We start from the raw sequence: 115,343 nt of genomic DNA on the forward strand, positions 1-115,343 counted from the left end.
TAGAACAAATAAATAATGCTGCCATTATTGTGGGGCCTGAGAGAGGATTTACAGAAAAAGAAAAACAATTAATATCTCAATATAATTTTTCCTCTTACAATATATCCTCAAACACCCTAAGAACAGAAACAGCCATAATTGCTGCATCTATTATCACAGCATCAAAACTAATTAATATGTGATTTTATGTTAGAAATTCTTTTAGCATTTGAAGTCAATCCGTTTAAGCAAGATTAATTTATAACTGTTTGATTGATCAGCTTATCATAAATATAAAGCTCAATTATAGAGTCTTTGTGAACCTCATAGGGCAATTTAATCAACCCTCCTTTTGACTTAAAGGAATAAATCAGAGAATTTTTATCATCCAAGCCTTTTAGCCTAACAGATACATCAACATAAGATGGATGTTGCCTTAATTTATAAGTCAAAATTCCAAAAACAATTTTATCGTCAACCTTGGGCTTTGCAATAGTAATTAAAATTTTATCTGATTCATTTATTTTAGTTCCAGGTGGAATAGACTGAGAAATAATATTTCCAAAATCACCGGTATTTGCCAAATCAATGTCAAAATTAATACTATCACTTAAAAGAGAAGCAATTGCATCTTTATAATAAATTCCAATATAATTTTTAACATGCTTATCCAAATGATCTTTACCTTTACTAATTAAAAATTGAAGATCCGTTAAACTTGATATTTGACTACCCGGTGATGGATTTTGACGAATTATTATACCTTTTGGCAATTCACTCTCAACCTCAAGAGGTTTAACAATATGGTAAAGTAATTTAGAATTATCAAAAGAATTGGCCTTTAAATTGATAATAACATCGTCAATGTTTTTGCCAATAAAACTATCAACTCTGTTTATTATGGCCCCTTTGCTAATGAAAATTATAACCTTATTGCCATGTCTTAAAACAGTTCCTGGTTTTGGACCCTGCTCTATTACCTTTCCTTTATCAAGAGCGCTTGAAGAAAATTTAAATTCAATGTGAGGAATCAGCTCTTTTCTCTGCAATTCAATAACAGCATCCTCAATAGTAAGAGAATAAAGATTTGGAACAACTGCAATCTCGTTATTTTCTAAAACCATAAAGAAAATTGCAAAAGAAACAATTAAAGATCCAAAAATAACTAAAAGCAATGCCTTAATTGTGGTTTTGGGCAAAATCAACATTTCATTATTACAATTTTTGTTACTCTGCGTCAGATCTAATTTATTTTTAAACAATTCCTCTTCATTAGAAAATTTATTTTCTAAATTGTCTTTATTATTAAAGCTAATATATCCCTCCTATTCTATTGAAGAAAACACTTGCCCTATTAGCTGCCTACTACCATTATAAAAAGACTTAAAATCCAAAACCTTTCTTCCAGGTCTTTGAACTTCTAAAAGCAAAAGCATCCCTTTCCCGGTATTAACAAATAATCCTTTTTCAGGATTAAAATCAACAATTTCTCCCACTTTTCTCTCCTTATATAAATCTATCTCCAAAAAGTCAGCGCGATGAAAAATAATGTCGCTATAATTAAGCCTAGCTCTTACAAGTGGCCAAGGATTGCACGCATTAATTTTGTTTTTAATCTCAAATGCACTTAAATTAAAATCTATAAACCCAGATTCTTTTTTTAAAAAAGAACAAAAAGTAGCTTCGCTTGATTTTTGAGGAATTCCCAAAAAACCTTTGCTAATTTTTTCCAAAGCTTCTAAAACAAGGCTTGGACTAAGACTTGATACAAGCTTTGAAATATCATAACTTGTATCATAAGATCTTATTTCAAATTTTTTTTGAACCAAAATATTACCACTATCCATTTCTAAAGCCATACTCTGAATAGTAACACCGCTAACACAATCGCCATTTAAAATTGCAGATTGAATCGGGGAAACACCCCTATATTTGGGTAAAAGAGAAGGATGAACATTAATACACCCCTTTGGGAAAAGATCTAAAAATTCTTTTTTAAAAATCTTGCCATAAGAAAAAACTAACATTAAATCTGGATTTAAATCCCTAACTAAATTTAATGTATTATCATCAAGAATCAAGGGGTCAAGAACTTTAATATTCCTAGCAATAGCCTCTGCCTTTATTACATTTTGACTTAACTTTTGTCCTCTACCCTTAGGTTTATCAGGCAAAGTCAAAACTCCCACCACCTCATAATGCTTTAAAATCTCCTTGAAAACTTCTAAAGCAATAGAAGAAGAGCTTACAAAAAATATTTTCATTTTGCCTTAAGCCCTCTTTCTCTCATATAAGGCTTTAACAATTTATTTTTTAACTTTTCTTCGTAATAATCAATAAAAAGAACTCCATTTAAATGGTCCATTTCATGCTGAATAATTCTTGCCAAAAAATCAGAATTTTCTATAGTAAAAGATTTTCCATTCTCGTCATGAAAATTTACCACAACAGCCTTAGGCCTCATTAAATCATAATAAACTCCTGGTATACTTAAACACCCTTCTTTGTAAGAACTAAGCTCATAAGAAGTCTCTATGATTGAAGGATTGATAAAAACCAAAGGCTTTGCCATTTTATTCTCTCTAACTACAAAAAGCGCCAAATCAAGGCCTACCTGGGGAGCAGCAAGTCCAACTCCACCGCTAATATCCATCAATTCTATCATCTTTTTAGCATAATCTCTAATCTTATTGTCAATATTATCGATTTGTTTTGTCTTAACACGAAGCAAATCATTAGGATAAAATACCATTTCCATAAAAACTTATCTCCCTTTCAAACAAAAAAGACACTTATTTTATTTTTCCAAAAAGCTTCCATTCCTCATTTCCCAATAACGAAAAATAAATATTACCAATCCTAGACTTAGGAATAGCATAAAGCTTGTTTTCACTAATATCTTTAAAAACTAAAAATTCTTTAAGATCTGTATCAAAAAGAACAAGCTTTTTGTCTTTCCCATTGAACTTTAATCGCCAATCACCTTTTAATGTTTTATAAAAAAAGGTTCTCTCATCAACAGTATTAATTTCATAATCTTTTTGCTTTTTTAAAACACTTGTTGATTTTATGGCTCCCATAACATAGCTTAAAAAATCCTTATCAAATTGAACACTACTCAAAACAGCTCCTACATAAGCTGCCTTTATTTGCTCATTCTTAGAATCTACAAAAAAAATAGTTGGACTTTTTTGTAGATTAACTTTATTAAAAATTTCATTATCCTTGTCAATAACTAAAAAAACACTTTTTCTAGACACCTTGTGAATAATTTCATCATTTGCAAAAGAGTTTAAAAAATCTTTTATTAAATTTTCTTTAATATCTCTGCCAACCAAAATTAAAACATTTTTATCTAACTTTTGAGCTTTTTTAAGTGCAATCTCATAAGAACTCTCAAAAATAATATCTTCCGGTGGCAAAGAAAACAAATTTGAAAATCCTTGATTTAAAATCATTAAAAATGCAATTATAAATCTCATATTTCACTTGTTAGCTTTGCTAAAAATTCCAACTCTTCTTCATTATCAAAACGCTCTTTTAAGGTTAAAAACACATATTCATGATAATCATTGATATAATTTAACTCATCTTCTGAGAGCATTTCTTTTACTATTAATTCTTTTTCAAAAGGAACAAGAGTTAAATTCTCAAACTCTAAAAAAGCTCCAAAGTCATTTGTAAAAGCTTGCCTTACAAAAACTAAATTCTCAATTCTTATTCCATGACTAAATGTTCGATAAAGACCGGGCTCAATTGAAACCACCTCAGATCCTTTAAAAAGATAGCTAGAATTAGGACTAATCGAAACTGGAAGTTCATGAACATTGAGAAAAAAACCAACGCCATGCCCAGTGCCATGAATAAAATTCAACTCATTTTTTAAAAGCGGCAATCTGCAAATTCCATCAAGAAAAGCTCCAGAAGATCCATATGGAAACTTTAAAGAAGAAAGGTTAATGAAAGCCTTAAGAACCAAAGTATAGTCTCGCTTTTCTTCATCAGAAGCATCGCCTATTAAAAAAACTCTTGTAACGTCTGTCGTACCAAGTCCAAAATATGAACCTCCAGAATCAATCAAAAGAAGGCCATTGGCATTTATTTTTTTACCTCTTTTAGGCTTATAATGCGGAAGAGCTCCATTTTCTTTAAAACCAACTATTGAGTCAAAGCTAGAACTAAAAAAATCTTTATTCAATTTTCTAAAATGCAAAAGCATATCAGCAATGTCTATTTCATCTAATTCAGCCAATTCAACCTTGCTAAGGCTTTTAATTTTACGTAAAAATTTAATCAATGCAATAGCATCAATAACATGTGCTTCTTTCATCTTAAGAAGTTCATAATCGGTTTTTATTGCCTTAAGATTACTTATAATGCTATCTCCCAAAATTATATTATCCTCACCAAGAACTTTTAAAACCCTAACATTGGCATAAAATGAAACAAAAAATTTACCTTTATGCTTTATCTTGTCCAAAAAACAGTAAAAATTACTGTAAGGCTCTATTTCAAAATTTTCCATTTCAAGTGTTTCTTTAACGCTTGAATCAAGTTTTTTTATATCAACAAAAAGAACGTTTTTTCGATCCTTATTCCTAGATATTAAAAGAAACGAATAAAACAATGCTGATTCTTTAACATCTGACCCTCTTAAATTCAATATCCAAGCAATCTCATCAAGAGCAGTAATAACATAAAAATCTGACAAATTCTTTTCTAAGATTAAATAAATAGATTTAATCTTTTCAGCTCTTTTATTATTCTTCTCAGCATCAGCCAATTCAAATATATGACTAAACTCAAGCTGGGGTCTAGATTTCCAAATTAAATCAATTAGATCCTGATTTAAAGCCTTGATATATGTATTTTTACATTTTTCAGACAACTCCTTATAAAACTTTATACTAATCTCATCTGAATAAATTCCAAGCTTTGAATCTTCAAGATTCAAATTTATATACGTAAAAATATCAGGAGATCCTTTTACTCCAAGCTTTATTAATACAACTTCGGTTCCCTTAAGTTCTTGCTCGGCCTGTAAAAAATACCTGCCATCCGTAAAAAGAACAGCTTTTGATAATGTTACAATTACCGTACCAAAGCTACCAGAAAAACCTGTAATAAACTTACGAGTGCTATACCTTTCATGAGAATATTCGCTAAAATGAGGATCATAACCTGCTACCAAATAAGCATCAATTCCATTATCCCTCATGTGATCTCTAAGTAAAGCCAATCTTTTATTAATATCCAAAAAAATCCCCTTTATACACAACCCTGCTAATACTAGTATACCAAATAATTATCAATTTAAAAAAAATTTTTTATTTGATATAATTTAGCTTGAAATTAACTCCAAAGGATAAAACATGAAAAATATTAAAGCGGTTGCCTCTGATCTTGATGGCACTCTTTTACTATCAAAAAGCTATATTGGAGCCTTTACAGAACTTGTAATTAAAAAATTAACAAAAGAAAAAAAGAAATTCATAATAGCAACAGGAAGAAGTAAAAATGAAATCATTCAAATTACAAGAAAAACAGATCAACTGCAAGTTTCATTTTTCATTACATTAAACGGAGCAAAAGTTTACAATCAAGAATGGAAATTAATAAAAAGTCACAATTTATCTGCCGAAGTGGTAAAGAAGATTTTAAATTTAAGAAACGAGAAATTCAGTCACATACCTCATTTTTTACATAAAGCAGATCAAAACGACGACCAATTAAATATTGACATCAAGACTAAAATTGCAATTGATCAATGCAAGAAATTGCAAAAAGAATCCAATATCTTCAGACATGAAATAGTCAGCCCAATCAATAAAATTCAAGAAATTAAAGACTTTAGTGAACTTGAAAACTTTGAAAATGTTGCAAAAATAATACTAGCTGGCAGAGAAGAAAGCCTAATAGAATATGAAGCAATGATTTTAGAAAAATATAAAGGAGAAATAAATGCATACCTTTCTACTCCAAATTCACTAGAAATCGTAGATCATAAAGTTTCTAAAGGCAATGCATTAAAAGAAGTTCTTAAAACTATAAATATTGATTTAAGCGAAACCATAGCTTTTGGAGATGGATTTAATGATACCGATATGCTAGAAAATGTAAAAAAGGGATTACTAATGGGAAATGCAAATTATAGATTAAAAGCAATGCTTCCTTACTTAGAAATAATAGGAACAAATGATGAAGAAGCTGTTGCACACTACATTAATGAGAATGTCTTAGAAGAGCCTATTCGGGAGGAATAAATGGAGAAAGATTTAATAAAATATGCAGAGCTTATAATTTTAAAGGGAATTAATTTACAAAAAAATCAATGTGTTTTAATTCAAGGTTCAATCGACAATTATAATTTTTTGAAAATATTAGCAAAAAAAGCTTATGAACATGGAGCTAAATATGTCAAGCTAAATATTAAAGACATCGATATTTTAAAATCAAGATTAAAATTTTCACAAGAAGAAAATTTGGAATTTATTCCAAATGCCGAAAAGAGCTTTTTAGAAGAAATGGTTCAAGATAAATGGGCAAGAATAAACGTCGATGATACAGAAAACTTTGAAGACTTAAAAGAAAACATTGGTCAAAAAATGTCAATTTATCAAAAAGCCTTAAATCTGGCAAGCAAAACCTTATCCCAAGCAATAATGAGCAACGAAATAGCTTGGTGCGTTGTTTGTGCGCCAGGTCCAAAATGGGCTTCCAAAGTTTTAAATAAAAAAGAAGGAAATCAAACTTTAGAAGAATTTTTCAAAATACAAAAGAAAATATTATTGCTCGACAGTGAAAATCCAATAGAAAGTTGGGAATCCCATGGAGAAAAACTTCACAAAAGATGCAAAACATTAAATGAACTTAACCTAGAAAAGGTAATTTTTAAAAATGAAAAAACAAACTTGGAAGTATATCTGCTTGAAACTTCCCTATGGACAGGTGGAAGCGAAAAAGTAAAAGGAACAGAAATAGAATTCAATGCCAATATGCCAACAGAAGAGGTTTTTACAACTCCAAACTATAAAAAAACAAAAGGCATTGTGTACGCCACCCGCCCTGTCATGGTTCTTGAAACACTAATATCTGGAATATGGTTAAAATTTGAAAATGGAAAAGTTGTTGACTTTGGCTGCGATGATGAGAAGCAAAAAGAAATATTAAAATCACATATTGAAACCGACATTCAAGCAAAATATATAGGAGAAGTAGCATTAGTTGACAGCAGCTCCCCTATTTATCAAAGCAATCTTATTTTTTACAGCACATTATATGATGAGAATGCAAGTTGCCACATAGCACTAGGAGCTGCATATCCATCTTGTTTAAGCAATGAAGAAGATTTAAAGACCGATGCCGATAAACTAACTTATGGATGCAATGTTTCATTAATACATACAGATTTAATGATTGGAAGCGATGACTTAAATGTCACTGGCGTAGACAAAAATGGAAAAGAGTACACAATAATAAAAGCTGGTAAATTCGCAATATAAAAGGAGGCTTAATAATGATAAGGGCATTGCTTACTAATGATCTTTTTTTATCTTGTCTTGTATCAGGAATTTCTGCTCAAGTAATTAAATATGGTATCCAAACCGCAAAAACAAGAAATTTAAAACTAACTCCAGCACATCTTTTAAAAAAAATTTTCCTAGAAACGGGAGGCATGCCAAGTAGTCACTCATCAACAGTCACTGCTCTTTCAACCTCAATTGCACTAACTGAAGGAATAGATACAAATTTTATAATAGCTCTTGCATTTGCCCTTATTACAATAAGAGATTCTTTCGGCGTAAGATATATGTCTGGAGTTCAAGCAGAATATTTGAATGCATTATCAGAAAAATTAAAAAAAGAAATAAAAATTGACACAACAAAAATAAAAGTAGTCAAGGGACACAAAAAGAAAGAGGTTCTAACGGGCATAATAATAGGAATAGTCTCTGCATATATTGTGTGCTATTTTTAGCATAGGAAAAAATAAATGGTGCGTTTTTTAGGGTTTTTATATTTAATTACAACAATGCCACTTATCAATTCCTGCGACTTAGCTCAATTTGGAGACTACAAACCTTTATACTTTGAAAATGAAAATGATCTAAAAGCTGCCAATGAATATATAAATTCATTAGGATACAAAACAATCTCAGAATACACAACAAAAATTGACATTTTAGACTTTCCCGAAAATAAAAAAATCACAATAAATGAAATAAACCAACTTAACAATCTTGACCTGAGAAAAAGCATATTTTTAAAAAAGCTCCCCAATCTTTTCAACATAGAGCATAAAAAACTTCTTTATGTTGAAAGCAGGTTCAAAACTATAAATTTTAAAAAACTAAAAAAAGAACTCAATATTAATGCCGACATACATTCTCTTGACTACAAAGCAAAAATTAATTTTATTTCAAGCATAATATTTCTAATCATAATAATTTTATTAATTTTTTTAGACTCAACAAACTCTATATTTACTTTAATTTTTCTATTAATTTCATCTCTTACTTTTATGATAAGTAAAGAAATAATGTATTTTTATCCATTTACAGTTCTCTCTTATTTGCTATTTTCAATAATCAGCAATTTTAACAAAAATTACAATAAAATATATTTAAAAGAAATAAATTTTTTAACACTAATGGCAAAAATAAAACATTTATTATTTTTATTTATATTCACAACTCTATATTTCATTACAATCACAACCCTTTTTACTACAAATATTGATCCCACTTTTATTGCATTTGTTGCAATACCAACTCTTTGTATTTTCTTAATTTTCAGCTGGATCAAAACAGAAAGCAATTTTAAAGATACTTTCTTATTCCCAATCGAGATTAAAGAGAAAAAAATAGAAGGAAAAAAAGCTTTAAAATCAAAAATAGCAATACATCTACTGCTATTTACACTTTCATTAATTCCTTTTACTTATTCAAGCTATATGCTAAATTCTTATGAAAACATTAACTACCTTTACAGTAAAAAATTAAATTATTTTGATTATTTAAATCCTAACAATATTTATATAATGCTAGGATATAACAAAGACATGCCCAATATTATAGGGTACATATCTCACATTCTTTATCAAAACGAACTAAGATACAATATTGCCGCTAAATATGGGAAAATTCCTAAAGATATAAAAGAAAATTATTTTGAAATTAAAAAAGACAAGATAGAAATTAATCCTAAAACTGTTTACGAAGTAGACAAATCATTTATTGATGAAATTCTTAAAAAAGATCTTCCAAGACTGTTTTTAAAAAATAAAAATCCAATCCTAATATATAAAGAAAACAAGAACAATATCAACATAGATAAAAAAAATTACAAAATGCTTTTCTTTTTCTCTTTGCCCTTCTTTGTATTACTATTCCTATTTAAAGCAATAAGATTTACAATTCTTTTAAACATAAATGAAAAAACCTACAAAAAATATATTCAAGGATAAATAGCTAATGCTAGATTTAGAAAAAGTAAAAACAATTTTTAAAAAATACAATAAATACGAAGTAAACATTAACGAGATTCAAATACCTGAGTATGTCCTAATACCCCTTGAAACAGAAAATTCAAAATCCATAATATACATAATTGAAAAACAAAAAATAGAAGAAAATCAAATTTTATCTAAAAACTCAAACATAGAGCTATACACATACTCTCCAATATCTGGAATAGTAGAAAAAATATACACAGCCAATTTTCCAGATGGAAAAAAATTAAAATCAGCATTAATCAAATTTCAAGGAAAAATAAAAACAGAAAAAACACCAATTGACGAAGAGGCCTCAAGAGAAAAAACCTTGGAAAAATTAATTCAACTGGGAATTCCTTGGTTTAACGAAAATTCTTTATTTCAATTCATAAACAAATGTAAAAAAATAGACAAAATGATTTTATTAACAAACGGCAAGGATGCATTTACAAATATTTCAGAAGCACTGATGGCAGAAAAATTAGAAGAAATTTTTTCAGGATTCCAAATAATCGACAAAATATTTAAATTCAAAGAAATAATAATAATATCCAATAAAGACAAACTTAAAAAAGAATTCGAAAAATTGAGTATTTTTAAAAACAGAAAAATAAAAATTAAATCTTTAGAAAATGCATATCCTTATACAAATCACGAAATGATAATGCACTTTTTATACAATAATAAAAATACAAAAGATGATATAAACTCCCACAATAATATTTTATTAGCAAATATTGAAGATCTATACAATGCAAATCTTGTCATAAAAAATAACAACCCTTATAAAGAAAAATTTGTAGCTATAAATGGAAATAAAAAAATAAAAAGCAGAATATTGAAAGTAAAAATTGGGACCTCTTTCAGCCAGCTAATAAATGAGAAAATTGATACAAAAAAATATGAATTTTTTTTAAACAATCCAGCCAATAAAATAAAAATCAAAACATTAAACATACCGATAACAAGGGATATTTATAGCCTCACCATACTAAAGAAAAAGTCAATATATGACAAAATTAAAGCATTGTTTATATCCAGTTTTTCGCCATTGCAAATGGAAAATATTATTTTTTCATTCTTAAAGAATGAAAAAATAAATAATAACAGCAAATTAAAAATATTTAATTATACAGAAAAAGAAGTAGAAGAAGAAATACATAAGGTTCAAAAAGAAATTAAAGGCAAAATTCTCAATGAAAGTCTAACAAATGAAGTAATATACACTGAAAACAATTTAAAAGACATATACTTTGCTATCATACTATCACTATCACCTAGTCTGACATTTTCTTTCCTAAATAACACAAAATTTATGACAGACACTTTGCTGTTAATATTTATTAGTGTAGTAGTCTATATACCTATAATGCTAAAAATTAATTACAAATGTTTGTCTTTTTTTGTTTACGCCGCCTTAATGATGAGCATTATATTGCCTTTGGATTTAGAAATTACACTAAAAATAACCTCCTTATTATTCACTTTTTTAGTATTCTTTTACTTTTTTAGACTATCAGCATTTTTAGCAAACCCTATATTAATTTCTTTTATGTTTTTTGTATTAAATTTTCCAGTAAGTTTTAAGCAAACCTATCAAGAGGAACTTAAAAACTCAAATTCAATAATTCCAACCTGGAATGAAATAATTGAAACAAATCCAAACATAAAAAATTTAAAAAGTTTAAATACCTTGACAAGATATGAAAACAAAAAAATAGCTGCAATTGAAAACTTTGTAAATCAAAACATTTTTTCTGCTTTTAATATAATTGTCACAAGATTTCATATTGAAAGTCTTTTGGGAATTAATAATGAAAAAAAAATATCTCCTATCTTGCTTTATTTTGGACTCTTATTAATAGTTGGTAAATATATAATTAACAAATTAATACCATTGTCATTTTATATAAGCTTGATGACAATCTCATACATAGCACATAATATAGGAATGCTAAGCCACATCAGCTCAGATATGTTGACATTACTTATCTCTCCAATACCAATGTTATTAATATTTACAATGGCAACAGAATTGCAAATAACACCACACTTTAAATTTGAGCAAATACTCTACGGAACACTATTGGCATTTATATACTTTTTGACATTAAGCTATATTCCTTTTGAAACTTTATCTGTCATAATATCTATTTTTATCCTACAAGCAAGCTCAAACTTAATAAAAAAATATAGCTTAACCTTCAAAATTAAAAAAATAATGCACGTTTTGAAAACAAATAAAGAAAAAAAAGCACTCAAAACCTCTCTTGAAAATGAAAAGGATATAATAAAATTATGACTAATAATTTAATTACATGCTTAATTATTAACAACTTAACTTTAATACACTTTGTTGGATTTGAGGACATAAAAATAAAAAACAATATAATCCTAATAAGAAAATACGTCATAATAACAATTACTTCTTTATTAATATATTCAATATCGTTTTATCTCTATAAACTGTTTGCAAAGAATAATTTACTGTTCTTAATGCCAATTTTTTATGTAATTTTAATTTACATGTTTGTATTATCATTTAAAGTATTAAATGATATATTTATTATTTACAACAAAAAATCAAATTATTCAAACGATTTCATGCTTTCAAATAGCAGCTTAATTGCAATAACATTTTTTGCGCTTGATAAAAACAACGGATTTTTTGAAGGATTAGAAATACTTGTTCTATCTGCACTTGGCATACTAATAGCTTTAATGTCGATAACATCAATAAAAAAAAACTTTGATAAAAACCCTAAAATCAATATATTGGAAAACGAACCAATATATTTTTTTATAATGTTTATTTTATCTTTAATTCCAAATATAATTATATTAATATACAATCAATAATAGCGAGAAATAAAAATGAAAGAAAAAATAAATACATTGCTTAAACAAGCCAAAGACATTTGGAGGAAGCTTTGACAAAAATGAAATTCAAGCTAAAATCGAAAAATATGAAAAAGAAATAAACCAGAAAAATTTTTGGAATGATCCTAAAAGAGCTCAAGAAGTAATTAAAGCTCAAAGTATCCTAAAAAACAAAATTGATCCGTGGGAAGAGCTAATAAATAAAATAAAAGACTTAAGCGATTTGTGCGAAATTGCTGAAAATGAAAAAGATGCTAACGGCTTGGAAATCGAATTTAATGCACTTGAAAAACAATACAAAGATTTACTCACAATTTCTTACTTTAAAGAAGAGCTTGACGCAAACAATGCTTTTTTAACTATTCATTCTGGAGCTGGAGGCACTGAAGCATGTGACTGGGTTGCAATGCTTTACAGAATGTATTCAAGATATGCTGAGAGAAAAAAATACAAAACAGAACTTATTGATTTACTTGAAGCAGAAGGTGGAATCAAATCTGTCACAATAGAAATCAAAGGGGAGTATGCCTATGGACTATTAAAAAGTGAAGTCGGAATACATCGTCTTATAAGAATTTCTCCTTTCGATGCTGCTAAAAAAAGGCATACCTCTTTTGCATCAGTATTTGTTGACCCTGTTATTGATGATAAAATAGAAATAATAATAAAACCAGAAGATGTAAGGATTGATACATACAGAGCATCAGGAGCCGGAGGACAACATGTCAACAAAACATCTTCTGCTGTAAGAATAACTCATATTGAAACAGGAATAGTAACTCAATCCCAAAGCGACAGGAGTCAGCACAAAAACAAAGACTTGGCAATGAAAGTTTTAAAATCAAGACTTTACGAATATTATAAGAGCAAAGAAGATGAAAAAAACAAATCCAAGCAAGACACAAAAAAAGAAATTTCTTGGGGCAACCAAATAAGATCTTACGTATTTCAACCTTACAATCTAGTAAAAGATCACAGAACAAAATTTGAAAATTCAAATACCACTTCAGTTATGGACGGCAATATAGACAATTTCATAGAAGAGTATCTAAAATGGAAAAGCTTAAACTAAAGCTAGTAATACTATTACTAGTATGTACAATATACAAAATACACTCTCAAAGTAATATTGAGTACAACTTTTCTTATATCATCAATACAAAAAAAGAAAATATTGACCTTAAAAAAGGAATTGAAAAACAATTAAACAAAATCTATGATAAAATAACAGAGCATATAGTAAACAATGATGACAGAAGCATCATTGAAGACATTTATATAAATCAAGATATAATAAAAACAGAACTTGAAATTAGCAAATTAAAAAAAGAAATGGATAAAAAAAAACTTCAAAACATAATAACCGCAAAAGAAAAACATAACACCAAAACCAAAATTGATGAGCTTAAAACAAATATTCAAAATATTAACAGTAAACAAAAAAAATTTGCAGAATATTTTAACAATTTAAAAAAACTAAAAGTAAAATATAAAAAAATCGAAGAACAAACAAATATATCAAATTTAAATAAAGAATTTTTCATAAGAGAAGAATTATTTTTTATTAGCTATATTGACCTAAAAAAAATAGAAAATTATTATTTACTAGAAATTAGTAACATCACTCCTGAGAAAATTGAGACTAAAAAAGCAGTATTTAAAACATCATCTTCTGTTAATGAAATTGCAGATCAAATAACAAAATACAGCCTCAAAGAAATATTGGGCAGAGAATTTTTAAAAATCAACATTAACGTTAAAAACAACCCAGATGCAAAAATCTATATAAATGAAAAATTTGTTTCAAAAGGAATCTATTACGATAATATTTTTGACATTTCTAAACTCCCAAACAAAGAAATTGAAATACAAATCACAAGTACAAATTTCGAAAACTACTCTATTAAAAGAAAGGTAAAAAATGCAGATTCAATAATATTAAATATTGACTTAAAAAGAACAATCTCTAAAAAAATATCAATTACAAGCAATGTACAATCTAAAGTTTTTAAAAAAGGCATATTTATGGGAGAAACCCCAATTGAAATTGAAAAACCAGAAAATCAAGACATCATTTTGCTTAAATCCAAAGGATATAAAGATAAATTCAAGTTAATAAATAAAGAAGAAGATCACGTAGAAATAGAAATGATAAAAACTAACAAAAATAGACTTATCGACACAAGAGATAAATTTTATGTCAATCTAACTATTTTTACATTAAGCACAATAGGAACCATTTTTGCAGGAACATTGCTTAACAACTCAGAAGCGCTTTATAAAATAACGGGCAATCACTTTATTAACAAAAGATTAACAGCAGAAGATGTTTATATGGCAAAAGCAGAACAAATGACTGCAACATTTCTATTTGGAGCAGGCATCACCTTAACTATTGGAAGTTTTATCTCATTAATAACTCATTTAGTAGAATATATTAAAGAAGCAAATATGGGAGAATAAACTTAATAATCTGCAATAATATAGGAGAACAAACTTTTGGGCATTTTAGAAAAAATAAAAAATTTATTTAAAAGCAAACAACAAGAAAATGTTATTGAAAATTTAGAAGACATTTTATTAGAGTCAGACATTAATAATGAGATTGTAATAGAAATAATAAATAAATTAACAAAAGAAAAAAATAAAAACGAAAAAAATATTATTGAAAAACTAAAAGAACTTTTAAGTAATTATATTAACACAAAAAAATTTACTCTAGAAAATAACAAATTAAATATTTTATTAATAGTTGGTATAAATGGAATTGGAAAAACATCAAGCATAGCAAAACTTGGAAATAAATTAAAAAATGAAGGCAAAAATATATTAATATCGGCTGCCGACACATTCAGAGCAGCCGCAATCGAACAAATGAAAATTTATGGAGAACAAATCGGGATCAAAATAATATCTCAAAACCAAGGAAGCGATCCATCAGCTGTGATATTCGACAGCATATCAAGCGCTAAGCTTAAAAATTACGATGCACTAATTATTGACACAGCCGGAAGATTGCAAAATAAAGAAAATTTAATAAAAGAGCTTCAAAAAATAAACAATGTAATATTAAAGCAAATAAAAAACACTGACATCAATTACCAAAAAATACTTGTAATAGATTCTACTATTGGGAAAAATGCAAATAGCCAAGCAGAAATTTTTAATAAAGCAATAGAAATAGACGGAATGATAATCACAAAACTTGATTCATCTTCCAGAGCAGGCATAATAATAAATATTTCAAAAATTATTGAAAAGCCTATATACTTTACTACATTTGGAGAAAAACTAGAAGATATTAAAGAATTTGATATCAATGAATATCTTAATAAATTGCTATGAAAAAAAACCAATTAATACTTCTTCTATTTATACCACAAATTATTTATGCAAAAAGCTATTTTGCATCTGATGCATTTTTCAATAAATACCAAAAATTAAATGAAAAACCAAAAACGGGATTTTACATTGAATATTATTCTATTGATGATACTGAAAAACTCTACCTATACAAAGAAAATAACTTAATAAAATACAAAACAATTCAAATCATAGAAAACACAAAAAAAATCACACATTATGATATAAAAGATACAAAAAGAAAAGAAGAGGTTTACGACAATTTAAATAACAAAATACAAGAAATTGAATATGATAACAAAGGAAAAATTCTTGAAACAGCAAATTACTTTTACGAAAATGGAAACTTAATATCTAAAAATTTAAAAACAATAAACCAAAAACCAAAATTAATATATTATTCTAAAGACGAAAATGGCAAATTACTAAAAATAACAGGATCAAATTTCCAAATTTGGAACTATGGAATTAATGGCGACATAAAATCTACATATTTTGACATCAAAAAAGCAACAACAAAAGTAATAAAATATGATGACAAAAAAAGAAATTCAAACAGTACAATAATTGTTAACAATAAAATAAAATCCAAAGAAAAAAATCAGTATCTAGATGAAGAAAAAATAGTAAATACCTTTGAAGAAGAGAATACAAAAATCATATCTACCTACAAGGCAAACAACCTAATCAAAGAAGAAACATATAAAAATAATGAACTTATAAAAATAAATGATTTTCAATACAACGAATCTGATATGATAATTCTTCAAAACACTAAAGAAAAGGATAAAGACCAATACACAAATACTAAAATTGAATACGAATATAACCAAGACAATCAATTAAAAAGCAAAAAAATTTATGAGAACGACATAATTTATCTAAAAACCGAATACCACAATGATAATGAATATGAAGAAGAAATATACTACAATAAAAAACCTGCTCTTAGGGTAAAACACAAAAACGGAAAAGTCACCGAAGAAAAACCAATAGGAACAAATTAAATGGGAATAAGAAATTTTTTGCTTAAAAGATTAATTTTAGAAGAAAAAAATAGCCTAGCTCTCACAATTGTAATAATATTAAGCATTGCTTTAGGTAAAATAATAATTATCCTAACAATATCAATCATGAATGGTTTTCAAAACGATTTTTTTCTTAGCATTACAAATGTAGAAAGTGGAAACTTAAAAATAGAAAATGAACTAACTCAAGAAGAAATTAAAAAAATTAAAAAGATTGAAGGAATAAAACATATAAATAAAATATACGAAACACAAGGCATTGGAATTCAAAATTATTATTATCCAACTATTTTAAATATCATTGCAGTTGATATTAAAGATCTCAAAAAAGACCAAAATTTCATTTCATTTACGGGACTTGAAAAAGATGAGCTGGATCTTAAAGACAATGAAATCATTATTGGAAATGTCCTCTCCCACAATTTTAACTTATTTGAAAATGATCCCCTAGAATTAATAATAACCGATGAAATAAAAACACTTATATCATTAAAAAATGATATAAAAAGCTTTAAAATAAAATCGATCTTTAAAAGTAATTATGCAAAAATAAATGAAACTTTAATTTTTATGAATATAGACTATTTTATTAAAAATAAAATTTTACATAATTCTAGTATTAATTACCAAGTAAAAACAAAAAATTTAAACCCAAGTAACAAATTAATTGAAAAGATCAAAGCTGTTAATCCAAAAATTAAAGCAAAAACTTGGAATGAATACAATAAAGAATTCTATAAAATATTGAAAATAGAACGAAATACAATGTTAATTATTTTAGCAAGCATTTTCATTGTTATTGCCGTTAATGCATATTATCTTCAAAAAAGAATAATAATAAACAAAAATAAAGCTATTTTAATACTATTAGCCATGGGACTTAGAATAAAAAAAATAAAGCAAATTTTTTTTATTCATTCAATAATAATCTGCACTATAGGAGGACTTCTTGGCTTAGTACTGGGAATTTCCATTTCCTTAAATATAAATGAAATTTTAAAAATAATTGACAATCTGGTAAACACCTTAATAAATTTTTTAAATCAAATATTGTCTTTAAAAATAGATGGCATTAAAATACAAATAGTAAAAAATATAATTACTCCTAAATTATTTTTAAGCGATTTAGCATTTACTTTCTGCTTTGCATGCTTTTCTACAATGTATTCAAGCGTGAAGGCAACAAAAAAAATTGGAAGTCAAAAAAACATTGAAACTATAAATGGGCAGTAAAATGGACAATATATTAATTATAAAAAATCTTTGCAAAGCATATAAAAAAAATAAAACAAAAATTCAAGTAATAGAAAATTTAAACTTAACTGTAGAAAAAGGTGAATTTATTTCGATTCAAGGAAAAAGTGGTTGTGGAAAATCAACTCTTTTTAATATGATTTCAGGAATTGATAAAATAGATTCTGGAGATATAATATCGTGCGGAATATTCTTGAAAAATGCAAATGAAAAAACATTAAGTTTGTACAAAAACAGACAAATAGGTTTGGTATTCCAAAATTATAATTTAATAAATGAATTTAATGTAATTGAAAATATAATTTTACCTCAAATTATCTCAGGACAAGAAACAAAAGAAACAATAAATAAAAAAGCTTTCGATCTAATGAAAATATTAAAAATAGAAAACAGAGCAAATCATTACCCTTCAGAGCTCTCAGGAGGTGAATCACAAAGAGTTGCTATTGCTAGAGCATTAATCAATGAACCTAATATAATATTGTGTGATGAACCTACGGGAAATCTAGATTTAAGCACAGCTAAAACCGTAGAAAATCTACTTATCAATACAGCAAAAAATTTAAAAAAAACCTTAATACTAGTTAGCCACAACCCACAATTTGCAAACAAAGCTGATTCAAAATACGAATTCAAAGATAGGACATTAAAAAAATTATGATACTAAAGCTACCAGAAATCACAAAAATTGCGTATTTAATTTTTAAAAATTCAACAAATAAAATAGCTTTAATAGGTTCTGGAATATCATTAAGTTTGGTAATGATCCCATTAATTATTGTTTATTATATGTCTAGCAACATCATGGCTTCTACTATTAATAAATATATTGAAAGTGAGGGATTTTCAATGCAAATAGAATACAATGATACAAATAGAACTCATTATCTAAAAGACAGATTAGGCTCATTGAAAAAGAAATATAATTACAAAGATCTAAATTATTTTTTTGAAAAAAGAACTTATGGAATTATTGGAAATAATAAAAAACAAGGTGTATTAATAAGAGCGATAGAAAATAAATTCATACTAGAAAACAAATCAATAAAATTAATAAAGGGTACTAAAAATTTAAAAAAGGATTCTATACTCATTTCAAATCAAATAAAAAATAAACTTAATTTAAATCTTAATGAAAAAATTGACATTTTGATTCCAAATACAAAAAATGATAAAATAATGCCCAGAATAAAAAAATTTAATATCTCAGGAATAATTGAAACCGGATTAAAAGATATTGATAATAATTTGGTGTTGATTTCTTTTGAAAACGAAAATTTAATGTCAAAAAAATTTTCAAAAAGCATAGTTGGACTTAAAACAAATTCTAATTCCATAAAAAACAATGAAATCTTAAAACAGAATTTAGAAACCGAATTTCAAGAATTCCAAATAAAAACATTCTATGAACTTTACTCAAATAAATACAATAATCTAGATATAAGTAAAAAGCTTTTAATATTCATTATGGCTTTGATTATAATATTTGCAAGCATCAATATATCTTCGTCCCTTTCAATGCTTATTTTTGAAAATAAAAAGAAAATTGCAATACTAAAATCAATTGGAATGAATAATTTAAACATAAAAATAATATTTCTTTTGATATCGCTCACATTAAGCACTACCTTTTGCGGAATTGGAATAATAATTGGAAATTATTTAACACTTAAAATATCTTATTTAATAAACTTTGTTGACAATGTTTTAAACTTTTTTTTAAAAATATTTGGAGAAGAAAATTCTGAAATATTAAACTCAGAATATTACGTATCTGAATTTCAAATAAATTTAAGCCTAAGCTTTAGCTTAACACTTCTTGGGCTTTATATGTTAATAAACATTTTAACCACACTGATTCCTCTTAACATTGTCTCAAATCTAAAAGAAAAAGAAATCTTAAGATAATTTAAAACTCTATTTAATCACAACATTATAAATTTTAATAGAAGAAAAATCCTTTTCAATTGTAGGATAAATCTCATTTGGGAAAACCGTACTAATTGTAAAACTCTGCTTGGATTTTGATTTTAAAAAAGAATTTGCAGAAGAGATTAATTTGCGCCTCAAAGACCTAATAATTCTACCTTCCTTATCAATATAACCAATTTCAATCTCCAAATTTTTAATAACATCTTTTGAAGAATTGAAAACTTCTATCACAGTATTCGCCTTACAAATCCCAAAAGACTTTTGAAAATAATTTCCAATATATTTAAATTTTAATATAAAAGAATCTGAATCAAGATTTACACCAATTTTATCATCAACATTCTCAAAAAAATCAATGTCAATAATATCTAATATTATTTTTTTAGGATTAACATCGATAGCCCTTGGTATGCTTGATATAACATCAATTGGAATATAAACATCTTTACCCCATTTTGCAGAAAAATCACTTTCTTTAGCAAAAACCTGATTAAACACAGATTTGCCAAGATCATCGTAAACTGTAACTCTGTAGGAAATCTTTTTAACAGGGTACGTTGTTGATACAACCCCCGCTTTAAGCTGATACAAATGCGCATCTTCAAATACCAAAACTTTGGCATCCTCTATTTCTATGTAATAGAACTCTTTAGGATTTGAAATAAGATTAACAGCTTCAACTACCAAATCCGTAGCCATAGTAATAGGAGGAAGGCCTTGCGATGTGAAAGAAGAAGCAAATTTTTCTTTTAAAGCCATTTTACCATTCCCATTTATACTCATAAAACTCTGAAAAGATCTGTAAGTAATCAAAGAAATACAAAATATTAAGATAGAACTTATGGTTAGTATTAACATTCTGTTCTTGGATTTCTTAAATTCATAATAGTCGATTAAATCTAAATCATCTCTTATCCCAAATTCTTTTGCTTGTAAAGCTACATGGATCATTTTTTTTTTAGATTCTTTGGTATTTACCTTATCAGCAATTTCCTTAAAAAGAAAAAAAAATAAACTAAACATTGATTTGTCGTGAAGAGAATAAAAATAAATAGATTCAAGTTCTCTAAAAGCAACATCTATCTTACCTATATCAAAAAATCTTTTGGCTCTAGCATAAGATCTTCTAAAATGAAGTCCTATATTTTCAATATCATTATCAGAAATATCTGATAATTCAATAATATTTTTAATACTCTTTTTGTTTAAAATTTTATTTCTATACTTCCTAAGTTTTGACAAATAAATCTTAATTCTATCTTCAGATGTTTTTCTATTCATTATCTTCTAATTCATCAACTTTTTTTAAAAGCCAATAAGCAATATTTCTAGCAGTGGTCTTTGTAATAGAAATTCCTATAAAAGAGTTGATTAATACTATTTTTCCCTCTTCTCCACTTTTTAATTCTTTTGAAGCCTCTTCTAAAACACCTTCTTTGGTTTTTGTGTAAGCAATCTCCTCAGAAATCTCTGTGGACTCAAAAACAAGATCACAAAAAATTTCTCCTGTATTAGTTACATTCCCATAAATATTATTAACAGGAACTAATTTATAATCTTCAGCTTTTTCAAACCTATAAATTACTTCTTTCATATAAACGAGTATATCATAATCAAAAAACATAGCCAATAAACAAATTTTATACAAAACAAATTTCAATTTAAAAAAAAAATGATTATTAATTAATAATCATTTTAAACTTTTTTTGGTAAATAAAAAATAATGATATAATAATTAAAGGCTAAAAATAAAAACAAAGGAACTTATAAGGATTATGGATTTCAAACAAATAAAAAGTAATGTCGAAAAGGTTAAATTTTTAAGAAAAGATTTTCCTATTTTAAATAAAAAGTTTGACAATAAGCATATAATTTATTTTGACAATGCAGCAACCTCTCAAAAGCCCAAAAACGTAATTTATTCTAACGTTGAATATTATGAAAATTATAACGCAAATGTACACAGAAGCGGTCATAAATTTGCAATTCAATCGAGCATAAAAATAGAAAAAACAAGAGAACTTGTAAAAAATTTTATCAATGCAGAATCTGCAAAAAATATAATATTCACCTCTGGAACTACTGATGGAATTAATACTATTGCAAGTTCATTTTTTTACTCAAAATACTTTAAAAAAAAAGATGAAATTATTCTTACAACTCTTGAACATAATAGCAATTTGCTACCCTGGGTAAATCTTGCAAATTTAGCTAATTTAACAATTAAATTAGCTAAATTCAATGAAATGGGAATTATTACCCCCGAAGAAATTGAAAAACTTATTACAGAAAAAACAAAGCTCATCAGTATTTCAGGAATAAACAATACCCTAGGAACCATTAATGATTTGGAATCTATTGGAAAAATCGCAAAAAAATACAATATACCTCTTTTTGTAGATGCTGCACAAATGGCACCTCACATAAAAATAGATGTTAAAAAAATTGGCTGTGATTTTTTGGTATTTTCTGGACATAAAATGCTTGCTCCAACAGGAATAGGAATTTTATACATTTCAAATAATATGGCTGAAAAACTTCATAGCTCAAAATTAGGGGGAAATACTGTAGAAGAAATATTTATAGAAAATGAAAAAATTAAATTTAAATCATCCGATTCTCCTAATAAATTTGAATCGGGAACCCCAAATATTGCAGGAATTATTGGACTTGAAGAGGCAATAAAATATATTGATAATATTTCTATGGATTTTATTTTAGAGCATGATCAGCAGTTAATCGAATATGGGGTAAAAAAATTACAAGAGCTTGATGAAGTTGAATTTATACTAAATACAAATCTTAAAAGAAATTCGATAATATCATTTACAGTAAAAAATATTCACTCACACGATATTGAAACCTATCTAGATACAATGGGAATAGCAACCAGAGCCGGAAGAACTTGTTCCTATGTGGCATTTTTCCCAGAAAATTTAAATAAAAACCATCTTTTAAGAATTAGCTTTTATTTTTATAATACACAAGAAGAAATTGATACTTTCATATTGGGATTAAAAAAAGTAATAAAAGAGCTTTCATAAAAACTTATAAAATAAAGATATAAACAAAGTTAATCAAAAATACAATTTTTGATTAACTTTAATTTTAGGATTAATAAAAATTGTTTTAATCTTTAAAAAGATTAAAACAATTTCAACTGTATGCTATATTTTTAAAGTTTTTTATTTAAAAATCTTCATATTATCTTTTATTATTGATTTAATAAATCAAAGAAAATAAAATTAAATTATGCTCACTGAAAAAACTAAAAAAGAATTAATAAGGCTTAGTAAAGTAAATAATTACATAATAAAAGTAGAAACAAACCAGAATTTCAAACATCAATCTAAATGTGGAGATCAAATTTTATTTCAAATAATAGAAACAAATAACGGAAAATTTAATTTAAAACATCATGCATCTGGTTGCATAGTTTTACTTGCAAGTGCCAACGCTTTAAATAAATTGTGCAATAACAAACCAAAACCCGAAATCCTAAATTTAGTTCAAAAAGTGATAAACAGTGATTTTGCAAATCTAGATGAAATTGACGTAAGTTTAAAAATTTTTGACGTATTTACAAATACAAATAGAAAAGACTGTTTTTTGCTGCCATACAAATCATTAAAAGATAGTTTGGAAAACTACAAGCCTTAAGGAGAGCTATTAGATGAAAATCTATTCACACTCATCAATCGGATATGAAGGAGAATTAATTGAGATTGAAATAGACATTAAAAAAGGAATTTCTGGAATTGATATAGTAGGACTTGCTGGGAGCGAAATTAAAGAATCAAGAGAAAGAGTAAAATCAGCTATCAAGAATTCAAATTTCAATTTCCCTAAAGATAGAATATTAATAAATCTTGCACCAGCTGGAATTAAAAAGCTTGGAACAGCTTTTGACCTTTCGATTGCTATTAGTATTATTAAAATCCAAGAAAGCAAAGATAATAAAAATTTAGAAATCTTAATATTAGGGGAATTGCAATTAGATGGCAAAATAAGATCAATAAAAGCTGTTCTACCAGCAATTGCACTTGCCAAAGAAAAGGAAATAAAATTTGCAATAGTTCCCCTTGAAAATTTAGAAGAAGCTAGTCTAATAGATGGCTTGAATATTTGGGGTGTTAAAGATTTAAAAGAAACTATAAAAATAATAGAACAATTAAACTACAATATACTCCCTCCAAGAACAACTACTAAACCCCAATCAACAATTGAAGAAGATTATATTATAGAGTATGACTTTAAAAATATAAAAGGACAACAAAGAGCAAAAAGAGCAATTGAAATAGCAATTGCAGGTGGACATAATATCATGTTATTTGGTCCACCTGGAAGCGGAAAAACACTTAGTATTAAATGCGCTCAATCTATTCTTCCTCCACTTACAAATAAAGAGCTAATAGAAACAAACAGAATATGGTCAATATCAGGGAAATTAATAGACAGAAAAATAATAAAACAAAGACCTTTTAGAAATCCCCACCATACTGCTAGTAAAGAAGGAATAATTGGAGGGGGTCCTAATCCTTTACCTGGAGAAGCGTCTCTTGCACACAACGGAATATTATTTTTAGATGAAGCTTTAGAATTTAAAAAATCTATCTTACAATCTTTACGTGAACCTATTGAAGATAAATCAATTTCAATCTCAAGAGCAAGTTCTAAATTATTCAAATACCCAGCCAATTTCCAATTAATGCTTGCAATGAATCTTTGTCCTTGTGGAAATCTTGGGAAAAAAAACACAGATTGTTTTTGTTCACAACAAGAAATTTCAAATTATTGGAAAAAACTTGGAGCCGCAATGCTTGATAGAATTGATATTAGAGTTCCAACAAGAGCAATTAATAATGAAAAATTACTCAGCGAAACAAGCGAAAGTTCAAGTGAAATAAAAAAAAGAATAATAAAAGCAAGAAACATTCAAAATATAAGATACGAAAATTTTGCAAACATAAATAAAAATTCTGATCTTAATTCCGATCACATTGAACAATTTTGCGAATTAAGTGCAATCTTAAAAAATGATTTGATCTACATTCTAAATAAACTCAACATATCTTCAAGAGCAACACACTCAATACTAAAAATTGCAAGAACAATCTCCGATTTAAAAGAAGAAAAAAATATTTCAAGAGAAGCCTTACTTGAAGCAATTGAACATAGAAAAAACGGAGAAAATATGCTTGAAAAATGAAAACCCCTAAAATATTTGGGGTCTCCAAAATTAAAATTCTATTTTATCAATATAGCTTTTAAGCTGATTAGCAGAACTGTTAAACCTCTCAAGTTCTTTAGAGCTTATCTTAAAGTTTAAAACTTCTTTGACTCCTTCTTTACAAACTATGGCAGGTGCTCCAATATAGATATCTTTAACTAATCCCCCATACTGACCATTAATATAAGAAGATATTGGCAGAATAACATTCTGATCTCCAATTATTGCATTTACAATATTCTTAATACCAAGCCCAATAGCATAATAGGTTGCCCCCTTTAACTTAATAACCTCATAAGCAGCATTCACAACCTTTTTATGAATTTCATCAAGCTCAGACTCAGTTATTTTGCCTTCAGCAAGGTATTCTGATAAAGGCTTCATTGCTATTTTTGTTTCATCCCAAGTAGCAAAAGAACTGTCACCATGCTCACCCATAATATATGAATGTATATTTTGAGTATTCACATTAAAACGATCACTTAAAAAATATCTAAGTCTTGAAGTATCAAGAATAGTACCAGTACCAATAACCTTATGAATAGGAAATTTGGAATATTTCATTGTAACATAGGTCATAATGTCTACAGGATTACTTGCAACTACAAAAATACCATCAAAACCACTAGATACAACATTGGTTACAATATCTTTAAAAATTTTAGAATTTTTATCAACCAAATCAAGTCTTGTTTCACCAGGTTTTTGATTAAGTCCTGCTGTAATTACAACAATATCTGCATTAGCACAATCTTTGTAAGTTCCAAACAATACATTAATATTCTTCTTTAAAAACATTTGGCCATGATTAAGGTCCATGACCTCCCCTTTTGCTTTATTTTCATTAACATCAATAATCACAAGTTCATGTACAAGCGAATTGTCTATTGTCAAAGCATAAGCAAAGCTTGAACCCACTCCACCAGCTCCAATAAGAACAACTTTATTAGATTTAAGCATAAATCACTCCATATAAATTTAAACTATGTACAACTAATTTTAAATAAGTAATGATAAAAATATTCTATCGCATTTCTAAGGGCTTTGCCAATCACGTAGCACAAAAAATTAAAAACAAATTTAATTATCATTGGATTTTAGAACCGCAAGAAAAGCACTTTGTGGGATCTCAACATTTCCTACCATCTTCATTCGCTTTTTACCTTCTTTCTGCTTTTCTAAAAGTTTTCGCTTACGAGTAATATCACCGCCATAACACTTGGCAGTAACATCTTTTCTAACAGGAGAGATTGTCTCTCGAGCAATAACATTAGAACCAATAGCACCTTGAATGGCTATTCTAAATTGTTGTCTTGCTATTTCATCTTTCAACTTTTTACAAATCCCAATAGCCTTAGTTCTGGCACTGTCTTTAAAAACCAACTGAGAGAGTGCATCAACTCTATCCCCATTGACTAGTATATCCAATCTTACTAAATCTGTATATTCATAATCTAAAAGCTCATAATCAAAAGAAGCATATCCACGGCTCACAGATTTAATCTTATCATAAAAATCAAAAAGGATTTCAGAAAGGGGCATTTTATAAATAAGTTCAACACGCTTAGTATCAAGATAAATTAAGTTTGTCTGCACTCCTCTTTTTAACAAACACACACTCATAACATTTCCTAAAAATTCTGTAGGAACAATAATATTGGCCTTAATATAAGGCTCAAGAACACTTTCAATAGCTTCACTTCCGGGAAATTGCTCAGGAGTTTCAATAAAATAAGATTCTCCCTTTTTAGGAATTATTTTGTATCTAACAGAAGGAGAAGTTAATATGACATTTAAATTAAATTCACGCTCAATACGCTCTTGAATAACTTCTAAATGCAAAAGACCAAGAAATCCGCATTTAAAACCATGTCCAAGAGCAGATGATGAATCTTTTTCAAATGTTAACGATGCATCATTAAGTTTTAATCTATCCATTGCCTTTAAAAGATCATCATATTGATTGGCATCAACAGGATACACTGAAGAGAACACCACAGGCTTAACTTCTTTAAATCCCTCAAGAGGAGATAATGCGGGAAAATCACAAAGGGTTACTGTATCTCCAATTTTCACATCTGATATATTTTTTATTCCTGCAATAAAATATCCAACATCCCCTGCTTCTAGACTATCTTTTCTTTCAAGTGATATTTTAAAAATTCCAATCTCTTCAATTAAATGCTCGCTATTAGTATGCATTAACCTAATCTTATCGCCCGTTTTGATTTGTCCTTCGAAAATCCTAAAGTGAACAACAACTCCCCTATAAGAATCATAATGTGAATCAAAAATTAATGCTCTTAATGGATCCTTAATACTTCCTCTAGGAGATGGCACATACTTACAAATAGCTTCAAGCAAATCATCAATTCCTATTCCATTCTTAGCAGAAATAGAAATAGCGATTTCTTCATTTAATCCCAAATCATTTTTTATTTGCTTTTTTACAAAATCAACATTAGCATTTGGAAGGTCTATCTTATTAATAACAGGAATAATTTCTAAATCATGCTCAAAAGCCATATAAAAATTAGAAACTGTTTGAGCTTGAATTCCCTGACTTGCATCAATTAATAAAAGAGCACCTTCACAAGACGAAATTGCCCTTGAGACTTCATAAGAAAAATCAACATGACCTGGAGTATCTACAAAATTCAACTCATAAAAATCACCATCATTACTTTTATAAGTAATTGTTACTGCCTGACTTTTTATTGTAATTCCTCTTTCTCGCTCAATATCCATACTGTCAAGCATTTGACTTTTAAAATCACGATCAGATATTATTTTGGCCTTTTGAATAAATCGATCAGCTAATGTAGATTTACCATGATCAATGTGTGCAATAATGCAAAAGTTTTTCTTACGAATACTAATACTAATTCCCCCCCTGAACTACAAGTCAAGATTTAAAAATTAATTTTTTTTAAATATACAGAATTTTTAATTTGACTTCTTGATTTCGCAATATAAGGAGAAAATCTTGGTGCAAGATCTACTATTAATTTCCAAGTATCTATTGCTCTAAATTTATAATTGCCATTAGAATATGCATAAGTAGCAGCAGCAACATTATAAACTATTTCCCAAAAATCTGTAGATTCAAAAGCATTTTTTATTGCCTTATACTCATTAATTTTTTGAACAAAAGACCTTAAATTTTTAAACTGATACACAGGTTCATAATAACAAACATAATCATACATTCTTGTTAAAATTCCTACTGCGGCTATAAGTCCATGAGTAATTGAAAGTTCATAAGCTTTTAAGCGCAAATAAACTTTTGACAATAATTGATGAGTATCAATAACATTGTAGTTTTTAAATCTGTAAAGATTAAAAGTAAAATCAATACCAAAAGCTCCTCTTACTTGCTTTAAATAAGAAGTTAAATAAAATGAAACATTAAATTCACTGTTTAGAATACTATTTTTGTCTTGAGCATAATCATGATAACTATAATAATCTTTTTTAGTTGAAAACTTGTTTAATATGTCATTCAAATAATCAATCATATCAACATAATTATTTTCAAGTTCAGCCATTTTAGCTAAAGAAAAAAGTATTTTTTTTTCAAAAGATTCATCTAGCAAATAATCTTTGTCTTCAAAAGACTTATAAAGGTTTAATTTTTCAAGAATAGCATTGCCAGACATACCATAAGCTACTGACAAATAATAACTAGCTTCAGGATAAACGCCTTTTCTAAGTAAAGCTTCCTGCAAATAATTAATAGCATGTGTAAGATTAGACTTACTAAATTCAGATTTAGAATAAAGAAATTGCCTGCCTTTTTCAAGTAAAATCCAATACGGAAAATTTTTATTACTTGAAGAATACAAAGAAATAGAAAAAGGCAAAGCAAAAAAAAATAAAACCACATTTCTCATAATAATAAATATATTAAATTAACTCATAAATTACGAGAAAATTTAATATTAAAAGAAATAATAAATCAAAATTAAACAAACTTAAATATCATTAAAAATACCATTACAAAAAGAGCAACAGATTCTATTAATCCTAAAACTAATAAATATGTGGCAAATCCTTTCCCAGTCTCAGAAAATGCATCACAAGCACCTGCTGCTGCTTTGCCTTGAGCAAATCCAGAAACAGCAATAGCAAACCCACCACCAATACCAGCTCCAAGTAACAACCATGGATTTGTCTGCATCATTACCTCATATAATGTGTTCATCAAAATATATCCATATATTATTTGAGTCAATGGTGCTGAAACAAAAACGATCAATAAAAATGGCGCTGGCTTTCCTTGCATATAGCACCTCTTCCAGGCTCCAATAGCAGCACTACCTGCCGCCCCCATACCCAACGCAGAACCTATTGCTGAGATTGTTAAAGCTGAATTAACCCCTATTAAACCTATATCCATAAGTACTCCTTTTTATTTATTTTTTCATTTTTCTAAAAGGCCTATAAGCATATCCACTCCATTCTTGCCCTAAATGGTTTGAAAATTCAAGCATATTAAGCCTTACTCCATGAACAATTACTGAAAGCAAAGATAGCATTATATTTAAAACATGCCCAAAAAGTATAACAATAATTCCAGCTACTACAAGACCAATATTAGAAGATTTTAACAAAGGTATTGACATAGCATTAAAACTTGATGAAATTGAAAGCCCTGCAAGTCCAACTGCAAAAAGTCTAATATAAGATATTATATCTGCAAACCCCGACACAGTGGTTAAAAACTGCTCTATAATACCCCCAAAACTTTTCAATATACACTTGAAAAAATTTGAGCCATCTTGCTTGCCAAAAACAAATACAAGTGCAACGCCAAAATATATTACATTATAAACAACATTATACATAGGAAATCGAGATTGACTTAATATTAAATTTAAAACAAGATAATAAAGTCCAACTATACACATAAGCCAACCAATCTGTGCAATTGAATGGATATGGGGCTTTTCTTTTACTTGTCTGAAAAAATTCCAAGCATGCGCTAATGAAATTTGCAAAACTCCTATTGAAAAACAGATAAAGATAATATTTTGTACACTATTTTTCTCTGTCAAATAACTAACTTTAAATGAATTTAAAATAGGAAACATTTCAAGAATTAAAGGACTACCAAACCAAGTCCCAGTCATAGCGCCATAAAGTATCGATGATACACTTAGATAAAATATTAACCCATGAATTGGCGTTAAGGGCTTGCCTTTAAAAAGAAAGCTCAAACTAAGTAAAATTCCTACCAAAAAAAATATCACTCCATAAGCCGCATCACCTATTATCATACCAAAAAATACAAAGAAAAATAACATAAATATAAAACTTATATCCCTTTCTTTATACCCAGGAATTGTCTCTAAAATATTAAAAATAGGTGCAGCTAAATTAGCAATTCCTTTTCTTTTTATATAAGTTGGAATAATATCATTTTCTTCGGGATCTGCAAATTGAGCTGCAAAACCTGCTTTTAAAACTGCGTTTTTAAGAGATTCTTGACTTTCAGCTGGAACAAATCCTGTAATATACGAAAAATCCTCAAAATCAGTTTGCATATCAGCTAAAACTTGCTCAAACTCTACGATTTGATCATAATTTTTTATCTCATCCCTTAAAATATCAATATATTTATTAAAAAGAGAAATTTGAGTCAATTTTTGATCTAAAATCTCATCAACAACCTTCAATTTATTATTAATATAATTAAGATCAAAATTAAACTTAAACTCATCAGCAATTTCAATTTTTTGCTCAAACTCGCCAACACTCACAAAATAAGAAGTGTTTTTTACGTTTTTAATCAAAAACACATTAACATTGGGATCTCTTAATAAATTTTTATATTCACTTTTTTGGATTTTAAAAAATTGAATATAAATATTAGACTCTTTTAATTTGTCAATATTCTCTAAAGAAAAATTTCCCCAAACAGAAATCAAATTCTTTTCATGCAATAAAGATCGTTTAATATCTTGAAATTCTTTAATTTCATTACCCAAATTGACTATACTTTTCGCAATATCTAAAAAATTTCCATTAGAAGATTTTAAAGCTTTAACACCTCCATCTTCTTTAAGCAGGGAAAAAGCTTGTATTAAAATTCGTCTATTATCAATGCTCTTTTTTAAAGAATCTGAATTCTTATTGCAAGAATTAATATGAACTGCTCCAAAATCCCTTAAAATCTCTAATGATTCTTTTTTATATTTTGATAAAGTTAAAAGTAAAACTTTTTTCATTTTTACAATCATAAGCTGTTCCTATTTTTTTTTATCAAACTAGATTTAGCAATTTTACCTCTTACAACAGCCGCGGTTTGCTGATCTCCAAGATATATATTAATCTTTTTTATATTAGCCTTAGCTGTTGGTATCATAACTTTCTCAAATAAATTAACTCTCTGAGATGTTACTCTAAACTCTTTTAAAAGCAAATCAATCTGTTTTTTTAAAATTTTAAGTTCTACATCAATTTGAATCACAAATTTAAGAATCTCAATCCCCTTATCTACCCAATAAGGAGTAAAAAGTAAATCATGCCTTATGTCTTCATATTCAATAGAATCGAATATAGGAATTGCAACCCCCGCAATATTTAAAGACTTTTTGACCACTGTTTTTACTTGAATCCAACTCTCAAAAGGAAATTTTTCGCTAAAAAGAGAAATCCAATTAGAAATATTTTCCTTAAGTTTTTGTTGCTCAAGATTTTTAATTCTGTAAGAATTCTCAATTTTAACAATTTCCATATAAAGCTGTTGCTTCTTAAGCTGCAAAGTAGGCAAATATCTCTTAAACATTTTAAGTTCGTCTTTTTGCTTTTTAAGATCATTTTTGGTCAATTTAATTTTAGACATAATTAATAAGTCTCTTTTTTAGGCCAATATTTTTCAATAAGGTCTGTTTTTATTCCCGTTTCTTTTGGGCTAAAACAACTAGCAAGAATATCCCAACCCAAATCTAAAGCCTCTTCTAAGGGAATATTAACAGACAAATCCATCATCTTACTTTCAAACATATTGCTATACTTGAGCAATTTTTCATCCCACTTGGTCATATTAAATCCCATAGCCTTTTTTTCTACAGACTCTTTTGAAGATGCATAAAGCTTGATCATTGAATCCATTATAGTTCTGTGATCATCTCTAGTTCTACTATTTACCATTTGCTTAAGTCTTGAAAGCGACCCAAAAGGCTCTATTCTGCCACCTTTTAAATAATACTGACCTTCTGTAATATACCCAGTATTATCAGGAACAGGATGAGTAACGTCGTCACCCGGCATTGTTGTAACTGCAAGTATTGTAATCGATCCTGCACCTTCAAAATCAATAGCCTTCTCATAACGATATGCAAGCTGAGAATATAAATCTCCAGGATAACCCCTGTTAGAAGGTACTTGTTCCATTGTAATGGATATTTCTTTCATTGCATCAGCAAAATTTGTCATGTCTGTAAGAAGAACTAAAACTTTTTTACCTTTAAGAGCAAACTTTTCAGCAACAGAAAGCGAAATATCAGGAACAGTTAAAGATTCAACAACAGAATCATTAGCGGTATGAACAAAAAAAATTGCCCTACTTAAAGCACCTCCTTTTTCCAAGGAATCTTTAAAAGTCAAATAATCATCATTCTTAAGCCCCATTCCGCCAAGAATTATTAAATCAACTTCTGCTTGAAGTGCGATTCTCACAAGCAGCTCATTATAAGGCTCCCCAGAAACAGAAAAGATTGGTAATTTTTGAGATTCAACAAGAGTGTTAAAAACATCTATCATTGGAAGCCCTGTCCTTATCATATTTCTAGGAACAATACGTTTTGTAGGATTTGCAGAAGGCCCCCCAATTTCAATCAAACTATCATCTAAAGTAGGGCCTCCATCTCTAGGATTCCCAGAACCATCAAAAATTCTGCCCAACAAATTGTCGGAAAATGAAATCTGCATTGAATGCCCTAAAAACTTTATCTCGTCTGACGTGGAAACACCTCTTGTACCACCATAAACCTGAAGAGAAACTTTTTCTCGATCAAGTTTAATCACTTCGGCTAGAGAACTTGTATCTTTTGCTTTCACAATAGCAAGCTCGCCATACTTAATACCTTGAGCTGTAACAGTTATTACATTGCCTGCTATAGACTCTATTTTACTATAGACTCTTTTCATATATATATTTCTCCAAACCCCCTAAATTACCTTTTTAAAATTTATCAATTCACTCAAAGCATGTTCCAATTTATTAAACTTATAATCCTTAAAAGAAGAAAGATTCATGTCTAAAAGATTTTGCCTTAATTCATTTATAAAATCTCTTGCTTGAAGCTTATCAGAAAACTCAAAGTTGGTTTTAAGAATGTTGTAAACTATATCAAACATATAATTTTGACGCTCAGAATTTACAGCAGCATCAACAGAATCAAATGAATTTTGTTGTAAATAGCATGAATCAAGAAGTTCAGACTTCAAATAAATTAAAAAATCTTCATTACTTATGCCCTCTTCCCCAACAACCTTCATCATCTGATTAATTTCGTTACCTTTTACCAAAAAAGATCTTGCATATTCCGTCTTTTCAGAATCAATAACGCCTTTATATTTACTCCAAGATTCAAGAGGGCTAATAGCTGGAAATTTTCTAGCATCAGACCTTTCTCTTGTAAGCCCGTGAAATGCTCCCACAACCTTTAAAGTTGCTTGAGTAACTGGCTCTTCAAAATTACCACCAGCAGGGCTTACAGAACCACCAACTGTTACAGATCCAATACCACCATTATTAAGAACTACAATGCCTGCCCTTTCATAAAAGGAAGCAATAATAGATTCAAGATATGCCGGAAAAGCCTCTTCACCGGGAATTTCTTCAAGACGACCAGACATTTCTCTCATAGCTTGCGCCCATCTTGAAGTTGAATCTGCCAAAAGAAGAATATCAAGACCCATTTGCCTGTAATACTCACCAATAGTAATAGCAGTATAAACAGAAGCTTCTCTGGCTGCAACTGGCATTGAAGATGTATTACAAATAATACAAGTCCTATCCATTAAAGATTTACCGGTTTTTGGATCCATTAATTCGGGAAACTCCTTAAGAGTTTCTACCACCTCTCCTGCTCGCTCACCACAAGCTGCAATAATCACCACATCAACATCAGCATTTCGACTTGTAACCTGCTGAAGAACCGTTTTTCCAGCTCCAAAAGGCCCTGGAATGCAAAAGGTTCCTCCTTTGGCAACTGGAAAAAATGTATCTATAATTCTAGTTTGAGTCAACATAGGCTCACTAGGGATGAGTCGTTCCTTATAACTAGTAATAGGAATTTTAACGGGCCAATGAAAAGACATTGTAATATTATGCCTCATACCAGAATCATCTTCAATTACAGCAATTTGATCATCAATCGAATAGTCGCCATCATTTACAATCTCCACAATTTTATAAGAATCTCTTTTATAAAATGGAATCATTATTTGATGTTGAATAGTTCCTTCAATTACAAAACCCAAAAAATCTCCTGCAATAACGATGTCTCCAACTTTGGAGGTTTTTTTAAAATTCCACTTTTTATCTTTATTCAAGGGCCTTAAATATACTCCCCTTTCTAAAAAAAATCCACATTGAATAGCCAATTCCGGCAAAGGATTTTGAAGCCCATCATATACTTGAGTTAAAAGACCTGGCCCGAGTTCAACTGTTAAAAGTTTGTCTGTAAATTCAACTAGATCTCCAACAGATATCCCTTTTGTCAATTCAAAAACTTGTGCATCAACTTCATTACCTCTAATACGAATTATTTCTGCTTTTAAATTTCTACCGGCTGTCTTTACAAATAAAACCTCATTCATAGAAACTGAACCTTCTACCTCAATAGTAACTAAGTTTCCATTAACTCCAACGACTTTTCCTTTTGTATTCATTTAAATTCCTTTTCTAAACTTTTTCATTAGTTTTATCAATTAAATTTTTACAAATATTGTCAAAATTTTGAATACCTAATTTTTCTTTAAACAAATTATGCCTTAAAAATAACCTTAACTTTAAAAAGTAAATTATTAATTTATCAAAATCAAATTCATGCCCAACCTCAAGGTCAGTTAAAAATTGCCACTTAAGAAGATCAAAACTTAATTCTATTTCAAAAGGATTTTCTTTCAAGCAGATGTTTTTCAAAATATTCAAATAGTAACTTGAAAAATAAGTAGATTCTAAATAAAAATCCTTAGACAATCCCAATTTTTCTGCCCTTAAAGCTGCAAGCGTATATCTTATTGTATCTTCAAAATCAAGAAAAAGATCAATAACTCTTGATTTACCCCTATCTACCTTAAATTCTAACACCCCTTTTAAAAAATCAAAGTCCTTTTTACTTAAAGAAATTTCAACATTATTCAAAAAATCTGAAACACTATAATTTTTCAAAGATTTTAAATCAATATAAGGCAAAGAAGATAAAACATAATAATATGAATCCAACACAAAAGTCTCCTAGACCACTTTTACAACTTCCTTAAATCTTGGATTAAGATAATCAAAAAGAATGTCTGCAATAGTTTCAGCTGAAAAATCATAATGCAAACCAATATTCTTTTTTTGAATCTTAAAACCTTTGCTTATGCCCCTGAAAGGTCTAAGCTCCATCCCTTCTTTAAGCTTATTGCCAAGCTTTAATCTTAATATCTGCTCTAAACTAGAAAAATCAGATTCATTTAATTGAATAACCAATTTTTCTCCTTTAGCCCATGAATCCGTTATTTTAATTATAAGTTCTGCTAAGAAATTATTATCACTAAAAACTTCCGCTACACTATCTTTTAAAGCATTTTCAAAAAGAGATTTAAGATTCTTTTCAACGCCAATAATTAAATCCCTTATTGCCTGACGAGAGGCTTCAAGAGCATGACATTTATAATCATTAGCTTCTTTTTCTGATTTTGACTTTAATACTCTAGCAGCTTCTTCTGCTCTGGCAACTATTTCTTCTGCTTCTCTTTTAGCCTTCAAAATAATATCATTGGATAATCTCTCAGCCTCTTCAAGCCCATCTTTTTTAATTTTATTTATCAGATCCTTTACTTCAAATTGCATTAAAACTCCTTATCATACAAGATAAAAATAATAACTTAACACTTATTAGCAAACAAAACTTTAAAAAGCACACAATAAATTCTTAATATCAAAAATTGTACAATATTAAAATAACACATCAATTTAACATAATAATACTTCTTTAAAGAATATATTTATTCTCAATTATTAGAAATAATACAACCATTAAAAAAATGGCCCAATAATTTTATAAACATTGCCATCAAGCACTATATCAAGATTTTTGCTTGGAAATTTATTTTTAAGTCCTTCTCTAAAGATTTCAATACCCCTTTTATTTATCTTATCCCAAAATTCATCATCAACAAAATTTAAAGTTAATATCTCAATAATAATCAAATAACCTCTTCCGAACTTAGATCCATAGCCTGATGTAAAAGTTGTTGTAACACTAAAAAGACCATCCAAAAGACCATTTGCAGCCTTACCCCTAAAAGGTCTGTTGGGATGAATATCATAAGAATTGCCAAATTCATTCTCAAGCACAAAATCAACATCAAGACAAATGTGAAACAATATATTTTCAAATTCATTAAATTTCGATATATTCACTTAAATTAAATCTCAACTATAGTTTTTCCAGATCCTCCATCACTAGGGTGAGCAAAATAATATTTTTTAACAAACTTCAACTCTTTTAGAAAATTGTGAACTTCTCTCATAAGATAGCCCTCCCCTTTTCCATGAATGATCTCAAATTTATTAATGCCATTTAATATAATATTATCTATTTTCTTATTCAAAAAGTCTAGAGCATCAACAGACCTCATGCCTCTAATATCAATGGTAAAACTTAGCAAATTTTCCTTATTATAATCAATTGAAAAGTCAAAATTTTTACCGCCCTTTTTTTTCTGCTCTTTAAAGTTTTCCAAAGATATCTCTGAGCTAGAAACACTGACATTGAAAGCGCCTACATTAACTGTGATTTTCTTTTTTGAGATCCCAACTATTTTTCCTTTTGCATTAGAATTAATTATCCTAACGCTATCTCCTATTTTAAAATCTACAGCCATATTTCTCTTATTGTTAATAGAATCTACTTTATTTAACTTGAGGTCTAAATTTTTTTCCAATTCCGATATAAAAGCTTTATTCTTTGCAATATTAATATTGCCCTCTTTTATCTCTCTAACTAAATTTTCTAAAACTTTTCTTGAATTTTTTAAAAATTCATTCTGCTCATTTAAAAGATCTATCTCAATATTTTTTTCCTTTAATAAAAGATCTTGATAAAAATTTTCTACTTCTTTTTCTTGTAATTCTATTTGGATTAATTTCTTATTAATACTTTCTTTAATTAAAAGCAAATCCTTTTCTTTCTCTATTAATCTTTCTAAAATTTTATTAACTTCTGTTTTTTGAGATGAATAAATTTCATTAGCACGAATTACTATACTCCTGTCAATCAAAGCCCTACTAGCAACATTAAACGCATAACTTTCGCCAGGAATAGAGAAAATTAAATTATAATTGGGTTGCATCGTCTCTAAATCCATTCGCATAGAAGCATTAACAACGCCTTCATGGGTATATGCAAAATATTTAAGAGCATTATAATGAGTTGATATTAAAACATAACAATTAATATTGATTAAATATTCAAGAATTGAAATAGCAAGCGCCTGACCTTGGTCAATATCTGTGCCTGAACAAAATTCATCAAATATTACAAGGCTATTTTTTGTAGTATGTTTTAAGATATAAGAAATATTGCTCATATGACTTGAAAAAGTTGAAAGAGAATTAGAAATTGACTGCTCATCGCCAATGTCAATAAAAATGTTATCAAAAATTTTAAAAGTGCTAGACTCACTAACAGTAATAGGAATCCCAAATTGAAACATTGCACTAAGTAGTCCAATTGTTTTTAAAGTTACCGTTTTCCCACCAGCATTAGGACCAGTAATAATTACAACACGATTCTCAGCAGGAGTAAAAGTTATTGCCTTTGAATCCTTTAACAAAGGATGATGTGCATCAAGAATATTTAATACATTTGAAATCTCAGGAAATACCCCTTTTGTCTTAATTCCATAAATCGCCCGTGCTTTTAAAGAGTCATAATACAAAAAATTATTATAAAGATTATCTAAAAGAATAATGTTGTCATGAACTTTAGCAGAAAGATTTTGTAAAATTTTTAAAATTATTCTTTCTTTTTCTAAATTCAAATAATTTAACCTATTGTTATCATTTACAATATCATTTGGTTCAATATAAAATGTTTCACCTGATGAAGAAATGGAAATAATATTACCCTTAATTTTGCCTTTAAAATTAGATTTAAGAGCAATAGTATATTTATTAGATTTATAATAAACAAAATTAGAAGTCAAATATTCTGCGTTCAAACTAATTATTCTTTTTATTTGATTTTCAACTCGTCTATTTAAATTTTTAATTTCAAATTCAATCGAATCATATTCTTTTACAACACCACTTTTCAATTCAAGAGCATCAACATCTATATGTTCTTTCAATTCATTAAGCAAATTTTTTAGCTCTGGGCTTAAAAATAACAAATCAGATAAAATCTGAACATTAAGATGTTTGATATCACTATTTCTGTGCAAAAATAAATTTATTTTTAAAACCTCATCTAAAAACACTACAATATCTTTCAAATTTTCCATAGAAACTCTTGAATTTTCTTTTGATAATAATGAAATAGGATATTTTAAACTATTTATAAAAGAGTTTGGATATCCTTTATAGCTCTCAAAAAGCATTCTAATCAGACTTACAAAGGAGAACATTTTTTCTAAACTTTCTCTTGTTTTTAATACTTTTTGATTACTTAGTAAATTAACAGTGTCTGGATTAGAAACGTATTTAGACACTAAAGATAAAATTTCATAAAAGTCAATATTTTTTAAATATTTATCTTGTTCATCTTGCATAATTTTTATAATTTTTAAGCTCTGACAAAATCTTTAAATAGCTTTCGTATCTAAGTTTAGAAATTCCATTGCCTAAAGAACTCTTAACAGAACAACAAGGTTCGCTAACATGTAAACAAGATTTATATTTACAAAAACTGGCAAAATTTTCAAACTCTTTAAAATAATACTTAAGATTCTCAAAGGGCAATGTTTCAATTCCAAACTCCTTTATTCCTGGAGTATCAACTATTATTCCAATCTCAGAATGAAATGATATTGAATAAACAGTAGTATGTTTTCCTCTAGAATACTTATGTGAAATTTCATTTACCGATTGAGAAGCTCTTGAATCAATCAAATTTATCAAAGAAGATTTACCAACACCAGACTGACCAATAAAAGAAGTTCTTGAATTTTTCAAAACCTCTTTTACTTCTTTAATCCCCTCAGAAGTTTTAACAGAAGTTTTCAAAACCTTGTATCCTAGATTTTCATAAATTTCAGAAAATTCTTGTGCTCTTTGGCTTATTCCTTTGTCAACTTTATTAATCACAATAACAGGAACAATATTTTGCTCTTCTGCAACAACAAGAACTCTATCAATAAAAAAATTTTTCATCTCAGGAAAGTTGGCAGAACTTACAATCAAAATATTATCAATATTAGAAACAATTGTCTGCCTAAGATCTGCTTTCTTGTTATAACGCCAAAGAATATTTTTCCTATTCAATCGCTTATCAATATACACCTTACGAGAACCATAAATATACCCGAGGACTATATCTCCTGGAACTAAAGGGCTATATTCCTTACAGCCTGTTTCTAATACCTTGCCCTTAAAAATTCCTTCATAAATTAATTTGCTATTAAGTTCTAAAATAGAATATATATTATTAACTCCCCAAATAACTTCAAATTCAAGATAATTCAAACTATCATTCCTTTAAAGCGGAGATTATATTTTTTGCAAAAATTTTGATAAAAAGTTAAATTTTTATTTCTAGTCAAATAAAACTCATCTACAAAATCAACATCATTTTTATAATAATTACCCTTATGTTCAGGAAAATTCATTGATCTAATAAGATTTTGCACCACTAATTCACGATTCTCATAAACAGGAATTTTTAAAAAATCTTCTATCATTGCCTTAAGATGCAAATAATGCGTGCATCCAAGGAAAACAATTTCTCTACCGGTATTTACAACTTCAAATTTTAAAGCTTCCAAACATCTAAGAGCATCTTTTTTACACTTTTCTCCATATTCAACAAAATTAACAAGCTCTCCAGCAGCTTTTACAATCAAATCATTATGTATACTTACTTGATTCTTAACAAATTTGCTTTCAAGAGTAGTGTTTGTTGCAATCAAAAGAACTCTTTTTAAAGCAAGTTCTGAAACTACACTTATATCTGGCAAAGTATAGACTACTGGAAAAACAAAATTTAATTTATTGTATACACTAACAGAAATTGTATTGCAAGCCAAAACTAATGCGCCAATGTTATAGATTTTTTTAAGTTTCTCAATTAAAAACAAAACTGCTTCTAAAAGATATTCAGGACTTTTTTCTCCATAAGGGAAATTTTTATTATCGGCAACATAAACATATTGGTATCTCCCTATTTTATTTTTAATATATTTTAAATAAGAAAGTCCCCCTATTCCTGAATCAAAAACAATTATTACTTCTTTGAAATCTTTCATTACAAAATAATAATCACCCCTAAAAAATAAAGTATAAATATTAACAAAGTTAATATCAAGAATTAAAATAATAAAAATTGTAAAATGTTTTTTTTAAAAAAGGTTTTAAGCTATAATAAAATTGATTTAACAATATTAATAAGTATTTAGGATGATAAATAAAATGTTTGTAAGCATTAAAGATATTTTAAAAAAGCCAATTTTAAACAGCAATGTTACAATAAACGGCTGGATTAGAACCAAGAGAAGCAATGGCAAGATTGGATTTATAGAAATTAATGATGGCTCAACACTTAAGGGAATTCAAGCTGTAATAAATGAAGAAGAAAATCAATTTAGTGAAAAAGATCTAAAAAAATTAACAACAGGAGCAAGTATATCGTTAACGGGCCTATTGGTAGAAAGTCCCGCAAAAGGGCAAAATTATGAAATAAAAACACATAGCTTTAATGTAATTGGAGAAACAGACCCAGAAGCTTACCCATTGCAAAAGAAAAGACATTCTTTTGAATTTTTAAGAGAAATACCTCACTTAAGAATACGAACCAACACATTTGGAGCTATTGCTAGGGTAAGAAATAAAATTTCATACAAAATTCATGAATATTTCCAAAAAAATGGTTTTTTTTATATTAATACACCAATAATTACATCAAATGATGGAGAAGGTGCCGGAGAAATGTTTAGGGTTTCCACACTAAAATTTAATAAACCAAACAATGCGCTTAACAATATTGATTTTAAAGACGATTTTTTTGGAAAAGAAGCTTTTCTCTCTGTCACCGGCCAATTGCATGGGGAAGCATATGCGATGGCTTTATCTAAAATATATACATTCGGCCCAACATTTCGAGCAGAAAATTCTAACACCACGCGCCACGCTTCAGAATTTTGGATGATAGAACCAGAAATGGCTTTTTATAAGCTTAACGACAATATTACACTAGCAGAAGATCTTTTGAAATATCTTTTAAGTTCAATTTTAAACGAATGCTCACAAGATATGGATTTTTTGGAAAATTACATTGAAAAAGGTTTAATTAAAAAACTAGAAAATGTAATAAATTCAAATTTTGAGGTTATTACCTATACTAAAGCAATTGAAATTCTTGAAAACTCAAAAAAAAATTTTGAAATAAAACCTTACTGGGGAATAGATTTGCAAACAGATCATGAAAAATACTTAACAGAAGAAACTTTTAAAAAACCAGTAGTGGTCATTGATTATCCAAAAAATTTCAAAGCATTTTACATGAAAGCAAATAAAGACAACAAAACTGTTAAAGCAATGGATATACTTGTTCCAAAAATTGGAGAGATTATAGGGGGAAGCGAAAGAGAAGATGACCTTCAAAAATTAGAAAATAGAATAAAAGAATTAAACCTAAACATTGAACATCTAAACTGGTATCTTGATCTAAGGAGATTTGGCTCCACTCCTCATTCTGGTTTTGGACTTGGACTTGAAAGATTGGTGCAATACTCAACAGGAATATCTAATATAAGAGATTCAATACCATTCCCAAGGACTCCCAAAAATCTTTATTTTTAATCAAAAGAAAGGAAACAAAAAGATGAAATTAATAAAACTTTACAAATTAATGCTACTCTTTCTTTTTGCAATAAGATTGTTTCCAGTAAAAGATGAAAAATTAAACAATAAATTGGAATTATTTTCAAACGTAGAAACAAAAATAAAAAAAAAATCTAAAACTTACGATTCAAGCTCAAACAGCAAAAAGATCAAAAAAGAATCAATTTTTAAAAAAGATACAAACAGCAAAAAAAATATAAATTCTAATATATACATACAAAAATCAAAAAAAATTAATTATCCCAACAGAAATTTAGGCAATAATATCAATCAAAAAACCGCAAATGATGTGAATTTTACAACAACTAGTTATGTTAAAGTTTATCCTAGCTATAAAGATGACAACTTTCAAGAAATTAGAAATACTAATAAATTTCCAATTAAAACCGAAAAAACTCATATGCTAATCGGCCCAATATTAAAAGATAATCTAGGAATAATAATTAAAATGCTAAAAACAAAGGGATACACTTTAATAGAATATATAGAGAACAATAATTAAGATTTATTTTTTGCCAAAAATTTTAAAATCTCATTAAGTTCATCATCTATGTATTTAAAACTATTCTTATATTCACTCTCATTTAATCCTGTCAGCTCATGATTTCCATAATGAATCCAAGTATTTAATTCTTCTTGGTTAGAATATTTATTAACATAATAATCAGGAATATAATCTACAAATCCATGATCCTTATAGTCGTAAACTGCTATTTTAACATTTTTACTCTCTATACCTTTTTTTAAAACCTCACTTCTCAAATAAACAATAGTACGACCCGTATCAAAAATGTCATCAACAAATAAAACTTTATCGCCTGCCCTTAAATATTTTGGATCATAGGTCCAACCATCTATCATTATCTTTTTTTGCTCATTAAAAATATCATAAGATCTAGCAACAACAGCAGCATATAAAAGAGGTTTATCTACTTTTACAAATTTAAAAAATTCGCTAATAATATTGCCAAGATAGGCTCCTCCTCTCAAAGAGACATACATAATATCTGGAATAAATCCATCTTTATAAATTTTATAAGCAAGCTTAAATCCATTAATTCTTATTTCTTCATAAGAAACATATTTCTTCATAATTCAAACTTATTCCTTTTATTCTTTCCTAATAACAATAAAATTTATTTAATCAAAATATTTTAACTTGCAAATTAACACACAAATATTTATATAAAATAAAAAAGGGCTAAGATCAACTCTTAACCCAAAACTAAAATTTACTAAAATGAAATTTTAAAAGAATCGTTTCCTCTTAAAATTTTATAAGTATTTTTTCCAACCTCAAGAGCATCATAAAATTCTCTTAAATTAGAAACACTTTTTGAATTTACAGAAAGAATTACATCTCCTGACTTCATCTTAATGCTTGATGCTAAATTTTTATCAATATAATCAACAACAACACCTTTAATCCAATTTCTTAAATTAAGCTGAGCTTTAATATCCTCAACTAATGGATAAACAACAAAACCTGGAAGCATCTTTGAAGAAGAAAGCTCTTTATCCTTAGGTCTAACAGCAAGAACAATCTCAATATTTTTTTTGACATTGCCTCTTAAAATTTCTACATTTACTTTCTCACCAGCATAAAAATCACTAATATATGATGTAACATCTTGAAAAACGCTCATGGGAACCCCGTTAACCTTCATAACAATATCTCCTGCTCTAAGCCCTGACTTAACAGCAGGTGAACCCGGATAAAGAGAAGCAATAATTGCAGCTGAAACATCCTTACTTTCAACCCCCAAGCTTTTTAGCACCTCAGAATCTCTTGTCTTTAACGGATAAAAAGAAATTCCAAGCCACGCCGATTCAATTTTTTTACCTTTAAGGAAAAAATCTACAGTGCTTTTAATATTGTTAACAGGAATTGCAAAACCTAGCCCAATATTTCCGCCAGAATTTGAAGCTATCCAAGCATTAATTCCAATAACTTCACCTTTTATATTTACAAGAGGACCACCTGAATTACCCCTGTTGATTGCAGCATCGGTCTGAATAAACAAATTCCTTGATTGCAAATTAGGATTTGCAGAACGTTGCAACCCACTCACAATACCCGCTGTAACTGTAAAACTAAATTGAAAAGGGCTGCCTACTGCCATAACCCAATCACCTATTTCAAGCTTATCACTATCTCCAAGATCAGCTACTTTAATAGTTGCGTCATCACTTTCAAAGCTAATAAGAGCAATATCTTTTTTTTCATCTTTGCCAATTAACTTAGCCTTGTGCTTTTTTTTATCATAAGATACAACTTCAAGTTCAGTTGCCTTATCTACCACATGACTATTTGTAACCACATAAAATAATGATTTTTTTTGAGAATCTCTACCAATTATTACTCCAGACCCTGCCCAATTGCTTTTTCTCTCAGAATCAAATTCTGGCATATCAAAAAAGAAAAATGGAATAGGAAAACTCTGCTTGATTACCCCTGTTGCATGAACTTCCACAGATGATGGTAAAATTTTCTTGGAAACTTCTCTAAAAGAATCTTGCAAGGCTCGTACAGTATTGTCCTTTTCTTCTGCAAAAACAATGTTGCTTCTATTAGAATCTAAATAATGCATTCCAATAAAAAACCCAATACCCAAAGCCAAAAAACTTAGAAGAAATCCAGAAAAAAACTTTTTTTCCACTTTTATAACCTCCACATAATTACTTGATTTTACAAATAATATTTAAATATTTGATTAATTGAAAATTTAAACTTCACTTAAAATTAAAGGCAATCCATCAACAACAGCAACAGTATGTTCAAAATGTGCAGAACAACTAAGATCAGATGCAAAAACAGTCCAACCATCACTTTTTATTGAAACCTTGTGCCCCTTTAAGTTTACCATAGGCTCAATAGCCAAAACCATACCCTCTTGAATTCTAATATTTTTAAAAAAAGGAGCATAATAATTTGGAACACTTGGTTCTTCGTGAAGTTCAAATCCAACACCGTGGCCTGTATATTCTCTAACTATTCCAAAACCAAACGGTTTTATATAATCTTCTATTGCCTTTGATATATTTAAAATTCTATTTCCCACTTTCATCTCAGCAATACCTTTGTAAAGAGAAGCATTTGTAACTTCTAAAAGTTCATCGATACTAGAATCCACATTTCCCACTTTAAAAGTTTTTGCCATGTCGCTATAAAACCCATCAAGAATAACCCCACAATCAATACTAACAATATCCCCATCCGCTAATTTTCTTTTTCCGGGAATGCCGTGAATAACCTCTTCATTAACAGATGCGCAAATAGTGCCCTTAAAACCACGATATCCCTTAAAAGCAGGCTTAGCTCTATTTTTAATAATAAAATCATAGGCTATCAAATCAAGTTCTTTGGTGCTAATACCAGGAACAATATTTCTCTCAACTTCTAATAAAGTAAGCGCCAACAAGTTTGCTGAAGCTTTTATTTTTTTAATCTCATCTTTAGATTTCAATCTTAGTTTAGTCAAAATTTAACTTCCTTTCTCTAAGTGTATCTATCATATTTTTATAAAGCCTTCCTTCATCAGTTTCGTAAAAAGAATAAGAAGCCAAAATAGACTCTTTGCCTTTTTCCATTTTTCCCAAATAAAGATAATTAATTCCTTGTTTTAAGTAAATTTTTGATATAAGTTCACGTTCATAGTGAGTACTAGAATCTTTATCATAAAAACTACTAGGCAATAAAGATATTCCTTTATTAAAATATCTTTCCGCTTCTTTATAGTCTTTTTCAGAAAAGCTCAAAACTCCAAGATTATAATAAATTCCAAACATATATTTTTGAGATTTATTGTCAAAAATTATCTTTTTTGAACTAATAAAATCTCTTTTAAGAAAATAATAATAAAATTTATAAAAATCATACCAATCTTGTTTATTCTCAGAAAAATTATAAATTCTAAAAAATAAATCTAGGTCCTTTAAATCTGAATAAAGCAGTAAATTCCAAGCCAAAAATTGAGCAATACTAGAATTGTACTCAGTCTTATAAAATAGTCGCCACAAATAAGATTTTTTTGCCTCATACTTAGAATTTGCATAATTTAATGCAAAATAAAGTTTAAAGAATAACGGATCTTCCTTATAATTCGCTATAATTTCATTGGCTTTAAAATAATTTTTAATTCTAAAGTATATGTTTGCTAAATAATAACTTATTATCTTATTATCTTTAAACACCTCATTAGCCTTATTTAAATAAGAAATTGCTCTTTTATGATCATTCTCACTATTAGCTATGAGTGCAAGATTTAAATAAATAAGAACATTGTAATTAGGAAATCTTGTATAAAGCTTTAAATATTCATTCTTAGCATTCTTAATATCTCCTTTTTTAAAATAAGCATCTGCAAGCAAAAAAAGTAAAGTGGGGTCTTCTTCATTTTTAATGGACTTGAGATTGGAAATTGTATAATCTAAATCATTAAGATTATATGAAATATATGCAAGCTCTTTTGAAAAATTTTTGTCCTCTTTGATTTTAAAAAGTATACGCTTAGCAGCATCTATGTTTTTTTTCTCTATATATAAAAGCATTGCATTTATTAAAAATGCATTATTTTTAAGATTTAAACCTATCTCTTCAAAAATACGAGCATCCTTTTCTTTATAGATTTTATCAATAAATTTGTTAAAATCTAAAATCCCATTATCTGAACTTAAATTTTTAATAAAAACTTCATCATAAAGACCTTGATACTCTTCGCTATTTAAAAGATATTGATTTGCAATCCTATAAGCATCTTTTAAAAGCCCAATTTTAAGCTTAGAATAAACTTCTAAAGCTCTTAATTTCAAATTACCCGGCAAAACTTTAACACCAAGATCTACTATCTCCCCCATAAGATGATAATCGCCCGTATTTAAAGCCCAAAGTTTAGCTCTTTTAGCAAGGGCTAGCCATTTAAACTCAGTATTAGCATAATATGATGAAAATAGCATTGCTTTTTTAGCATCAGCAAATTTTTTTTTATCAATATAAAAATCAATTCCCATAATAAGCTTGCTAAAATCTTTCTCGCCTTTTAAAAGATATAAAATATTGGGATCGAAATAGAAATAAAAACCCCCTAAAAAAACCGATAATAAGAACAATGAAATGAATACTAAAGTTTTATTTTTTTTCAATACAACTCTCCATATTTTTAAGTAAAGCATCAAGTATACCATTTATAAACTTATAAGAGTTTTTACTACCATATTTCTTAGCAATCAAAATTGCCTCATCAATTACAGCACGTTTTGAATTTTCAAAATTTTGGAACTTCAAAGAATAAACACCCATTCTAAGTATTGCAAGATCAACCTTATCCATGCGATCTAAAGACCAATTCAAAGAAATATCCCTAATCAAGCTATCAATATGCTCTAAATTATTAAAAGTACCATTTACTAAAGAAGAATAAAACGACTTAATAGATTCATTTTCTATGTCTAATCCTTTATCTTCAATATTAAAAATATCAAAAATATCGTCCATTGCGCTTTGATTAATATCAATGCTATAAATCTTTTGAAAAGCCAAAACTCTAACTTCATGCATTAAATCCATAATAAAATTATATAAATAAAAGTATGTTTTATTTTAGACTAGAATCCAAGATTTGTATATTTGCAGACTTGTTAAGCTTACCATACATATCTTGCTGCACTTGAACAACAATTTGCTGTTGTTGAACATTAACCATGTTATTTCTTATTGCATCTTTGACAATCAAATCTGCAGTAGGAGACACTTTATCATTCAAGCCTAAAAATCTCTGAGCATATTTTTCTGTAACTTTAATAATATGAAACCCTTCCTTTGAAGCAATAGGCGAAGATATATCACCCTTATTAAAATTAAAAACCTCTTTCACAAAATCGGCTCCAAGAAGATTTTGAGCATTTTGATCACCCCTTGACAAAAACCCAAGATCACCATTTTTAGCCTTAGAAGACTCGTCATTTGAATATTTTCTTACAGCTTCTTCAAAAGTAATTTTTTTTGATCTTATTTGGCTTAATATATTTTTTGCTTGATCCAAAACATCTGATCTTTTTTTGTCTTTAGTAGAAAAAAATACATGACTAACTCTTGAAATATCAGGATTTACAAATTTAGTTTTATTAGCCTCATAATACTCAACAATTTCTTTCTCACTAGGAGTTTTAACTTCAGAAAACTTGGGCTGAGCTTGCTTTAAAACAAGCTTTTGAGAAGACAGAGATCTTTTCATTGAAGATAAAAGCTCGCCCCAATTTGTACCTTGTTTTTCTATCATCTGCTTGATTTGCTCATCAGTAAAATTTACAAGTCCAAATTGAGTTCTAATTGTTTGCATAACCTCATCATCTGAAATTTTAATTCCTTGTTTTGAAGCCTCTTGGCTAAAAAGAACATCTGCTATTAAAACTTGCAAAACTTGCTTTTTCTCAGCAGCAGTCAAGTCTCTACCTTGAGTCTTTTTAAATATATCAACCTTAGAATCAAAACCGGTTTTAGTAATAATTTCATTCTTATATAAATTAATAATAGCAACAGGAGTATTTTGAGCAAAAGAGTTAATCCCTGCAGTTCCCAATATTACCCAAAATAAAAAACTCTTCATAACATAACCTCTTATTAAAGAATCACTTACCCACTAATTTAACAAAATTTTACATTTAAATCTAGTTAATAAAACATTTTCATCTATACAAAAAACTAGAAATTCCTTGTCCACCACCAATACAAATAGATGCTATTCCTTTTGTTTTATTCTTTATTTTCATAGAGCGAGAAAGTGTTAATAAAATTCTTGAACCACTAACTGCAAATGGATGCCCCAAAGCAATAGCACCACCATTTACATTAATAATATCGCTAGTTATATTGTATTTTTCAAACAAGGCCTTTTCAATGCTTAATGCTTGAGCTGCAAATGCCTCATTTACCTCAATTAAATCTATTTCGCTAGGATTTAAACTTAATTTACTAATAATACCTTCAATAGCCATATAGGCTCCAAAACCCATATAAAGCGGATCAAGACCTACACTTTTAAATCCTCCAATATAAGCTAATGGACTTACCCCTAAGCTTTTTACTCTTTCCTCACTTGCTAAAATTAAAAAACAAGCACCATCATTTAAACTTGAAGAATTTCCGGCAGTTACTGTACCCGATTCTTTAAAAACAGGATTAAGAGATGCTAGCTTATTTAAAGTTAAATTATCTCTTATTTCCTCATCACTTGAGACAGTCCTGTTAGAGTTGATCTTCTTATCAAAAACGGTCAGGGGATAAATTTCATCCTCAAAATATCCAAGCTCTCTTGCCTTTAATGCCTTTGCATGAGAATTATATGCAAATTCATCTTGCATTTCTCTTGTTATTCTATATTTTTCTGAGAGATTTTCAGCCGTAAGCCCCATGGAAATAAAATTCAGAGAATCTATTAAAGCATCTTTTTGGATTGAATCTTCAATTCCAAAATTACCAAATTTAAGACCGTCAAACCTAATCTTTCTAGGTAATAAATAAGGAGAATTGGTTAGATCTTCCACCCCTCCAGCTAAAACAATGTCATTGTCTCCAAGAGCAATAGAATTAAATGCAAGCTCCAAAGCCTTAAGGCCAGAACCACAAACTTTATTAACGCTAAATGCGGGCACGGTATCGCCCAAATTAGACTTCAAAGCAATTTGTCTTGCAATATTTTGACCAAGTCCCGCAGATATTACATTTCCAACAATAACCTCATCAACTTTGCATAACTTATTTCTTCCAAGCAAAGCTTTAACAACTTTTGAAGATTCATCAATAATATCTAAACCCCTAAAAGAACCTCCAAACTTGAAATTGGGCGTTCTAAGTCCATCAATAATAGCTACCTTTTTTATCACAACTACTCCTAAAGTCTTAGTAAACTTATTGAATTATACAATACAATAGATCATATAAAAACTAAGTTTATTTAATAAAAATAAACTATTTAACCTAAATTATTTAATAAACAAACTAAAATGCTATAATTTAAAAATGCGGTTTAAAAAAATATTTTTAATAATATTTATAATTTCTAATTTAAAAGTTTATTCTTATAATTATTCAATCCAATATAAAAATGAAGGTATTGACAAATATTATTTTGAAATACTAAATGATGGATTCGGATTTTCATTAAGCGATTTTTTTGATGACTTGAGAAGTGGCTCTTTAATTTTTACCTATGCTTCAAAATACAATTTTATAATAAATCTAGAAGCACACATGTTAACCTATAGGGGATATAAAGGATCGCCAAAATCTTTAATTAGCAGGACAGACTTAATTGAGATAGGCTTCATGTACTATTTCCCAATCTTATTGCTAATTAATGGAAAAAATTTTGGAGAAATAGACTTGGGAATTGGAGTTAAAAACTTCTTATTTGGAGACTGGGGTGGGCATTTAATGCAAAGCATAATTCACCTCATTTTAAATCAACACCGCCCAATTCCAAGTATAAAAAGTTACGACAGCTACAATTATAGGGGATTTTTAAGTTTTGCTATAAATTACTCCTACATGAATTTTTTAAATTTAGAAAATTATATAGACTTATCTTATTTTGCAGATTATTTTATCAAAAACAGTATTGGAATTACCTTAAAAAATGAAAATATTGGATTTGACATAAAACTTTATTCCCAAATTCAAAATCAAATCAAAAGCCTTAAAACATATTCAAAAACACAAGAAGCAGAAACAGGAATTGGAATAAATTATCAATTTTACTCTAAAAATTTTTTCATAACCAATAATTTAAACATTAAAAATTTTTCAACCAAAGAAAATTTCTTAAGCGTTGGAGGATTTGGAATAATTATTACACCTGAAGAATACAAAAAAACACCAGAATCAAATAATGAATTTAATGTTGTAAGTAATAATTTTTACTTTGGATTTGATATTATGATCCCATTAAAAATAAGAAATTCATTATTTTATAAAATAAATGAAAACATCAACCATTACATTTCAATATCAACAAATTATTACACTAATTATAATGAAACTAACAGCTTTACAAATCAATTATCATCAGGCATCATGTATGAATTTTTACCACAAAAAACATTTAATCCTTACCTAATTTCGGGACTATTTTTTGCCTATAATCAAAATAACCAAGATATTAAAAGCATCTTCAGACCAATAAGAATAAAAAACATTCTTCAAGTTGGAATTGAAAATGAATTAGGATTTTTGTTCAAAATGATAAAATACCACAACACTGAGTATATTTTCAAAATATATTCAAAAGTTAGTTATATTCCTCTAGCTTATAACTTAGATGAAAAAAAATTAGAAAAACATTCTATTAACTTTAATTATTTAGGAATTGGATTAGTAGTTAAATAACAACTAATACTGATGATCTTTGTTAACAAACTTAGTAATGTGTGGCAAAAATAATATATCTGCCCTACCTGTAGGACCATTTCTATGTTTTGCTACAATAACCTTAGTTTCTATTGGTTCTATCTCAGCAGAAGACTCAAATTTAAAATCCTTATCCCTGTGAAGTAAAATTACAATATCGGCATCTTGCTCTAATGCTCCCGATTCCCTTAGACTGGCAAGATTAGGCTCACGCCCTTCCGTATCTCTTGTAAGCTGAGACAATGCAACAATAGGAATCTCAAGCTCTCTAGCAAGCTCTTTGAGAGATTTACTAATCGAAGCAACTTGTTCATGCCTTGGAAGATTTTTTGTCTCAAAAGAAATCAGGCTGATATAATCAACAAATATTATATCTATACCATAAAATCGCTTAAGTTTTCTAGCCTGAGTTGCCAAAGTTAGCAAACTAATATTAGGAGTATCTTCAATATAAAGCTCAGAATCACTAATCTCATTTACAATATCATTTAATGATTTTATCTCTTGTCCAGATAAAATGCTATTTTGAACTTTAAAGCTATCAATACAAGATTGAGAAGATATTATTCTTTTTATTAAAGCATCTGCTGTCATTTCAAGAGAAAAAAATCCTACTTTTTTCTTTTCTTCTTTTCTTAATGCTATAGCAGAAGCAATATTTAAAGCAAATGCCGTTTTACCGATGCTAGGACGAGCACCAACTATAATAAAATCACTATTTCTAAATCCCCCAATAAGAGAGTCAACCTTTCTAAAGCCACTTGGAATACCAAAGTTTGCTTCTTTTTTCTTCATACTGCGCTCATATATCTCATTATGAACGCGTTCTGCAATAACTTTAGCATGATATAGGTTTTTACTAGAATAATCTAACTCAATTGAAAGAATCTTTTGTTGAGATTCTTCAACAATCTCATTAATAGATTTTGTAGAATCATTTATATAGTCATTAAGCTCTTTAGAAACATTTAAAATGCTTCTACGAACACTCTGTTCTTTTACAATTTTCGCATAAACATTTATAGTTCTATCTGTTGGCAAATAAACTGAAAGTGAATCTAAATAATCTGGCAAATTGATTAAATCTTTTTTAATCAAAAGTTGTGTTTTTGAAACATGCTTAGATACTTCTTCAAAAACGGTAATAGGATCAATATTTTCCCTTTTTTCATAAAGCGAAACCATTGCTTTGAAAATCAACTTGTGAGTTTCATTGTAAAAATCATCTGCTCTTACATGAAAAGCAATTTGCTCTATCTTATCTGAATTATAAAATATACTAGAAATTACCGCTTTTTCTGCACCATCATTAAAAAGAAGTGCAGAATTTGAAAAAGCTGCTAAAGCCACAAACTACACCCTTTCTCTTTCAGCTTACTCATCTTCTTTATTCAACTTTTTACTTAAAGACTTTTTATCCTCTTGCTCTTTTTCTTTTTTTATCTCTACCTTAATAATAGAACTAATACCTTCATAAAGCTTAATTGTCACATCATAAGTTCCAAAAGTCTTTAAAGTTCCATGATGTATATCTATTTTTTTTCTCTCTATATCAAAACCAAGTTTTAAAAGTTCATCAGCAATATTTAAACTGTTAACACTATGAAACAATTTGCCAGAATCATTAGATTTCATAAAAAATTCTAATTTAACAAGATCAAGCTTAGATTTCAGATCGTTGGCCATTTGTTTTTTTGTTTCTTGCTTTTTCAATATTGATCTTCTTTTTTGATTAAAAATCTCAATATTATGTTTATTTGAAAAAACTGCAAAACCTTTGGGTAGTAAATAGTTTCTTGCAAATCCATCTCTTACCTCTACCGTATCTCCTTCTTTTCCAAGATTAATAAAATCTTCCTTTAAAATCACTTTCATAATTACCCCCACAAATAATTATTTTTTTACAAAAGGCAACAAAGCCATATATCTTGCCCGCTTAATTTCTAATGCCAAGCGCCTTTGATGCTTAGCAGAGGTTCCAGTAATTCTTTTGGGTAAAATTTTACCTTGCTCAGTAATAAACTTTTTAAGAAAATCAAAATCCTTATAATCAGGATGTTTGCCAGAATCACAAAATTTACATGACTTTCTCTTAAAAAATCTGAAATTTGAATTTTTCTTAAAGCCATCCTGCTGATTTTCAAATCTTGAATCTCTTTGATTTGTATCTCTATCTTTATACATAAACTTAAACTCCATTAAAAAGGTATATCTTCGCTAAATTTATCATCAACAATATCAATATCCTTAACTACATCTTCTTTTTGATGGTTTGTCAAACTATTAATATCTGAATCTTGCATTTGAATAGTATTAGAACCTGAACTAAACATTTGCAAATTATCTACAAATATATTTACCTTACTCCTCTTATCACCCGTATTCCTATCTTGCCAGCTTTCATATTTAAGAGATCCACTTACCACAACTTGTTTGCCCTTTTTCAAATAATCGTTGAGACTTTCAGCTCTCTTTGAAAAAATAACACAATCAAAATATTGTGGATAATCAATCCATTCATCATTTTTCTTCATTCTTCTATTATTAGCTAAAGAAAACCTAAGAATAGCCATGCCACTTTCTGTATAAGAAAGCTCAGAATCTCTTGTAAGCCTACCAGACAATACTAATGAATTAATATCAGCCATTCAAAACCCTCTTATTTTTCCTGAATATCTGTGCTTTCAGAACCTGTTGGTGTTTCAACCTTAGAGACACCTTTAAGACTGTCTTTATCAATATTGTCTCTAAATTCTCTAAAACTTCTTCTTTTGATTTTTTTAGTATTGATCTTTCTAACTATTTTGACCAAAATCATATACCTAAGCAAGTTTTTAATTAACTTAAGCCTTGATTCAAGTTCTTTTAAATTATTACCTTCCATACTAAACTCTATTATTTCATAACGACCTCTGGCCTGCTTTTTAATAGGATATTCTAAGGCTCTCTCTCCAATAAAATTACTAACAATATCGGTTGCGCCAAAAAATTCTAAAGATTTTTTAACCTCTTCTAAAGAACCTTTATATTCAATTTCTTCACTTTTAAACAAAAAACATGCCTCATATCTTTTAATCATTACTAAAACTCCTTATGGTCTATCGCATTGCAAATATGCAACAAAGGCTACTTAGTTAGTATATAAAAGAGACCAATTTTTTTCAACAATAAAAACTTTTTATAATATACAAAAGGTAATTAAAAAATAATCTTAACCTCTAATCTTCTTCTGATTCGCTAAGCTTATAGGTTTTCCCCAATTTGCCTTGCTTTTCAAGTTTTTTATCTTCTTTCATTTCAATATAAGTCTTAAAGCCTTTTTTTACATTATCAACTGCAACCATAACACTAGCTTCGAAAAGACTCTTTGGAGAATAGGTATCAATAGCCTTTTTAATATAATAAACATTAGATCCGTAAAAGAGCTGAACTTTGCTATTAACAAGAGCTACTTTAAGAACTCCAGCCTCTTTAAGTAAATCATTATCAACAAGCTCAGTATTAACAACATCTACATGCAATCTTGTAGAACAAACATCAAGCTTTGTAATATTATCAAATCCACCAAGACCTTGAATTAAAAGATGAGCAATCCCAAGGCTCTCTAGCTTGCCTTCTTGTCCTTCAAAAAATGGATCATCTGTAACAAATATCTGAAAATCAAAATATCTATAAAGCCAACTAAAAGTAAAATAATAAAGAGCAAAAAATATTGCTCCTAAAGGTACTATACTAATCCAATTTGTCTTAGAATTTCCTTGAAGTATTCCAAACATAAAAAAATCCAAAAATCCAGTAGAAAAGGTATTGCCAATCGTAACATCAAAAAAATTAGCAAGCAACAATGCAAATCCTGAATAAGTGGCATGAACAAAATAAAGCAAAGGCGCTGTAAAAATAAACAAAAATTCTAAAGGCTCAGTTATTCCTGTTAAAAAAGCTGTTAAAGCTCCAGATAAAAGAAGCGCTGCAACCTTATTTTTATCTTCATGAACAATGCCCTTGTAAACCCCCAATGCTGCTCCAGGCAGTCCAAACATAATAGAGAGATAAAATCCACTGCTAATCTTGGCAAAGCCTGATGAAAATTTACCAAGTGATGGGTCTAATAGTTGAGCATAAAATATATTCTTAAGACCTCTAACGGTATTGCCATTAACAATCTCTACTCCTCCCAAAGAAGTAAACTCAAAAGGAAAAGATAAAATAGAATGCAACCCCAAAGGCAATAAAAGCCTATTTAAAAATCCATAAAGAAAACTACCAAAATATTCAAACTTAAAAACAAACACACCTAAAGATGCAATTAACTTGTCAAAACTTGACCAAATCAAACAAAAAAATATCGCCAAAACAACACAAAAAGGCAATATTATTACTATAGGTACAAAATGGCACTCTGAAAAGAAAATAAAAGGCTTGGGCAGCTTCATGTTATAAAATTTGTTATGCAAATAGCCAACTACAAGACCTACCGCTAAAGAACCTGCAATTCCCGTATTTAAAGTCTGAACACCCAAAAAATTTATACGCCCCACAGAAGACATTGCCTCTGCTTCAACAAGTCCTGAAAAGGTCTCAATAAAATAATTTTCAGTAATATTAAATGTTAAATAACCAATAAGGCCCCCTAAAGCAGCTGTTCCCTGCCCCATTCTTGCAACTCCAATAGAAATTCCAATAGAAAAAATTAAAGGCATATTGAGAAGAATAGCATTGCCTATAGCCTTCATTAAGCCTAAAACATTTTGAATAAAAATTTTATCAATATAAACAATACTAGAAGAATTTGAAAATACAGATCCAATGCCAATCAATAAACATGAAACTGGTAAAATAGAAATAGGCACTCGCAGTGCTTTAGAAAATTTTTGCAAACTTGAAAAGTTAATTATTTTAATAAAATTAATCATGCTAAGCCTCTCCAATGCTAATTTCAGCAAACACTATTTATTATAAAGCTTTTTTTGCAAAAAAAAACTTTACTTATTAAATAAGCCTAATAATAAGATTCGACAAATCAAGCAATATTTAATTTGATCTTGAGAAAAACTTACAATTACAGTAATGTATTATATATTTTTTATAAATTAATGATAAAACAACGGAGGTAAGGCTGTGCTTAGAGAAAATAAACTTAAAAATTACTCGTTAAGCGATGTTAATACAAGCAAAATACCAAAAAATGAACTTTTTAGTTCAATATCACATCTTTTTGGGATCATTTTGTCTATCATTGGAACAACAATTCTTGTTACAATATCTACTCTTAAGAAAAAAGATTTACATATACTTGTATTCTTTATTTACGGATTTTCAATGACCCTATTATATGTAATGAGCACTCTTTACCACATATTTCCAAAAGGAAGTAAAATAAAAAAAATATTTAGAAAATTTGATCATATTTCAATATTTATTCTAATAGCAGGAACATATACTCCTGCATGTGCAATCCTTGTACCAAACAAATCAGGACTAATCATCTTATGCATAGTATGGAGTCTAGCTATAATCGGAATCATTTTTAAAGCAATATTTACAAATAGCCCTGGATGGTTTAATGGATCCATATTTATAATCATGGGATGGATTATCATTTTTAAAATTAAGCCCATTTATAAGGCCCTCAACGGAAAAGGATTTTTTTGGTTAGTTTTTGGTGGAATCGTATATACAATAGGCGGAATAGTATACATATTAAGTAAAAAATTTAATCCAACAATTAATATGAAAATGCATGATGTATTTCATGTATTAATAATAATCGCATCAGCATCTCACTTTTGGCTTATGCTAAAATACATTTCTAATTTTTAATTAAATATATTTAAAAGACCTTTCAAATCGTTAAAAAGGCCTAAACCAAAAAGAAACAGCCCAAAAAAAATGCCAACGCTATAAAAAGAATAAATGGTTTTGGCCTTAAATCTTTTTCCACGCAAAAGTTCAATAAAGCTGATAAAAATTTGTCCCCCATCAAAAATAGGTATTACAATAAAAAATAAATTCATACCAGCAAGAATTAAGCTCAAGAAAGAAATGCTATTAATCCAATACAATAACCCTAAAGAATAAGATGAAGAGAGAATGCCTACAATTCCAACAGGGCCTGATACACTCTTAGAAGTATTTAAAAAATTTGTTATTAATAAAAAAATAGAATACAAAATTTCTTGCAAAGTATTTACAACCTTTAAAAAAGAATTTTTAATGGCACTTGAAACATTTTCTACTTTAGCTATCCTTTTTAAAGGTGGTGAAAAATATATACCAATCATTTTGTTTTTATCATGAAATACTAATTTTGAAGAAAAAATCTCTCCATTTCTAGAAAACTTAATCTCCACAACATCCGAATTTAAATTCTTAAGAAAATTATCTAAATCTCTTTTATTTTTCAAAAGAATATTATCAATGCTAATTATTTCGTCTCCCGGTTTCATTCCCGCAATCTTAGCAGGAGAATTTAAAACCACATCTGCTATCACGAGATCAATCCAAGGGCCAATTTCTTTTAAAAAATCTTGCAAACTAACAGTCTCTTGAAAAGTAATATTTTCTTTTTCCCTTAAAACATCAAATGTAACTGTGGATTTTTCCTCAGGAATAACTTTTCTTAAATCAGAAAAATATTCAATTTTTTTATTATTAACCTTTAATATAACATCGCCATCTCTAAATTTATCTTTTAAAAAAGAATCTTTATTTAAAATACTAACCCTTGAAGAATAATCAAAATATATAACACCCGCCATACTTATAAAAATGAAAACAAAAAATGAAAAAATCAAATTAAACAAAGGGCCTGCAAAGTATATTAAAATTTTTTTAAAATGTGAAATTCCAAACAAAGAATCTTTATCTGCTTCTAATTCTTTATTTGCCTTAAGCTCCTTTTCTAAGTGATCAAATCCCTTAAGCTTGCAATATCCTCCTAGAAGGATTGGAGAAAGTCTATACTCAGTATTATTAATTTTAAACTTTAATATGCTAGGACCTATGCCTACAGAAAAAACTTCAACCTTAACTTTAAAAAGTTTAGCAAACAAAAAGTGCCCTAGCTCATGAATAAATATTATAAAACTAAGAGCCAGCACGCTAAAAAAAATATACATAATTTCCTCCAAAAATCACTAAGATAGGTATAAATAAAATATTGGACCTGTCAAAAGAAAAGAATCAATCGAATCAAGAGCCCCGCCTCTACCAGGAACGATTTTCCCAGAATCTTTTACTCCAGCGCTTCGTTTTAATCCAGATTCAAACAAGTCGCCAATAATGGTAAAAACTCCAATCAAAATGCCAAAAATAATAGATTCCCCATAGCTTAAATTTATTAATCTAAAAATTACAGCAAATATAGCAGTAAACACAGAAAACAAAATGCCCCCAAAAAACCCCATTAATGTTTTATTTGGACTAATAATAGTAGGACGATAGCTGTTTTTACCTAAAAAATAACCAAAAAGATATGCAAAAGTATCGTTTCCACTTACCATAGCAAAAAGTATTAACATTAAAAATGGTGCCTTAGGTAAAGTTGTAATAGAAACCGTAAAAGACATTAATGCCCCAGGATATATAAGTATAAAAAGTATTGACGTTGCTTGAGACAAAAAGTTTCCAATCTCATGTTCTTTAATAAACACCAAATCAACAATCCAATTGCTAAAAACTAATGCTACAACCAAGTAATATATTAAATTCATGCCCAAGTAAAAAACATTAAAATGAATATATGTTAAAATTGGGGGAACAAACCCTAAAAAAAAAGATAATATACTCGAAAGTCCTGAAGATTTGAATTTTAATTTTAATAAATCATTAACTTCTTTTGCAGCAAAGCCACTAAATATAAAAATTAAAATATTAAGGAATAAATAATGTTTAAAATCTAAAAATATCAAAAATAAAATCAAAGGAACAAAAAATAGAAATGTTCCCAACCTTGCAAAAAAAGCAAATCTCTTAACCTCACTCAACAAATCATCTCCCAAAATTTCTTCTTCTAAATTGGAAACATTCCAAATCCTTACTATATCTATTGTCATAATATTCAGGCCACAAAACATTTGAAAAAATTAATTCAGAATAAGCAATCCTCCATAAGAAAAAATTACTTATTCTAATATTTCCGCCTGTACGTATTAAAAGATCAAGATCAGGCAGTTCTGGATTGTCTAAAAAACTGGAAAAAGTATTCTCATTCAAAGATTTTAAATCAAAATCACTTAAAACAAATTTTTTAACAGCTCTAAGTATTTCATTGCGACCTCCATAATTGATTGCCAAATTTAAAATAAGGTTGTTGAAATTTTCAGAGAATCTAATAGAATCTTTTATAGAACTTTTTACTTCCTCACTTAAAGACTCAACATCTCCTGAAACTATTATTTTTATTCCATTTTTTTTGTAAAAATCAAATTCGGCTCTCAAATAGTTAGCAATTAAAAACATTAACTTTTCTATCTCACAATAATCCCTTTTCCAGTTCTCAGTAGAAAATACATAAAAGGATAAATATTTAATACCTACCCTTAAAGAATGCTTAACTATTTCTTTTGCTCTTTTAAGACCCTCTTTATAACCTTCCAAAGAAGACAATCCTTTACTTAAAGCCCACCTTCTATTGCCATCCATAATGATTCCAACATGACTTGGAAGAGAACCTTTATTCATGGGACTTAAGCTTCCATTATTTCTTGAATTTTAGATTCTAAAATAGAATCTATCTTTTTAATATAAATATCTGTAGATTTCTGAATATCATCTAAAATTCTTTTTAAACTATCCTCGGTGATTTCCGAATCTTTTTCTTGCTTTCTAACCTTATTGTTTAAATCCTGTCGTATATTTCTAGTTGAAATTTTATGTTCTTCTGCTATTTTTTTAGCATGCTTTACAATGTCTTGCCGCCTTTCACTAGTTAATGCTGGAACCTTAATTCTAATAACAGAACCATCACTTGAAGGGTTCATAGAAAGATCAGAATTAAGTATGGCTTGTTCTATCTTATTTAAGATGCTTTTATCCCAAGGTTGAATAACAACAAGCCTTGCTTCAGGAACTCTAATACTTGACACTTGAGTTATAGGCGTTCTTTGGCCATGGTATTGAATAAAAATTTTTTCAAAAATATTACTATTAATTCTACCTGTTCTTAACGTTTTATATTCATTGCCAAGCGATAAAAGAACCTTGCTCATCTTTTCATCTAGAAAAGCCTTATAATCTTCCATATAAACTCCTCCTTGCTGATAAAAAGCACATTATCTACCCTATTCTTAAATACTTAAACTCAACTATTTCCATTTTGCTTGAAATTGCTTTTGAAATCTCTTCAAGCATTTCCCTTACAGTTATTTTATCATTCTTTACAAAACTTTGCTCAAGAAGAGAAATTTCAGCAAGATGTTTTTTGATTTTTCCCGCAACTATACCTTTGATTATGCTTTCTGGCTTACCGCTAGATTCTAATTGTTTAGAAAATATCTCTTCTTGCTCTTTAATATAATTTGGACAAACATCATCATTTCTCAAATAAACAGGAGCAAAAGCAGCCACATGCAAAGCTAAATCCATAGCAAAATTTTGAAACATTTTATCTTCGGTTTTAGAAAAATCATCTACTTTTAATTTAACTAAAACGCCTATCTTGGATTGTTCACCATGCAAATAAATTTTTACAAATTCATTAGATTGAATTTCAGTAATAAAAATTTTTTTAACCTGAATATTTTCTTTTATTGTTGCTGCCAAATTTTTAAGCTCTAACTCTTGAGAACTAGTTAAAGAATCTTTTCCGCTTTCTACCAATTCCTTAATCAAAGAACTGCCAAAATTAACAAAATTATGATTTAAAGCAACAAAGTCTGTTTCACAAGAAACAAGCAAAAGCCCAGCATTAACATTATTTGAATATGAGAATACTCTACCTTCTTTTGCATCTCGGTCAAGTCTTTTCTCAGCAGATGCAATTCCCATTTCTCTAAGTTTTTTCTTAGCCAATTCAAAGTCTCCACCAGCAGCGGACAAAGCTTTTTTACAATCTCCAAAACCAGCATTGGTTTCTTCTCGAAGCTTTTTTACATCTTGAGGACTAATAATGCTCATAAATTACTCTCCCCTTTCTTCAATAGAATCACTTTTATCATTTTTAATTTCAATTTCCTTCATTAAATCTTCTTCATTTAAATTTTCAATTATTTGAATACCAACCTCTTTATCACTTTCTAAAATAGCATCAGATATTATTTTAGTAAACAAAGCAACAGAACGAATCGCATCATCATTACCAGGAATTGGACAATCAATAACATCTGGATTACAATTCGTATCAACCACAGAAATAATAGGGATTTTTAATTTTCTAGCCTCATTAATGGCTATCTGCTCTCTCTTAGGATCAATGATAAAAATAGCACCAGGAAGTGTTTCCATATCCTTTATACCTGTTAAATTTTTAGCTAATTTTGATTTTTCACGATTAAGTTGTGAAATCTCTTTTTTGCTTATCATATCAAAAGTTCCATCAACTTCCATCTTTTCTAGCTTTTTTAATTTTTGAACAGATTTTCTAATCGTATTAAAATTAGAAAGCATGCCCCCAAGCCATCTATTATTTACATATGGCATATCACTTCTTCTTGCTTCTTGTTCTATTATCTCACTAGCTTGCTTTTTGGTTCCAACAAAAAGCACCTTTTTACCATCTTTTATTACACTTTGAACAAGCTCATAAGAATCTTTAATGCCCTGTAAAGTCTTTTGAAGATCTAAAATATGTATTTCATTTCTCTCAGAAAAAATAAATCTTTTCATTCTAGGATCAAGCCTTTTTACTTGATGACCAAAATGAACTCCGGCCTCCAACAGGCTTTTCATCGTAACAATTGCCAAATCAACCTCCTATTATCCTTCTCTTTTACTCACCATGCAAACACACAGCGGAAATTATCCCCTCTTTTATAAGAATATAATAAAACAATCCAATTAATAAGTCCACCTCATTAAAAATAAACGTCATTCTCTTTAATAAAATTATCAACAAATTATATTAATAAAAAAATATTAAAAGCCAAATTAATATCTAACTCTTTTAAAAATCATTCTTTTATAAATCGTTCTTATTTCTTTCAGAGAATTTAATCAAACTTATTAAAATAACTGACCCCAAAATAGGAAATAAATAAAGAACAAAATCTATTTGCCTTTCATAATAATCAGAATAGAAAAAGGGAATAAAAAACAAAAATACAATTCCACCCAAAAAGCTTATTAAATAAACTACTAAAAACTTAAAATTCAATATGTTTAAAAACATAACAAAAAAGCTCACCAAAAAAGAAATAACAATATTTGTTAAAATCAAATGAGAAAAAAATACTATCATACTCGCTCCCTTTAAAAAGAACTAATTAGATAAACTAAATCCCGATAAATCTCCAAGATTAATAAGAACACTATAAGCATCATCAACAATACTGCCGACACCCATAACAAAAATTGCCAAATTATACTTAGGGGCAATATCTTTTGTAAAAAAATCCTCATTTATATGTTTTAGATCAATTGGCCTTTTCTCTTTATCTAAAAAATTGGACTTTTTAATAGATTTTGAAAAACCTATATATTCTCCTTTGTCAATATGGGACCTATATATATTTTTCTTCTCAAGAATAACAGATGAAGAAGCATTTCCATTTTTCACAATAATGAAAGCCTCACCAGGAACATCCTTTCTTAATTCCCCAAAATTTATTTCAAAATATAAAGGCAATTTGCTATCTACCCATTCTTTATTTAATTTAAAAACAGGTTTACCTGAATAAACAGTAGAACTCAAATTTATTTTATAAAACCCTCTATTATTAAATTCCCTAACATTGTCAAAAACGCCCTTTAAGGCCTCAAAATCTTTTTCTACACTTTTTTGGAAACTGCTTATGTGATAATTGGCACCTTCCGGATAAAACTTGTAATATATATCAAAACCTCTTAATTTACCAGCTGCTTGATTAGAAAAATAACCTGCTGGTAAAAAAAAAGCTACAGAATCTCTTGAAATTCGACTATCAACCTTTTCTGGTGAAGGAAGTATTAAAACATTGTCAAGACCACATCCAAAAAACCCCATACAAAATACAAAATATAAGATAAAAAAAATTATAAAACCTCCCCCAAAAAATACAAATTAATTTTGCTTAAGTTCTAAAATTTTATTATTTGCTATATTTATATATAAATTATTTTCATACGGAAACTTAACAATCTCTTCATATACTTTCACAGCAAGATCCTTATCTTTTTCCTCAATCAATATTGCCTTACTCAAAAGGGCTCTTACCTTTAAAAAGTCCAAACTAGTATTATTGATAAGATCTTCATAAACTAACAAAGCATCTTCTTTTAATCCCATTTTTTCATAAACTGCAGCTTTATTAAGAAAAGCAATTTCACTTTCAATGCCTTTTGCTTTAATAACAATATCTAAATCTTTAATAGCCTCATCATACTGTGCTTGACTCTGAAAATAAACAGCTCTAGCCAAATAGAACCTTGAAATAAAATAAGATGAAATTTCTTTTTCCTTTGAAATAAGTTCCTTTATCCTAAGAAATATTTTTTCTCTCTCTTTGGCATCATTTTCTTTTAAATAATCATTTAAATCTTTTTCAAGATTTTCTACTATTTCTCCACCACTCTTTACATAATCCTTACCTAAAGAATTATAAAAAACAACAATAATGGATACAAACACAAAAATAATAGCAATAAAGAAAACTAAAAGTTTATTCTTAGCCATTACTCATCCCTCTTTAGTAAATTTTCAAATGGCTTATAAGATTCCTCATCATTACCCTTAAATAAATAAGAAGAAATCTCTTCTCTTGATCTTTGATTTTCATACTCCCTATAAGAGAGTAGCACTGATTTGTCTTTAGAATCAATACTTGTTATTACCACTTTAAGCTTATCTCCAACGCTTAATTTTTCAAAAGTTTCTAAACTAGATTCTTTTGTATCTCCTAGTTGAATTTTACTAATAAATCCCATTATTTTATTATAAACTCTTACTTGAAAGCCTTTTGATTTTTTCTCTACAATTTCAACTTCAATAGCATCACCCTTTTTATAACTTTTAGAAAAATCTTCCCAAGGACTCTCTTCTAACTGCTTAATTCCTAATCTAACATTTCTCTTTCGCCTGTCAACCTCAAGCACTTTCCCATTCACTAAATCACCTATCTTAAAATATTCTTCAGGATCAATCTCTTCAAGCCAAGAAATATCAAACTTACTAACATAAGCATCTATACCTTCTTCAATATTTACAAAAGCCCCTGTTTTTGTAATATTAGTAACAACTCCTTGAACAACTCTCCCAATAGGATATTTCTCAGCTAATCTCTCCCAAGGATTCTCATTGATCTGTTTAATACCTAAGGATATTTTTTGATTTTCTTTATCTATCTCTAAAACTTTAACTTCTACAATCTGGCCAAGTTTTATTAATTCTTGAGGACTTTTTACGACCCTTATCCAAGAAAAATTACTTATATGTAAAAATCCCGACAATTCGCTGTCAAGCTCAATAACAGCTCCAAAGGGTAAAATTTTTACAACTTTCCCTTTTACAATGCTATCAATTTTATATTTAACATCTACAGAATCCCAAGGATTTGCTTTTAGGGCCTTAAGGGACAATTCCATTTTACCTGTTTGTGGATTTATCTTAATAATTTTCAACTTTAGCTTATCACCAACTCTAACAAAATCTTCAACATTTTCAACTTGATTAAAGGCAATATTTCTTTTATGCAAAATTCCTGTAACAAAATTTTTAATTTTTACAATCGCACCGTATTCTGTAATACGCTCAACCACACCATCAACCACATCTTCTTCGCTATAAGAACTTACTAGCTCTATTCTCTTGGCAAGACCTCTTTCTTTTTCTAAAGTGCGTCTATCAAGAATAAGTCTCAAACCGTCTGCTTCGCTTGCTTCAAGAATATAAAATTCAACAATAGACCCTCTTTTTAATTTCTCATCCTTAGATTTAGAGCTTAAATAAAAAGGCATAAAGCCAGAAACATTTTCATTAATTTGAATCTTATAACCATTTGGAAGCTCAACTAACACCTTGCCTTTAATTATTTTTTTATTTTGAATATATTCATATACTTTATCTTGAAAATTCAAAGAATCAAGCTTTTCGACACTTAAAATAAGACCCAATTCTCCACCTATTCTTATAACGATTGCCTCAAGTTTATCACCAACTTTGGGAACATTTTCAAATTCTTCAATCTTGATAAAGCCTTCAGATTTATAACCAATATCTACTAGAACATAATCCTTCATAATGTTAACAACCGTCCCAGAAACACGACTTCCAAGTTCTACTTTTTCAAGTACTTTCAAATAATTTTCTTGTAAATCTTTTTGATTTTCCATTCTCACCTCTCTCTTACTTTTTTCAAATTAAACTTTTCTATTATAATATTACACACATCGTCTAATCCTTTGTAGCTTGTATCAAGGTAAAAAACCCCTTTTGATAATTTTAACTTACCATATTGTTTTTTCTTGTCAACATCATCTCTTCTTTTAAGAGTACGCTCTAATTCTTCTAAACTCTCATTTCCATTTCTTTGCCTATATCGCCTCAAAGCTCTAACTTTAACAGAAGCATCAAGATATATTTTAAATTCAGATTCTGGAAAAACTACAGTAGTAATATCTCTACCTTCTATTATATAATTACCATCGCTAAATTTAACAACCTCTCTTAATTTTTTATTTACAATGTTTCTTATTCCAACATAAGAAGAATAAAAAGAAACTTGAAAATCAATTTCATCGTTTAAAATTTGATTTTCAACATTCTCTCCATTAAGCAAAAAGGTGGAATTATTAAAACTTATATCATTCTCAAGAATCAAATTTAAAAGACTATCCTCACTAATAAAATCACTGCTACTCATAACAGATCTTTGAGCAATTAAAGTTATTATCCTATAAAGATATCCAGAACTGATAAATTTATAATTAAGCTTTACGCCAAGCTCTCTTGCAATTGAACTTTTTCCTGATGCTGAAGGCCCATCAATTGCTATTATCATTTAATTTCTCCAGCCTGGATTTTAAACTATTTATCTTAGACAAAGGAACAATTTTTACTTGACCTTCCTTTAAACTATCCAAATTAATATTGCCAATTCTAATTCTATGAATTTTTTTTAAAAAAATATTTTTGCTCAAAAACACTTTTCTTATTTCTCTGTTTTTTCCTTCATCTAAAATCAATCTAGCAGAATTTTTATTTAAAATTTCATAAGATTTTAATTTAAAAAATTCTTTTTTTACCTTTATGCCCGATTTAAAAGAAATAAGCAAACTTTCATCAATATCCTTTTTTGATTCAATAATATATTCTCTTTCAACTTTTTGCCTTGGATGAATAATATCGTTTGCAAATTTACCATCATTGGTGAATAATAAAAGCCCAGAGCTTTTAAAATCAAGCCTGCCAATTGAAAACACACGCTCTTTAAATAAAGGCTGAACCAAAGATATTGCCAACTTTCTTCCATTAACATCAAAATTGGAACATAAATAATTTCTAGGCTTGTTAAGAACCAGATAAATTCTATTATTACTTTGAAAATCTTTAAAAACAAAAATCTGTTTTTTATAAATTATTCTGTCTCCTAAAGCTACTTTATCCCCAAGCTTAGCAACAGTATTATTAACTCTTACAAGTTTTTTTCTTATCAGTTCCTCGCAAAATCTTCTTGACCCTACTCCCTTTTCAGCTAAAAAAACATGAACTCTGGGGGTTTTAAGTGCAATCATTAATTTCACAACCTCGATACAATACTAATTTATTATTCAAATATCCTAAATTTACAATATTAAGCATTTTGCACTCAAGGGATACTAAAAAATAAGAAAATCTCTCAAAAGAATAATTATCGGCATTAAAATCTAAAAGAGAATCAAAAATTATGCTGCTCTCTTTATTTAAAATAGAAATAATTTTCATTTTTTTCTCAAAAATTTTCAATTCATATTTATTGCAAACAGCTTTAAATTTTTTATCACACAAAAAATTTTTATTAATAACTTTTCTCTTTAATGCACTAGACTTCCTCTTCAAATTTTTATTTTTCTTATTATCATTAGCAACAGCATTAATATTTTTAACAAAATTACCACTATCGCCAAAAATAAACTCTTCAATCATTTTTGAGTCATAGAATTTAAAATTCTTTGTTTGATTTAATTGTAATTTTTCATTTTCTCTATTTTTGCTGGAACATATTAATCTTTCCACAACTTTGCGCTCAGCTTTATCTTTGTATTCAAGCTTCAGTGGGAATAAAATTTGAGTTTTCCAATAAAACAAATTATTAGCAAGATAAAAAAAATCAATCAATCCCCTAATGCTTATATTAAGGTCACCTGAAACAGCTATAAATTCTTCAATTATTTGATTTAAACTCAAAGTTTTCAAAACATGTCTATTCATACTAACATATTCAAAAAAAAGCTCTATTCCGCCTGTAAAATTTTCAAGACTGATAGAGTAGTCACCCAATTCAGACATTTAAATTTTCCATATTACTCAGACTCATCTTCTTTAAATTCAGTAAAATTATCATCCTCTTGATCAAACTTATTAAAAATTATTTTTCTAAGCCTCTTATTCAAATCATTTGCAAGTTCCACTTCTTTAGTAAGATACTCAATAACACTCTCCCTCCCCTGTCCCAACTTATTATCTCCTAATGAATACCATGAGCCTGTTTTTTGTATTAAATTATGCTTAACAGCAGCATCTAAAATACCAGCTTCTCTTGAAATACCTCTCCCAAAATAAATTATTAACTCTACTTTACGAAAAGGTGGAGCAACCTTATTCTTCACAATCTTAACTCTAATCTTATTGCCAATAACATCATCACTTGAGCCTGATCTGGTTACTTGTTCGATCTTTCGAACCTCAAGTCTAAGAGATGAATAAAATTTTAAAGCATTACCACCAGTAGTAGTTTCAGGATTGCCAAACATAACACCAATCCTCATCCTTATTTGATTAATAAACATAATGCAAGTATTGGATTTAGAAAGTATGCCGGTAATCTTTCTAAGAGCTTTACTCATTAACCTTGCTTGAAGACCAATCTGAGAATCCCCCATTTCTCCATCTATCTCTAATTTGGGGGTTAAAGCTGCTACAGAATCAACTACAATCAAATCAATACTACCACTTCTGATTAAATGCTCAGCAATCTCAAGGGCTTGCTCTCCGGTATCAGGCTGACTAAGCCAAAGTTCTGCAATATTAACTCCTAAAGCTTTTGCATAAACAGGATCAAGAGCATGCTCAGCATCAATAAAAGCAGCTATCCCACCTTCTTTTTGTACCTCGGCAATCGCTTGAAGAGTTAAGGTGGTCTTGCCAGACGACTCAGGGCCAAAAATTTCTATTATGCGACCCCTAGGATATCCACCAATGCCAAGAGCCTCGTCTAATACAATAGATCCACTTGACATACTTTCTATACCTTTTCCTACGGGAGATTCCCCCATCTTAATAAGACTTCCTTTTCCAAAAGCTTTTTCTATTTGAACCCTTGCAAGCTCAATAGCTTCCTCTTTATTTGCTCTTTCTATACCAATAACAGCTTTTTCCCTTTTTTCCTTTAACTTTGACATTCTTAAATTTTTCCTAGCTAAATTTTATGGGTTCTATTTTCTTTACAAAATATCTAAAATTAGTATTATTTATAACAAAATCAAGACTATCCCCTTCCCTAGAATCAAGCAAATTTTCTCCAAAAGGTGATTTATATGAAATAATACCTTCATCGGGATTTGATTCCCAAGGTCCAAGTATTAAATAAGACTCATCTTTACCTGTAGCCTCATTTAAAATGACAACCTTAGTCCCAAAACCAACAACAGAACTTTGAAGATCCTTAGTATCTATAACTTTTGCATTCTCTATTTCCAACATTAAGGAGTTTAATCTTTTTGTCAAAAACTGTTGTTTTTCCTTAGCAGAATGATATTCAGCATTTTCTTTTAAATCGCCAAGTTCACGAGCTTTTCCAATTTCTTTTGAATTTTCTGGAATTTCAACCTCCTTTAAATGCTTAAGCTCTTTTTGTTTTTTATTCAAAGAACTTAATATGGTTAAAAATCCAATTTCCATTCTCTCACCTGCAAGCTGCATCTTTTCATCTTCAAACTCAACAGAATCAAATAATTGCCTTATTATAGATTTAATCTCTAAAAGATCCTTTGGAGGAAAATCTTTTACATAAAAACAGGTCATATAAACTCTTTTTGCAAGCTCTTCATCTCTCACGACCTCTAAGACCGATTTAAGATATCCATCTTTAACTAAAAGATTAATTACCATTTTATAAATTCTTTTACTTGCAACAGAATTATTTTTATTATTAATTTTGATAACACTATCTGTTAAAATTTTAATCAAATTGGATAAAAGATCCGAATCCGAATAACTCAGTTCTATAGAGTAAGTTTTACAGTGCTTCAAAATCCAAATATAAGCATCTTTATAGATTTTATAATTTTTTATAACATAATTAAATAATTTTTCCACTTCTCTGGGATCTTCTTTATAAAGCGATTCAACTAATCTCTTATTAACAGAATGAGGAAAAAGTTCTTTGTAGTACAAAATCCAATTGCTTAGTTCTTTTTTAATTAAAACAACTAATTCTTTTTTGATCTCTGCATTCAAAATTGAATCAAAAAGATCCACTATTCCTTTTGGATATTCCCTTAAAAGAGATTCCAAATTAACATCTTTTTCTATATTAACTTTTGATGACAATTCTTCAGAAAAATTACCTAAAGATTTAAGAATAACGTAAGAACTTATAACATGATGATCAACTTTTGTAAAATTGTTAACATAAATTAAAAAATAGTTAAGCATCTCTTCTTCAATATGCAAATCCTTAACAATTCCCTTGACATTACAATAGTTTATAAATATCTCGTATCTTTTATAAAAATCTTTCTCAATCTTAAATTTATCATACATTTTTTCATTCAAATTGGAAGATCTCTCATTATATATATAACAATCAAGCTTGCCAGAATCCATAACAAAATGGGGATTATCTTTTAAGATTTGCTTTGCTTTCAAACTCCATGAATTCCACGAACTTTGAGTCATCAAGCTTGGTACTAACTCTTTTTTTATCCCCTTTAAATCAATAGCTTTATAGCTTTTTATAATAACCCTTATAGCCCACTCAATATCTTTTTTTATTCTATCTGCAAGCTCCTCTTTAGGCGTTATAGCCTTTAATACTCTAATATCCTCTCTGCTAAGAGGAGACAAAGCCGATATAGCCATATCAAAACCAATAAAATGACCTCTTTTGGAAACAAAATCAACCATAATACCATTATCATTTACATCTCTTACTATTCCAACAGACCAAGTCTGATGATAAACAAAATTACCCTTTGCAAAAAACAAATATTTTTCAAAATCTGAATATACATCAACAAAATTTTTATCTAAGTTTTCAATATCAGACTTTACAAGATAATCTTCAATATTTTTAACATCTTTATATCTTTCTCTTAAAAATTTAACTAAATTTTCTCTTGCCTTATGATTTTTGTTATCAAGCTTTAAAATACCTTTTAAAATTTCTATTGTCTCATCAACATTGTCAGTCAAAGAATAATGATCAAATAAATCCTCATAAAGAACTATGGCCTTTTTAAATCCAAGATCTTTTTCAATTTTTTGTAAAATAAGCAAAAAAGAATCAAAATCATCTGAAACATAATGAATAAGCTTGGCCCATACTTCTCTGATTCCTGACATTTGTTTTTTATCAATAAAACGATAAATAGCTTTTCTAAAATAGAAAATTGATTTTTGCAAATCAATAGTTTCATAATAAGTAGCAAGTTGCCTAACAAACACAGTATCATCAATATCTGCTTCAACAATTCTAGTCCAAATACTTGGAAGCTTATCATTTTCATTGCTCTGAGCATATATTTTTGCAAGAGTATAAAGAGCGTGCTTATTCTCAGAAATTAAAAGCATTTCATTGCATATATGCTCAACAAGAGCCCATTTTAAATTTTGAGAAAACAAATCAATAACGGCAAGCAAATTCATATCATTTAAAGGTCGCCTACTATATATAAGCATTCCAGAAATATAAAGGCCTGCTATGCTTTTTTTAACGTCCTTTAAATGCCTGCCACAAATATCAAGCACATCCTCTGTTAACCCCTCATCAATTATATTATCTATCAAATCATCTAATTCTTTTATTTTGGCAAGAGAATAATTATTAACAACTATCCTTGTCCACTTATCTTCTTGTAAAATACTATCTAATTTCTCTATGGTAGTAACATTAGACATCAAACTCTCCTAATATCGATTTTTTAGCATCAGCAACTAATTTACATACTGTTGATAAATACCTAGATCTATTTCTTTTATGTATAACAAAATTTCATCAATGCGCGCTCTATCTTCTTTTATCCTTACATAATGATCAATAAGCCAAAAATATTTATTAATAAGCCTTGGAAGCAATATGCTCTCATTTATTGATCTATAAGACTTTTCTTTAAGTTCATTGCGCAAACTGTAAACAGACTGCTTTAGCTGTCCAAGCTCTATAGGCCTTAACTCTCTTTTAATATTAAAAACACCATTAAGAGAGCCATAAACAGGAATCCATTCTTTTATAAGATCATCTGAAATGTTTCTGTCAGACTTAATAAGATCAATTAATCTTAAAATCATATCAGATTCAAGAGAATATATATCTATCTTTTGAGGATTAATAAAAAAAGCCTCTCTGAATAAGACTTTGGCCTCTTTAATTTCATCAACCAACGCATAAGAATCAGCAAGCTCTGCAACAACATCTGAGTTATCTTTAAAATCTCCTAATATTTGCAAAAAAACATTAATTGCTCTCTCGTAATTTCCCATACCTTTATAAGACTTAGCAATTTTTATTAAAAGGTCCAAATTTTCTGGGTGCATTTTGTATATATTTTTATATATATAAAGACAGGTCTGAAACACAAAATATTTTATAGAATTGCGACCTTGCAAAAAAGTAAAGCCCATCTTTTTCAAATATCGTCCTGCAAAATTATTCCACTCTCTTATTAAAAATTCTGCCTTTTCATAATCTTGCCCTATTCTATCAAGACTTTCAACTTGGCCATTCCAATACACAGAGCTTTTCAAAGCTGTTAGAATTTCAATATTATCAAAATCAAGAGAATGAGCCTCTTCGGATTTTACTAAAGCTTCTTTGAAATTGCCTTTTCTAAAATCTAAATAAATCTCTTTAATCAATTCAACAATTCTTTCTGATGACACATTCCCACCATTTCAAACAATATATACAAACCCCTATTACACTTTATATAATTATATCATTTATCAATTTTTAGTCAAACAAGAAATTAGGGCAAAATAACAATATTTCATTTATTATTCTTTTAAAATAAAATCTTATATTATAATATTAAAAAGAAAATTGTGGGGTCAAATTCTAGCTATATGGAACCTAATAAAATTATCAATAAGTCTATTTATTACTATAATTCAAAAAAATATTCACAAGCAATAAAACTCCTAGAAAAAGAAATTTTCTTCTACAAAAATTACTATTTATATCACTATGTCTTAGGAATGTCTTATCTTCGTATTGGAAACCTTGGGAACGCTCAAACATATCTTAAAAAAGCTTACACTTTAAACCCAAGCGAATCAAATATAAAGCAGGCTATTGCTATACTTTTAGTAAGCCAAGGCAAAGAAGAAAAAGCTATTCAGATATGGCTTAAAATGATAGAAGAAAATCAAGAAGTAGATCGATCAGAGCTGTCTCTTGAAATTATTCGAAAAAATCCCATTAAAGGTTCTGCCTTTTTTAAAAATAGCAACCTATATGAAAAATTGTTCCCAACAATTAAAGCAATACCCGATAAAAATTCAACAAAGTTGATCATAATAATCATCATAGGGGGGATTGTATTTATTTCAATGTTAGCAATCTATTTTATTTTTTACGAACAAAAAGCAACAACATCCGCAAATCTAAAAGCAGAAATAAACAAAAATTTAAACAATATTGCTGCTTACATTGATGACATTAAAATAAATAACAAAGAAAAAATAAAAAATGAAGAAGGCCAATTCATATTAATACTAACCAGCGACGAAATTAAAAATTCTTTCGAAAAAATCAAAATTTATTTAAAAAAAGGAAAAGATAATTTTGCAAGAGTGGAAATAAATAAAATATTAAATTCAAATGCATCAGAATCAATAAAATTAAAAGCCAAAAATCTTGCAAGTTTTATATCAAGACCAGATTTCATTAGTTTTAATGAACATCTAAACCTAAAAGATATTAAAAAGGATCCATCAATATATTCAAACGTGTATGTAAAATGGGAAGGAGTAGTAAATAATATCGAAAAAAAAGATAACATAATTCAATTTGACTTTTATGTAGGATACAACAAAAATGTACTCTCAGGAATTATCCCAACAAAAACAACCTTTGATATTGATATTGATTTTAAAGACAATGTTGAAATACTTGGACAAATAGAATACAAAAAGAACAAACTTACCTTAAATGCAATAACAATTAGGAAAATAGATAAAAATGCAAATTAATCCTAATATCTTTACCAAAATTTCAAAAAATAATTAACATTTAAGATTAAAAAGGTGTGCATAGTAACTTTTCATTACATTTGATAAGATTTATTGATTCTTCAAAAGAAAGCAACAACTCTTCTTTTTTTGTCAAATCTCTTACTTTCATTTTATTTTCTTTATATTCTTCTTGACCAACAAAAATTAAAAATCTTATTTCTTTGCTTAAAGCATACTCTATTTGCTCTTTAATGTTTTTACCATTTTTATTTTTAAAATAGACCTCACAAGAAATATTTTTAACCTTAGAATAATCATGATTTCTAAACCTAGTAGCAAGCTCATAATAATAATTTTGCAAAGCACTATCTAAATTTACAATCAAAACTTTAGATCTAGCCTTAGTGACAAATATTTTAATATAACTAAACTTTTCAAGATCAATTATATCCTTTATTCTGTCAACACCAAAAGATCCCCCAACTCCTGAAACTTTTTGAATAGAGTTTGAGAACGAAGAAACCAAATTATCATATCTTCCCCCACTACAAACACTACCCATATTGCTACCAAACACCTCAGATTCAAAAACAATCCCTGTATAATAATCAAGCCCACGCGATATTTTAAGATTTAAGTTAAAAGAATCTTGAATTTTTAATAAACTAAGATGTTGAAAAACATCTTCTACTCTCTTGATAGATTCATTATCGCCCAAAACACTTTTTAAAGCCTGTATTTTGTCTTTAAAAGCACCTTGCAAGCTTACTAAACTTAAGATTGAATCTACTGCTTCTTTTTCTATCTCAAGAAGCAACGCTTCTTTAACCTTATCAATTCCTATTTTATCTATTTTGTCAATATTTCTTAAAATAAAAATAGATTTTTCTTTAAGTCCTAATTTTTCAAAAAAAGAATTCAATATGCCAAGATGAGAATAATGGATAATAAATTTTTTATTAATGCCTTCTATAAAATTTAAAAAAATCTCTTCAAGTCCATAATATACAACAGAAAGAATCTCGGCATCGCCCCTAAAACTATCTTCTCCAACTATATCAAAATCGAATTGCATAAATTCTCTGTATCTACCCTTTTGAGAATTTTCTCCTCTGAAAACTTTTCCAAATTGAGAGCGTCTGAAAGGAAATTTTAAAGCAGAAAAATTTGTAGCAACAAATCTGGCAAAAGGAACAGTTAAATCAAATCGCATGGAAACATCTCTGCCTCCATTATCCTTAAACCTATAAATTTGCTTTTCAGTCTCATCCCCACTCTTTTTTAAAAGCAAATCTGAATATTCAAGAACTGGAGTATCTATTAGGTCAAAATTATAAGAATTAAGAACGCTAAATATCTGCCTAGCAATATGAATTCGAATCAAAGAATCCTTCGGTAAATAATCTTTAAAGCCTTTTAAAGTTTTAACATCCATTATATCATACCCTCTGCTATATAGTAATTCACTTTTTCAGAATATAATAACATATAATAATATAGATGCAAAAAAAATTGAATAATTTTTTATTTCATATAATCATGAAATAATTTAAGGGGTCTAAAATTCATGACCAAAAGAATACTTAATAACAATTATCGAATAAAAACAATATTAACAATCTTCTTAGGCATAACTTTGTTAACTATTTACAAATATTTCACACTAATGGTTTTCAATAACAGCCCAGACAACATGATATCTTTAAAGTCAAATGATATTGCCAAAAGAGGAACAATTTATGATAGAAATGGCAAACCAATAGCATTCTCTTCAAAGTCCTACTCAATCGGAACAAATCCTCAAAAAATAGAAAATCTTGTAAGCACATCTGAAACTCTTGGCGCAATACTTCAAATTGATTCAAGAATTTTAAAGGAAAAGCTTACTTCCAATAAAGGTTTTTTATATATAAAAAGAAAAATAAAAAGGGAAGAATCAGATTTAATAAAAAGAATCCAAGCTGAAGGCAGACTTTCAAACATTGCTTTATATCCTGATTATACAAGAATTTATCCCTTTAGACACACCACAAGTAATATTACCGGTTTTGTAGGAACAGATAATCTTGGCCTTGAGGGCATTGAATTTTCTCTAAATAGCATATTAGGAAAAGATAAAACCAAACAACAATTTTTAAATCAAGAGCTAGAAACAAACAACATCTACTTAACAATAGATATGGATATACAACAAGGTGTTAGCAAAATAGCTAAAAAATACTTTAAAGAAAATAATCCTGAAAGCTTAATTACTTTGGTAATGAACTCCCAAAATGGAGAAATATTGTCCATGGTTCAATTTCCTCAATATGATGCAAACTTTTATTTTGAATATCCTGAAGAAATACGAAAAAACCTTTCTTCATCTCTAACCTATGAGCCTGGAAGCATCAATAAAATCTTTACAGTTGCAATAATATTAGAAAGTGGAAAATTGAATTTAGAAGAAAAATTTTTAGACAATGGAATATATCAAAAACAATTTCCATCAGGAGAAAAAATTACAATCAAAACATTAAATCCTCCCTATAAGTATATCGACTCTACAGAGATTTTAATTTATTCATCAAATGTTGGAATAGCTTACATTACTGAAAAAGTTAGCAATGAATACTTTTACAAAAAACTTTTAGATTTTGGATTTGGAGAAAAAGTTGGATTTCCATTTCCCGGAGAAACAAAAGGACTGCTAAATCATTATTCAAAATGGTCAGGACGAAGTAAAGCTACAATTGGATTTGGACAAGAAATAGGTGTGTCAGCGATTCAAATATTACAAGCTGCAAGCATACTGAGCAATAATGGAATAATGTTAAAACCTAGAATAATAAAAAAAATAAGCAACGATAAAGGAGAAAATATTAAAGAATTTGATACAGAAGAAATAAGAAGAGTAATATCCAAAAGTTCAGCACAAAAAGTTTTAAAAATGATGAGAGAAGTTGTAAATAAAGGCGGAATTCCAAATCTTAAAATTAAAAATCTCGACATTTCTGCAAAAAGCGGAACATCCCAAGCTATTGATAGAAAAACTGGCAAATACTCAGAAGAAGACTATACATCCTCTATATTGGCAATATACCCCACAGAACAACCAAAATATATTATTTATATTGTATACAGATATCCCAAAAAAATAATATACGGAACAAGAATAGCAGCTCCAATGGCAAAAGAAATAATAGAATTTATTGAACACCAACAAAATACAATCGCATATAAAAAAATTAAAATGCCATCAAAAATCAAGATCCCTAAAACTGCAACTAATTATGAAAACAAAACATACTTGCCAAATTTTATCAACCTTTCCAAAAGAGAAGTAATAGACATCCTAAAATACTATAAAAATACTATGAAAATAAAAATAAATGGCGACGGATTTGTTTACAAGCAAAGTATATCCCCCAATACAAAATTGGAAGATATAATAGAGCTTGAACTGTATTTAAAATAATTGGGGTTAATTAAATAAATAAATTTTTAATTTCATTTTTATAAAAATTTAAAATATAGCTTCGCTTAATGTCCATTTTAATAGACATTTCTTTACCAACTTCAAATGGTTTTTCTAAAAGAGCAAACTTTAATATCTGCTCAAAAGGCTTAAATCCATTAGCTTTATTGATTAATTTTTTTATTTCATCATTTATGGCCTTAAGAACAATATTATTTGCAATAATTTGACGTCTATTATTAGCATCAAAAATCTTTTGCCCAACACTTTCTAGATATTTATTTATTTCTTCAAAATTTGGAAGAATAAGAGCTCCTAAGAATTTTTGATCTTGGCCTACAACAACCGCTTTTTCTATTAATGCTGATTCTTCAAGCTTAATCTCAATTGGAGCAGGCTCAACATTTTCTCCATTATTCAAAACAATTGTATCTTTTTCTCGACCAATAATTTGAACAACATCATCCTTAGATAATTTTGCAATGTCACCCGTGTTTAAAAACCCATCAGGACCAATAATCCTACAAGTTGCTTCTTTATCCTTGTAATATCCAAGCATTACCTGAGGCCCTTTTACAAACAAAATTCCCTTTCCAGGCTTTTTAAGCTTATTCCCATCGGTATCTCTAATCTCAGCAACAGTTCCAGGTAAAATTTTACCACAAGCCCCAATAATCACTTTTTTATGCTTGTTAGAAGCCACTCCGGGTGAAGTTTCTGTCAATCCATAAGCATTGGCAAGTTCAATGCCAATTGAATTAAAAAATCTAACAGCAGACAACGGCATACTCCCCCCACCAGTAATTCCAACAACAAAATTATTACCCAAGATCTTATTTATTTTATTAAAAATTAAAACATTCCCCAAAGCCTTAAAAGGGAATAAACAGATTAATCCACATACTCCTAAAATTTTCTTTATAGGGAAAAATAAATTAACTCCATTGTCTGGATAAAACCCCATTACCACTCTATAGCAAATATCATTAAGAAATGCCGATTTTACAAAAAAATGAAAAATCATTCTAGAGATAAACGGCTTCTTAGAAACTTCTTTGTAAATATTTTGTCTTATTGCAATCCAAAGCCTAGGAACAGCTGCAATATAATGAGGATTAATATTTTTAATATCATCAAGCATTGCCCTTGGAACAATGGTGGAAAATAAACAAACCATACCTTTGAGGAAAATATTGTAAGAAAAAGACCTTTGAAAAGAATGCCAAATTGGCAAAATGCACATAAATATTTGTCCCACCTGAGTATCAACCATTAAACTAAAACTAGAAACCTGATAAAGAAGGTTAGCATGGCTGAGCATTACCCCCTTTGGATGGCCTGTTGTTCCAGAAGTATATATTATTGTTGCCATATCATTAGAATCAACTTTACTTGCAATCTCAATAATTTCTGAATCTTTTCTTAAATTGTCTCCAAATAAAATACAATCGCTATAAGTATAAATTTCAAAACCGCTATATTTTAATCTATCTTCTTGATTTAAATTTTCAATAATAATAAATATTGGCTTTACTGTAAATTTAATTTGAACAAACATATCAAGAAGATTTAAATTTTCTAAAATAACTACACTTGGAAGAACAGAGTTAAAAATAATTTCCGCTTCAAAAAGAGTAACATCAGAACCCTTTGGAACATCAACAGCGCCTAAAGATAAAATTGCAAAATCTATTACGGTCCACTCGGCCCTATTCTCAGAGCAAATAAATATTTTATCTTGATGCTTAATATTGATTGACTTTAAAAAGGAAGCAAGCTTTAAAACATTATTTTTTAAGTCGCCATAAGTAACATGGGCATATCCATTACAAACTTTATATATTTGAGCAATTTTATCTTTTTGTTGATCAGCCACTTCAAAGAATGCCTTTGCTATTGACATATAATCCTCCTTTTAACAAAGTTAAGATGATTTATTATATCATTATTAACCATAAATTCATAAAGATTATTTGTAAAGCCTCCTGCTGTAAAAAACATACAGAAAGCAAATAAAAATAAAAAATCTAAAAAATCAAAACAAAGTTAAAAAATATTCAATAAAAAATAATTGAAAATCTAAAAGCAAATTTCAATTTTAATATTTTGGCAAGTAATATTTTTTCTCAAAATACCTAAAACATTAAATATCATCCAATTATTTTCACAAATATAAACACAGTGTTTGGGATAAATATATTGCTCCTAATTTTAATAAAAGAATGAAAAGAAGAAATTTATGTAATTACTTAAATAAAATGGTAAAATTTATTTTGCAATAAAATATTTATCATTGTTTATCATTTAAAACAAAATACCCGCAGACCCATCAACACAAATTTAATTGCCTGCCTACAATATTTTAAGTTTTTTTAAAATCTTGCTACCTTCACTTCTAGTATTAATAACTTTAAAAAAATCATTGGATACTCCTTTGTTAATCAAAACAGCAAATAAAATTTTGCCCTTAAGGATTAATTTCTCAAAACAAAAAAATTAATTCCTTCTGTGGGGTAAGAACGATTCAACTCATCTACAATATCATTCAATCGATTAACAATAGATTGATTGGAGGTATAAATAATCAAAATAAAATTTTCTTCAGGCCAAACACCATTGCCATGCTTTTCTCCTTTCTTACCTTTTCCATAAACATTTTCTATCTTAGAATAATATATAGACTCTCCCAACTCTTGCTCTATTTTTTCTATATATTCAAAAACATCAAGCTCTAAAGATAAGTTAGAAATTATTTCAATCCTATACTTATAAAATTTAGCCATATCATTCCCCATCTTCTTCAAATAAATTATCATAACTGCTTTTAGCTGAATTATTAATTTTGAATGATTTTTCAACATCTACATTGAACACCGCTCTTTTTAACCTAGATTTGAAACTTGAAACAATGTTAGAAAAAATTTCAAAAAGCATGGGAATAAAAAATAAAGTAAGAAATGTGCTAGCTGTCATTCCACCAATAAAGGTGAATGCGATTGGCTTTACAAGCTCAACTCCACTCCCACTAGAAAATGCCATTGGAATAAGCCCTATTATTGAGGTCAAAGAAGACATTAAAATTGGTCTAAGCCTTGAACGACAAGATTCAATAATTGCTTCTCTTAGGCCAAATCCCCTCTTGATCAATAAACCGGTATAGTCTACAAGAACAATTCCCGTATTTACCACAACACCAACAAGCATAAGCATTCCAATCGCAGCAAAAATAGAAAGTTTTTCTCCCGCAAGAAAATGTATAAGCACAACACCTATTGCCGTTAAAGGAATTGTAAAAATAATAATAAAGGGTTTTAAAAAAGATTCAAATTGAGAAGCCATAATGCCAAACACAACAACAATAGCCATCATAATGATTATTTTAAACTGATCCATGATATTTGAAAATTCATTATATTCTCCTTCAACCTTAAGCACTATGCCTTCTTTATGAGGCAACTTATTATTAATAAAATCTACAACTTTAGCAGTTACTTGAGTTAAATTATCATTTGGAGAAATGCCTGCATTAAGATAAATAGTTAAAGCTTGATTTTCTCTATAAATAGATTCGGCTTTATTGGTTTTTTCAAAGGTAGCTATTGATGAAAAAGGAATTTTAACTCCAGATGAATTTGTAATAAATATTTTTTCTAAATCTTTTAAATTCTTAACATCCATTCTATCAAGCTTAAGAACAATATCATAATTAAGCCCATTCTCCACATATTGCCCAGCAACAACACCATTAATACTGGCCTTCAACTCATTTAAAATGGTATTCATGTCAATGCCATAATTATAAGCTAGCGCTCTGTCTATTTCAACACCAATTTGAAGTTGGGAATCATTTATACTAAGTCTTGGATTTACAAGTTCAGGAATTTCCTTTTTTAACATAGAAACTAAAATTTTTCCATAATCTCTTATATATTCGAAATTATTAGCTGAAATTTTAATTTTAATAGAATCTCCACCACCCAAAGCATTACCACTGGAAGGCTCAACATTAAATTCGGGATAAAGATTTCCAATACGATTCATAATTTTATATTTAATAGAATCGTAATCTATGCTTTGGATCAACTTATCTCTTGATTCTTCCTTAAGAGGAAACAATACATTAAAAATTATTCTATCAGCATGCAAAGTAGCAATAATGCTTTTGTATCCTTTAGCTTCACTTTTTACAATGTCTAAAAATCTACTAGAATAAAATTTTGCATATTCCAAATTAGTTTTATGGGGAAAATTCAAATTAATAGTAATTGAATTCTCTTTGCCTCTAGCAAAAGTTGTAACATCTAGCAATAATCCTAAAAGCAAGCTACCAATAAAACTAAAAAAAACAAAAAGCCCAAAAATTAATTTGTGATTTAAAACTATATTTAATAAATTGATATACAAAAATTCTAAAAAATAATAAATACTAGCAAAAAAAACATCGATTTTCCTAATAAAAACATTCTTAATATTTTTTTGAAAACTTGTGTATAAACCGACATAATGACTTGATAAAACAGGAACCAAAAAAATTGCAACTAAAAGAGAAACTCCCAAGGAAATAACAATCGTAAATGCAAAATCTTTAAAAAAATCTCCATATACCCCAAGTTCTGATTTGAAAATAAGAAATGGCCCAAAAACACAAATGGAAGTAAAAGTTGAAGATGTAATAGGCAACATCATCTCTTGGGCTCCGAGAATGGAAGATGAAATAAGCTTTGCTCCTTTTTGCCTATATTTATATATATTGTCTATTACAACAATTGAACAGTCAACAACCATCCCAATCCCAAGCGCAAGACCTGCAAGACTCATAATATTAAGGGAAATATTTACAAAATACATTAAACAAAAGGTCAGAACAATTGCTATTGGAATAGAAATTCCAATAATTATTGTGGCTCTAAAGCTTCTTAAAAAGAAAAATATAACAAATATTGCAAGCACGGCTCCAAAATAAGCTGAATTTACAACCGTTGAAATGGACGCTTTAATAAAATCAGTGCTATCAGAAGCAATCTCCAATCTCATGTCTTTAGGCATAGATAATTTCAATTTTTCTATTTCATTCATAACAGCATTAGAAACTGAAATAGAATTGGCATCACTACGTTTTTGAACCGACAAAGAAATTGAAGGAAACCCATTATATTCAACATATTCTGACAAATCTTCAAAATCGGCTTTAATATTAGCAATATCTTTGAGCTTTATCTCAATAGGAGATGAATTTATGCCAGAAGAAATATCGGGCATCTTATAAGCTATGACCACATTGCCTATCTCTTCAATTGATTTAAATTTTCCAGAAACTTCAACCAAATATTCCAAGTTATTCTCTAATATATTACCAGCTGAAAGTTCCAAATTTTGAGATGCTATAATTGAAGATATTCTTGACAAAGAAAGCCCATAAGACTCTAATCTGTTTTGAGAAACTTCAATTAAAACGCGCCTTTTACTTCCGCCATTAACAGTAACAATTGCAACTCCATCAAGCCTTTCAAGCCCAGGTTTAATGATTTCATCAGCATATCTTTTAAGCTCAGAAACTGGCCTTACAGAATTAATAACAATTTCCATTACAGGAATATTTTTAAGATTGTATCTAAAAATTCTAGGCGTCTGTGATTTACTGGGCAATAAAGATTTTACCAATTCAAGAGCATCTCGAATTTCATTTAAAACCAAATCTAAATCGGTTCCATGATAAAATTCAAGCGAAACAGTGCTACTTTCTTTAGAAGAAATGCTATATATATTTTTTAAATTCTTTACCGAACTCAAGCCACTCTCAAGGACTCTAGAAACACTCTCTTCAACTTCTCTAGGAGAAGCGCCAGGATAAACAGTGTGAATACTTATTTGAGGGATATCAATCCCCGGCAAAAGGTCTATTTTCAATCTTGAAAAGGTATATAAACTTATCATCATTAACAATGAAAATAAAATCAACATTGTTATTGGTTTGCCAACTATTCTCTTTACCAACATAACACATCCACCAATAAATTAAATATTGCTTTCAACTGAAAGACCCTCTTTGGTATCTACCAAATTTATTAGAGTTCCATTAGAAAGAGCAGACATACCTTCTACTACAATTAAATCATTCTCTTCAACCTCGCCCGAAAGAGCTATAATGTTATCTATTTCAAAAAGCGCTGTAATAGGTAACATTTGAACACTTTTGCTCTCTAAATCAAGCTTAAATACAAATTTCTTGCCCTCTCTCTCGACAACAGCCTCTCTTGGGATCTTAATTACATCTCTAAAACGTTTAGTAATAAGTTTAATTTTAGAAAACATACCAATAATCAGTTTATCTAAATTGCTACCAATAGGCGTAAGATATACTTCTATAGTTCGGCTTTTAGAATCTAAAATGGGAGATATTTCTGAAACTTTGGCTTTAAACTTTTCATTAGGATAAGCTCCAACCTCAATAATAGCATCATTTCCAACTTTAATATTTGAAATGTATTTTTCAGACACATAAGTTAAAATTTGCTTTGTATCTATTCTTCCTACTACTGCTATGTTGGACTGAGGATTAACTGTTTCACCAATTTTTTTTGTAATATTTAAAATATATCCTGAGATTGGCGCTCTTACCGGACTTTTCAAATATACAGAACCAGGCCTTGAAGGATCAAGAGTTGCAACTATTTGTCCCTTTTCAACATAAGCTCCGAGTTTTATTCTCAAAGAAGTTATTTTACCTACAGCATCTGGGAAAATATCTGCTTTAACTTTTGTATCTATATCTCCGTTTAAAGACAAATAATCACTCAAGATTCCCTTTTTAACTTTCATAGCAATTACTGGAAATCTATAAGGATCTTCTTTCTCCTTATTAGCGTCATCTAGCTTGTTCTTGCTTACACAAGCAACTAAGATTAAGAATAAAACTAAAAAATATTTTTTTAAATATAAGTTAATATTAAAAATCAAATTCATCAAAATACCTCTTAGTCTAATGAATTTATTAAATTCTTATATTCAAGTATAGAATTGGCATAATTTAATTTATCTTCAATAAACTTCAAATCGCTCTGCTTGTAAACAAGCTCAATATCATTCAATTTAGAAAGATCCATGACCCCGGAATTAAAAGCATTAAACGCCATTTGATAATTTTTATTAGCTAATTCTACATTAATTTTAGAAGCATCAAGAATCGCTTTATATCTTCTAATGTCCTTTCTTTTTTGCACAATACTAGATTTTAAATTCCTAATTTTACCTTCAACATTGTTTTGTAGTATTTTTAACTGATAGTTGTTATCTTGTATTTTTGTAAAACTCTTTGAAAATGGAAATAATTCAGTTAAACCATAATTTAAACTAAAGGATGCTAAAAATCCAGTTGAAAAGCCTTTAGAATTTTCATGAAATGATTTATAAGGAGAGTAAGAAAATGATAAAGAAAGGCTTGGCAAATATGTATCTAGCCAAAGCGAACCAATAAGCTGCTCTGTCATTTTTAAGCTCATATTCAAATCCTTAATCTCTAATGATTCATTAAAATTTAATGCCTCATTAAATAAAGAAAAATCTATTGTCTCGTCTGGCAATTCTTCAATAATTTCAAAATCTTGATCAGGATCTAATCCTATTAATAATTTAAAAATTTCTTTTGATTTTTCAAAATTAATAATCTGACCTTCTAAATCTGGCTGAGATTTTTTATATTTAAGCTGAGCATCAAGAAAATCTATTTCTGATATTATTCCATTATTATAAGCAATTCTAGCTTGTTCAAATTTAAGTTTACTATTTTGTATTTGACTCTCAAAAACTTTCAAAGTGCTCTTTAAAGCTATCAATTGATTGTAAGACTTAAGAACATTTAGCTTGATATTACGAACAGCTTTCTCCCTTTCTATTTTTGCACTTTCATACTCCAACATAATAAGTTGCATTCTCTTTAAAACAGAAGGAGACAAAGAAAGACTAATCCCAACTCCAAACCCCAAGCCCCAATAATCTCTCTCAAACTCACTCAGAGCAGAAGGATTTCTACTAAGTGTAGAGCTAAGGTTAACATTTGGAACAAAAACATTCCATGCATTATTTTTATAAAGTTTTTTTATATTTTCTTTGTACAAAGCATTTTCTGAATCCAAGCTATTTTCTAAGGCCATATTTACAGCTTGTTTGGGTGATATTTGAATAATTTCAGCAAAAGAAAAAGAGACAGTCATAAAAATTAAAAAAATTTTTTTAATTAGAAGCCCCCTTATATAAAAATCAAAACTTTAAAGTTATAAAACTTAATTAATATTTTCAATTCATTTGATTAATTATTATAATATAATACAATTCTAAGTATGAACATTTTCAAAATTTTATTTATCTTAAATTATACTCTTATTTTTTTAATAAAAATTTACCAAAATACTTTCTCTAAAATATTTGGGCTACAATGCATATACAAACCTACTTGCTCAAAATATTCAATTGAATGTCTTAAAAAATACAATTTTTTAACGGCCTTAATATTAATGATACTAAGAATAATAAGATGTAATGCATTATTCAAAGGGGGAAACGATTTTATTCCTAAATACAACCCTATTTTAGAATCTTTAAAAGAATTTAAAAAAAGATTAATCAAATAAAGTCTTATATTTTTCTGGAACCCAGGTCTTTACAACTTCTTTATTCTTTTCAACAAATTCAACTGCATTGCGGTATTCTTTGCCTGGCTCTTTATCATTTCTATCCATTAAAGGCAATATTAAATCATCACTCCAATAAAAATGATCAAAAACATAATATGCATCAAAATCATCATTTTCAAGACCAAGTCTAACAAGAGTATGCACGCTCTCAATTCCTCCCATAATTAAATCAGGATCATCAAGAAACTTAATATCATACCTAGAAAAAGCCCAATGGGGCTTCCACAAAGGAACTAAAATCCATTCGTTTCTTTTTATTGAAGAATCCAAACTTGCAAGCATAACGCTCTCGCTTGAAGGAACTAGCTCATATTCTTTACTTAATCCATAATAATTAAGCGCTTGTTCTGTAACAATCTGAGTTCCAGCACCAGCATCTATGCCAATCATTTTGTTTTTAAACGCAGCACCTTTACCCTTAAGCTCACTAATACTAGAAATTGGGACATAGCTTGGCACCACAAAACCCTGAATGGTACCTTCATAATTTGCGCCAAGATCAACAAATTTTGTTTTCAACTTTTCGTAATAAAATTTATCAGCTGTAGGAACCCAAGAAGATACCGTACCATCTACCTTTCCAGATGCTAAGTACTGATACATTATAGATGTAGTAACTGAAAATATTTCTGCATTGTAGCCCATTTTTTCAAAAACAACCTTCAATACATTTGTAGCTGCTGTTTCTCCGCCCCAATTCACATATCCAATTTTTACCGATTTCAAATTCTTTGAACTCTTTTTTTCATCACAAGACAAAAAAACAAGAAAAATACAAAGTCCAATGAATAATTTATATATAAAATTCATAAAATCATCTCCCTATCATAAAATAACTTCCAAATACAAAGTCCAATAAATATCCATTTATTTATTATATATTTCTAAAAATCTTTTAAATTTATTTTCTCTCTTTCCGCCATAATGATCTGTATTTAAATAGCTAAATTTAATAAATATAGATTGCATAATCCTATCTAAAATAATAGCTATAATAACAACTGCTAATCCAGATATTAAGCCCTCACCAAAATTTAATCTTTCAATAGAGTAAATCACAGTCCTGCCCAAACCAGACGATCCAACCATTGCGGCAATTACTATCATAGATATCGCCATCATTATTGACTGATTAATGCCTTCAATTATACTCTGAAGAGAAAGAGGAAGCTGAACTTGAAAAAGAATGCGCAAATTACTACTACCAAAGGACTTAGCCGCCTCTATTACTTCATCTGAAACTTGAACAATTCCCAGCCTTGTATATCTAATAACAGGGGGCATAGCAAAAACTATTGTAGCAAAAATAGCAGAAGCTGTACCCATTCCAAAAAAAGGAATAGCAGGAATCAAGTATATAAAAGGGGGCATGGCTTGCATTAAATCTAGAATGGGTTTTAAAAAAACATAAAACCTTGGGAAATATCCCCCCAAAATACCTATAGGAATTCCTAAAATAACAGAAACTAATACAGAAACAAATATAATAGCTATTGTATCCATTGAAGCTTCCCAAAGATTAAAATACAAAATAAAAAAGAATCCAGGCAAAATTAAAAATACTAATCTCTTTTTCAAGAAAACAAAACTTAGCAAGCATACAGTAAAAATAAAAATAAGTGGATTAACAAAAAGAAATAAATTTTTCAAATTTTCATATAAAAAAATTATACTCTTAGAAAAACCTACCCCATCAGAAATTGAAAAATTATCAACCAAAAAATCAAAAAAATTATCTATTTTTAATATAAAAAAATCTTTATTCATAAATTCCTATCTTGATAATAAATAAGAGATTTCATTTAAACTAATATATCCGACAATAGTTCCCTTTTCTTTTATTATTAAATAATCTTGCTTATTCAAATATTCAACAATTTTTTTTATCTCATCATTTAGATCTAAATTTAAAGATACAAGATTATCATACCTTTTATTAAGAACTTTGTCATACAAGCTAAAATTTTCATCTTGACATTTAATAATAACATTTAAACCATTATCACTACCAGAGTTTAAATCAAAATCATCTTTTAATATATCTTTTATTTTTAAAATATTTAAAACAGGTAAATTTTTAATAAAATCAGATATAAAATCTGTACTAGGATTGGCTAAAATTTCTAAAGGTTTGCCAACTTGAATAATTTTTCCATCTCTCATAAAAGCAATTCTATGCCCCAATTTAAAAGCTTCATTTAAATCATGAGTAATAAACACAACTGTTTTTTTAAGTTTAGCTACCAACCTTAAAAGTTCTTCTTGCATTTCTCCTTTAATTAAAGGATCAAGTGCCGAAAAAGCTTCATCCATTAAAAGAATATCCGGATTAACCACCAATGCTCTTGCTATTCCAACTCTTTGCTTCATTCCTCCAGAAAGTTCATTAATATACTTATATTTTGAATCTTCAAGCCCTACAAGATTTAATACCTCAATAGCACGCTCTTCTCTGATCTTCCTAGGAATATGTTTGACCTCAAGTCCATAAGTAACGTTTCTTAATACATTCATATGGGGAAAAAGTCCGAAGTTTTGAAAAACCATTGCAAATTTATCTTTTCTTAAATTAGAAAGATCTTTGCGATTTATAGCATTCATTTCCATATTATTTACCAAAATAGATCCTGAATCTATTTTATAAATACCATTTAAACACCTGACTAAAGTAGACTTGCCACAGCCTGACATACCCATAATAACTAAAATTTCATTTTCATAAACATCAAGATTAATATTGGCATTTGCAATAAAAATAGAAGATTCTTTGTAGATTTGCATTCTATCTTTGCCATCTTCATAGTCTTTTATAGCTTGACTTATCTGCTTTTTGTCAACATAATACGAAAATACTTTATAACAATCTTTAATTTTAACAGTAACCCTACTCAAAGCAAACTCCTCAATAAGCCTGCATTATACTTTATAACACATCATTATAAATTATACTAAAATTATTAAATTTTTGCCGATCCGAAATAAAAAAACAAAAGACCCTTTAAAGGATCTTTTGTTAAAAATTTGTACCAATTAAATTAGAATTTTATCTAAGCAATGACAAAACATATTGGGGAACTTGATTAGCCTGCGCAATCATTGCCATTGCAGATTGTGTTAAAATACTATTAGTTGTAGCTGCTACAACCTCATCTGTCATTGTAGCATCTTTTATTTGAGCATAAGATGCTTTTAGATTTTCAATTGCATACTCAGTGCTATTCTTTATGGATTCAAGTCTATTTTGGAAAGCACCTAAATTTGCTCTTTGATCACTTACCATTCTAATAGCATTTTCTATTTTAGCAAGTGATGTATTAGCATCAACTGTAGTTGTAACATTAACAGGAGAATTAACTCCACCTTGAGAAGGTGCTGTAGCAGGTGCTGGTTGTTGAGCTCCTTCTTGTTGAACACCTTCTTGAACAGGTGCAGCCTGAGCAGTTTGAGCTCCCTCACCAGAGAAAAGATTTGCAACATTAGCTGCATAAATATTTACAGCAATAGCTTCATCTTGGTTTGCTCCAACATGAACTCTTAAAGTCCAAGAAGCTTGAGACCCTGAAAGTGATGCTGGTGTGTTAATTTTTGCAGGTTGCATTCCAAGCTCTTCAGCTGTTCTTACATTTTGAGAAGCAGATTTGTTTGATAACATGTGCATTTGGTTATATTGAGCTTGATCAGCAATTCTATTAATTTCGTCTGTAAGTTGCTCTATTTCAATTTGTATAGAACCTCTGTCTGCATCTGAATATGTGCCGTTACCTGATTGAACTGCCAATTCTTTCATTCTTACTAAAACTTTTTCTACTTCATTCAAATTCCCTTCTGTTGTCTGAATAAAATTGATAGCCTTTGAAGTATTTCTAGAAGCTTGTGATAAACCTCTTATTTGAGCATTAATCTTACCAGAAACTCCCATACCAGCAGCATCATCAGAAGCTCGATTAATTCTGTACCCACTAGAAAGCTTTTCTTGAGTTTTACTAAGATTAGCAGCATTAATACCATTATTTCTTGAAGCATTAATAGCTGATGTATTATGATTTATAATCATTATCATTCCTCCATGATAAAATTTAATTATTTATTTTTGGCAAATCCTTTTGCCTGTTAAAAAGAATAGCACAAAAATTTGAAAAAAAGAAACGCAAACAGCAATAGCATTATAAATAATTGTTATTACTTATTTCTTTGATTAAAATCAAAAGCCCTTAATGTATTCTCTTGATCTTTCATACGCTTAACGGTAAAATCCAAGGTATTAAGCTCACCTTCCACTTTTCTCTCTCTGTCTTCGTATTTCTTTTTATAATCTTCAACTTTATTTTTTTGATTAAAAATTTTCAAGTCGTAATTCTTTATTTTATTATAAATAACTCCTCCAGAAGCCACAAGAGGCGCCAGACAATCTCCTAGCATTTTAGCAATTCCATTATCATATACCCTGTCACCATTAAGATCGAATAAAAAAAGTTCTCTAACATTATCAATGTTATTGCGAATTGATTCATCAAACTTTTTTTCATCAAGTCTTAAATATCTAGAAAGTCCACCAGAAGAAGAAATAGAATTAGTAAAAACTCCCATCTGATTAATTATTGAAAAATTAGGATCACTAGTAACATAAGGCTTAAAAATTATTGACTCTAGTCTGGACTTAAGATTTTTCAATAAAAATTCAGACCTTAAAATACCCAAATTTTTATAAGCCTCTTCTTTTTGAGAATCACTAAGATAAGTCAGCTCTTCAACTATATTAGACTTTTGATTATTAGGCTGATCTTCATTGGAGCTTACAATATTAATCTCAGCAAGAACCTCATTATAAGCACCAATAAAATCTAAAAGAACCCTCTTAATCCCTTCATAATCAGGTTCAATTTTAGCCTCAACCATATCACTTGAGGCTTTTTTTAAACTTAATGTCACATTTGGAACTAAATCATTTATAACATTTGAATCTCTCTCAACATCTACTCCATCAAATTTAATTTTTGCATTCTCGGCAAAACTTTTAGCATTTATTGGCAAATGGCCATCTCTATTTTTTGGATCAAAAATTTCAACATTGCTAATCACAATTACTTTATTATTTGCTTTATTTTCAATATTTATTTCCTCCAGATTAGAAAGAGCTCCAACATCAACTTCAACTTTTTCAAAATTATTTGAAATATTTATTAAAGGAAGCTCTAAAGAACCTTCCTTGCTACATATTTTAACCATATTCATTTGAATATATCTTTTTTCCAAAGGAGCTTTTAAATCAGATCCAAGATCAACTACACTATCTTCACTTTCAACTTTTGCATCCTTAAACGTAGCCCCGCCAGGATTAAAAATAATCTTGCTATCAGGCTCTTCTAAGCCTGTATCAAAATATTTAACTTCAAATTTAATTTTGCTCCTAGATGTAATTTCAATATCTTCAGGAATTTCAATTGACACTTCTGAAAGCGGATTTAAAACAAGGCTATTGTTCTCAAAAGCAAGTTTATTGTTACTGCTAGATTGGTTTGCGACAATATCTGAAAGATTAGGATTAAAATTGGTTTTAAGTTCACTTAAAATTCCAATTTGCTTAGCAAAAGACAATCCTTTCCCTTTGATAACAAGTTTATTTTCTTTGCCTTCCTTTAAGGATTGCAAAACAAAACGACTATTTCCATTTTTATCACTTTTTACTATTTTTGCAGATAAAAAGCCCTTTCCTTTATTATTAATATCCCTTACAAGTAAATCAATGTTACCATTACTTTTTACATTAATTTCTTTCTTGCCAACTAAAAATATATAATCTCCCTCTGGAATTGTAACTTTTTTAGGATCAAAATTTGAAGACAAAAACACATCAGCTGAGGCTATTTGATCAACAATTAATTTATGAGTCTCATTCTTAGATCCATATCTAGTAGACAAAGTTAAGACTTCGCTATCACTAGAATTTCCTGACATTAGATTAAAAGGGCTGTTAAGCGATGTAAGTTCTTTTGCAAGAGAATTCAAAGTAGAGATTTTTCTATTAATTAACTGCCAAGCACTTTTCTCTTGCTCTAAAGATTCAAGTTTCTTAAAAGAAGAATCAATTTTAGCTTTATCGGACTTAAGCATGGATTCACGAATTTCTTTAGTATTGTATTTACTCTCAAGTCCAGGAACAAAAAATCCTGATGCCAAAATAATGCCCTCCGGGATAAATTATATCATTAATAAAATTGAAAATAAAATACAATATGTAATAAATAAAAAACATAAACTTTAAGCATCCAAACACTTTAAAACAAAAAAGTATAAAAAGTAAAAACTTTAAAAAAAATTAATGTTTATAGTAAAATAAATTAAAAGGAGCATAAGAATGCCAAATTTTTGCTTATTCAACTCAAAATCCGTTTTAACTGGAAATGATAAAATAGATAATTCAGCGGTTCTAATTAAAGATAATAAAATTTTTGATATTGTAACGTCCGATAGGCTTAAAAAAATGGATCTGGGAGAATACCAAATGATTGATACAAAAGGCAATTATATAACTCCCGGTCTTTACGACAATCATATTCATGGATTCCACGGTCATGGGACAGACCAGTGTTCAACAGAATCAATACTTAAAATGTCAGAACATTTAGCACAATACGGTGTAGTAGGATTTTTACCAACTCTTTATCCAAGACCAATAGATGAAATGATTGAAGCAATAAAAGCCTGCACAGCAGCAATTGGCAAAGAAAAGGGAGCTAAAATTCTAGGACTTCACCTTGAAGGACCTTTTTTTTCTCCCGAAAAAAAAGGAGCTCATCCGGTTTCTCATCTTCACGAACCTAGTATTGAAGTTATGCAAAAATTAATAGATGCAGCTGGTGGAGTATTTGCAGGATCAAACGGCAAAAGAAAAACACATATAAGTACAATGACTGTTGCTCCTGAGCTTAAAGGCATGAGAGAGCTTGCAATATTTTGCCTTGAAAACAATATAAACCTTCAAGCAGGACACACTAATGCAACATATGAAAATATGATAGAAGGATTTCAAGTTGGAATACTTCATACAACCCATTTTTTCAACGCAATGTCAAAACTTGATCACAGAAATCCAAATGCCATAGGAGCAGTATTAATACACGGCGATGTTTCTTGTGAAATTATTGCAGATGGCCACCATATACACCCAAAATTAGTCTTAATGCTTAGAAAGCTTAAAGATATAAGTAAAATAGTCCTTGTAACTGACGGGCTTACTCCAAATTGTCAAACTTGTGGAAAACTAATTGCAAACGGAGACGAAGTTTATATTGCAGAAGATGGATTATTTCATAGCGTGAAAAGCAACACCATAGCTGGATCAACACTCACAATGATACAAGGTCTTAAAAATTTAGTAGAATTCGGATACAGTTTAAGCGATGCTGTTCAAGCAAGCTCCTACAATCCAACAAGAATCCTAAATATTGATAAAAAGGGATTAATATGCCATGGATATGATGCAAACATTAATGTCTTAGACAAAGATTTTAATCTAAAGTTAACAATGATAGAATCTAAAATAATTTTTAACAATCTATAGCTTTAAGCCATTTTAAGGAGATAGCAATGAGATTAATAATCAGGCCTACATATGAAGAGATGTCAAGATGGGCAGCTAATCATGTAGCACAAAAAATTAAAGAATTTTCTCCAACAAAAGAAAAGCCATTTATCCTTGGGCTTCCAACAGGAAGCTCTCCAATTGGTATGTATAAAAATTTAATTGAATTAAATAAAGATAAAAAAATTTCATTTCAAAATGTCATAACTTTTAACATGGATGAATATATAGGAATTGAAAAAAATCATCCTCAAAGTTACCATTCATTTATGTGGAAAAATTTTTTTTCTCACATTGATATTAAAAAAGAAAACATAAATATACTAAATGGAAATGCTTTAAATCTTGAAAAAGAATGTGAAGAGTATGAAAAAAAAATCAAATCTTTCGGGGGAATCATGCTTTTTGTAGGTGGAATTGGACCTGATGGTCACATTGCTTTTAACGAACCCGGTTCCTCCTTAACATCAAGAACAAGAATTAAAACTTTAACCCAAGATACAATCATTGCTAATTCAAGATTTTTTGAAGGCAATCTTAACAAAGTTCCCAAAAGTGCACTAACTGTTGGAGTTGGAACAATTATGGATTCACAAGAAATTTTAATAATAGTAAACGGACATAGCAAAGCAAGAGCATTAAAGCATGCTATTGAAAAAGGCATTAACCATATGTGGACAATTAGCGCTCTTCAATTACATAAAAATGCAATCATAGTATCTGACAAAAATGCAACTTATGAATTAAAAGTCGGAACAGTAGAATACTTTAACGACATAGAAAGAAAAAACTTTAATAATGAAATAATGACTTAAAATAAAATATTAAACCTAAAATTGAAAATCTTTACAAAATAAGGGCTAATTATTAGCTTCATTGTAAATTTTTGAAACTTCTTCCCAATTTAAAGCCTTAAAAAATGCATCAACATATTCAATTCTTCTATTTTGATATTTAAGATAATAAGCATGCTCCCAAACATCAATACCTAAAATTGGTTTATAAGACTTCATTAAAGGACTATCCTGATTTGGCATTGAAATCACTTTAAGCCCACTATCAGGACATAATACTAACCATGCCCAACCACTTCCAAAAATTTTCATCGCAGTATCTTTCAAATTAGCCTTAAGAACATCTAGGCTTCCAAAAGCTGTATTAATATCATCTTTAAACCTTTCAAAAAGATTGCTCTTGCTTCCTGGCCTTAAAGTTCTAAAATATAAAGTATGGTTCGAATAGCCCCCAGCATTATTTCTTATTAAAGTTTGAAATTCCTCTGGAAAATCATGAATATTTTTTAATATCTTTGACACATCTGTCAAATGAATTTTCCCCATTTTTTCAAAAACAGAATTCAAATTCACTACAAAACCATTATGATGTTTGCTATGATGAATTTCCATAGTTTTAGCATCAATATAAGGCTCAACAGCGTCATAATCATAACCAAGTTCTGGCAGTTTAAACATAAAAACCTCCTGTTTTAACTTTTGCCGTGACAATTTTTATATTTCTTTCCACTTCCACAATAACAAGGCTCATTCCTACCTATTTTAGGAGAGCTTCTAACCACTTGAACATTAGAAACGCTTTTATTCTCATTAATAACAATTCCAGAAAGTTCTTTATGTATTGGTTTGACATTCCTAGACTTCTTTGTTGACTTAAAATCGGAAGAATTGCCATCTAATTTTAACTGAAGAACACGCCTTATGGTAGAAACTTTAATGTCTTTAATAAGCTCGCTAAATATTGAAAATCCCTCTTCTTTGTATTCCGTAATTGGATTTTTATTAGCATAAGACCTTAAATAAACAGCCTCTCTTAAAGAGTCTAAATTTGCAAGATGTTCTTGAAATTTAAAATCAATATTTTTTAAATATTCATATCTTAAAAATCCATTAAAAAGATCTCTACCAATCAAATTTTCCTTTTCATCTAAATTTGCCCTTGCTATTTGCATTAGCTTAGCCTTTAAATCAAAAGAATTAATATTTTCAATAGAGCCAAGACTCTCAAGCATATAAGCAAAAATTGAATTTACTTCATTTAAAAAAACATTTGAAACTGTGCTACTTTTTGTCCCTTCAAGCAAAAAACTAAGATATTCTTCTAAAGCAACAAGAATACGTTCCTTAATAGATGTATCTTCAAGAATAGAGTTTCTCTGAGCATAAATAAAATCTCTCTGCTTTGTAATAACATCGTCATACTCTAACAAATGCTTTCTAATTTCAAAATTTCTGTCTTCTACTCGTTTTTGAGCATTAATCAAAGATTTAGTTAAAAGAGAATGTGTAATAGGCTCTCCTGTTGCCATTCCAAGCTTACCCATTAATGACCTTAGATTGTCTCCAGCAAAAAGCCGCATTAAATCATCTTCAAGCGACACATAAAATCTTGAACGCCCAGGATCACCTTGTCTTCCACTACGCCCACGAAGCTGATTGTCTATTCGTCTTGATTCGTGACGTTCACTACCAATAACATAAAGCCCCCCAAGACTTTTAACTTCATTATAGTCTTTTAGGTAATTTTCTCTCTCATTTTTAACAGCCTCTTGAAATTCTTCAAGGCTTACATTAGTTCCGATTTTTTTTCTAACTCTGTGTTCAATATTTCCCCCAAGTTTAATATCCGTACCACGACCAGCCATATTTGTTGCTATTGTAACCGCATGCTTTGCTCCAGCTTCAGCAATAATAAATGCTTCTCGAGAATGATTTTTTGCATTAAGAACTTCATGTTTAATCCCTCTATTTCTAAACATGGCTGATAAAATCTCAGATTTTTCAATCGAAACAGTCCCCACTAAAACCGGCTGACCCTTTTTGTAAGTTTTATAAACCTCATCTGTAATCGCATTAAATTTAAATTCTTCCGTATAATAAATAGTATCATCCTCATCTATTCGCGCTAACAATCTATTTGTTGGAACCACAACTACATCAAGATTATATATTTTATGAAATTCCTTAGCTTCTGTATCAGCTGTACCTGTCATACCAGAAATCTTATTAAACATTCTAAATAGATTTTGAAAAGTAATAGTTGCCATAGTCTTATTTTCATTAGCAACTCTAACTCCTTCTTTAGCCTCAATAGCTTGATGAAGCCCGTCTGAATATCTTCGCCCTGTTAAAACTCTCCCGGTAAATTCATCTACAATTTCAACCCCAGAATCACCAACAATATATTCTCTATTTTTTAAAAAAAGCAAATGCGCTTTTAAAGCCTGAGTCATATAATGAACATAATTAAAATTTGAATCAGTATACATAGACCCACTAATAATGCCCTTAGAAATTAAAAGCTGTTCAAGATTATTAAGCCCTTTGGCAGTAAAAGAAATTCTTTTGGCTTTTTCATCAACAGTATAATCACCATCAAGGTCATCTATTTCTAAAGGATAATCACCTGTTTTGGGATCCTTGGAACATTCTTTTAAAAAAGATACAAGAGAATTAACTTCAAGATAAGCATTGGTATTGCCTTCAGTAGGCCCTGAAATAATCAATGGAGTTCTTGCCTCATCGATCAAAATAGAATCAATTTCATCAATAATACAATAATTAAACTTTCTTAAGGATTTCTCATTAAGGTCATAACGCATATTGTCTCTTAGATAATCAAATCCAAGTTCATTATTTGTAACATAAGTAATATCTTTAGCATATTGAGCCTTTCTTAGCTCATAATCCATATTAGATAGAACAACCCCCACGCTAACACCTAAAAGATCAAAAACCGGCTTCATCCAATTGGAATCACGCTCTGCAAGATAGTCATTAACAGTAACAATAATAACCCCATCTCCTGTTAAACTATTTAAATACGCCGCTTGAACTGAAGAGAGAGTTTTTCCTTCTCCTGTTTTCATCTCTATTATTTTGCCTTTGTGAAGAGCAAGCCCCGCAATGATTTGCACATCATAAGGTCTTTCTTTAAGACGCCTTCTAGCAGCTTCTCTAGACAGAGTAAAAGCTCGTTCTAAAATATTCTCTAAAGAATTGCCCGATTTTAATTCATCTTTAAGCTTTTCTGTCTCCTTTGAAAAATCCTCATCTGCCAACAATAATGCCCAACGCTCAAGCTTATTAATATTTCTTAAAGTTGGAAGATAATCTTTTAAATCTCTTTTACTTTTTGAGCCAATAGTTGTCTCAAGTACTGCTTTTAACATGGTAGGTATTAATTCTCCTAAATAATTGACTTAAAGTCATTTTAAATAATAATATAAAAAATATGAAAAAACACTATAAAGCTCTTATATTAAGCCTGCTTTTTGCAATTATATCATGTAATACTAAAACTTTAAACGAACTGGGAGAAGAACAATTCAAAATACCATTTGGAACACTTCCTGGTTCAATAATGCCTCTAAATAACAAATTTACAAATTCAAAATTTGATATCAAAACGTATAACGGGTTAGTGTACATTGCAGAAATAAAAACAAATAAATTAATGATTTTTAACTCATATGGAAAACTAATACAAACATATCAAAATGGAATATTTAAAACAAACCCCGATTTAAAAATAAAAAAAATAGATTTTGAAGGAATTCAAGCAATATACCCACTAAAAGATTTTATTATTGTCGCAGACAAACTAAATAATAAAAAATTAAAATTCAATCAAAAAGAAAATATTGCCTACTTTATGAGAATATTAATACTAAACAAAAACTCATCTGTAGAAATTTTAGGTCAAGAAGGCTTAAACGGAATGCCATTTCCACAAATTTATGATGTTAATGTTGATGAAAATGGCAACATTGCAATAATATCAATATATAGTGAAGGATATATAATATATTCTTATAATAAAGACTTTTCTCCACTTTATAAAATTTACGTCAATAAAAGCCTACTAGAAACAATAGACAATCAAAAGAAAAAATACAATATTTCAATAGACAAGGTTTTTTTTGAAGTTAACAAAAAAACTCTTTATATAAAAGCTACTCACTATGAAAACATTGGTGACAATGAAAATATAAATGATCTTGGAATTAAAATTAAAGATCAATATATCTATAAAATGAGTTTGAAAAAAAACAAAGAATTAGAAGTAATAAGTAAAATTGCTCTTCCTAAAAACCTACTAGATGATAAACAAGAAAGCTTCATAAACATTATAAAAATACAAAAAGACAAAATAATAGCATCTACTAATATGAAAAATTTATCTAACAATTTAATATGGAAATTAGACAACAAAGGTTTAATTAAAGAACAAATAGCTTTAATTGAGCCTCCAAATTTAATATTTCTCTCTGAGAGCTTATCTAAAGATGGAATACTTAGTATACTTTATGGCGGTAAAACTGGTGTTAGTGTTTACTGGTGGAATTTAAATGCGTTATTAAAATTATAATTATAAGAGGGTTGAATTTGCAAATACAATGAAAAAGATTAATTGCAATCAACAACTAGAAATTGAATATCAAAAAAAATTGAAAAAACATATTATTATTGGAATAATCTTTGTTATAATTCTTTTATTTTTTAAAATTTTATTAATTCCGAGAATTCAAAATCACGAAAATAATAAAACCAACATCAAAATGATAATAAGCTACAAACAAGATAAAAACAGATTATCGCTAAAAATAAACATAAAAACAAAAAAAACTTCCAACCTAGGAAAAGCCAAGCTAGATATTTATCTAGATAATAAATTAATTGAAAGCAATATGTTTTATATAAGCAATAAAAACTTTATAACATATGCTAATATAATCTATCAAAATGAAGGTTTATTAAGTATAATATTAAAGAGTAATGGCAATAATAATGTCTTTTATAGTAAAAGAATAAAACCTAGAGGATAAAATATGATACAAATATACTTCATGTCTGTTTCACTTAACATCTTAGGGGGAATAATACTTGCATTTCCAATATTAATAGAAAGAATAAGTTTTTTTAAAATTTTTGAAGATTTTGTAAATTTAATAAACGATAACAAAAAGGTAAAAAGCATTTTTGGATTATTATTTTTAATAACCAGCGTCCTTGAAATAATCAAGCCCTACAAATTGCCAATAATTGGAAATTTGATTCCAGCTATAAGTTTATTTTTAATTGGATTTATCTTGTTTTTAAAACAAAAATTACCTACAGAGGTTCAAAATAATAAAAAATATGGAAAATTTAAATCAATACTTGAGAGCAATCAGCAGTTAATTGGCATTATATCAATCATTATAGGAATAATTCATTTTTTAGCAGCAGAAATACCTTTATTGTAAGATATTGCAAGATTAAAAATAAAGATACAATTTTCAATAAAACCACAAGCGACTTGACTTTGACATAGTCATTCTATATTATTACTATAATTTAATGTAAATTTTAATTACCGGCCCAATAAAGGCCGTAAATGGTATAAAGGAAGAAGATATAATGATATTTAGAACATATAAATATTTAAAATTAATAATACTATCCATATTAATGCTGAGTTGCGCTTTTTTTAAAAAACCACAATCTGTACATCAAGACAGCAATACTGGCAAACCAATAAGTGACGAAAAATTACATTTAAAAAATTCACAATCTGTATCTATACAGCAAGAAAGCGGTACTGGCAAACCAATAAGCGATGAAAAATTACAGTTAATATCAGGTAAAATTTCAAATAAAAAATTGCCAATCATAAATGGCAATCATGACGTAACTTGGATAAAAACAAAGGCAATGAAAATCTTAGACGAATATGGAAAAGAAATACCAGAATTTAAAAACAAATTTGGATATTCTTATATACTATCTCCTATAAAAATGGATGATGAATATAGTTATTACACATCGCTATTAATACTTTTTGAAACAACTAAAAATGGAGATAAAGAATACGAAATCGAAGATATTAAATTTGTAACAGCTGGTTCCACCCTAGAGCTTAAAAATTCTCTTCTGGCTGTTGAAAATTCACAAGAAGAAGGATATATTACTTCATACCCATTTGGAATATTAATGAGCGACGAAATTAAAAATGCTTTTAAATTAACATACCAAAATGGTCATTGGAATTATATGCTTGCAAATTTAACTGTCAAAAACAAACTTACTCAAAAAACTAAAATTTATAAAATTTCTCTTAATTCAAAATTAATTATTGAATTTTTAAAAGAAGTACTAAAAGAAAATTCAATATTAAAAGACATAGCTGGAGATCTATTTGAAGATATATAAATACAAACAAAAGGAAACATCTTATGAGCATTAAAAAATTTATTTTAACCGTGATAATTCTTTCTATAGCTAAAAATAGCTTTTCTGAAAACGAAATTAATATCTTCGAAAATGAAAATTATATTGTAAAAGAAAATATAAAAACAGAAATTAAAAAACTAAAACAAAGTTTTTTACTTGTATCTGTTGATGTTGCTATTAGCCAACCCTACATGGAATTAGTAGATTTAAATGGGGCCCCAATACAAGAACTTAATGGAATTAGTTATTCATTTATAAATGTGTTTTCAAAAATTGGATCTTCTGCTATTATTTCATTTGACCTATCAAACGAAGCTTCAAAAAAATACAAAATCACAAAATTAGAATTTTTAAGTCCAGATAAAGGCAATTTTATTAATCGTCTAAGTAGTCTTACTAGTGGAAAGCAGCAATCAAAAAAAGAGCTTGCAAAAGACGCTTATTCATTTGGCACATTAAGGACCGAATCTCTTTCAAAAACAGTTGCAGAATATTACAAAAATAACAACTGGTATTATATTTTAGCAGCAATAACAGTAGAAAAAAATAATATAAATAAAGAAACTAAAAAATACGAAATTAGAATTAACCCTAAAATATATAATGATTTTCAAAAAAATTTGAGATTCCATTTTAAAGGAAACCAAATAAAAAAATTCCCAATACCCATTATAGAATAAACCACAAATTAATATAAAAATATTTTTACTTCTCTAAGAGAGCTAAATATATGATAATAAAACAATGAGCAGCAATAAAACAATAATAATAAATTTAAATAATTTAGAACATAACCTAAATTTAATTAAAAATAAAATTGGTGAAAAAGAAATAGTGGCTACCTTAAAGGGCGATGCATATGGTCACGGGCTTATAAATATCTTTAAATTTTTAAAATCAAAACAAATAAATTATTTTGGACTTTCTAATATTGAAGATGCTAAAACACTTAAAAAAATTGATAAAAATATAAAAATATTGATGTACATTAAAGTGGATAAAAAAGAAATTAAAAATTTAATTAAACTTGAGCTAGTAGCATTTGTTGCTGATTTTGAATATCTATTTTTAATAGAAAAAGAATGTGCATTGCAAAAAACTAAAACAAAAGTCCACTTAAAAATTGATATTGGAATGAATAGATACGGAATAAAAATAGATGGTGCCCTTGAAATAGCCACATACATTCAAAATTCAAAGTTTTTAGAGCTAGAAGGGATCTGCTCACATCTCCCATCAACAGAAAACTTTAAAACCACACAAAAACAAATAGAGCAATTCTTCTTTTTTTTGGAAACGCTAAAACAAAAAAATATTAATCCCAAATTTGTCCATATTTCTAATTCAGGGCACATTATCAACTACAAACTAAGTCCGCAATTTAATATGGTAAGACCGGGTCTTATTCTTTACGGTTACTGCCCATCGCTAAAAAACAAAAAAATTGCTTCAAATTTTAAGCCTGTATTAAGTTTATTTTCAAAAGTAATATTTATCAAAAATGTAAAAAAGGGTGAAAAAATTTCATATTCGGGTATATTTCAAGCCAAAGAAGATATGAAAATAGGAATTATTCCAATCGGATATTTTGATGGAATACCTCAAAATATAAGTAATGATTTTTATTTTTTAATAAACAATAAAAAATGTAAAATAAGAGGAAAAGTTTGCATGAATCTAACAATAGTAGAAATTCCCAAAGACCTAAAAGTTAAAACGGGCTCAAAAGTAGAAATTATATCAGAAAAATTAAGTATAGATGAAATGAGCAAATTTTCTAAAAGAAGTCATTATGAATTACTATGTAATATAGGCAAATATGAGAAGAAAAAATACTTAAATTAAATTGCCTAAAGAATCAAATTTTTGAAAATCTATTAAATTGCCTCTAGAATCATAAATCCACTTATAAATTGAAAATCCCCCAACATCATCTCTTAATCTCAAATCTGGACCATGGTTTGACTGCTTTGATATTTTCCCAAATTTATTGTATTCATATTTATAAACACTAACTCCATGAATATCGTCTTGCAATTGTCCCAAGCTGCCAAAATTTTTTTGAGAAATAAGCCTATTTTGTTTATCATATTCATATGAATACTCAAAAACAAAATTACAATCAGCAACCAAAACTCCATCCTTAGAATAATTTTTCTTTGAAATCATATTGCCATTAGAATCGTAACCAAATTTATACTTTGAAACTCCTTCAAAATCATCTATTGGATTAACAAAATCCCCACCAAAATGTTCTTGAGAAATCAAAAATCCTTCTTTGTCGTAAGAATATCTGTAAATCATAACACCTTTAACATCCGATATTAAATTAAATTTTTTATCAAAAAAAATATTTTCTATTAGATAAAAATTATCATCATATTTATAACTATAAATAGCAATGCCTTTAAAATTATCCATTATTTCATACTTTTCCTCATAAACAGTAGGAATATCTCTATTATAGTTTTTATTGATCTTATTACTGTAGTTTATTATCCTTTTTTCATTATTTTGGATATAAAAAATAGTCTTCTTCATGGCATACCCATTTTGACTGATTGTTAAATTATTATTATTGTCATAATTATATTCCTTATAATAGCAATCCTTATCTTTAAAATAATATTCATAACGATAAATTGCTACATTATTTTCATCAGGAGTCAAGTTGTTATTAATATCATAATTTAAAATCTCAATAACTTTTCCATCAACATCATAATGATATATTTTAGTAGCTACAGAAAATGGATTTGAAACAGTGTGAGACGATTTATCAAGATATTCCTCTTTAATAAGATTATGATTAGCATCATAGGTTAATCTAAATCCACAAGTACCATTTTTTGATCTTATGATACAACCATTCTCATCGTAATACAAAACCGTTTTAACAAATTTGGTATGATCATAGCTGATCTTTGTAAAATACACATTATTTAAATCTTTGATTTGAATCCCTGATTCATTAAACCTGTAAACACTAAACTCTCTCTCATTATCGTATAAAAAATGGTAATAAGAAACATCATATTTATCTCTAACCATTTCATTAGATCTATTATAATTAAAAATATTTTTAATCCTGCCATCACTCATATATTCTATATGTTCAATATAAACACCATTATTGTTTTTAAAAGCAAGTCCTCTATTTAGAAATATACGCCTTTCACTGCGTTTGGATCTTTCTATTTTAATTTGGCTTGCATTAAAAAAAGAAGGCATTAAAATACTAAGCTTACCAATATAATCAACTAAAATAAGATTATTATTGCGATCATAAGTAAATTTATATCCGTACTCTTCCTCAGACTCTTCTTTTGTAATCTCATATTTACCTACTATACTGTAATTAACAGAATAATCTGCAAACCTATAGTAAACTTCCTTTGAAAAAAGAGAAGCACTAATAAAAAATATTATAAATAACATGAATAAATTCCTTGATAAATCAACCCTATTTTGATAGATTTTATTATACAATAAATCTATCAAAAGGAGCTTAAAATGGCTAAAATTTCTAAAAACGCTCAAAGAGTGGGTTCAAAAGAACTAATAAGTCGATGGGGGGGGAAAATTATAATGAAATCAAAATTTGAAAATGGAAAAATAAAGCATTATGCAGAATGTCAAACTTCAAAAAATACAGCAAGAAAGCCACGGGATTTATTTTAACAAATAAATCCACTTACTTATAAACGCTATTTTTTTTGTATCCTATCACTAAATTTGACCCAAGCTTCATCTTGCTCTTGCTTTGTATAGCTCTTATTTGCTACTTGCTTAGACGCTGTGCCCTTTTTGGGGAAAGAATTTCTAACTTGCTCTTTTATTTCCTCTCTTTGTTTTCTAATTTTTTCCAATTGTCTTTTAACTCTTTCATTTGAATCAAAAAGACCACTTCCACTTTTATTCAAACCAGCTCTAAAATCCAATCTAGACAAAGCCTCTTTATAGCTTTGATGCTTGCCTGTCAAAAACAAAACAATTCTTTTAAACAAGCTTAATTCTTTATAAGCAGCATTCAAAATCGAATACAAATCAAGTTTATATATTTTATATAAGGGTAAAAGTTCATTACTATTCTTAAAATATTTTGCTGCTTCAACTTTAATCAAATCTTTAAGATGAACCTGAACGCTTTGTGTTTTACAAATTCTCCTGTAATGAGAAACAATAAGGTCAAGAAACTTAACTTTATTTTTTAAGCAATACTCATTCATAATGTATCTAGATATTAATCTACTGAGAACTTCCTCTAAGCCTTCTTCTGTAAAAATAGAAGAAGGATCATCTCCAAAGCTAAGAATTTTAAATACACTAGCCTTCAATTCACTATTAAGAAATTGTAAAACCTTTTCATATTCTTCTAGAAAAAACTCATATGCAAAAGGCTTGTACAAATAAAAATTTTCTTTTACTTGAAATATTTTTGGCAAAATATCATGAATTTTAGATTCAAAAAAGTACATATTAGCAACTAACAAAAAATTTTTAGGATCACTCAGACCTTCGGAATAAACTTTTAAAATCCCAAAAAACTCTTCTGTATCAATTGAACCTTTTTTAAACTCTAAAGTCTTTTCAATTGCCTTTAAAGATTCATCAATTTTAATAGCTTCTATAGCCTTAAGCTCTTCTAAGTCTTTTTCATTTTTAATAAAAAGATTAAGAAACTTCAGAAAAACAAAATAATTTTTTGAGAAAGTAATTCCCTTCTTGCCAAGAACTTCATCCTTGATTTCAATTATGCCAGAAAGAATCTTAGAAATAGCACCAATAATATTCTTGCCCTCTTCTAAAGTTTTCTCATAATCAATAAGCTTTAATCCTTTTATTCTAACGAAAACATCTTTTACAACATTATTAGAAGCAATATTAAAAAATATTTTTTTAACAAATTCAATAAAATATAAAGCCCTGCTAGATGGAATTATCAATGATTTCCAAACTAATATTTCTTTAAATTGTGACTTTGTTTCAAAAAATTTATAGTTAACATCTGAATCTGCTATAGTTATAAATTCATTCTGAAAAACCAACAAACTAGATTCTATATTCTTAACAGTAAGCAAAGAGCTAAAAAGCTCTATTCCTATATAAGTTTTCAAAAATAAATCATCAATAGAATAATAATAAAAATCATAACTAGCCTCATCAGTCAAAATTATGCTGTCTGGCAAAAATTCTCCATTGGCTGCTATTTTACTGGTAACTATTCCTCTTTTAACTTCATAAAGTTTGCGAAATAAAAAATCAAGCTCCCCTTTTAATCCTCGTATTCTTACAGAATGCTCTTCTATAAAAGAAGAATAATCTATAGATTCCTTTTTATAAGACAAAATCGTTTTCAAAATTGATTTTTGGGTATCAGAAGATATTCCCAGTTGAGAAATCAAAATATCCACTTCTTTGCTACTCATATAAAAAATTTCTGGTAATTTTTTCATATTGTTCCTTATATTACATTTAAATAATAAAACATATTACATTATAAATATATTAACAAGCCATAATTAAGATCAAATAATCAATAAAAGTTAAATAACATTAAGTTATATAAAAAATATAAAAACAAAAAAATTAAAGAAATACCTCTACTGAAAACCCCTTTAAATTTAACAACTAAAAATAAAACTAAAGTTATAAATACCATTATACTAAAATCTAAAATATAAATATCTTGCAATAAGATAGGTCTAAAAAAACTACTACTAGCTAAAATAAACCCAATATTAAAAATATTACTACCAATAATGTTGCCAAATGCAATATCTGATTCTTTTTTAATTATTGCAAAAAGAGATACAACAAGCTCAGGAACACTTGTCCCAAAAGCTACAAGTATGATCCCAATCAACTTTTCACTAACATTAAAAACATTGTTGGCAATGTAAAGAGCTCCATCTACCAATAATTTCGATCCCAAATAAAGAAAATACATGCTAATAGCAAAACTTAACAAATTAGAAAATATAAAGTTAAAACTCTGATTTGAACTAGTTACACTTTCTTGAAAAGAATTTTCCAAGCTGGCATGCGCTTTTTCTTCTTTATAAAAAAGCAACAGATAGGATAAAAACAAAATCAAGATACTTAACGAGCTAAAGCGATTATAAGGCGTTACAAAAAAAGAGTAAGATCTAAAATCAAATGAAAACAACAAAAGAAGAAACATTAATAAAAACAGAAACATAAAAGAAAGCTTAAGTCTTTTAAAATCTGCCTTAATCTTTAAAAAGAATCCTGCTAAAGGCAGAGCAAGCAACATATTAATAATATTGCTACCAATAACATTAGAAACAACAATTTCGTTTTTACCCTTAAAAGCCGCTACCAAACTTGTAAAAAGCTCTGGAGCACTTGTTGAAAAAGATACTATTGTAACTCCTATTAAAAGCGTTGGAACTTTTAAATAAGTAGCAATGCTAACTGAACTTTTTAAAAGTAAATCACCACCAAGATACAATAAAAAAATCCCAAATCCTACGTAAAAAAATTGAATCAAATGTTCCAAATGAATCTCCTTTACAAAAAACAACAATTAAAAAGAATCTAAATATTCTTTTAAATTACCCTTAATCATATAGTAAACATTAGACGCATTCCAAAGGCTAAAGCCACTACCAAATGAGTCTTTAATTCCTTTAAGCTGAAACTTCAAATACTTCAAATAAATCTCGTCATCCACCAATCTTTCTTTTCCCAATAAAAAAGCTTGAACATAAGGCCTAATAACAACCCCATCTAAAGAAAAAGCAATCGCTCTATCACTTCCCTCTTTATAAATCCTATAAGCTCTTTTTGTATAATAAAAATTGCTTGGCAAAAAATCATCAGTATAATGCGAAGGATAAAACATAGGAGATATAACGTCAACATAATCTGATAACATTGAAATATTTTGCCCAATACTATTAGTAGGAAACCAGCCATTGTACCCATAAATATCAACAGAAATAGGAACATAAAGCTGTTCTCTTGCCATAATCAAAAAAGATTCAAGAGCATCAACGGGTTTCATCTCATACTTATTTATTCTTGAGATTGCAAGAGACACAGGACCATCTGATGGAAATCTAATATAATCAAACTGTATTTCGTCAACTCCAAAAGATTGAATTTCTTTTGCAATAGAAATATTGTACTCCCAAGTAGCAGGAGAAAAAATATCTACCCAATGCTCTACTTGTACATATTTCGCAAGACCACTAGAATCAACTTTTTTAATTAAATGGGCCCAGGGTTTATTGGTTCTTTTATTCCAAAGAGCATGCTTAAAATTATCATAATAATATAATTTTGCATCTTTAAATACAACACATCTAGCAATAACATAAATTCCAAGCTCTTTAGCTTTTTTAAGAATATAAGGAACATCAATAAAGTTTTTAACAGACCTCAACTTATTAGGCAAATAAAGCTTGCTAGAATAAGTCAAATTACCATTATCATCTTTAAAATCAATTACAACGGCATTCATACCTGAATCTTTAATAAATTTAAATCTTTCATCAACTGCCCTCTTATTACGCAATGTATATGCTGTTAAATAAATAGACCCTTTATTTTTGGCAAGCTGCATTCTTTGTGATTTTTCAAAAAAATCCTGATCCTGCAAAGATAATTTTCCAATAAATACCCATTGCCCATTAATATAAGAATAAAAATGATTGTCATATGTTCTGACTAAAATTTTTTCTATATTCTTGCTAGATAAGTCTAAAATACGAATTATTTGCTTTTTAAAAGGAAAAGAAATTTTTTTAATAAATCCACTTTTCTGACTAATTAAAAAAATATCTCCATAAACTCCAGAAGAAAAATATAAATTATTTGTCTCTTCTTTTGAAAATTCAATAGCGCTAATAATATCGTAATACCCTGCACCTAAATAAATCTGTGGAATTAAACGATTTAAATTTTTAAAACTAATAGCTCCATTAACACTAAGATAAATGCCATGAATCGCAGTTCCAATAGCAATACGCTTATACTCTCCTTGAGAAAAGGCGCTAGATGTAATATATGCACTGCTATTAAATTTATCAATTCCCACTAATTTTCTAAAATTTTTTGAATAATCATAAGAAACGTAAAGATTGTTACTTGTAGTCAAAAATGAATTTGAAGAATAAATATCTTCATAAATAGAAGTAATTCGACTAGGAATAAGCTTATGAAAAGGGTAAACCCATCTAGAATTTAACCCACTCACTTTAACTTTGGTTATTTTACCATTAACATTTTTACTTAAAAATCCTTTATGAACAAAAAATAAACTATATTTTTTAAAAAATTCTTCATCGGTTAATGAATATATACTAAAAACTTTAAAAACAAAAAAGAAAAAAATAACTACCCAATAGATAAAAATTTTCATATACATTAATACATGATACTTGCAAATCAAAAAATATTAAATAATAGTGATTTTTATTTGAACAATTGCATCCCAATTAAATTCAAAAATACTTAAATTTTATAACAACTTTGCTCTTAAAAATCTTAAGCCCTGCCATAAAGCCTTGTAATAAAACTTATATTTTGACTCAAAGCAATATCTAAATCACTTTCTAATAATCTAAAAATACAATTATCTAAAGCACTTTTTGGGACATTTGCCCTAAATTCATCTCCTAAATTAATATAATCTTGCATTGGCACTATTACATTATCAGAAACACTGCCCATAGCACTTCTTATCATGTCCCAAACAACAAAATTTTCATTTGTATTTAAATAATCAAAAATGTACTTTTTATGCAAATCATCTAAAGAGTCAACAAACTCTCGTATTGTATCATTATCAGTAATTCCTGTATAAACTATACAATTTTTAATATAATTATGAGGAAGATTTTGATTGCCCGAATCAAAATCAAAGGCAAGCTTCATCATTTTCATTCCTGGAAAATTAAAAAAATCTCTTAGTCTTGAAACATCTTCAAGATCATTTTCAAAATCTTCAACCCAAATTTTTAAATCTTTAACTTCATTTAAAATAAAATTGAAAAAATCTCGTCCTGGTGATTTTACCCACAACCCATTTAAAGGATAAGTCTCACCGACACTAACTTCCCAAGTAGAAACAAAACCCTTAAAATGATCAATTTTAATTATATCTGCATACTTTCTTAAAACCCCAATCCTTTTTGCCCACCATTCGTACTTAAATTTCTTTAAAACATTCCAACTATAAGCTGCACTATCCCAAGCTTGCTCTTGTTCTGAAAAATAATCTGGTGAAATTCCTGCAACCTTATCTTTGCTTGCATCAAACCTTAGCTTAAAATATTTTTGATGTGCCCAAACATCAGCAGAATCATAAGCTATAAAAAGAGGCATGTTAATAACTAGCTCAATCCCCTTGTCATTTGCATAGCGCTTTAAAGCTTGAAACTGTGAAAAAAAGAAATATTGCAACACCTCTTGCACTTTAATCTCTTTTGAAAGAATATTTCTCAATTTAAACAAATCTTTTTCATTTCTTTTAAGAATTCCTCTATCAAAAAGAACATTAAAAGCATCCTTTGATTCTTTAAAAAAATATTCTTTAAATGCAACAAAACTTGCAAAATCTAAAAGCCAATAAGAAGACTTTTTTTTAAATTTTTCAAAGCTTCTAACCTCATCAGCCGAAGCTCTATTAATAAAGTTTAAAGCAGCTTCTTTAAGAAATTTATCTTTAAAGCTCAATTTTTTTAAATCAGAATACCTGGTTTCATTTTCCTTTAAAAGGCCCAAATCTGAATCTATAAATTTGTCAATGGCTTCTAAATCAATATAATAAACATTACCAGCAAAGGCCGAAAAAATTGAATAGGGAGGAGATCTTGTAAAATCAATAGGAGAATAAGCAAACATTTGCCAATAACTTTGAGAAGATGCAAACAAAAAATCTATAAATTTATAAGCTCCTTTGCCTAAATCCCCAATGCCATATTTAGATGGCAAAGAGCTTATGTTAAGCAAAATACCACTTTTTCTTTTTAAGTTTAAATTAATACTTATTTTTTTACATTTCATATAAAACCTCTATTAATTAATAATTTAAATAATTTCTTACTGTGTTATAAATTATAATCAATATCAGATCAGAACAACATATCAAATAGCAATTTTAAAAAAAATTTAAAATTAAATACTTTTATGATAAAATCTATTAATGAACATCAAAGCTACTGTACTATTGATATTATTTTTAGTTCAAAGCTTAGCTTTTTCTTCTGAAATCTTTGAATTTAAATACATTAAAGGTTCGAAGTTTAGATTAGAAGGTACAGATAATCAAAAAATATATTTCAACGGCCATTATAATTCAAGTTCTACCACCAATATTCAGATTTCAAGTGAAATAAAAGATATAAAAGAAAAATTTGCAAACATTAAAGCTTTTTTTAGAATCTTAAAAAGAGAAAATATTAATGAACCTTACCTATTAAATGAAGAATTTGAAGAAACCTTCAGCGTAAATAAGCAAGGAGAATATATAATAGGAGCAAATCAAAAAAGACCCTCTGTTAGAGGCATTCCAAGATTTCCAAAAACACCAATTAAAATAAATGAAAAATGGACATATCCTGCAGAAGAATATATAGAAGCGTCAAAAATAGATAAAAATATAAAAGATTTCGTTGTAAAATTTAATGTTAACTACGAATATAAAGGCAAAGAAGAATACAATGGCAAGCATTACCACATAATTCTTTCGAATTATGAATCACAATACAATGTAAAAAACATCTCTTTCTATCAAAAAGTGGACCAAAAAATTTATTTTGATAATGAAATCGGCAATACATATAAATATAGCGATAAATATATATTTGAAATAAATCAAAACAACAACCAACATTTTAAAATAATTGGAAACTCTCTTGGCAGAATAGTTTCAATCGAGCTTCCAAATGACAATCTTATTGAAACTGAAGTTGAAAATTACATCCGAGAAAAAAAAATAAAAGCTGTTGACGTTGAAAAAAACAATAAAGGCATTAATTTAAGCTTAGACATTGAATTTTATCCCAACTCATTCCAAATACTACAAAAAGAATATAAAAAAATTGACCTTATAGCCAAACTTCTTGAAAAATTTAAAAAAAATAACATACTAATAGAAGGACATACCGAACAATTTGAATTAGAAGAAGAAATGCTTGAGCTCTCTGAAAAAAGAGCTCGTGCAATTGGAAATTATTTAATAAAAATGAAAGTAAAAAACAAAGACCAAATACTATTTAAAGGATGGGGATCTCAAAAACCAAAATATCCTAAATCTTCCCCATTAAAGGCTAAAAATAGGCGAGTAGAAATTACAATATTAAATAACTAACTTAAGATGTATCATCTTTTGCTCTTTTTTTCTTTTTTTGTCTGACAACTAATACATAAAAAAGCATAAGGAATAGCTAGAAGTCTCTCCCTAGCAATCTCTTTTTCACAAGCCAAACACTTACCATAAGAATTTTGAGAAATTCTATAAAGAGCTTGATTTATTAAATTCAACTTTCTCTTTTCAACAAAACCTAACGCCTCAAGATTATTTCCATCCATATTATCAAAAGCAATGTCTACAACATCCTTTGGATACATATCATTATTAATAATTTCCTTTTTGCTATTTTCTACAGACTTAATAGAATCTAATATCTCTTTTTTTTCAGCTGAAAGAAATTTTTTGATCTCTTCAACAAACTCATGCTCAGAAATAGCTTTTTGCATGATACCTCCCTATAAATTACATTTTTAAAAAACTTCGTGTAATTATATACACAATTTCTTATAATGTAAACAAAAAATAATGCTTTTATTCTTAAAAAGAATAATTGAAATGATATGTTTAATCATGTAAAATTTATCCTATTAGAGAAAATTATGGAGGTTATCTTGAATATTAAAGAAGAAGCTATTGAAACTGAAGGAGTTGTAAAAGAATCCCTTCCAAATACCATGTTTAGAGTAGAGCTTAAAAACAAGCACATTGTACTTGCTCATCTATCTGGCAAGATGAGAAAACATTTCATAAAAATAGTTCCTGGTGATAAAGTAAAAGTTGAACTATCTCCTTATGATCTTACAAAAGGCAGAATAGTATACAGGGAAAAATAAAATTAAACCCTTTTAAAAAACTTTCAGAATGTTGTAAATATTTATTTTTTAGATCAAATTATCTTTTAAAGAAACAATAAAATTCTTGTGAATCCAGCCTTGAAGTCCATAACTTGTTTGAATAAGAACAAAATCGTCTTTACTGTCAAGAATATAAACACTTGCATTTCCTTTTAAAAATCTCCAACTCCTTGAAAAATTGTCAGGAACTTTATAAAGAGAAACCAAATCACCCTTAATTATTCCTACCTCAGACTGTTGCTCATAATAAAAATAATATGTTTCAAATATAGTAAAACAAGTCGCAGAAAAAAGTAAAAATATAATTATTTTTTTTAAATTTTTTGCCAAAAATCTATAAGAAATAGATACGACTAAAAAGTTTATCAAAAATAAGCTAATAATAAAAAAAATATTAGAAAAAATAAAACTATTGTTACGAACATTGTCTGTAACTCCATTTTTTGCTTCAATCAAATCAATAACTTTATAAGAGGTTTCATTATTCGGAGAAGCCAAAAATGCCTTATAAGCTGAATAAATAGCATCAAAATCCCTATCCATTTTACTTAAAACAAGAGCTCTATTTAACCAAAGTCCTGAATAATTTGGATATTTTTTAAGAATATTATCAATCTTAATAAGTGCAGCATTATAATTTTTAGTATTATAGTTTTCAATCAAATCATTTATATTTTTCTCTGACAATAAACCATCATTTACAGCATTTAAACTAATGCCAACAGCCAATATTAAAATAACCAGTCCAAAACTTGATGCTGCAAAAAATTTTTTATAGTTAATTAAAATAACTAAAGATAATAAAAATCCTGGAATCAAAAGTAAATAATAGTATGAAACAAAAAATAAAAAAGTTTTATTTTTATAATTCAAAATATCGGTATAAGATAATAGCTTAAAATCAGAATCTACATTATTTTGTATTTTGTTTATATTGTTAAACTCTCCTGAATATTCGTATTTTAATTTTTTCCCTTTAAGGGTATAAACTGTATCATTGTCGGGATTTAAATAATTAAAATCACCAATATTTAAAAATACACTACCTTTAGTGTCAGGCTTAACTGTATAAATTTGAGAAATACTGCCCTTGTATCCATTTTGAGAAGGCTTAAAGCTATAATTTTTCTTTTTATTAAGAATTTTAGAATTATAAGTTTCAATCTCTGGAAAGTAAAAATGTGGAAAATTCCCTTGACCTGTAATTTTTATTAAAATAGTAAATATATCTTGCTCAATTGTCGAATAAGTTGGGGTCTCATAATCAATTCTAAAAGTTCCTACTGCTAAAGATTTAACCTCTCCAGGAATTGGTTTTACTTTTAATAAAAGCTCGGGAGTATTCCTAACAAGACCAGAACCAATATTAAAAGAAAAACTGGGAATCAAAACATTCTTTGAACCCTTAAGAGGAGTTAGAACAAAGTTATAAAAAGGTACATCTAAAATTTCTTTATTATGAAAAGTTCTATATTTAATATCTCCAAATATAGGCATCTTTTCAACCATTGCATCTTTAATAGCAGGCAAAAATCCAGACATTTCATTAGAATTACTATCTGAAAGCCAATTTGAACGCAAAACAAACCCAATGCTTTGATATTCATAAACTTCTTTTTTATCAAGATCCCAATATAAATCAACTGGCAAACCAAAAGAATTTATTTCATCAGCTCTTAGC

Annotated in this window: 104 protein-coding genes and 1 pseudogene (2 of these 105 cut by a window edge); 35 read left to right on the forward strand and 70 right to left on the reverse strand. The window is 28.3% G+C overall.

Annotated features, from left to right (window positions below):
• Window positions 1-182 carry the 3' portion of a 16S rRNA (uracil(1498)-N(3))-methyltransferase gene (locus tag HNQ06_RS03540; protein ID WP_184107573.1) on the forward strand. Its footprint begins 535 nt before the window's first position, so the window shows 182 of its 717 coding nt (coding positions 536-717); the start codon falls outside the window, past its left edge; it ends in the stop codon at window positions 180-182.
• Window positions 183-233: 51 nt separating this feature from the next.
• Here HNQ06_RS03540 and HNQ06_RS03545 read toward each other — a convergent pair whose 3' ends face one another.
• From HNQ06_RS03545 to HNQ06_RS03565, 5 genes are all read right to left on the reverse strand, one after another.
• Window positions 234-1,241, reverse strand: a complete 1,008-nt coding sequence (locus HNQ06_RS03545) for a PASTA domain-containing protein (RefSeq protein ID WP_184107574.1) — start codon at window positions 1,239-1,241, stop codon at window positions 234-236.
• Between the two features lie 63 nt (window positions 1,242-1,304).
• On the reverse strand, window positions 1,305-2,243 hold the full coding sequence (gene fmt / locus HNQ06_RS03550; protein WP_184107575.1) for a methionyl-tRNA formyltransferase: 939 nt from the start codon (window positions 2,241-2,243) through the stop codon (window positions 1,305-1,307).
• The gene (def, locus tag HNQ06_RS03555; RefSeq protein WP_184107576.1) at window positions 2,240-2,737 is read right to left on the reverse strand and encodes a peptide deformylase; all 498 of its coding nucleotides are present in this window, start codon (window positions 2,735-2,737) and stop codon (window positions 2,240-2,242) included. Before def ends, fmt begins: the two co-directional genes overlap by 4 nt.
• 34 nt (window positions 2,738-2,771) lie before the next feature.
• Complete coding sequence (locus tag HNQ06_RS03560; protein ID WP_184107577.1) at window positions 2,772-3,461, reverse strand: thioredoxin domain-containing protein; 690 nt, start codon at window positions 3,459-3,461, stop codon at window positions 2,772-2,774.
• Entirely contained in the window at window positions 3,458-5,236 is a 1,779-nt protein-coding gene (locus HNQ06_RS03565; RefSeq protein WP_184107578.1) for an aminopeptidase P family protein, read from the reverse strand. The genes HNQ06_RS03560 and HNQ06_RS03565 overlap by 4 nt, the downstream gene beginning before the upstream one ends.
• Before the next feature lie 115 nt (window positions 5,237-5,351).
• Between HNQ06_RS03565 and HNQ06_RS03570 the strand changes: the two genes are divergently transcribed.
• The 13 genes from HNQ06_RS03570 to HNQ06_RS03630 all read left to right on the forward strand — a co-directional run bounded on the left by HNQ06_RS03570 (window position 5,352) and on the right by HNQ06_RS03630 (window position 19,905).
• Window positions 5,352-6,242 carry an HAD family hydrolase gene (locus HNQ06_RS03570; protein WP_184107579.1) on the forward strand — a complete coding sequence of 297 codons (891 nt, stop codon included), beginning with the start codon at window positions 5,352-5,354 and terminating at the stop codon, window positions 6,240-6,242.
• Complete coding sequence (locus HNQ06_RS03575; RefSeq protein ID WP_184107580.1) at window positions 6,243-7,481, forward strand: aminopeptidase; 1,239 nt, start codon at window positions 6,243-6,245, stop codon at window positions 7,479-7,481. It begins immediately after the preceding gene.
• Between the two features lie 14 nt (window positions 7,482-7,495).
• Complete coding sequence (locus tag HNQ06_RS03580; protein ID WP_184107581.1) at window positions 7,496-7,957, forward strand: divergent PAP2 family protein; 462 nt, start codon at window positions 7,496-7,498, stop codon at window positions 7,955-7,957.
• A gap of 15 nt (window positions 7,958-7,972) precedes the next feature.
• Window positions 7,973-9,445: a hypothetical protein gene (locus HNQ06_RS03585; protein ID WP_184107582.1), complete on the forward strand. Its 1,473-nt coding sequence runs from the start codon at window positions 7,973-7,975 to the stop codon at window positions 9,443-9,445.
• A 7-nt stretch (window positions 9,446-9,452) separates the two neighbouring features.
• A complete protein-coding gene (locus tag HNQ06_RS03590; RefSeq protein WP_184107583.1) occupies window positions 9,453-11,774 on the forward strand; it encodes an RnfABCDGE type electron transport complex subunit D in 2,322 nt (773 codons plus the stop codon).
• The gene (locus tag HNQ06_RS03595; protein WP_184107584.1) at window positions 11,771-12,331 is read left to right on the forward strand and encodes a hypothetical protein; all 561 of its coding nucleotides are present in this window, start codon (window positions 11,771-11,773) and stop codon (window positions 12,329-12,331) included. The genes HNQ06_RS03590 and HNQ06_RS03595 overlap by 4 nt, the downstream gene beginning before the upstream one ends.
• 15 nt (window positions 12,332-12,346) lie before the next feature.
• A protein-coding gene (gene prfB / locus HNQ06_RS03600; RefSeq protein WP_184107585.1) for a peptide chain release factor 2 occupies window positions 12,347-13,424 on the forward strand; the annotation gives its coding sequence in 2 pieces (ribosomal slippage) (window positions 12,347-12,403 and window positions 12,405-13,424; 1,077 coding nt in all).
• The gene (locus HNQ06_RS03605) at window positions 13,406-14,815 is read left to right on the forward strand and encodes a hypothetical protein (protein ID WP_184107586.1); all 1,410 of its coding nucleotides are present in this window, start codon (window positions 13,406-13,408) and stop codon (window positions 14,813-14,815) included. The genes prfB and HNQ06_RS03605 overlap by 19 nt, the downstream gene beginning before the upstream one ends.
• 36 nt (window positions 14,816-14,851) lie before the next feature.
• Window positions 14,852-15,697: a signal recognition particle-docking protein FtsY gene (ftsY, locus tag HNQ06_RS03610; protein WP_184107587.1), complete on the forward strand. Its 846-nt coding sequence runs from the start codon at window positions 14,852-14,854 to the stop codon at window positions 15,695-15,697.
• On the forward strand, window positions 15,694-16,722 hold the full coding sequence (locus HNQ06_RS03615; protein ID WP_184107588.1) for a hypothetical protein: 1,029 nt from the start codon (window positions 15,694-15,696) through the stop codon (window positions 16,720-16,722). The genes ftsY and HNQ06_RS03615 overlap by 4 nt, the downstream gene beginning before the upstream one ends.
• A complete protein-coding gene (locus tag HNQ06_RS03620; protein WP_184107589.1) occupies window positions 16,723-17,976 on the forward strand; it encodes an ABC transporter permease in 1,254 nt (417 codons plus the stop codon).
• Between the two features lies 1 nt (window position 17,977).
• Complete coding sequence (locus HNQ06_RS03625; RefSeq protein ID WP_184107590.1) at window positions 17,978-18,658, forward strand: ABC transporter ATP-binding protein; 681 nt, start codon at window positions 17,978-17,980, stop codon at window positions 18,656-18,658.
• The gene (locus HNQ06_RS03630) at window positions 18,655-19,905 is read left to right on the forward strand and encodes an ABC transporter permease (protein ID WP_184107591.1); all 1,251 of its coding nucleotides are present in this window, start codon (window positions 18,655-18,657) and stop codon (window positions 19,903-19,905) included. The genes HNQ06_RS03625 and HNQ06_RS03630 overlap by 4 nt, the downstream gene beginning before the upstream one ends.
• A gap of 9 nt (window positions 19,906-19,914) precedes the next feature.
• On the opposite strand, the gene HNQ06_RS03635 is transcribed toward HNQ06_RS03630, so the two are convergent.
• Window positions 19,915-21,213 (reverse strand): hypothetical protein, encoded by a 1,299-nt coding sequence (locus HNQ06_RS03635; protein ID WP_184107703.1) that lies wholly within the window; start codon window positions 21,211-21,213, stop codon window positions 19,915-19,917.
• A complete protein-coding gene (locus HNQ06_RS03640) occupies window positions 21,203-21,523 on the reverse strand; it encodes a hypothetical protein (RefSeq protein WP_184107592.1) in 321 nt (106 codons plus the stop codon). The genes HNQ06_RS03635 and HNQ06_RS03640 overlap by 11 nt, the downstream gene beginning before the upstream one ends.
• A 181-nt stretch (window positions 21,524-21,704) precedes the next feature.
• Between HNQ06_RS03640 and HNQ06_RS03645 the strand changes: the two genes are divergently transcribed.
• The 3 genes and pseudogenes from HNQ06_RS03645 to HNQ06_RS03655 all read left to right on the forward strand — a co-directional run bounded on the left by HNQ06_RS03645 (window position 21,705) and on the right by HNQ06_RS03655 (window position 25,138).
• Window positions 21,705-22,973, forward strand: coding sequence for a cysteine desulfurase (locus tag HNQ06_RS03645; protein WP_184107593.1), 1,269 nt, complete (start codon window positions 21,705-21,707; stop codon window positions 22,971-22,973).
• Window positions 22,974-23,181: 208 nt separating this feature from the next.
• Window positions 23,182-23,606 (forward strand): annotated as a pseudogene (locus HNQ06_RS03650) (iron-sulfur cluster assembly scaffold protein).
• On the forward strand, window positions 23,603-25,138 hold the full coding sequence (locus HNQ06_RS03655; protein WP_184107595.1) for a YifB family Mg chelatase-like AAA ATPase: 1,536 nt from the start codon (window positions 23,603-23,605) through the stop codon (window positions 25,136-25,138). The pseudogene HNQ06_RS03650 and the gene HNQ06_RS03655 overlap by 4 nt, the downstream one beginning before the upstream one ends.
• Window positions 25,139-25,168: 30 nt before the next feature.
• Here the strand turns inward: HNQ06_RS03655 and HNQ06_RS03660 are convergent, their stop codons facing one another.
• The 14 genes from HNQ06_RS03660 to murI form a co-directional block, all read right to left on the reverse strand.
• Complete coding sequence (locus HNQ06_RS03660) at window positions 25,169-26,119, reverse strand: L-lactate dehydrogenase (protein WP_184107596.1); 951 nt, start codon at window positions 26,117-26,119, stop codon at window positions 25,169-25,171.
• A 120-nt stretch (window positions 26,120-26,239) separates the two neighbouring features.
• The gene (gene lepA / locus HNQ06_RS03665) at window positions 26,240-28,045 is read right to left on the reverse strand and encodes a translation elongation factor 4 (RefSeq protein WP_184107704.1); all 1,806 of its coding nucleotides are present in this window, start codon (window positions 28,043-28,045) and stop codon (window positions 26,240-26,242) included.
• A 26-nt stretch (window positions 28,046-28,071) separates the two neighbouring features.
• Window positions 28,072-29,052, reverse strand: a complete 981-nt coding sequence (locus tag HNQ06_RS03670; protein ID WP_184107597.1) for a hypothetical protein — start codon at window positions 29,050-29,052, stop codon at window positions 28,072-28,074.
• A 71-nt stretch (window positions 29,053-29,123) separates the two neighbouring features.
• A complete protein-coding gene (locus tag HNQ06_RS03675; RefSeq protein WP_002556692.1) occupies window positions 29,124-29,558 on the reverse strand; it encodes an ATP synthase subunit K in 435 nt (144 codons plus the stop codon).
• Between the two features lie 16 nt (window positions 29,559-29,574).
• Window positions 29,575-31,401, reverse strand: coding sequence for a V-type ATP synthase subunit I (locus HNQ06_RS03680; protein ID WP_184107598.1), 1,827 nt, complete (start codon window positions 31,399-31,401; stop codon window positions 29,575-29,577).
• Window positions 31,398-32,006, reverse strand: a complete 609-nt coding sequence (locus HNQ06_RS03685; protein WP_184107599.1) for a V-type ATP synthase subunit D — start codon at window positions 32,004-32,006, stop codon at window positions 31,398-31,400. The genes HNQ06_RS03680 and HNQ06_RS03685 overlap by 4 nt, the downstream gene beginning before the upstream one ends.
• A 2-nt stretch (window positions 32,007-32,008) precedes the next feature.
• On the reverse strand, window positions 32,009-33,313 hold the full coding sequence (locus HNQ06_RS03690; protein WP_184107600.1) for a V-type ATP synthase subunit B: 1,305 nt from the start codon (window positions 33,311-33,313) through the stop codon (window positions 32,009-32,011).
• A gap of 21 nt (window positions 33,314-33,334) precedes the next feature.
• Entirely contained in the window at window positions 33,335-35,062 is a 1,728-nt protein-coding gene (locus tag HNQ06_RS03695; protein ID WP_184107601.1) for a V-type ATP synthase subunit A, read from the reverse strand.
• A 13-nt stretch (window positions 35,063-35,075) separates the two neighbouring features.
• Window positions 35,076-35,621, reverse strand: coding sequence for a hypothetical protein (locus tag HNQ06_RS03700; RefSeq protein WP_184107602.1), 546 nt, complete (start codon window positions 35,619-35,621; stop codon window positions 35,076-35,078).
• A gap of 9 nt (window positions 35,622-35,630) precedes the next feature.
• Entirely contained in the window at window positions 35,631-36,230 is a 600-nt protein-coding gene (locus HNQ06_RS03705) for a V-type ATP synthase subunit E (RefSeq protein WP_184107603.1), read from the reverse strand.
• Window positions 36,231-36,416: 186 nt separating this feature from the next.
• A complete protein-coding gene (locus HNQ06_RS03710; RefSeq protein ID WP_184107604.1) occupies window positions 36,417-36,803 on the reverse strand; it encodes a hypothetical protein in 387 nt (128 codons plus the stop codon).
• Between the two features lie 5 nt (window positions 36,804-36,808).
• Window positions 36,809-39,154, reverse strand: a complete 2,346-nt coding sequence (locus HNQ06_RS03715; RefSeq protein WP_184107605.1) for an endonuclease MutS2 — start codon at window positions 39,152-39,154, stop codon at window positions 36,809-36,811.
• Window positions 39,144-40,067 carry a ribosome small subunit-dependent GTPase A gene (gene rsgA, locus HNQ06_RS03720; protein ID WP_184107606.1) on the reverse strand — a complete coding sequence of 308 codons (924 nt, stop codon included), beginning with the start codon at window positions 40,065-40,067 and terminating at the stop codon, window positions 39,144-39,146. The genes HNQ06_RS03715 and rsgA overlap by 11 nt, the downstream gene beginning before the upstream one ends.
• Entirely contained in the window at window positions 40,064-40,846 is a 783-nt protein-coding gene (gene murI / locus HNQ06_RS03725; protein ID WP_184107607.1) for a glutamate racemase, read from the reverse strand. The genes rsgA and murI overlap by 4 nt, the downstream gene beginning before the upstream one ends.
• Window positions 40,847-41,009: 163 nt before the next feature.
• On the opposite strand from murI, the gene asnS reads away from it, so the two are divergent.
• Together asnS and HNQ06_RS03735 are read left to right on the forward strand one after the other, a co-directional pair.
• Window positions 41,010-42,398, forward strand: a complete 1,389-nt coding sequence (gene asnS / locus HNQ06_RS03730; protein WP_184107608.1) for an asparagine--tRNA ligase — start codon at window positions 41,010-41,012, stop codon at window positions 42,396-42,398.
• A 22-nt stretch (window positions 42,399-42,420) separates the two neighbouring features.
• On the forward strand, window positions 42,421-42,942 hold the full coding sequence (locus HNQ06_RS03735) for a hypothetical protein (RefSeq protein ID WP_184107609.1): 522 nt from the start codon (window positions 42,421-42,423) through the stop codon (window positions 42,940-42,942).
• On the opposite strand, the gene HNQ06_RS03740 is transcribed toward HNQ06_RS03735, so the two are convergent.
• The 7 genes from HNQ06_RS03740 to HNQ06_RS03770 all read right to left on the reverse strand — a co-directional run bounded on the left by HNQ06_RS03740 (window position 42,939) and on the right by HNQ06_RS03770 (window position 50,321).
• On the reverse strand, window positions 42,939-43,532 hold the full coding sequence (locus HNQ06_RS03740; RefSeq protein ID WP_184107610.1) for a phosphoribosyltransferase: 594 nt from the start codon (window positions 43,530-43,532) through the stop codon (window positions 42,939-42,941). The two genes, HNQ06_RS03735 and HNQ06_RS03740, sit on opposite strands and share 4 nt — an antisense overlap.
• A 143-nt stretch (window positions 43,533-43,675) precedes the next feature.
• Window positions 43,676-45,100 carry a DegQ family serine endoprotease HtrA gene (gene htrA, locus HNQ06_RS03745; RefSeq protein ID WP_184107611.1) on the reverse strand — a complete coding sequence of 475 codons (1,425 nt, stop codon included), beginning with the start codon at window positions 45,098-45,100 and terminating at the stop codon, window positions 43,676-43,678.
• A 66-nt stretch (window positions 45,101-45,166) separates the two neighbouring features.
• Window positions 45,167-45,922 (reverse strand): type I methionyl aminopeptidase, encoded by a 756-nt coding sequence (map, locus tag HNQ06_RS03750; protein WP_184107612.1) that lies wholly within the window; start codon window positions 45,920-45,922, stop codon window positions 45,167-45,169.
• Entirely contained in the window at window positions 45,915-47,582 is a 1,668-nt protein-coding gene (locus HNQ06_RS03755; RefSeq protein ID WP_184107613.1) for a tetratricopeptide repeat protein, read from the reverse strand. The genes map and HNQ06_RS03755 overlap by 8 nt, the downstream gene beginning before the upstream one ends.
• Complete coding sequence (nusB, locus tag HNQ06_RS03760; RefSeq protein ID WP_184107705.1) at window positions 47,569-47,997, reverse strand: transcription antitermination factor NusB; 429 nt, start codon at window positions 47,995-47,997, stop codon at window positions 47,569-47,571. Before nusB ends, HNQ06_RS03755 begins: the two co-directional genes overlap by 14 nt.
• Window positions 47,998-48,034: 37 nt before the next feature.
• Window positions 48,035-49,045, reverse strand: coding sequence for a peptidylprolyl isomerase (locus HNQ06_RS03765; RefSeq protein WP_184107614.1), 1,011 nt, complete (start codon window positions 49,043-49,045; stop codon window positions 48,035-48,037).
• Window positions 49,046-49,124: 79 nt separating this feature from the next.
• The gene (locus tag HNQ06_RS03770) at window positions 49,125-50,321 is read right to left on the reverse strand and encodes an acetyl-CoA C-acyltransferase (RefSeq protein WP_184107615.1); all 1,197 of its coding nucleotides are present in this window, start codon (window positions 50,319-50,321) and stop codon (window positions 49,125-49,127) included.
• Between the two features lie 136 nt (window positions 50,322-50,457).
• Here HNQ06_RS03770 and HNQ06_RS03775 point away from each other — a divergent pair, with 136 nt between their 5' ends.
• Window positions 50,458-51,822 carry a hypothetical protein gene (locus tag HNQ06_RS03775; RefSeq protein WP_184107616.1) on the forward strand — a complete coding sequence of 455 codons (1,365 nt, stop codon included), beginning with the start codon at window positions 50,458-50,460 and terminating at the stop codon, window positions 51,820-51,822.
• Between the two features lie 3 nt (window positions 51,823-51,825).
• On the opposite strand, the gene dnaB is transcribed toward HNQ06_RS03775, so the two are convergent.
• From dnaB to HNQ06_RS03805, 6 genes are all read right to left on the reverse strand, one after another.
• The gene (dnaB, locus tag HNQ06_RS03780; protein WP_184107617.1) at window positions 51,826-53,193 is read right to left on the reverse strand and encodes a replicative DNA helicase; all 1,368 of its coding nucleotides are present in this window, start codon (window positions 53,191-53,193) and stop codon (window positions 51,826-51,828) included.
• A gap of 24 nt (window positions 53,194-53,217) precedes the next feature.
• A complete protein-coding gene (gene rplI / locus HNQ06_RS03785; RefSeq protein WP_184107618.1) occupies window positions 53,218-53,718 on the reverse strand; it encodes a 50S ribosomal protein L9 in 501 nt (166 codons plus the stop codon).
• A gap of 18 nt (window positions 53,719-53,736) precedes the next feature.
• Window positions 53,737-54,027, reverse strand: a complete 291-nt coding sequence (gene rpsR / locus HNQ06_RS03790) for a 30S ribosomal protein S18 (protein WP_002556715.1) — start codon at window positions 54,025-54,027, stop codon at window positions 53,737-53,739.
• 14 nt (window positions 54,028-54,041) lie between these two features.
• Window positions 54,042-54,491, reverse strand: a complete 450-nt coding sequence (locus tag HNQ06_RS03795) for a single-stranded DNA-binding protein (protein ID WP_184107619.1) — start codon at window positions 54,489-54,491, stop codon at window positions 54,042-54,044.
• An 11-nt stretch (window positions 54,492-54,502) separates the two neighbouring features.
• Window positions 54,503-54,922: a 30S ribosomal protein S6 gene (gene rpsF, locus HNQ06_RS03800; RefSeq protein ID WP_184107620.1), complete on the reverse strand. Its 420-nt coding sequence runs from the start codon at window positions 54,920-54,922 to the stop codon at window positions 54,503-54,505.
• A 139-nt stretch (window positions 54,923-55,061) separates the two neighbouring features.
• Window positions 55,062-56,756, reverse strand: coding sequence for a PTS transporter subunit EIIC (locus HNQ06_RS03805; RefSeq protein WP_184107621.1), 1,695 nt, complete (start codon window positions 56,754-56,756; stop codon window positions 55,062-55,064).
• A 205-nt stretch (window positions 56,757-56,961) separates the two neighbouring features.
• Between HNQ06_RS03805 and trhA the strand changes: the two genes are divergently transcribed.
• A complete protein-coding gene (gene trhA, locus HNQ06_RS03810) occupies window positions 56,962-57,663 on the forward strand; it encodes a PAQR family membrane homeostasis protein TrhA (RefSeq protein ID WP_184107622.1) in 702 nt (233 codons plus the stop codon).
• Here trhA and rseP read toward each other — a convergent pair.
• The 16 genes from rseP to HNQ06_RS03890 form a co-directional block, all read right to left on the reverse strand.
• A complete protein-coding gene (rseP, locus tag HNQ06_RS03815) occupies window positions 57,660-58,961 on the reverse strand; it encodes an RIP metalloprotease RseP (protein ID WP_184107623.1) in 1,302 nt (433 codons plus the stop codon). The genes trhA and rseP overlap by 4 nt on opposite strands.
• A gap of 18 nt (window positions 58,962-58,979) precedes the next feature.
• Window positions 58,980-59,843 carry a phosphatidate cytidylyltransferase gene (locus HNQ06_RS03820; protein WP_184107706.1) on the reverse strand — a complete coding sequence of 288 codons (864 nt, stop codon included), beginning with the start codon at window positions 59,841-59,843 and terminating at the stop codon, window positions 58,980-58,982.
• A complete protein-coding gene (gene uppS, locus HNQ06_RS03825; protein ID WP_184107624.1) occupies window positions 59,833-60,525 on the reverse strand; it encodes a polyprenyl diphosphate synthase in 693 nt (230 codons plus the stop codon). The genes HNQ06_RS03820 and uppS overlap by 11 nt, the downstream gene beginning before the upstream one ends.
• A gap of 5 nt (window positions 60,526-60,530) precedes the next feature.
• Window positions 60,531-61,085: a ribosome recycling factor gene (gene frr / locus HNQ06_RS03830; protein ID WP_184107625.1), complete on the reverse strand. Its 555-nt coding sequence runs from the start codon at window positions 61,083-61,085 to the stop codon at window positions 60,531-60,533.
• A gap of 34 nt (window positions 61,086-61,119) precedes the next feature.
• On the reverse strand, window positions 61,120-61,959 hold the full coding sequence (tsf, locus tag HNQ06_RS03835) for a translation elongation factor Ts (protein WP_184107626.1): 840 nt from the start codon (window positions 61,957-61,959) through the stop codon (window positions 61,120-61,122).
• Between the two features lie 3 nt (window positions 61,960-61,962).
• Entirely contained in the window at window positions 61,963-62,745 is a 783-nt protein-coding gene (gene rpsB / locus HNQ06_RS03840; RefSeq protein ID WP_184107627.1) for a 30S ribosomal protein S2, read from the reverse strand.
• Between the two features lie 214 nt (window positions 62,746-62,959).
• The gene (locus HNQ06_RS03845; RefSeq protein ID WP_184107628.1) at window positions 62,960-63,238 is read right to left on the reverse strand and encodes a hypothetical protein; all 279 of its coding nucleotides are present in this window, start codon (window positions 63,236-63,238) and stop codon (window positions 62,960-62,962) included.
• A 21-nt stretch (window positions 63,239-63,259) separates the two neighbouring features.
• Window positions 63,260-63,982, reverse strand: a complete 723-nt coding sequence (locus tag HNQ06_RS03850) for a hypothetical protein (protein WP_184107629.1) — start codon at window positions 63,980-63,982, stop codon at window positions 63,260-63,262.
• A gap of 57 nt (window positions 63,983-64,039) precedes the next feature.
• Window positions 64,040-64,651: a tetratricopeptide repeat protein gene (locus HNQ06_RS03855; protein ID WP_184107630.1), complete on the reverse strand. Its 612-nt coding sequence runs from the start codon at window positions 64,649-64,651 to the stop codon at window positions 64,040-64,042.
• On the reverse strand, window positions 64,651-66,306 hold the full coding sequence (locus tag HNQ06_RS03860; RefSeq protein ID WP_184107631.1) for a 30S ribosomal protein S1: 1,656 nt from the start codon (window positions 66,304-66,306) through the stop codon (window positions 64,651-64,653). The genes HNQ06_RS03855 and HNQ06_RS03860 overlap by 1 nt, the downstream gene beginning before the upstream one ends.
• Before the next feature lie 2 nt (window positions 66,307-66,308).
• Window positions 66,309-66,974: a (d)CMP kinase gene (cmk, locus tag HNQ06_RS03865; RefSeq protein ID WP_184107632.1), complete on the reverse strand. Its 666-nt coding sequence runs from the start codon at window positions 66,972-66,974 to the stop codon at window positions 66,309-66,311.
• Entirely contained in the window at window positions 66,958-67,707 is a 750-nt protein-coding gene (locus HNQ06_RS03870) for a pseudouridine synthase (protein ID WP_184107633.1), read from the reverse strand. Before HNQ06_RS03870 ends, cmk begins: the two co-directional genes overlap by 17 nt.
• Window positions 67,694-68,461 (reverse strand): hypothetical protein, encoded by a 768-nt coding sequence (locus tag HNQ06_RS03875; RefSeq protein ID WP_184107634.1) that lies wholly within the window; start codon window positions 68,459-68,461, stop codon window positions 67,694-67,696. The genes HNQ06_RS03870 and HNQ06_RS03875 overlap by 14 nt, the downstream gene beginning before the upstream one ends.
• Before the next feature lie 14 nt (window positions 68,462-68,475).
• Complete coding sequence (recA, locus tag HNQ06_RS03880) at window positions 68,476-69,573, reverse strand: recombinase RecA (RefSeq protein ID WP_184107635.1); 1,098 nt, start codon at window positions 69,571-69,573, stop codon at window positions 68,476-68,478.
• A 13-nt stretch (window positions 69,574-69,586) separates the two neighbouring features.
• Window positions 69,587-72,292 carry a transcription elongation factor GreA gene (gene greA / locus HNQ06_RS03885; protein ID WP_184107636.1) on the reverse strand — a complete coding sequence of 902 codons (2,706 nt, stop codon included), beginning with the start codon at window positions 72,290-72,292 and terminating at the stop codon, window positions 69,587-69,589.
• Window positions 72,293-72,328: 36 nt separating this feature from the next.
• Complete coding sequence (locus HNQ06_RS03890; RefSeq protein ID WP_184107637.1) at window positions 72,329-73,273, reverse strand: tetratricopeptide repeat protein; 945 nt, start codon at window positions 73,271-73,273, stop codon at window positions 72,329-72,331.
• 183 nt (window positions 73,274-73,456) lie between these two features.
• On the opposite strand from HNQ06_RS03890, the gene HNQ06_RS03895 reads away from it, so the two are divergent.
• Window positions 73,457-74,584 (forward strand): tetratricopeptide repeat protein, encoded by a 1,128-nt coding sequence (locus HNQ06_RS03895; protein WP_184107638.1) that lies wholly within the window; start codon window positions 73,457-73,459, stop codon window positions 74,582-74,584.
• Window positions 74,585-74,630: 46 nt separating this feature from the next.
• Here the strand turns inward: HNQ06_RS03895 and hisS are convergent, their stop codons facing one another.
• Window positions 74,631-76,001 (reverse strand): histidine--tRNA ligase, encoded by a 1,371-nt coding sequence (hisS, locus tag HNQ06_RS03900; RefSeq protein ID WP_184107639.1) that lies wholly within the window; start codon window positions 75,999-76,001, stop codon window positions 74,631-74,633.
• A 132-nt stretch (window positions 76,002-76,133) separates the two neighbouring features.
• Between hisS and HNQ06_RS03905 the strand changes: the two genes are divergently transcribed.
• A complete protein-coding gene (locus HNQ06_RS03905; RefSeq protein ID WP_184107640.1) occupies window positions 76,134-78,023 on the forward strand; it encodes a penicillin-binding protein in 1,890 nt (629 codons plus the stop codon).
• Window positions 78,024-78,033: 10 nt separating this feature from the next.
• Here HNQ06_RS03905 and HNQ06_RS03910 read toward each other — a convergent pair whose 3' ends face one another.
• The 5 genes from HNQ06_RS03910 to HNQ06_RS03930 form a co-directional block, all read right to left on the reverse strand.
• Window positions 78,034-79,926, reverse strand: coding sequence for a long-chain fatty acid--CoA ligase (locus HNQ06_RS03910; RefSeq protein WP_184107641.1), 1,893 nt, complete (start codon window positions 79,924-79,926; stop codon window positions 78,034-78,036).
• 571 nt (window positions 79,927-80,497) lie between these two features.
• Window positions 80,498-80,806 carry a PG0541 family transporter-associated protein gene (locus HNQ06_RS03915; protein WP_184107642.1) on the reverse strand — a complete coding sequence of 103 codons (309 nt, stop codon included), beginning with the start codon at window positions 80,804-80,806 and terminating at the stop codon, window positions 80,498-80,500.
• A 1-nt stretch (window position 80,807) separates the two neighbouring features.
• Window positions 80,808-84,020: an efflux RND transporter permease subunit gene (locus HNQ06_RS03920; protein WP_184107643.1), complete on the reverse strand. Its 3,213-nt coding sequence runs from the start codon at window positions 84,018-84,020 to the stop codon at window positions 80,808-80,810.
• Between the two features lie 18 nt (window positions 84,021-84,038).
• Window positions 84,039-84,986, reverse strand: a complete 948-nt coding sequence (locus tag HNQ06_RS03925) for an efflux RND transporter periplasmic adaptor subunit (protein WP_184107644.1) — start codon at window positions 84,984-84,986, stop codon at window positions 84,039-84,041.
• A gap of 11 nt (window positions 84,987-84,997) precedes the next feature.
• A complete protein-coding gene (locus tag HNQ06_RS03930; protein WP_184107645.1) occupies window positions 84,998-86,233 on the reverse strand; it encodes a TolC family protein in 1,236 nt (411 codons plus the stop codon).
• Between the two features lie 126 nt (window positions 86,234-86,359).
• On the opposite strand from HNQ06_RS03930, the gene yidD reads away from it, so the two are divergent.
• On the forward strand, window positions 86,360-86,650 hold the full coding sequence (gene yidD, locus HNQ06_RS03935; protein WP_184107646.1) for a membrane protein insertion efficiency factor YidD: 291 nt from the start codon (window positions 86,360-86,362) through the stop codon (window positions 86,648-86,650).
• Here yidD and HNQ06_RS03940 read toward each other — a convergent pair.
• The 5 genes from HNQ06_RS03940 to fliD form a co-directional block, all read right to left on the reverse strand.
• The gene (locus HNQ06_RS03940) at window positions 86,639-87,523 is read right to left on the reverse strand and encodes a glycine betaine ABC transporter substrate-binding protein (RefSeq protein WP_221415494.1); all 885 of its coding nucleotides are present in this window, start codon (window positions 87,521-87,523) and stop codon (window positions 86,639-86,641) included. The two genes, yidD and HNQ06_RS03940, sit on opposite strands and share 12 nt — an antisense overlap.
• Before the next feature lie 57 nt (window positions 87,524-87,580).
• Window positions 87,581-88,480, reverse strand: a complete 900-nt coding sequence (locus HNQ06_RS03945; protein ID WP_184107647.1) for an ABC transporter permease — start codon at window positions 88,478-88,480, stop codon at window positions 87,581-87,583.
• A 6-nt stretch (window positions 88,481-88,486) separates the two neighbouring features.
• Window positions 88,487-89,605, reverse strand: a complete 1,119-nt coding sequence (locus HNQ06_RS03950; RefSeq protein WP_184107648.1) for a quaternary amine ABC transporter ATP-binding protein — start codon at window positions 89,603-89,605, stop codon at window positions 88,487-88,489.
• 151 nt (window positions 89,606-89,756) lie between these two features.
• Window positions 89,757-90,767 (reverse strand): flagellin FlaB, encoded by a 1,011-nt coding sequence (gene flaB, locus HNQ06_RS03955; protein WP_184107649.1) that lies wholly within the window; start codon window positions 90,765-90,767, stop codon window positions 89,757-89,759.
• 125 nt (window positions 90,768-90,892) lie between these two features.
• Window positions 90,893-92,890, reverse strand: a complete 1,998-nt coding sequence (fliD, locus tag HNQ06_RS03960; protein ID WP_184107650.1) for a flagellar filament capping protein FliD — start codon at window positions 92,888-92,890, stop codon at window positions 90,893-90,895.
• Between the two features lie 178 nt (window positions 92,891-93,068).
• On the opposite strand from fliD, the gene nagA reads away from it, so the two are divergent.
• Together nagA and nagB are read left to right on the forward strand one after the other, a co-directional pair.
• On the forward strand, window positions 93,069-94,274 hold the full coding sequence (gene nagA / locus HNQ06_RS03965; protein WP_184107651.1) for an N-acetylglucosamine-6-phosphate deacetylase: 1,206 nt from the start codon (window positions 93,069-93,071) through the stop codon (window positions 94,272-94,274).
• A 26-nt stretch (window positions 94,275-94,300) separates the two neighbouring features.
• Window positions 94,301-95,110 (forward strand): glucosamine-6-phosphate deaminase, encoded by an 810-nt coding sequence (gene nagB, locus HNQ06_RS03970; RefSeq protein WP_184107652.1) that lies wholly within the window; start codon window positions 94,301-94,303, stop codon window positions 95,108-95,110.
• Between the two features lie 45 nt (window positions 95,111-95,155).
• Here nagB and HNQ06_RS03975 read toward each other — a convergent pair whose 3' ends face one another.
• A complete protein-coding gene (locus HNQ06_RS03975) occupies window positions 95,156-95,767 on the reverse strand; it encodes a superoxide dismutase (RefSeq protein ID WP_184107653.1) in 612 nt (203 codons plus the stop codon).
• Between the two features lie 14 nt (window positions 95,768-95,781).
• Entirely contained in the window at window positions 95,782-98,481 is a 2,700-nt protein-coding gene (gene secA / locus HNQ06_RS03980) for a preprotein translocase subunit SecA (RefSeq protein ID WP_184107654.1), read from the reverse strand.
• 62 nt (window positions 98,482-98,543) lie between these two features.
• On the opposite strand from secA, the gene HNQ06_RS03985 reads away from it, so the two are divergent.
• The 6 genes from HNQ06_RS03985 (at window position 98,544) to alr (ending at window position 103,369) form a co-directional block, all read left to right on the forward strand.
• Window positions 98,544-99,680: an LIC_12708 family protein gene (locus HNQ06_RS03985; RefSeq protein ID WP_184107655.1), complete on the forward strand. Its 1,137-nt coding sequence runs from the start codon at window positions 98,544-98,546 to the stop codon at window positions 99,678-99,680.
• Window positions 99,681-99,708: 28 nt separating this feature from the next.
• Entirely contained in the window at window positions 99,709-100,137 is a 429-nt protein-coding gene (locus HNQ06_RS03990) for a hypothetical protein (RefSeq protein ID WP_184107656.1), read from the forward strand.
• 3 nt (window positions 100,138-100,140) lie between these two features.
• A complete protein-coding gene (locus HNQ06_RS03995) occupies window positions 100,141-100,557 on the forward strand; it encodes a hypothetical protein (RefSeq protein WP_184107657.1) in 417 nt (138 codons plus the stop codon).
• A gap of 154 nt (window positions 100,558-100,711) precedes the next feature.
• Window positions 100,712-101,503: a S2/P23 family protein gene (locus tag HNQ06_RS04000; protein ID WP_184107658.1), complete on the forward strand. Its 792-nt coding sequence runs from the start codon at window positions 100,712-100,714 to the stop codon at window positions 101,501-101,503.
• A gap of 23 nt (window positions 101,504-101,526) precedes the next feature.
• Entirely contained in the window at window positions 101,527-102,204 is a 678-nt protein-coding gene (locus HNQ06_RS04005) for a BB0158 famile outer surface lipoprotein (RefSeq protein ID WP_184107659.1), read from the forward strand.
• Window positions 102,205-102,250: 46 nt separating this feature from the next.
• Entirely contained in the window at window positions 102,251-103,369 is a 1,119-nt protein-coding gene (alr, locus tag HNQ06_RS04010; RefSeq protein WP_184107708.1) for an alanine racemase, read from the forward strand.
• Here alr and HNQ06_RS04015 read toward each other — a convergent pair.
• Window positions 103,361-104,962, reverse strand: coding sequence for a hypothetical protein (locus HNQ06_RS04015; RefSeq protein WP_184107660.1), 1,602 nt, complete (start codon window positions 104,960-104,962; stop codon window positions 103,361-103,363). The genes alr and HNQ06_RS04015 overlap by 9 nt on opposite strands.
• A 75-nt stretch (window positions 104,963-105,037) precedes the next feature.
• Between HNQ06_RS04015 and HNQ06_RS04020 the strand changes: the two genes are divergently transcribed.
• Window positions 105,038-105,205 (forward strand): hypothetical protein, encoded by a 168-nt coding sequence (locus tag HNQ06_RS04020; RefSeq protein ID WP_002657037.1) that lies wholly within the window; start codon window positions 105,038-105,040, stop codon window positions 105,203-105,205.
• A gap of 26 nt (window positions 105,206-105,231) precedes the next feature.
• Here HNQ06_RS04020 and HNQ06_RS04025 read toward each other — a convergent pair whose 3' ends face one another.
• From HNQ06_RS04025 to malQ, 4 genes are all read right to left on the reverse strand, one after another.
• Entirely contained in the window at window positions 105,232-106,980 is a 1,749-nt protein-coding gene (locus HNQ06_RS04025) for a hypothetical protein (protein WP_184107661.1), read from the reverse strand.
• A gap of 80 nt (window positions 106,981-107,060) precedes the next feature.
• On the reverse strand, window positions 107,061-108,047 hold the full coding sequence (locus HNQ06_RS04030; protein WP_184107662.1) for a calcium/sodium antiporter: 987 nt from the start codon (window positions 108,045-108,047) through the stop codon (window positions 107,061-107,063).
• A 27-nt stretch (window positions 108,048-108,074) separates the two neighbouring features.
• The gene (locus tag HNQ06_RS04035) at window positions 108,075-109,919 is read right to left on the reverse strand and encodes a putative glycoside hydrolase (RefSeq protein WP_184107663.1); all 1,845 of its coding nucleotides are present in this window, start codon (window positions 109,917-109,919) and stop codon (window positions 108,075-108,077) included.
• Between the two features lie 119 nt (window positions 109,920-110,038).
• Window positions 110,039-111,559, reverse strand: a complete 1,521-nt coding sequence (gene malQ, locus HNQ06_RS04040) for a 4-alpha-glucanotransferase (RefSeq protein WP_184107664.1) — start codon at window positions 111,557-111,559, stop codon at window positions 110,039-110,041.
• Between the two features lie 139 nt (window positions 111,560-111,698).
• Here malQ and HNQ06_RS04045 point away from each other — a divergent pair, with 139 nt between their 5' ends.
• Window positions 111,699-112,865, forward strand: a complete 1,167-nt coding sequence (locus HNQ06_RS04045) for an OmpA family protein (RefSeq protein WP_184107665.1) — start codon at window positions 111,699-111,701, stop codon at window positions 112,863-112,865.
• A gap of 11 nt (window positions 112,866-112,876) precedes the next feature.
• On the opposite strand, the gene HNQ06_RS04050 is transcribed toward HNQ06_RS04045, so the two are convergent.
• Window positions 112,877-113,254, reverse strand: coding sequence for a TraR/DksA family transcriptional regulator (locus tag HNQ06_RS04050; protein WP_184107666.1), 378 nt, complete (start codon window positions 113,252-113,254; stop codon window positions 112,877-112,879).
• 165 nt (window positions 113,255-113,419) lie between these two features.
• Here HNQ06_RS04050 and infA point away from each other — a divergent pair, with 165 nt between their 5' ends.
• Window positions 113,420-113,641: a translation initiation factor IF-1 gene (infA, locus tag HNQ06_RS04055; protein ID WP_006433515.1), complete on the forward strand. Its 222-nt coding sequence runs from the start codon at window positions 113,420-113,422 to the stop codon at window positions 113,639-113,641.
• A gap of 48 nt (window positions 113,642-113,689) precedes the next feature.
• Here infA and HNQ06_RS04060 read toward each other — a convergent pair whose 3' ends face one another.
• Window positions 113,690-115,343 carry the 3' portion of an SH3 domain-containing protein gene (locus HNQ06_RS04060; RefSeq protein WP_184107709.1) on the reverse strand. Its footprint extends 353 nt past the window's final position, so 1,654 of the gene's 2,007 nt are visible here — the last part of the coding sequence; its start codon lies beyond the right edge, outside the window; its stop codon occupies window positions 113,690-113,692.

It is taken from the genome of Borreliella lanei, assembly GCF_014205895.1.
GTDB classification, from domain to species: domain Bacteria; phylum Spirochaetota; class Spirochaetia; order Borreliales; family Borreliaceae; genus Borreliella; species Borreliella lanei.

Coding starts and splice junctions, on each gene's coding strand:
- fmt (WP_184107575.1), bottom strand. CDS start 2,243: ATGAAAATATTTTTTGTAAGCTCTTCTTCTATTGCTTTAGAAGTTTTC.
- def (WP_184107576.1), bottom strand. CDS start 2,737: ATGGAAATGGTATTTTATCCTAATGATTTGCTTCGTGTTAAGACAAAA.
- HNQ06_RS03560 (WP_184107577.1), bottom strand. CDS start 3,461: ATGAGATTTATAATTGCATTTTTAATGATTTTAAATCAAGGATTTTCA.
- HNQ06_RS03570 (WP_184107579.1), top strand. CDS start 5,352: ATGAAAAATATTAAAGCGGTTGCCTCTGATCTTGATGGCACTCTTTTA.
- HNQ06_RS03575 (WP_184107580.1), top strand. CDS start 6,243: ATGGAGAAAGATTTAATAAAATATGCAGAGCTTATAATTTTAAAGGGA.
- HNQ06_RS03580 (WP_184107581.1), top strand. CDS start 7,496: ATGATAAGGGCATTGCTTACTAATGATCTTTTTTTATCTTGTCTTGTA.
- HNQ06_RS03585 (WP_184107582.1), top strand. CDS start 7,973: ATGGTGCGTTTTTTAGGGTTTTTATATTTAATTACAACAATGCCACTT.
- HNQ06_RS03590 (WP_184107583.1), top strand. CDS start 9,453: ATGCTAGATTTAGAAAAAGTAAAAACAATTTTTAAAAAATACAATAAA.
- HNQ06_RS03595 (WP_184107584.1), top strand. CDS start 11,771: ATGACTAATAATTTAATTACATGCTTAATTATTAACAACTTAACTTTA.
- HNQ06_RS03605 (WP_184107586.1), top strand. CDS start 13,406: ATGGAAAAGCTTAAACTAAAGCTAGTAATACTATTACTAGTATGTACA.
- HNQ06_RS03615 (WP_184107588.1), top strand. CDS start 15,694: ATGAAAAAAAACCAATTAATACTTCTTCTATTTATACCACAAATTATT.
- HNQ06_RS03620 (WP_184107589.1), top strand. CDS start 16,723: ATGGGAATAAGAAATTTTTTGCTTAAAAGATTAATTTTAGAAGAAAAA.
- HNQ06_RS03625 (WP_184107590.1), top strand. CDS start 17,978: ATGGACAATATATTAATTATAAAAAATCTTTGCAAAGCATATAAAAAA.
- HNQ06_RS03630 (WP_184107591.1), top strand. CDS start 18,655: ATGATACTAAAGCTACCAGAAATCACAAAAATTGCGTATTTAATTTTT.
- HNQ06_RS03640 (WP_184107592.1), bottom strand. CDS start 21,523: ATGAAAGAAGTAATTTATAGGTTTGAAAAAGCTGAAGATTATAAATTA.
- HNQ06_RS03645 (WP_184107593.1), top strand. CDS start 21,705: ATGGATTTCAAACAAATAAAAAGTAATGTCGAAAAGGTTAAATTTTTA.
- HNQ06_RS03655 (WP_184107595.1), top strand. CDS start 23,603: ATGAAAATCTATTCACACTCATCAATCGGATATGAAGGAGAATTAATT.
- HNQ06_RS03660 (WP_184107596.1), bottom strand. CDS start 26,119: ATGCTTAAATCTAATAAAGTTGTTCTTATTGGAGCTGGTGGAGTGGGT.
- HNQ06_RS03670 (WP_184107597.1), bottom strand. CDS start 29,052: ATGAGAAATGTGGTTTTATTTTTTTTTGCTTTGCCTTTTTCTATTTCT.
- HNQ06_RS03675 (WP_002556692.1), bottom strand. CDS start 29,558: ATGGATATAGGTTTAATAGGGGTTAATTCAGCTTTAACAATCTCAGCA.
- HNQ06_RS03680 (WP_184107598.1), bottom strand. CDS start 31,401: ATGATTGTAAAAATGAAAAAAGTTTTACTTTTAACTTTATCAAAATAT.
- HNQ06_RS03685 (WP_184107599.1), bottom strand. CDS start 32,006: ATGTCTAAAATTAAATTGACCAAAAATGATCTTAAAAAGCAAAAAGAC.
- HNQ06_RS03690 (WP_184107600.1), bottom strand. CDS start 33,313: ATGAAAAGAGTCTATAGTAAAATAGAGTCTATAGCAGGCAATGTAATA.
- HNQ06_RS03695 (WP_184107601.1), bottom strand. CDS start 35,062: ATGAATACAAAAGGAAAAGTCGTTGGAGTTAATGGAAACTTAGTTACT.
- HNQ06_RS03705 (WP_184107603.1), bottom strand. CDS start 36,230: ATGCAATTTGAAGTAAAGGATCTGATAAATAAAATTAAAAAAGATGGG.
- HNQ06_RS03715 (WP_184107605.1), bottom strand. CDS start 39,154: ATGCAAGATGAACAAGATAAATATTTAAAAAATATTGACTTTTATGAA.
- murI (WP_184107607.1), bottom strand. CDS start 40,846: ATGAAAGATTTCAAAGAAGTAATAATTGTTTTTGATTCAGGAATAGGG.
- asnS (WP_184107608.1), top strand. CDS start 41,010: ATGTTTGTAAGCATTAAAGATATTTTAAAAAAGCCAATTTTAAACAGC.
- HNQ06_RS03735 (WP_184107609.1), top strand. CDS start 42,421: ATGAAATTAATAAAACTTTACAAATTAATGCTACTCTTTCTTTTTGCA.
- HNQ06_RS03740 (WP_184107610.1), bottom strand. CDS start 43,532: ATGAAGAAATATGTTTCTTATGAAGAAATAAGAATTAATGGATTTAAG.
- nusB (WP_184107705.1), bottom strand. CDS start 47,997: ATGCATGAAGTTAGAGTTTTGGCTTTTCAAAAGATTTATAGCATTGAT.
- HNQ06_RS03765 (WP_184107614.1), bottom strand. CDS start 49,045: ATGAAGAGTTTTTTATTTTGGGTAATATTGGGAACTGCAGGGATTAAC.
- HNQ06_RS03775 (WP_184107616.1), top strand. CDS start 50,458: ATGCGGTTTAAAAAAATATTTTTAATAATATTTATAATTTCTAATTTA.
- rplI (WP_184107618.1), bottom strand. CDS start 53,718: ATGAAAGTGATTTTAAAGGAAGATTTTATTAATCTTGGAAAAGAAGGA.
- rpsR (WP_002556715.1), bottom strand. CDS start 54,027: ATGTATAAAGATAGAGATACAAATCAAAGAGATTCAAGATTTGAAAAT.
- HNQ06_RS03795 (WP_184107619.1), bottom strand. CDS start 54,491: ATGGCTGATATTAATTCATTAGTATTGTCTGGTAGGCTTACAAGAGAT.
- rpsF (WP_184107620.1), bottom strand. CDS start 54,922: ATGATTAAAAGATATGAGGCATGTTTTTTGTTTAAAAGTGAAGAAATT.
- HNQ06_RS03805 (WP_184107621.1), bottom strand. CDS start 56,756: ATGATTAATTTTATTAAAATAATTAACTTTTCAAGTTTGCAAAAATTT.
- rseP (WP_184107623.1), bottom strand. CDS start 58,961: ATGTATATTTTTTTTAGCGTGCTGGCTCTTAGTTTTATAATATTTATT.
- uppS (WP_184107624.1), bottom strand. CDS start 60,525: ATGAATAAAGGTTCTCTTCCAAGTCATGTTGGAATCATTATGGATGGC.
- frr (WP_184107625.1), bottom strand. CDS start 61,085: ATGGAAGATTATAAGGCTTTTCTAGATGAAAAGATGAGCAAGGTTCTT.
- tsf (WP_184107626.1), bottom strand. CDS start 61,959: ATGAGCATTATTAGTCCTCAAGATGTAAAAAAGCTTCGAGAAGAAACC.
- HNQ06_RS03845 (WP_184107628.1), bottom strand. CDS start 63,238: ATGATAGTATTTTTTTCTCATTTGATTTTAACAAATATTGTTATTTCT.
- HNQ06_RS03850 (WP_184107629.1), bottom strand. CDS start 63,982: ATGGGGTTTTTTGGATGTGGTCTTGACAATGTTTTAATACTTCCTTCA.
- HNQ06_RS03855 (WP_184107630.1), bottom strand. CDS start 64,651: ATGGCTAAGAATAAACTTTTAGTTTTCTTTATTGCTATTATTTTTGTG.
- HNQ06_RS03860 (WP_184107631.1), bottom strand. CDS start 66,306: ATGGAAAATCAAAAAGATTTACAAGAAAATTATTTGAAAGTACTTGAA.
- cmk (WP_184107632.1), bottom strand. CDS start 66,974: ATGATAATAGCAATTGATGGGCCTTCAGCATCAGGAAAAAGTTCAATT.
- HNQ06_RS03870 (WP_184107633.1), bottom strand. CDS start 67,707: ATGATTGCACTTAAAACCCCCAGAGTTCATGTTTTTTTAGCTGAAAAG.
- HNQ06_RS03875 (WP_184107634.1), bottom strand. CDS start 68,461: ATGTCTGAATTGGGTGACTACTCTATCAGTCTTGAAAATTTTACAGGC.
- recA (WP_184107635.1), bottom strand. CDS start 69,573: ATGTCAAAGTTAAAGGAAAAAAGGGAAAAAGCTGTTATTGGTATAGAA.
- greA (WP_184107636.1), bottom strand. CDS start 72,292: ATGTCTAATGTTACTACCATAGAGAAATTAGATAGTATTTTACAAGAA.
- HNQ06_RS03895 (WP_184107638.1), top strand. CDS start 73,457: ATGGAACCTAATAAAATTATCAATAAGTCTATTTATTACTATAATTCA.
- hisS (WP_184107639.1), bottom strand. CDS start 76,001: ATGGATGTTAAAACTTTAAAAGGCTTTAAAGATTATTTACCGAAGGAT.
- HNQ06_RS03905 (WP_184107640.1), top strand. CDS start 76,134: ATGACCAAAAGAATACTTAATAACAATTATCGAATAAAAACAATATTA.
- HNQ06_RS03910 (WP_184107641.1), bottom strand. CDS start 79,926: ATGTCAATAGCAAAGGCATTCTTTGAAGTGGCTGATCAACAAAAAGAT.
- HNQ06_RS03915 (WP_184107642.1), bottom strand. CDS start 80,806: ATGGCTAAATTTTATAAGTATAGGATTGAAATAATTTCTAACTTATCT.
- HNQ06_RS03920 (WP_184107643.1), bottom strand. CDS start 84,020: ATGTTGGTAAAGAGAATAGTTGGCAAACCAATAACAATGTTGATTTTA.
- HNQ06_RS03925 (WP_184107644.1), bottom strand. CDS start 84,986: ATGAATTTGATTTTTAATATTAACTTATATTTAAAAAAATATTTTTTA.
- HNQ06_RS03930 (WP_184107645.1), bottom strand. CDS start 86,233: ATGACTGTCTCTTTTTCTTTTGCTGAAATTATTCAAATATCACCCAAA.
- yidD (WP_184107646.1), top strand. CDS start 86,360: ATGAACATTTTCAAAATTTTATTTATCTTAAATTATACTCTTATTTTT.
- HNQ06_RS03940 (WP_221415494.1), bottom strand. CDS start 87,523: ATGAATTTTATATATAAATTATTCATTGGACTTTGTATTTTTCTTGTT.
- HNQ06_RS03945 (WP_184107647.1), bottom strand. CDS start 88,480: ATGAATAAAGATTTTTTTATATTAAAAATAGATAATTTTTTTGATTTT.
- flaB (WP_184107649.1), bottom strand. CDS start 90,767: ATGATTATAAATCATAATACATCAGCTATTAATGCTTCAAGAAATAAT.
- nagA (WP_184107651.1), top strand. CDS start 93,069: ATGCCAAATTTTTGCTTATTCAACTCAAAATCCGTTTTAACTGGAAAT.
- nagB (WP_184107652.1), top strand. CDS start 94,301: ATGAGATTAATAATCAGGCCTACATATGAAGAGATGTCAAGATGGGCA.
- HNQ06_RS03975 (WP_184107653.1), bottom strand. CDS start 95,767: ATGTTTAAACTGCCAGAACTTGGTTATGATTATGACGCTGTTGAGCCT.
- secA (WP_184107654.1), bottom strand. CDS start 98,481: ATGTTAAAAGCAGTACTTGAGACAACTATTGGCTCAAAAAGTAAAAGA.
- HNQ06_RS03985 (WP_184107655.1), top strand. CDS start 98,544: ATGAAAAAACACTATAAAGCTCTTATATTAAGCCTGCTTTTTGCAATT.
- HNQ06_RS03990 (WP_184107656.1), top strand. CDS start 99,709: ATGAAAAAGATTAATTGCAATCAACAACTAGAAATTGAATATCAAAAA.
- HNQ06_RS03995 (WP_184107657.1), top strand. CDS start 100,141: ATGATACAAATATACTTCATGTCTGTTTCACTTAACATCTTAGGGGGA.
- HNQ06_RS04000 (WP_184107658.1), top strand. CDS start 100,712: ATGATATTTAGAACATATAAATATTTAAAATTAATAATACTATCCATA.
- HNQ06_RS04005 (WP_184107659.1), top strand. CDS start 101,527: ATGAGCATTAAAAAATTTATTTTAACCGTGATAATTCTTTCTATAGCT.
- HNQ06_RS04015 (WP_184107660.1), bottom strand. CDS start 104,962: ATGTTATTTATAATATTTTTTATTAGTGCTTCTCTTTTTTCAAAGGAA.
- HNQ06_RS04020 (WP_002657037.1), top strand. CDS start 105,038: ATGGCTAAAATTTCTAAAAACGCTCAAAGAGTGGGTTCAAAAGAACTA.
- HNQ06_RS04025 (WP_184107661.1), bottom strand. CDS start 106,980: ATGAAAAAATTACCAGAAATTTTTTATATGAGTAGCAAAGAAGTGGAT.
- HNQ06_RS04035 (WP_184107663.1), bottom strand. CDS start 109,919: ATGTATATGAAAATTTTTATCTATTGGGTAGTTATTTTTTTCTTTTTT.
- malQ (WP_184107664.1), bottom strand. CDS start 111,559: ATGAAATGTAAAAAAATAAGTATTAATTTAAACTTAAAAAGAAAAAGT.
- HNQ06_RS04045 (WP_184107665.1), top strand. CDS start 111,699: ATGAACATCAAAGCTACTGTACTATTGATATTATTTTTAGTTCAAAGC.
- HNQ06_RS04050 (WP_184107666.1), bottom strand. CDS start 113,254: ATGCAAAAAGCTATTTCTGAGCATGAGTTTGTTGAAGAGATCAAAAAA.